This is a genomic window from Allobosea sp. 05T439 (assembly GCF_056396005.1).
Map to the genome: position 1 here is coordinate 112,529 of NZ_JBFTKP010000012.1, position 94,913 is coordinate 207,441.

The window sequence follows — 94,913 nt, forward strand, 5'->3', positions numbered from 1 at the left end:
GCCGCAAGGAGATGGTCAAGGTCGCGCATAAATATGCCGAAGAATCCAAGATCGCTGTGCGCCATGTCCGCCGCGACGGGATCGACGTGATCAAGAAGCTCGAGAAGGACGGTCACCTGACCAAGGATGACGTGACGCGCGAGTCGGATCAGGTCCAGAAGGTCACAGACCAGCATATCGCCGAGATCGATCAGGCGCTGGCGACGAAGGAAAAGGAAATCCTGCACGTCTGATCCTGTCGCMCGGCGGGTTTGAGCCGCTGGCTATGATCCGGGACGCAACGCCGAAAGAGGCACGAGAATGTCAGCAGGCCAGCGTCCGGAGGTCCAGGCTGCAGGGCCCTCCCATGTCGCAGTGATCATGGACGGCAACGGGCGCTGGGCTCAGTTGCGCGGCCTGCCGCGACATGAAGGGCATCGGCGCGGGCTGGAGGCCTTGCGCCGGACCGTCCGCAACGCCAGCGATCTCGGCATCGAGATTCTGACGGTCTACAGTTTCTCGACGGAGAACTGGCGCCGGCCTGCTGCCGAAGTTTCGTTTCTGATGACGCTGCTCAAGCATTTCATCGAGAAGGATCTTACCGAACTCGGTGCGGCTGGGGTCCGGGTCCGGGTCATTGGCGGCAGGAGCGATCTGGCGCCCGATCTGCGCCGTCTGGTCGAGCACGCCGAGGCGACCACGCGCAACAACACGGGAATGACGCTCGTCGTCGCCTTCAACTATGGCTCGCGCGACGAGATCGTCCGAGCGGCGCGCCAACTGGCCTCGGATGTTGCGGCAGGCCTTGTCGACGCAACCACCATTGACGAGAGCAGCATCTCTGCGCGGCTCGATACCGCAGATCTGCCCGACCCCGAGCTCGTCATCCGCACATCGGGCGAGACACGGATCTCGAATTTTCTGCTTTGGCAGGCCGCCTATGCGGAGTTCGTCTTCACCCCGGTACTCTGGCCCGATTTCGATCGCGCGGCGTTGGAAGAAGCGCTGGCCGAGTATCGCCGCCGCGAACGCCGTTTCGGCGGCGTGTCGGAGCCATCCGGCCGCAATGTGGGCGTAGCGTGAGTGACCAACCTTCCGGCGGTCCGGCCGCCGGCCCGAGCGAACTGAAGCTGCGTATCGCATCCGCGCTGGTGCTGGCCGCGGGCATTGTGGCTGCGACATTTGTCGGGGGCTGGCCGTTCAGGCTCATCTGGGCGCTGGCTGCCGGATTGGTCGCCTATGAGTGGCTCGCGATCGTGAGCCGCCGGAACGCGGTGCCCGCAGGTATCGGCGTTACGATTGCCGGCCTGGCGCTTGGCTTCGCCCCGATCAGTCCAGTGGCGCTCGCCGGTGTTTCCGCCTTCGCTGCGTTCTTCGGGGCGCTCCTGACCCCGGTTCTCGAGAAGCGGAACTGGCTGGAGGCCTGCGGTGTCGCCTATGCGCTCGCCTTTGCCCTGATCACGCCGGCGCTGCGTGCACTCCCGGATTTCGGGTTTGCTGTGATCATCTGGACCTTTGCGGTCTGTTGGCTGACCGATATTGCCGCCTATTTTACGGGGCGGGCTCTTGGTGGGCCGAAGCTCATGCCTGCGATCAGTCCGAAGAAGACCTGGTCCGGCGCACTCGGCGGAACCGCTGCCGGCACACTCGGTGGTTATGTCGTCTGGGTGTTGACCCCGGGGGCGGCCGCAGTCGTCGGTCCGGCCTTTGTGATCGCCGCCTCGCTTTCGGCCTCGATCGTGAGCCAGGCTGGCGATCTCTTTGAATCGGCCGTCAAGCGTCGCTTTGGCACCAAGGACTCAAGCAAGTTGATCCCGGGCCATGGTGGCTTTTTCGATCGGCTTGACGGCTACTGGGCCGTCCTGGTCCTCGCTGGTGCTGCACTGTTCCTGGCGCATCTGGAGTTCTGAAGACGTCATGCGCCGTCTCGTCACTCTTCTTGGAGCCACAGGCTCCATCGGCCGGTCGACGCGCGACGTCGTGTCGGAGAATCCTGAACGCCTGAAGATCGATGTCGTGGTTGGCGGGCGGGACGCTGCGAGCCTCGCCCGGGTGGCGGTCGAAACAGGTGCCCGCTTTGCCGCCTTGGCGGACGAGGCGGGAGGCGAAGCTCTGGCGCAGGCCCTGGCCGGTAGCGGTATCGACAGCGGGGCGGGGCGGCAGGCCGTTCTCGATGCCGTCGCGATGCCAAGCGACATTGTCGTCAGTGCCATAGCAGGAGCTGCAGGTCTGGAAGCGACTTTTGCCGCGCTGACACCTGGCCGCGTGATTGCCCTCGCCAACAAGGAGAGCCTGGTTTGCGCCGGTGCCGCCGTGATGGCGCAGGCCACGGCCGTGGGCGCGCGCATCCTGCCGCTGGATTCGGAGCATAATGCTCTCGTCCAGGCTCTTGGAGCCGAGCCGATCTCGGCGATCCGATCCATGACGCTGACGGCATCGGGGGGGCCCTTCCGCACCTGGTCGGCAGAACGAATTGCGGCGGCCAAGCCGGAGCAGGCTCTGGCCCACCCGAATTACGCAATGGGCGCCAAGATCACGGTCGACTCCGCCAGCATGATGAACAAGGGCCTTTAGCTGATCGAGGCCTGTTTCCTGTTCGGGCTGAAACATGATCAGCTCGATGTTCTGGTACACCCCCAGCAGATCGTGCATGGCCTCGTCACCTTCCGCGATGGCTCGGTCACTGCAGGCATGGCAATTCCGGATATGCGGGTTGCGGCCGCGCATTGCCTCGGCGTCGACGGCCGGCTCGATGCGCCGGCGACGCGCTTCGTCGATCTCGTCACGACCGCGCCGCTGGCCTTCGAACGCCCTGATCTTGCCCGCTTTCCGGCGCTTGCTCTGGCGATGGCAGCGTTGGAGACCGGAGGAGCGGTGCCGGCGATCCTCAATGCCGCCAATGAAGTCGCGGTCGAGGCCTTTCTTGCCGGACGGATCGGCTTTCCCGGCATCCCGGCTCTCGTCGATGCCGTCTGCAGCGGGCTCGGTGCTGACATCGCGGCACCGGTCGATATTGAAGCGGCCCTTGCCATTGACCATGAGGCGAGAAACCGCGCTCGCCTGCTCTTGTCGAAGGGCACCTTCACTGTCACGTAAGGGGCAGGAATCGGGAGAATTTTATGGATATTGCAGCGACCGTCTGGAACTCGGGCAGCTTCCTGCTCAGTTACCTGGTGCCGTTCCTGTTTGTCCTGACCATCGTTGTTTTCGTGCACGAGCTCGGGCACTTCCTCGTCGGTCGTTGGTGCGGCGTCGACGTGAAAGTGTTCTCGATCGGCTTCGGCCGCGAGATTTTCGGATTCGTCGACAAGCACGGCACGCGCTGGCGCTTCGCGCTGATCCCGCTCGGCGGCTATGTGAAGTTCTCCGGTGACGCGGATCCCTCGAGCTCCGCAGCCGATAGCGCTGAAGTCGAGCGCATGACGGAGGAACAGCGAGCGCGTTCCTTCCCGGCTCAATCGATCGCTGAACGGGTGGCGATCGTCGCGGCCGGCCCGATTGCCAATTTCGTACTGGCCATCCTCATCTTTGCCGGGACCGTCTACGCCTTCGGTCGCCCGGTCCTGACGCCCCGGGTCGAGCAGGTGATTGCCGGGAAGGCCGCTGAGCGCGCAGGTCTGCTCGCCGGGGACGTCGTCCTGACGATCGACGGCAAGCAGATCCGCAGCTTCAGCGACATGCAAAGAGTGGTCTCGACACATCCGAACGAGACCCTTTCGGTGACGGTCGATCGCGCGGGCACCATGGTGACCCTGCCTGTCACGCCTGATCTGAACGAGACATCGACGGCTCTCGGCAAACAGCGCATTGGCGTTATCGGGGTCCAGGCTTCCCGCCGGGCCGAGGACTGGACGACCCAGCAGTACAGCCTCGGTGAAGCCGTGAAGGTTGGATTCTCCGAGACCTGGTTTGTGGTCGACCGGACCTATGACTATCTGTCCAAATTGATCAGCGGGCGTGAATCGACGGATCAGCTTTCGGGGCCGATCCGCATCGCCCAGGTTTCCGGGATGGTTGCTTCCAATGGAGGCCTGCTCGCGCTGATCAATCTTGCGGCGATTCTGTCGGTCTCGATCGGCCTGATGAACCTGTTGCCGGTTCCGATGCTCGATGGCGGACATCTGATGTTCTATGCGATCGAGGCTCTCCGCGGCCGCCCCTTGAGCGAGCGCGCCCAGGAAATCGGCTTTCGGGTCGGTTTTGGGCTGGTCCTGATGCTGATGCTCTTTGTGACCTGGAATGACATCGTCCACGTCCACTCGCGTCTGTAGACTCCGACTGGCAAGCCCACGAATGCTGTGACCTGCGGCAAGGTTCGTTGCCGATAGGCCCAAAAGCTGCGTCGAATCGGGCGCTTTGCTCAGGGCGCGTGGCCTCCTGGCAACGACGAGGTTAAAAATAATTTGTTAACGACAATGTTCGTTTGCACCTCGTCGGAAACTTTGTAGAAGCGATTGGTCTGCAATGTCGCCATGCACCTGCCCAAAGGCAGGTGTCCCCGGTTGGGGTGGTGACCTACTAAATGGAATAGGCGACCCGATGACGTCGACCCCAAAGAGCCGGTCTTTCAAAATGCGGCTCTCTCGATCAGTCGGACTTTCGGCCTTTATGTTGGCCGTTAGCGGTGGCGTTGTTTTTGCGCAGGCCGTGATTGTCCAAGGCAACCGCMGCGTCGACGCGGAGACCATTCGGTCCTATGCAGRGCAGGGTGGTCCGCAGGAGGTTCGGCAGAGCCTGATGGCGACCGGACTGTTCTCGAACGTCCAGGTCAGCCGCCGCGGCAACCAGACTGTGATCTCTGTTCACGAGAACGACACGATCAATCGCGTCGCCTTCGAAGGCAACAAGCGCCTCAAGAGCGAGATCCTGCTGCAACAGGTCGAATCGAAGGCGCGTGGCCCTCTGAGCCAGGCGCTGATCGACTCCGATGTGCAGCGCCTGAAGGAGGTCTATCGCCGGGCCGGTTACGGCACTGCGACGATCTCCGGGCGTATCGCGCCATTGCCCAACGGTCGTTCGGACGTGGTCTTCACCATTGTCGAGAGCGGCAAGACCGGCATCAAGGAAATCAATTTCGCGGGTAACGGCGCCTATTCGGCATCGCGTCTGCGCGGGTTGATKAGCTCGACGGAATCGAATTTCCTCAGCTTCATCAAGACCTCCGACGTCTATGATCCCGACCGTATCGCGTCCGATCTCGATCTGGTTCGCCGCTTCTACCTGAAGAACGGCTATGCCGACTTCCGGGTCGTTGCGAGCGACGCGCGCTTCGATGACGCCAAGGGTGGCTGGGTTATCGACGTCACGGTCGATGAAGGGCCGCAGTACAAGGTCGGCAACGTCGCGGTGGATTCGCAGCTCAGCGATATCGACTCGGCGACGATGCAAAGGCTCCTCGCGACCTCGGCTGGCGATACGTACAATGCCGAGGCGGTCGAAAAGTCGCTCGTCAACCTCACGACCGAGGTGTCCCGCCGTGGTCATCCCTTTGCGCAGGTTCGCCCCCGCGGTGAGCGTGACGCCGCTGGCCGCCTGATCGGCATCACCTATGTCGTCGAAGACGGTCCGCGGGTCTATGTCGAGCGCATCAATGTGCGCGGCAATACGCGGACCCGCGACTATGTGGTTCGCCGGGAGCTCGATCTGGGTGAGGGCGATGCCTACAACAAGGTGATGGTTGATCGCGCCGAGCGGCGCCTGAACAATCTCGGCTTCTTCAACAAGGTTCGCATCACCAATGAGCCGGGCAGCGCGCCTGACCGGGTGATCATGAACATCGACGTCGAGGACAAGGCCACCGGCTCCTTCTCGATCGCGGGCGGTTATTCGACGTCTGACGGTGTCATCGGCGAAGTCTCGCTGTCGGAATCCAATTTCCTTGGCCGCGGCCAGTTCGTGAAGATTGCCGGCACGCTGGGGCAGCGGACCCAGGGCATCGATTTCTCCTTCACCGAGCCCTATTTCCTCGGTCGCCGTATCGCGGCCGGTATCGATCTGTTCTCGAAGTACAACGACAACTACAATATCGGCCGCTACGAAAGCCGTGTGACCGGCGGTCAGCTGCGGTTCACCTTCCCCATTACGGAAGAGTTCTCGATCACGCCGCGCTACTCGCTCTACACGACCGAGATCAAGATCCCGAATACGTCGAGCCGTCCGTATAACGACTGCTCGTTCCCGATCCCCGGGATTACGCCTGGAGCGCCCGGCTCTGGATTTGCAGCAACGCAGAACTTCAACTGCGTGACGAATGGCGAAGCGACGCTCGCGGTCAAGGAAGCCCGCGGCGAAACGCTGACCTCCCTTGCGGGCGTGACGCTGAACTACAACTCGCTTGATAACTACCAGACACCGCGCAACGGCTTCATTGCGGAGTTGAAGCCGGAATTCGCGGGCCTTGGCGGCGACTCGAAGTTCCTTCGTGTCGCGGCGGATGCGCGCTACTACCGCGAGATCTTCGACGATGTCGTCGGCTTCCTCCGGGTCCAGGGCGGTCACGTCCAGGCGACGGAAGGTACCTTGCGCATGGTCGATCACTACTTCCTCGGCCCGAGCCTGGTGCGTGGCTTCGCTCCGTCGGGCATCGGTCCGCGCGACGTGCTGAACGACCCGACGGCCAACGCTCTCGGCGGCCAGTCGTATTTCGGTGGCTCGGTCGAAGTGCAGTTCCCGATCTGGGGCCTGCCGCGTGACCTTGGCCTGCGCGGCGCGATCTTCGCCGATGCCGGTACGCTGTTCGACTACGATGGCGGCTCGAAGGTGATCACCAGCCCGATCCCGACGACGAACGGGCTTTGCCCGGGCGGGTCGGAGCCCCGGCAGTTCAATGTCCCGAGCACGTCCCAGTTCCAGAGCAACGTGGCCTGCGTTCGCGACAAGAACGTCATCCGCTCCTCGATCGGCGCGAGCCTGCTCTGGCAGTCGCCGCTCGGGCCGATCCGGTTTGACTATGCCTATGCCCTTAGCAAGGATGAGGGCACGCGCGATCCGATCACCGGCGTCCGTTACGGCGGCGACCGTCTGCAGGCCTTCCGCTTCTCCGGCGGCACCCGCTTCTGACGCGGCGGGGCGGCAACGCCCCGCACGGATCCATTGCATGTCAGAACCTCAATTCTTCCCGATCGCGACCTCGCTGAGCTACGGCGAGGTCGCTGCCATTTCAGGGGCTGCTCTGCCTGAGGGCGTGGAGCCCACGCGGCTCGTTACCGGCGCGGCCGCACTCGAGGCCGCCGGGCCCGATGACATCGCCTATATGGACAACCCCAAATATACGGATGCGCTGGCGGGGACTTCGGCGGGGCTGTGCCTGGTTTCTTCCCGGTTCGCTGCCCGTGTTCCCGCGGGCACTGTCGCGCTCGTATCGCCCGCGCCCTACCATGCCTTTGCCCGGATCATGGCGCGCTTCTATCCMGATGCGCTCAAGCCACGGTCGGTCTTTGGCTCGCAAGGGGTCGCGCCGGGCGCCTTCGTCCACGCCACGGCAAGGATCGAGGATAACGTCACGATCGATCCGGGTGCCGTGGTCGGCCCCGGTGCCGAGATCGGCGCCGGTTCCGTGATCGCCTCGCATGCCGTGATCGGCCCCCAGGTCCGGATCGGGCGTGATTGTGCGATCGGCGCTGGCAGCACCTTGCAATCGGCCCTGGTCGGAAACCGGGTCATCATTCACCCGGGTGTCCGGATCGGCCAGGATGGCTTTGGTTTCGCGATGAGCCCGAAGGGCCATATGAAAGTGCCGCAGATCGGGCGGGTCATCATTCAGGATGATGTCGAGATCGGCGCCAATAGCTGCATAGACCGGGGCGCCAGCCGCGATACGGTCATCGGTGAAGGTACCAAGATCGATAACCTCGTTCAGATCGGCCATAACTGCGTCATCGGCCGCCATTGCGTGATCGTTTCGCAGGTTGGCATCGCCGGCTCTACGACTTTGGAAGATTTCGTCGTGCTGGGTGGCCAGGTTGGCCTCGCCGGCCATCTCACGGTCGGGATGGGCGCGCAGGTTGCCGCCCAGAGCGGCGTCGCCGGTGACATCCCTCGCGGCGCGCGCTATGGCGGTTATCCCGCGCAGCCGGCGCTCAGCTGGGCGCGCGAGACAGCGCTTCTCAAATCTCTTGTTGCAAAGCGCGGCAAGTCTTCGGGCGGTTCGGAGAGCTGAGGATACGCGAGAGCGCGAGGCAGCCTTCGCAATCCATGCGAAGAGTGGGCCTCGTGTCGAATTCGCTTGATCGTCCGGTACCATTTCCGGCAAACGGGCATAGAAGCTGACAGGAACCCGGCGCCAGCCGCAACCTCCTGTTCCGGCATCGATTTAAACGATACAACTTTGCGGGCGAAGCCGGCAGGCCTGCGCGGGAGACGGGAGAGCATGACCGACGCGACGACATCGCTGGGTGTGGCCGATATTCAGAAGATCATGGCCTGCATTCCCCACCGCTATCCGTTCCTTCTCGTCGACCGTGTCATCGAGATGAATGGCGACGAGTCCGGCATTGGCATCAAGAACGTCACCGCCAACGAACCCCAGTTCACCGGACATTTTCCTGGCCGTCCGGTCTTTCCGGGTGTGTTGATGATCGAGGCMATGGCGCAGACCGCCGGCGTGCTCGTCGTCAGCGCGCGGGGAATTGACGAGGAAGCGGTACAGTCCGTCCTCTTCACCACGATCGACAAGGCCAAGTTCCGCAAACCGGTCGTGCCGGGCGATACCCTGCGTTTCCACCTCACCAAGGTCGCCCGCAAGCGCAATATCTGGTTCTATCGCGGTGAGGCGAAAGTTGACGGCGTGCTTGTCGCGGAGGCCGAGATCTCTGCGATGGTGGCTTAAGGCCAGCCGCTTTCCGTCGAAATCAGGACAGAACTTTCATGAGTGCGACTATCCATCCGATGTCGGTCGTCGACCCGGCTGCGCAGCTGGGCGAGGGGGTCGTTATCGGTCCGTTCTGCACGGTCGGCCCCCATGTCGTTCTCGGGGACGGCGCTGAGCTGTTGAGCCACGTTGCAATCGCCGGCCGAACCACGATCGGCCCCCGGACCAGGATCTACCCCTTCGCTTCCATCGGCCACCCGCCGCAGGATCTCAAATATCACGGCGAGCCGTCGACGCTGACGATTGGCGCGGATTGCATGATCCGCGAAGGCGTGACGATGAATCCGGGCACCGAAGGCGGCGGCATGAAGACGGTCATCGGCGACCGCTGCCTGTTCCTTGCCAATTCGCATGTTGGCCACGACAACGAGATCGGCAACAACGTCATCTTCTCGAACAACGTGATGAGCGCCGGCCATGTCAAGGTTGGCGACTATGTCATCGTCAGTGGCGGGACGGGGCTCCACCAGTTCGTTCGCATCGGAGAGCATGCCTTCATCGGCGGCGGCGCCGGCGTGATGAATGATGTCATTCCCTTCGGCATGGTGCGGGACAATCCTGCGCATCTGGCCGGGCTCAATCTGGTCGGGCTGAAGCGGCGTGGTTTCTCGCGGGAGCAGATTCATGAGCTGCGGCGCGCCTATCGCCTGCTGTTCGCCGATGAAGGCACCTTGGCCGAGCGCGTCGAAGACGTGGCGACGGAATTTGCGTCGCACCCGCTGATGCTCGAGATCCTCGATTTCATCCGCTCGGGCAGCGACCGCGCCATCTGCATTCCGCGCGACGTCAACGCGCCCGACCGGTGAGCACGGGCAGCGACGCAGCGACCGGCGCCTTTCCTCTCGCGATCATAGCCGGAGGCGGCGAATACCCGCCGCATCTGGCCCGGCTGGCGACAGCGCGGGGGCATCAGCTTTATATCGCGGCGATCGACGGTGCAGCCAACCCCAGCGATTTCGATCCTGAATCCTCGCGTGTCTATCGCCTGGGACAACTCGGGCGATTGCTCGACGAGCTCAAGCGACGCGGGATCGTCGATATCGTCATGATCGGCGCGCTGCCGCGGCCGAGCTTTGGCTCGCTGATGCCCGAGCCCTCGACGCTGAAATACCTGCCCCATTTCGCTCGCGCCTTTCGCGGCGGAGACGATCATTTGCTCAAGGGCGTGGTCCAGTTCTTCGAGGGGCGGGGTTTTCGCGTTCATGGCCCAGCCGAGATCGCTCCGGGCTTGACCGCGCCGCTCGGCCCACTGGGGCGCCGCAGCGTCTCGGCCGTGGCGCGCGACGGCATCGAACATGGCTTCTCCTTGCTGGCGGCTTTGTCGCCCTTCGATGTCGGTCAGGCCGCAATCGTTGCCGATCATCGTATCGTGGCAATTGAGGCTGCAGAGGGTACCGACGCCATGATCAGGCGCGTCGCCGAGCTGGTAAGCGCAGGGCGTCTCAAGATCGACAAGGGCGACGGCGTTCTGGTCAAGGCCCCCAAGGACGGCCAAGACCTGCGCGTCGACATGCCGGCGATCGGACCTGAAACCCTGCGGAACGCGGCCAAGGCTGGACTCTCCGGCATCGCACTTCGCGCCGGCAATGTGCTTGTCGGAGACAGCGTTCGATTGGGCGCACTGGCCGACGAGCTTGGCCTGTTCGTCGAGGGCGTCGCGTGATCCGGCCCTTCCGGCTCGCCGTCATTGCGGGCGAAGCGTCTGGAGATGCTCTGGCGCTGCGTTTTCTCACCGTCCTGCGGCAGCGGTTGGGGGATCGCCCGCTCGAGATCGTGGGCGTCGGCGGCGAGAGCCTGATCGCGCAGGGGCTGCGGCCGCTCTTTCCCCAATCCGATATCGCCGTGATGGGGTTTGGTCCGGTCCTGGCTCGGCTGCCCCTGTTGCTCCGGCGCATGTCTGATGCGGCCAAGGGGGTCGTTGCTTTCGCGCCTGATCTCCTGCTCACCATCGACAGCCCGGATTTCTCGCTGCGCGTCGCGAAAAAAGTCCGGCGGGCATCGTCCGCAATCCCGATTGCGCATTGGGTTTGCCCCAGCGTCTGGGCCTGGCGTTCTGGCCGCGCCCGCAAGATGGCGCCACATGTCGATCGCATCCTGGCGCTGTTACCCTTCGAGCCCGCTGCGCTGGAAAGGCTGGGCGGACCGAAGACGATCTATGTCGGTCACCCCTTGATCGAGCGGCTCGCCGAGCTACGGCCAAGCGCCGAGGAACAGGTGCGGCGCAACGCTCCTTCAACGCCGGACATCCTGGTCCTTCCCGGCAGCCGTCGCTCGGAGATCAGCCACCTCATGCCGGCCTTCGGCGAGACGGTCGCGCTCATCGCGAACGAGGTGCCCGGCGCGCGCTTCGTGCTGCCGGCCGTGCCGCATCTGCGCGGCATGATTGAAGAGGCTGTCTCGACCTGGTCGGTGAAGCCCCGTCTCGTCGATGGCGAAGACGCCAAGCTTGCCGCTTTTCGCACGGCGCGCGTAGCGCTCGCGGCCTCCGGGACCGTGACGCTCGAGCTCGCCTTGGCACAGGTACCGCTGGTCGCTGCGTATCGCGGCGCGGCCTGGGAGGCGATGCTGGCGCGCAGGCTGATCAAGCTACCGACTGTGATCCTGCCCAATCTCGTCGCCGGCACGCGCATCGTTCCCGAGTTCATCCAGGACGAGGCCTCGCCCGAAGCGCTCAGCGCAGCTGTGCTGGCGGTCCTCAGCGAGGGGCCTGCGCGCGAGGCCCAGCTTGCGGGTTTCGCAGATGTCGAGCGCATCATGAAATCGGCCGGGGCGAGCCCGGCCGAGAACGCKGTCAATGCCGCCCTGGGACTGCTGGCAGCTTGATCAGCGCGGTGCAGCGCTCATTCAAGCGCCGCACCGGATGCCTTGGCGATGGGCCCCCATTTCGCGAATTCGACTTTGACGTGTTCGCCCAGCGCCTCCGGTGTCGAGCCGACGATGACGGCACTGACATCGTTCAGGCGCTGCTTCACATTGGGGTCTGTCAGGGCCTTGTTGGCTTCGGCGTTCAGGCGCTCAACGACTGCCCTTGGCATATTCGCCGGGCCAAACAGCGCGTTCCACGTATAGGTTTCATAGCCGGCAAGACCGCCTTCGGCGATGGTCGGTATCTCCGGGAATGAGGGCACGCGCTCCTTCGTGGTAACGCCGATCGCGCGGAGCTGGCCGCTGCGAATGAACTGCGCGGAGGAGGGCAGGTTGTCGAACATGATCGGCACGGCGCCAGCCACGACATCGTTCAGAGCCGGGCCAGCGCCGCGATAGGGCACATGGTTCATGCTCACGCCGCCCAGCGACTTGAACAGCTCGCCCGAAAGATGCAGCGGCGTACCCACTCCCGATGAGGCGTAGGAGTATTTGCCGGGATTGTCCTTCAGGACCTTGACGACCTCCTGGACCGTCTTGGCCGGAAAGCTCGGGTGCACGACCATGACGTTGGGCACCACGGCCAGCAGGGAGATCGGCGTGAAATCCTTGACCGGATCGAACGTCACCACCTTGAGGATCGCGGGATTGAGGGCATGGGTCGAGATCGTGCCCATCAGCACCGTGTAACCGTCGGGTGCGGCGCGAGCGACCGCGGTCGAGCCGACATTGCCGCCTGCGCCGGCGCGGTTCTCGATCACCACTTGCTGGCCGAGCGAATCCGCCATCTTTGCCCCGACGAGGCGGGCAACGATATCCGTCGAGCCGCCGGCTGCGAACGGCACGACAAGCATGATCGGCCGGGTCGGGAAGTTCTGAGCCCGCGCGGGCCCGCTGCCGGCTACGAGGGCGGATGCCCCGGCCCCAGCGATGAAGGCGCGGCGGTTCGGTGTCGTGAGGCGGTCCATCTGGCGTTTCCCGTCATTGCTCTGCGAAACGCGAGGTTATGGCAGCGCACCATATGATAAACCCCACCGGATTGTTTAATCCGGTGGGGTTCGACCTGCGTCATAAAGACTGTGTCAGATTGTTCTCAGCGACGGCCGATCGGCGTGTAATCGCGCTTCGGCGAGCCGGTATAGAGCTGGCGCGGGCGGCCGATCCGCTGGGACGGATCCTCGATCATTTCCTTCCACTGCGCGATCCAGCCGACGGTGCGGGCGAGTGCGAAGAGCGCGGTGAACATCGAGGTCGGGAAGCCCATCGCCTTCAAGGTGATGCCCGAATAGAAATCGATGTTCGGATAGAGCTTCTTCTCGATGAAGTAGCTGTCGCTGAGCGCGATGCGCTCGAGTTCGATCGCGACATCGAGGAGCGGATCGTCCTTGATGCCGAGCTCGTTCAGCACCTCATGCGTCGTCTTCTGCATGATCTTGGCGCGCGGGTCGTAGTTCTTGTAGACGCGGTGCCCGAAGCCCATCAGGCGGAACGGATCATTCTTGTCCTTCGCCTTGGCGATGTATTTCGGGATGTTGTCGACCGACCCGATCTCCTCGAGCATCTTGAGGGCCGCCTCGTTGGCGCCGCCATGCGCAGGGCCCCAGAGGCAGGCGATGCCGGCTGCGATGCAGGCGAAGGGATTGGCGCCCGAGCAACCGGCAAGACGCACGGTCGAGGTCGAGGCGTTCTGCTCGTGGTCGGCGTGCAGGATGAAGATGCGGTCAAGCGCGCGCGACAGGACCGGATTGACCTTGTACTCCTCCGCCGGCACCGCGAAGCACATGCGCAGGAAATTCGATGTGTAGTCCAGCGAGTTCAGCGGATACACGAAGGGCTGGCCGATCGTGTACTTGAAGGCCATCGCAGCCAGCGTCGGCAGCTTGGCGATCATCCGCATCGACGCGATCATGCGCTGCTGCGGGTCCGAGATGTCGGTCGAGTCGTGATAGAAGGCCGACATCGCGCCGACCGAGGCCACCAGCACCGCCATCGGATGMGCATCGCGTCGGAAGCCCTGGAAGAAGCGGGCCATCTGCTCGTGCACCATGGTGTGGCGCGTCACGCGGTAGTCGAAATCCGCCTTCTGCGCCGCGGTCGGCAGGTCTCCGTAAAGCAAGAGATAGCAGGTCTCGAGAAAGTCGCCATGCTCGGCAAGCTGCTCGATTGGATAGCCGCGATGGAGCAGAACGCCCTCGTCGCCATCGATATAGGTGATCTCCGACTCGCAGCTCGCGGTCGAGGTGAAGCCGGGGTCATAGGTGAACATCCCGGTTTGTGCGTAGAGCTTGCTGATGTCGATGACGGATGGGCCGATCGATCCGGTCTTGACCGTCAGGTCGACGGTCTTGCCGTCCACACTCAGCTGGCTGTTGGTTCCGCTCATCGATACCGATCCTTTCAGGCTCGCTGCTGATCAATCTTCGTTCCATCCGAGCCGGCACGAATGGGTGCCGGAACGGCAATCATCATCCGAGTGGCTCTGCGTAACGGCCATGTGACGGGATTGCAGGCAAAGGAAGGTACATCCGACTGATATTAAAGCAATATTCATACCGGGGCGCCGCTTCGGACACCCTCGGCATATGCGGCGTCACTAGCCCATTTGCCCTTGGGGTTCAACCAATCACAAAGGCGGGGCTGCCCCGCCTTTGATCACGTTTGATCGCTGAGACGAGCGAGCGTTTCCTCGCGGCCGAGCACCGCCATCACATCGAACAGGCCGGGCGACTGGCTCCGTCCGGTGAGTGCGGCCCGCAGCGGCTGCGCCACCTGTCCGAGCTTGAGGGCATGTTCTTCGGCGAAGGCCCGGACCGCGGCCTCGAGCGGAGCCGGTGTCCAGTCGTTCACCGCGGCAAGCTTCTCTGCCAGGCTGGGCATGCGCTGGCGGGCGCCCTCGTCGAGCAGCGTCGCCGCCTTCTGATCGAGTGCGAGCGGACGCTTGGCAAAAAGATAGGAGGCGCTGTCGAGCAGCTCGATCAGCGTCTTGGCTCGCTCCTTCAATCCCGGCATCGCAGCAAGAAGCTTGGCTTCGAGAGCCGGATCGAGCTCGGGGCCGAGGCCGTGCGCGGGGCCGATTTCCGGCAAGATGCTCTTCAGTGCATCAAGCAGGTCACGGTCATCGGACTGGCGCATGTAGAGCCCGTTCAGGCTCTCCAGCTTCGCGTAGTCGAAGCGTGCCGGGGAACGGCCGATCGAGGAAAGATTGAACAGCGAGACCATCTCTTCGGTCGAGAAGATCTCCTGGTCGCCATGGCTCCAGCCCAGCCGGAGGAGGTAGTTGCGCAGGGCCACCGGCAGATAGCCCATGGAGCGATAGGCATCGACACCGAGCGCACCATGGCGCTTGGAGAGCTTCGCGCCGTCCGCCCCATGGATCAGCGGGATATGCGACATGCTCGGCACGCGCCAGCCCATCGCCTGGTAGATCTGGGTCTGGCGGGCGGCGTTGGTGAGATGGTCGTCGCCACGGATGACATGGGTCACGGCCATGTCATGGTCGTCCACGACGACAGCGAGCATATAGGTCGGGTTGCCGTCGGAACGCAGCAGCACGAGGTCGTCGAGATTCTCGTTCTGCCAGACGACGCGGCCCTGCACCTCGTCCTCGACCACCGTCTCTCCGGTCTGCGGCGCGCGCAGGCGGATGACCGGCTTCACGCCGGCCGGCGCGGTTGCCGGATCGCGATCGCGCCAGCGTCCGTCATAGCGCATGGGACGGCCCTCGGCGCGCGCCTTCTCGCGCATCTCCTCGAGTTCCTGCGGTGTCGCATAGCAATAATAGGCCTTGCCGGCGGCGAGCATCTGCTCGGCGACCTCGCGGTGCCGGGCCGCACGGGCGAACTGGTAGACGGTCTCGCCGTCCCAATCGAGGCCAAGCCAGGACAGGCCGTCGAGAATCGCCGCGATGGCCGGCTCGGTCGAGCGTTCGCGGTCGGTGTCCTCGATGCGCAGCAGCATCTTGCCGCCATGGCGACGGGCATAGAGCCAGTTGAACAGCGCGGTACGCGCGCCGCCGATATGCAGGAATCCGGTTGGAGACGGCGCGAAGCGCGTAACGACCGCATCACTCATGAAAGGCAGGCTCCGGCAGGACGGGAAATGAGGCCGACAGAGCGGCAGAGGAACAAGACGTCGAAGGGACATGACAACCGACGCCGCCCCTGTAACATGCTGATGGGGCCGACGTTAAGCGCAAGATCGCATCTGGTTGGCTGACCGAGGGACGGCCTATGCGCGAGGCGCCGCCAGACCCGAGCCGGCTGCGCGGCGCGCGTGTTCGCGCCGTACCATTCCGCATTCCCGAGATATGGTTTCAGGACGCTGCCATTCGGTTGTTTCTCGCCGAATGGCGCGCGCGCTTCCTGGGCGCCATCGCGATCGAGGCCGGACGAAGAAGGCTGTTTCTCTGGCTGCCGGTGCTGATGGGAGCCGGCATTCTGCTCTATTTCGCGGCTGATCGCGAGCCATCCTTCTGGGTCCCGCTCTCCGGCTTTGGCGTCTCCGCTGCGATGGCAGCGCTGTCGCGCGCCCGACGCCCGGTCATGCTCGCTTGCGTCGGCCTTGCTGCCATCTTCGCCGGCTTTGGTGCCGCGGCCTGGCGCACGGCGACGATCGCAGCACCGATGCTCGATCGAATGCGCGTGGGACAACTCACCGGCTTTGTCGAATCGGTCGAGGCGCGCGACGCCGGCGCGCGCCTCGTGATCCTGGTGACCGGCATTGCCGGGGTGGAGCCTGAACGCCTGCCACGGCGGGTTCGGGTCAACGTCAAAGGTGGTTCGGTTTCGCCGGGCGATCACATCGCTGCCGTCGCGCGCCTCCTGCCGCCGCCCGGTCCAGTGCGACCAGGTGGCTACGACTTCGGGCGCGACGCCTTCTTCCGAGGGCTTGGTGCAGTCGGGACCATCCCCGGAAAGATCACGCTCGCCCCACCACCCTTGCAGCCACCGCTCGAGCTTCAGATACGCGCGACGGTCGACCGGGCGCGCAATGCCCTGACGGAGCGCATCGCCGGGATCGGGGGAGGGCAGGCTGGCGCGATGGCGGCGTCGTTGGTTACTGGCAAGCGCGGCCTCATCACGGAGGCGACCAATATCGACCTCCGCGCGGCCGGAATCTATCATATCATCTCGATCTCGGGCCTTCACATGGTGCTGGCCTCCGCCACGATCTTCGGCCTGGTCCGTGGCCTGCTGGCGCTATCGCAAACGCTGGCATTGCGCTGGCCCATAAAGAAACTCGCCGCCCTGGCCGCGATGCTCGGCGCCACGGCTTATTGCATCTTCTCGGGAGCCGAGGTCGCGACGGTGCGCTCGCTGATCATGACATTGGTCATGCTCGGTGCGATTCTCGTCGATCGCCCGGCGCTCAGCATGCGCAATCTGGCTCTCGCTGCGATGATCGTTCTGCTGCGCGAGCCTGACGCGCTGCTTGGTCCAAGCTTCCAGATGTCCTTTGGCGCTGTCGCGGCGCTGATCGCCTTTGCCGAGCGCTGGGAGGATCGCGGCCACTCCGAGGCGCCGGCGAACCTGCCTTGGCCGCTACGGCCGATCTGGATCGCGGTGGTCGGGCTCACGGTCACGACCGTGCTGGCGACGGTCGCAACCGCACCGTTCGGTGCCTATCACTTCCAGACCTTCAACCCCTTCGGTCTGCTCGGCAATGCGCTCGCCTTGCCCTTCGTTTCCCTGATCGTCATGCCTGCCGCTGTCTTCGGCGTGCTCGCCTATCCCTTCGGCCTGGATTGGCCGGCTTGGGCGCTCATGGGAGTCGCTTCGGACTATGTGCTGCAATCCGCGCGCTGGGTTGCGGGATTCGACCACTCCGCGGTGATCATTCCTGCATTCGGGGCCGCGGCGCTCGCATGCTTTGCCGCTGCGCTTCTCTGAATCACGCTCTGGACGACACCGCTGCGCTTCCTGGCCGTCGCCCCCCTGATCGCGGGACTGCTCGTGGCAGCGAAGCCCGACAGGCCCGACATCCTGATCGAACGCGATGGTTCCGGCATCCTGGTCCGCGGGGGCGATGGTCATCCTGGCGGGGCAACCGAGCCGCTTCGTGCTGCAGCAATGGCTGAACGCAGATGGCGATAATCGCCGGACTGACGACAACAGCCTGCGGGAAGGCGCGGCCTGCGACACGTTGGGTTGTGTCGTCCGCAGCAAGGATGGACGAAGCGTTGCCTTTGCACGTGATCGCCTGGCCATCGTCGAGGACTGTCGGCGCGCCGATCTCGTCATCACGCCGATTCCGTGGAACGCTCCGTGCGCAGCACGACTGATCGACCGCAGGGCATTGTCGCGCGATGGCGCGACCGCCCTTGTCGGCAACAAGGGCGGCTGGCGCGCCCATCTATCAGAGCAGGATGGTGTCGATCGTCCCTGGAGCCGCAAGCGGGAGCGGCCTGCAAGCACGCCGGCTTTGCCGCTGGCGGCTGTCGAAGAACACGAGCCGCTTCAGTAGCGCCGCATCAGGTTGACCAGGCGGCCCTGAATCTTGACGCGGTCCGGTCCCAGCACCCTTGTCTCATAGGCGGGATTGGCAGCCTCGAGCGCGATCGAGGAGCCGCGCTTGCGCAGTCGCTTCAGCGTTGCTTCCTCGTCATCGATCAGAGCCACGACGATATCCCCGGTATTGGCCGTGTCCTGACGCTTGATCACCACCGTATCGCCGTCGAGAATGCCGGCTTCCACCATCGAGTCGCCGCGAACCTCGAGGGCAAAATGTTCACCGGGGCCAAGCATGTCGGCAGGCAGTGCCACGGTATGGCTGCGGCTCTGGATGGCGGAAATCGGTGTACCGGCGGCAATCCGCCCCATGACCGGAATCGCAACCGTGGAGCGCACATCTTCGTCCGGGGGCGGTGCGATCGGCCGGACCTTGCCAAGCCCCCCTTGGACGACGGAGGGGCTGAACCGTCCGCGCGTCGCCTGAGGGCCGCCGGCCCCTTCGGGCAGCTTTATGATCTCCAGCGCTCGGGCTCGATTGGGAAGGCGGCGAATGAACCCGCGCTCCTCCAGCGCCATGATCAGGCGATGGATACCGGACTTGGAGCGCAGATCGAGCGCGTCCTTCATCTCGTCGAAGGAGGGGGGCACCCCTGTCTCGCGCAGGCGTTCCTGGATGAAACGAAGCAGTTCGAACTGTTTGCGTGTCAGCATGGTTCCCGCCGGCGCTCTTTGTATGGAATCGAAACAAAGCACGAACACCATACAGGTTCGCGTTGTGTTCCGCAAGCGCGCTCAGCGTAGGCGGATGATCCGGCAGTTGTCGCCTTTGTTTGCCGGCGCAGCAAACGATTCGCGAATGAGTAGCGCGTCGGCGCGGGCAAGAGTGGCCAGCATCGACGAATCCTGCTTGGCGAAGGGCGTTGCCAGCCATCCTTCCGGAGTGAGCGTCAGTTCCGACCTCATATAGTCTCGCCGCTCATCATTTGCCGGCAAATTTCTTCCGACGATTGCAGGCTCACTCAGATCGCGCTCCGGTTCCGGTACGCCCAGGAGGGTCCTGAGCAGGGGCACGACGAAGAGATGTCCGCAAACGATGGACGAGACGGGGTTTCCGGGCAGGCCGAGCGCGACCATGCGGCCGAGGCGGCCCATCATCATCGGCTTGCCCGGCCGCATGGCGATCTTCCAGAAGCCGAGCGCCATGCCTTGACCGATCAACGCTGCCTGGACGAGATCGTGCTCACCTACCGAGGCTCCTCCGAGGGTGATCAGCACATCGGCATCGGCCTTCCGTGCCTGGCCAATCTTGTCGGCGAGATCGGCATGATCATCGCGGGCAATCCCGAGATCGAGCGCCGTGCCGCCGGCCTGCTCGACCAGCGCGGCGAGCGCAAAACTGTTGGACGCGACGATCTGGTCGGGTCCAACCGGCTCGCCGGGCTGGACCAGTTCGTCGCCAGTCGCGAGGATCGCGACCAGTGGCTTCCGACGCACAGTGAGCATGGGGTGGCCCATGGCTGCCGCGAGGCCGAGGCTCGCACTGTCGAGCCGGCTGCCGGCGAGAAGCAACACCTCGCCCTCGGAGAAGTCCAATCCTGCCTGACGAACGAACTTGCCGCGCTCGGCGTCCTCGCGCACGCGGATCGTCGCAGTGCCGACGCCGTCCGCATTCTCCTGAATCAAGATCGTATCGGCGCCCTCCGGAATCGGAGCACCGGTGAAGATGCGAACAGCCTCATTGGAGCGGACCATCCCTGAGAAGGAACGACCGGCAGCCGATTCGCCGATGACACGCAATTCATTTGCCGGCGCAATATCGTCTGCGCGAACGGCGTATCCGTCCATTGCGGAGTTGGCAAAGGGGGGCTGGGTCCGAAGCGCCTGCAGGTCGGCGGCGAGCACGCGCCCTACGCATTGTGCGAGTGGCAGGGTTTCTGATGGTGTCGGTGCCGGAACGCTGTCGATTAGCGCCTTCAGGGCGACGGGGACGGGCGTGAGGCTCATCGCGCAGTTTCCGGGAGATCGAAGGTGCCGGATTTTCCACCTGACTTGTGGACGAGCCTGATGCCTTCGATCCGCATCGCCCGGTCGACCGCCTTGACCATGTCGTAAACTGTGAGGCAGGCGACGCCGACAGCGGTCAACGCCTCCATCTCGACGCCGGTCTGTCCCTTCATCTTGACCTCAGCGCTCACGCGCACCCCGGGCAATGTCTCGTCCAGGGTGAGGTCGACGCTGATCTTGCTGATCAGCAGCGGGTGACAGAGCGGGATCAGTTCATGCGTGCGCTTGGCGGCCATGATTCCAGCCAGGCGCGCCGTGCCAAGCACGTCGCCCTTCTTGGCGTCGCCATCGCGCACGATCGCCAGGGTCCCGGGCTGCATGACGACACAGCCCTCGGCGACAGCGATGCGCGAGGTCTCCTCCTTGTCGCCAACATCGACCATATGGGCCTGGCCGCTGGCGTCGAGATGGCTGAGCTTGCTCATGCTGCGCTGCGCGCAGAACCGGTCAGGAGATCACGGGTCGCAGCGGCGACATCGTCCTGCCGCATCAGGCTCTCGCCGACGAGGAAGGTGTTGACGCCGGCGCGCTGCAACCGTGCGATGTCGGCATGACTGAAGATGCCGCTCTCGCCAACGATGATGCGGTCCGCGGGGACGCGCGGTGCAAGTCTCTCGGTGACGGCGAGATCGACGGCAAAGCTGCGAAGGTCGCGATTGTTGATGCCGAGCAAGGGGCTGTCGAGCTCGAGGGCGCGATCGAGCTCAGCTTCGTTGTGAACCTCGACCAGCACGTCGATGCCGAGTGACTTTGCCGCCTCGTTCAGCGCGCGGGCTGTCCCGTCATCGACGCCGGCCATGATGATCAGGATACAGTCGGCGCCCCAGGCGCGAGCCTCGAAGACCTGATAGGGGTCATAGAGGAAATCCTTGCGCAGGGCGGGCAGGCCGCTTGCCATGCGCGCCTGCTGCAGGAATTCCGGCTGTCCCTGGAAAGAGGGGGCATCGGTCAGTACGGACAGGCAGGCCGCGCCGCCATCGGCATAGGCGCGTGCCAGCGATGGCGGGTCGAAATCGGCGCGGATCAGCCCCTTGGACGGGCTGGCCTTCTTGATCTCAGCGATCAATGCAGGCTTGCCGGCCGCGTGTTTCGCGGCAAGAGCGGCCGTGAAGCCACGCACGGGGCCGGCAGCCAGGGCGCGCTGCTCGATCTCAGCCTGGGAAACCGCGGCCTTGGCAGCGGCGATCTCCTGGCGCTTATAGGCCTCGATGCGGGCGAGGATGTCGCTCATGACGTCCTCACGCGTTCGAGCTGGCGATAAGTGCGGTCAGCGTCGCCTTGGCCTTGCCGCTGTCGATCGCCGAGGTCGCGCGGGTGAGGCCGTCGCGCAGATCACCGGCCTGACCGGCCACGACGAGCGCGGCGGCGGCATTGAAGGCCGCGATATCGCGGAAGGGCGTCTTCTTGCCGTCGAGAACCGCGCGGAGCGCCTCGGCATTCTGCGCCGGTTCACCGCCGCGCAGATCCTCGGGCTTTGCACGGGCCAGGCCGACATCGTCCGGGCTGATMGAGAAACTCTCGATCTTGCCCTTTTCGAGCGCGACGACGCGGGTCGGCMCGGTGGTGGTGATCTCGTCAAGGCCGTCAGAGCCGTTCACGGCCCAGATGCGGTCGGAGCCCAGAGCAGACAGCACGCGCACCATCGGCTCGAGCCAGGTCTCTGAGAAGGCGCCGACGAGCTGCCTCTTGACACCGGCCGGGTTGGAGAGCGGCCCGAGCAGGTTGAAGATGGTGCGGGTGCCGAGTTCTGTGCGCACCGGTGCTACATGCCGCATCGAGGCGTGATGGGTCGGCGCGAACATGAAGCCGACGCCGGCCTCGGCGATGCAGCGCTCCGTGCCCGCGGGCTCGAGCCCCACCTTGACGCCGAGCGCGGTGAGCACGTCGGCCGCTCCGGAACGTGACGAGGCGGCGCGATTGCCATGCTTGGCGACCGGCACGCCGCAGGAAGCAGTGATGATCGCGGCCAGCGTCGAGACGTTATAGGAGCCCGAAGCGTCGCCGCCGGTTCCGACGATGTCGATCGCGCCGGCCGGTGCTTTTACCGGCAGCATCTTGCCGCGCATGGCGCTGACCGCGCCGGCGATCTCCTCGACGGTCTCGCCACGGACGCGCAGCGCCATCAAGAAGGCGGCCGCCTGCGCATTGGTGACCTCGCCGGACAGGATGGTGTCAAAGGCATCGCGCGCCTCCTCGCGGGAGAGTGAGGCGCCGGTCGCCACCTTGGCGATGAAGGGTTTGAAATCGTCCATGGGTTCTTCGACGTCAGGCTGTTTCGGAAAGGGCGGCACGGTCCTGTGTCTGCGACCATCGTTCCGCCAGGCCGAGGAAATTGCGCAGGATCGTCGCACCCTGTTCGGAGGCGATGCTCTCGGGGTGAAACTGTACGCCATGCACCGGCAGGGAGCGGTGCGAGAGCGCCATGATTTGCCCGTCTTCCGTCGTGGCTTCGATCTCGAGTTCGGTCGGGCAGCTTTCTCGTGCCACGATGAGCGAGTGATAGCGCGTCGCCTGGATCGGCCCGTTGATGCCGTGAAAGAGGCCGCGGGCGTGATGGCCAATGGTCGAGATCTTGCCGTGCATCGGCAGCGGCGCGCGCACGATCTCGCCACCGAAGGCCTGACCGATGGTCTGCAGGCCGAGGCAAACGCCAAAGATCGGCTTCCTGTCGGCACCCTGGCGTACGAGGTCAAGGCAGATGCCGGCCTCGTTGGGGGTGCAGGGGCCTGGCGACAATACGATTGCGTCATGCCCTCCCCCCAGCGCCTCTTCGACGGCAAGGGCATCGTTGCGGCGAACCTCGACCTCCGCCCCAAGCCCGCCGATCAGGTGGACAAGGTTCCAGGTGAAGCTGTCGTAATTGTCGATCAGCAGGATACGCATTGCCGCTAACGAGATCTCCGGTCGCGATGATGGCAAGGTGGTCATGCCCGTTCGGGGGGCAAGTGGTCAAGTTATTGTCGGATCGTGGCTCCATCGCGATTGCGCTCGCAGCTCCGCTGGCGACAAGATGGCGGTGAAGAGACCGCGCAATCTTGCAGGGGCGTTCGGGTGTGGGGCATGGCGATGTTGCGTCGGGCCAAGGCGATCAGGCACGTGCTGCTGGCCTCCGCGCTGCTCGGCCTGGCTGCATGCAATTCCGGGGAACGACCGCAAGCTCTGCCCGCGGAAGGCCTGTCGACAGCCGAGGTCGCCGGATTCGGCACGATCCGCTTCTGGGGGGATGCGGTCGTCCCCACCACAAGCAAATATGTCGATATCCAATACCGGCAGATCGCCGCTTCGGGCTGTGGCAAATGCCAGGCGGCCGCAACATTTCTTGCGATTTCAGGTGGGAGCGGAGAGGGGGCCTATGGCGCGGGTTTCCTGAAGGGCTGGAGCGCGCGCGGCGACAGGCCTCAATTCGAGGTCGTCACCGGGGTCAGTACTGGCTCGCTCGCTGCGCCCTTTGCGTTCCTCGGCTCGCACTATGACGGCGCCCTGGAGGAGATCTATACGCGCTACGGCGATAACGAGCTCTTTCGCAGCAAGGGAGTCCTCGGACTGTTTGGCGAGTCCCTCTACGACACGACGCCACTGCGCCACCTGGTCGAACGCTATGCGACCGAGCAATTGCTCGATGAAATCGCTGCCGAGCACCGCAAGGGCCGCCGTTTATTGGTCCAGACCACCAATCTCGATGCTCAGCGGCCAGTGATCTGGGACGTGGGCAGCATTGCCGCGAGTCAGCGGCCCGACCGGCAGAAGCTCTTTGTCGATATTCTGCTTGCTTCGGCAGCCATACCGGCGGTCTTTCCGGCCGTGCGCCTCAATGTCGAGAGCAACGGCAAGGTCTTCGACGAGCTTCACGTCGACGGCGGTGTCACCTCGCAGATCTTCTTTGCCCCACCGGGGCTCGATCTCAACGGGGCTGCCCGGCGCAATCTCGGTCAGGAACGCAGTCTCTCGCTCTATGTCATTCGCAACGGCAAGCTGGAGCCGGAATACAAGGCCAGCACCCAGACGGTGGCGGGGTTGGCCACACGCTCGATCTCGACGCTGGTGAAATACCAAGCGCTCGCCAATATCGCAGCGATCTCGGAGATGGCGAAGCGAATGCACGCGCGCTTCTCCTTCACCGCCATTCCCAAGAGCTTTCAAGGCAATCAGCGCTCCGAATTCGATACGGAGTACATGAAAGCCCTGTTCCAGCGCGGCTATGAGGAAGGTCGTAGCGGCAAGGCCTGGGAGACACAGCCGCCGCTCTCGCCGACGCTGGCCTCTCGCTGATCGCCAGCCTCTAGCGCCCCGTCGGTGCATAGGGCGTTCCAGTGCCGGATATAGGTCGCAAGCGCGTTGGCGATGACTGGGACCTCGCGTCCCGCGGCGTCGATCCAGGCCGACGGTGCTTCTGCCAGCCAGGAAATCGGCAGGTCGGGATCGAGTGCCTTGCCCTTGCTCGCCGTCATCATACCTGCCAGGAGATGTGTGCGTGGAAGTGCGAAGCTGGCGGGCAGGCGGCCGGCCAGTGCCCTGTCGAAATAGAGACAGGCGTCGAAATCGATCGCGTGCAGCGTACCGCCGGCCCCGCGCAGGAGATTCGGATTCGAGCGCGGCCGGTCGACATTGTGCAGGAAGCAATCCGCCTCCGCGATCGCCAGGAGACTCGCCGCATCGTCGGGGCCAAGGTCCGCGGCTGCGACCGGCGCGGTGTTCGGGATGAAAGCAACGCCGAGATTCCAGCCAAAGCTGCGCTGGATCATCTCGTCGAATTCGTCGGTGCCGACCATCCATGGGAAGCTGTGCGGCAGCAGCAGTGGTTTGGCATCGGGGACCGGTGCGCCGAGCAGCTTCGCGAAGCGCAGGGCAAGGAGCTCGATCAGCAGGCCACGAGGCCCTGGCCCGGCGCCGGCGAGCTTCAGGACATGCAGCCTGCCGTCGGTCGTCCGAACCAGGCAGGGGCGTGTGCTCGCATCACTGAAGACCCGCAGGATTTCGACGACCGTAACGGCTTCGTCATCCCGGGGCTCCGGCGAGGCCACTATTGTCCCCGGCCAGCGCGCGCCGCGAACCGGATTGCTTCCTCCGCTGCCTTGAACAGGGCCTTGGCCTTGTTGATGCATTCGAGCTGTTCGGAGGCCGGGTTCGAATCATAGACGATGCCGGCGCCGGCCTGGACATGCATGCGGCCGTCCTTCACCACGGCGGTGCGCAGCACGATGCAGGTGTCCATTTCGCCATTGGCACCGAAATAGCCGATGCAGCCGCCATAGGCGCCGCGTGCGTCATGTTCCATCTCATCGATGATCTCCATGGCACGCACCTTCGGCGCTCCGGAGACGGTGCCGGCCGGGAAGCCCGCGGCGAGTGCGGCCAGCGCATCATGCTGCGGGTCGATCGCTCCCTCGACATTGGAAACGATGTGCATGACCTGGCTGTAACGTTCGATGAAGAAGGAATCGGTGACCTTGACCGAGCCGATCCGTGCAACGCGGCCGACGTCGTTGCGGCCAAGATCGAGCAGCATCAGATGCTCGGCCCGTTCCTTGGGGTCGGCCAGCAGTTCCTCGGCGAGCGCCGCATCCTCTTCGGTCGTCGCGCCGCGCCGCCGCGTGCCGGCGATCGGCCGGATGGTGACGGTATCGTCGCGCAACCGTACCAGGATCTCGGGGCTCGAACAGACGATCTGAAAATCAGCGAAGTCGAGATAGCACAGGAACGGCGCCGGGTTGACGCGCCGCAGCGCCCGGTAAAGCGCAAAGGAGGGCAGGGCGAAGGGCGCCTCGAAACGCTGCGACAGCACGACCTGGAAGATGTCGCCGGCGCGGATATAGTCCTGCGCCCGCGCCACCATGGCGTGAAACTCGGCCTCGGTCGTGTTGGAAACGATGTCGGGCTGCGGCAGCGCGGCGATATCGATGTCGGCTTCCGGGGGGAGAGGACCCTCGAGGATATCCGTGACCCGGTCGAGCCGCTCCTGGGCCCGATCGTGGGCGACGCGTGCGGCAACGCCCGGTTGCTGGCGGACGGGCGTCACGAGATGGATCTCGTCGCGCACGGAATCGAACACCACCATCAGGGTGGGGCGGGTCAGGATCGCGTCGGGGACGCCGGTCCCGGTGTCCTTTGGCTGCGGCAGTCGCTCCATCAGCCGCACCATGTCGTAGCCGAGATAGCCGAAGACGCCGGCCGCCATCGGTGGCAGGCCATCCTCGTCGGGGATAGCGCTCTCGCCGAGCAGAGCCCGCAGGCTCTCGAAGGCGGGGCGCGGATCGGCGACGAAGGCCTCGCCCAAAGCCGGTCGGCAAAGCGAAGCCTCACCGCGATGGCAGCGCCAGATCACATCCGGCTCGATGCCGATCATCGAATAACGCCCGCGTACGGCGCCGCCCTCGACCGATTCGAGCAGGAAACTTGGGCCGGACGTGGCGTGCCTCAGCTTCATGAAGGCGGCGACGGGCGTCTCGCAATCACCGACCAGGACGCGCCGCAGAAGCTGCGGCGCTCCCGCGTCATACGCCTCCGCAAAGGAGGACAGATCGGAGGGCGCAGACATCAGTTCTGCGCGCCGCCGGTGGCGTTCCGGAAGGCCGTCTCGTTGACCGTGACGCCGAGGTTGCTCTGCAGTTTCGCGACATACTGCGCGAGGATATCCTCGCTGACGCTGGAGCCGAGCAGGCGGGCAAAATTCTCCGCCTCCTGCGTCGTCCGGGCATAGGGCGGTACCGTCGCCGAAACGACCTTGAAGAGGACGCGCCCGCTGTCGTCTGCGCCCAGCGCCGAGTTGCTCTTGCCGACAGGCGTTCCGAAGATCAGGCTGATGACATTGGCGGGCAGCTCCGGCTTCTGGTCCTGCCGGCCGAGCTCCGCCGCCTGTTCGACAACCAGGCCGGCCGAGGCGGCCACGGCATCGAAGGCCTCGCCGGAATCAAGACGCTGCACCAGTTCGCGGGCCTTGGCCGAGAGCTTGCTCGCCACCTCGTCTGCCCGCCATTGACGCTCGACCTCGCCCTTGACCTCGTCAAAGGTCCGCTCGCGCGAGGGGTCGATCTTGGTCACATCGAACCAGACATAGCCCGTGTCGCGCGGCAGGCGAATGGCCTCGTTATCGACGCCGATATCCGAGCGGAAGATGGCGGGAAGCGTGGCGTCGCCGCCGGGCAGGGGCTGTGCCTGCGTGCCGTCCGGCTTGCCCAGGCTGGCATCGACCGGGCCGACCGTCAGCAGGGGCAGATTGAACTCGCGTGCGATCTCGGCAAGCGGCTTGGCCGCGGCCCGTTGGTCCTCGATCCGGTCATGCAGGTCCGTGAGCTGGCTCGTGGCCTTGCTGGTCGCGACGTCCTTGCGCACCTCGGCAGCAACCTCCTCAAAGGGCCGGATATGCTCGAGTTCGATCGTCGGGACGCGGAGGAGCACCGAGCCGAAGGCGCTGGCGACCGGAGCGCTGACGGCTCCCTGGGCAAGCGCGAACGCGGCCTCGCGCACGGCCGGATCGAAGACCTGATTGCGCGTGAAGGTGCCTAGCGTCAGGTCCTTCTCGGCGACATTGCGCGCGGCGGCGATCGCCTCGAACGCTTCGCCGGCATCGATCTTCGCCTTGGCGGCCTGCGCCTCCTCGGCATTCGGGAAGGTGATCTGCTGGATCGTGCGCTTCTCGGGGGAACCAAAGCGCTGCGCCTTGACCTGCTCATAACGGGCCTTGGCCTCTTCGTCGGTGACCTTGCTCGGGTCGGCCAAAGCTTCGGTCGAGATCGTCAGCACGTTGGCGCTACGGAACTCGGGAGCCCGGAAACTCGCCTTGCGTTCGTCGAAATAGCCCTTGAGCTGAGCTTCGGTCGGTGCGGCGATCTCACCGGCGGCGGCCGGCGGCAGCTTGGCGAATGTCACTGCGCGGCGCTCGTTGCGCAGGCGATGTCCCAGTTCCTGCAGCGCGACCGGAGCGGTCACGCCGCCGACCACCATCTCGGCGATCTGTTGGCGCAGGATCGTGGCGCGCTGCTCGCGCACATAATTCTGTTCGTTGAGCCCGTTCGAGCGCAGCAATTCGTTGAAGCGGGCCGGCGAGAAGTTGCCGGAGGCATCGCGGAAGACCGGGTCCTGGAAGATCAGGTTGCGGATGGTCTCGTCGGAGACCGCAAGCCGCATCCGGCTCGCGGTCTGATCGAGCACAGCCTCCGTCACGAGGCGCGAGAGCACCTGGCGGTCGAGCCCCAGCGCGCGCGCCATTTCGGGAGTAATCGAGCGGCGCTGCTGGCGCGTCAGGTTCTGGACTTCGTTCTGATAGGCCACGCGCATCTGCTCGAGGCCGATCTCGGTCTTCCCGACCTGAGCGACAGAGTTGCGTCCATACCCCCGGAAGATGTCGCCGATGCCCCAGATCGCGAAGGACAGGATCAGAAATCCGAACATCACTGTGATGATGAGCTTGCCAATGAGGCCCTGACCCGCCTTGCGGATGCGATTCATCATCATGGGGTCGTTCTTTCCCTCTCCGGCCGCATCGCTGCGACGCGAGCCTTCGCGTTTTGTGGCGCTGCTTATAGGAACCGATCACGCTGCCCGCAATCTTCACCGTGGTCTTGCCGGCTGATTGCGGCGCGTTGCGGGCGTTGGTAGAGCCCGGAGCGAGAGAAGAGGAGAAAAATGGTGACGCGCAGCATCAAGCCGTTGGTGGCAGGCAATTGGAAGATGAACGGGCTCAAGGCCGAGCTTGCCATCGCAGCCGAGGTAGCCAGGGGCTATGACCGGGAGCTGAAACACGCTGTCGATCTCGCCATCTGCCCACCGGCGACGTTGCTCTTTGCCATGACGGCAGCCCTGACCGGCTCGCGTATTGCCTCGGGCGGACAGGATTGCAGTGAGCAGGAAAGCGGCGCGTTCACCGGGGAGGTCTCCGCCGCCATGCTCGCCGATGCCGGCGCCGGCTATGCCATCGTCGGTCATTCCGAGCGCCGCACCCTCCACGGCGAGACCAATCCGGTCGTCAAGGCCAAGGCCGAAGCGGCGCAGCGCGCCCTGCTGGTCCCGATCGTCTGCGTCGGCGAGACGCAGGCCGAGCGCGCAGCCGGCAAGGCGCTTGCCGTGGTCAGGAAACAGCTTCGCGGCTCGGTCCCCGATGCGTCGACGCCCTCGACCCTCGTCATCGCCTACGAACCGGTCTGGGCTATCGGCACCGGGCTGACCCCGACCGCCGCCGACGTCGCCGAGATGCACGAGGCGATCCGGAGCGAACTCGGCAAGCTCCTGGGCCAGGCGGCGGCCGCTGGTGTGCGCTTGCTCTATGGCGGATCGGTCAAACCGTCCAACGCGGCCGAACTGATGAATGTCCCCCATGTCGACGGTGCGCTCGTCGGCGGCGCCAGTCTCAAGGCCGAGGACTTCCTCGGCATCGCACGCGCCTGCCGCTGATCCATGCCGTCGCGTTGACGGCGGCATTGCACGAATGACGCAATTGCCGGGTGGTGCACCCGGCAACTGCATGCTATGTGCGCCGCCGAGCCCGCAATTGGCGGACATGCGGCGCGGGGCACCTTGTGGCGGCCCGCGTCATACCTATTTCGTGGGATCATGCAGAACGTTCTCATCGTCATCCATCTGATCATCGTGATCGCGCTCGTCGGCGTGGTCCTGCTGCAGCGTTCCGAGGGCGGCGGCCTGGGCATGGGTTCGGGCGGTGGCGGTGGTGTCGGCGGCTTCATGACCGGCCGCGGCCAGGCCAATGCCCTGACCCGCGCGACGGCTATCCTTGCCGGGCTCTTCTTCCTGACCTCGATCGCTCTGGCGATCATGGCGACCCATGGGCGGACGCAGCGCTCGATCATCGACGGCGCGCCGGGAACGACTGCTCCCGCGGCACCGAACGGTCCAAGCGCTCCCAACGCCGCAGGCGGCGTGCTCGACCAGTTGCGCCAGATGCAGAATCAGGGCGGCTCACAACCGCCGACACCGCCGGCAGCGCCGCAGCAGTGACGAGGACAGGGCAGGGGCCGGGAAACCGGCCCTTCTCTTTTGGGGAAGAGCTGGCGGAAGTCCGGCCCTTCTCCGTTGTGGACAAGCATAAACAGCAGGGCGGGTCTGCAACGGCGCGCTTAGCGAATCGAAACCCTGGCGTTAAAGGTGATCTCCCATGACGCGGTACGTTTTCATCACCGGCGGCGTGGTATCCTCGCTTGGCAAAGGCCTCGCGGCGGCGGCTCTCGCAGCTCTCCTGCAGGCACGTGGCTATACGGTCCGTCTGCGCAAGCTTGATCCCTATCTCAATGTCGATCCGGGCACGATGAGCCCGTATCAGCATGGCGAGGTCTTCGTCACGGATGACGGGGCCGAGACCGATCTCGATCTCGGGCATTACGAGCGCTTCACCGGCAGGCCCTGCAACAAGGGCGACAACATCACCACCGGCCGCATCTATATGGACATCCTGACCAAGGAGCGCCGGGGTGACTATCTCGGTGCGACGATCCAGGTCGTTCCGCACGTCACCAATGCCATCAAGGAATTCGTCCTCACCGGCAATGAAGACTATGACTTCACGCTGGTCGAGATCGGCGGCACGGTCGGCGACATCGAGAGCCTGCCCTTCCTCGAATCCATTCGCCAGATCAGCCAGCAGCTGCCGCGCGGCCAGTGCATCTTCACGCATCTGACGCTGCTGCCCTATATCCCGACGGCCGGAGAGCTGAAGACGAAGCCGACCCAGCATTCGGTTGCGGAGCTGCGTTCGATCGGCATTCAGGCCGATATCCTGCTCTGCCGCACCGACCGCGAGATCCCGCGCGAGGAACGCCGCAAGCTCGCTTTGTTCTGCAATGTCCGCGAAACCGCGGTGATCGAGGCGCGGGACGTTGCTTCGATCTATGACGTGCCGCTGTCCTATCATGCCGAAGGGCTCGACACCGAGGTTCTGGCGGCGTTCGGCCTGGACGCCGGCGAAGCGCCCGATCTGAGCAACTGGCGGCGCATTTCCGAGCGCGTGAAGAATCCCGAGGGCGAAGTCACGATCGCCATCGTCGGCAAATACACCGGCATGAAGGACGCCTATAAGTCCCTCATCGAGGCCCTGATGCACGGCGGCATCGCCAACCGGGTCAAGGTCAATCTCGACTGGATCGAATCGGAGGTCTTCGAGAAGGAAGACCCGGCTMCCTTCCTGGAGCATGTCCACGGCATCCTGGTTCCCGGCGGGTTCGGACATCGCGGTGCCGAGGGCAAGATCAAGGCGGCGACCTTCGCCAGGCAGCGCAAGGTTCCCTATTTCGGCATCTGCTTCGGCATGCAGATGGCGGTGATCGAGGCGGCCCGTTCGCTCGCTCAGATCGAGAAGGCCAATTCGACCGAGTTCGGCCCCACCGAGGAGCCTGTCGTCGGCCTGATGACCGAATGGATGCGCGGCAACGATCTCGAGATGCGTGCGGCCGGTGGCGATCTGGGCGGCACGATGCGGCTCGGCGCCTACGCCTCCAAGCTGGCCCCTGGCTCAAAGATCGCCGAGATTTACGGTTCGACCGAGATTTCCGAGCGCCATCGCCACCGCTACGAGGTCAACATGGGCTATCGCGAGCGGCTTGAGGCAAATGGCCTGAAGTTCTGCGGTGTTTCGCCAGACGGGCTTCTGCCCGAGACGGTCGAATATCCCGACCATCCCTGGTTCATCGGCGTGCAGTATCATCCCGAGCTGAAGTCGCGGCCATTCGAGCCTCACCCGCTTTTCGCCAGCTTCGTCGAGGCGGCGGTGGTGCAGAGCCGCCTGGTCTGATCCGAACCGGGCGGCGCGAGCTGCCCGCCTGATCAAGTGCCTGGATACCTCCGACAAGCCGCTGGTGCAGCCGCGCTGGCGGCTTATAGTCGCGTTGCGACTCGGGGGGAGCGACATGGCGGTCTCGATGGCCGGTTTGCCGGCTTTTTTGCTGTATTTCGTGGTCGGATCGGCGCTGATCACGGGTTTCGCTCTCATCTATATGCGATTGACCGCGCATGACGAAATMGCACTGATCCGGGCAGGCAATCTCTCCGCTGCGATAGCACTAGGCGGCAATCTCGCCGGCTTCTCGATCCCGCTCGAAAGGGCGATCGCTCAGGCGAGCAGCATTGCGGACTGCGTGCTCTGGGCGCTTGCCGCGATGCTGATCCAGTTCGCGGCCTATGGGCTCGCCCGCGTCCTGATCCCTGACCTCTCGAAGAAGATCCAGGAGGATCGCCTCCCGTCCGCCGCAATGCTGGCGGTGATCGCGGTGATCAGCGGCACGCTGGCGGCCGCCAGCATGACGGTTTGAGGGGAGGCGGTCATGAAACGCTCCTCGCAGATCGGATTGGCCGCAGTGGGGGTGGTGCTGGTCGCGATAGCGTGGCCGCGCTCGGAAGACGATGTGGAGGATACCCTCGTTTATAACTCGCTCGCCGATTGTCGCGCCGCCGGGCAGATGTCCGGCAGCCAATGTGAGCAGCGCTTCAACGAAGCCTCCGCAAATCAACTCCGCGACGCGAAGAAGTTCACCAGCACCAGCGCATGCGAAGCCGAGTATGGCTCCGGCTCCTGTCAGAGCGCGGTTTGGAACGGCGCGCAGGCCGTTGTTCCGGCGCTTGCCGGAATCATGCTCGCGCGCAGCTTCGCGCAGAGCGGTGGTGGTGCAGCCCAGCCGCTCCTGCCGCCGACGCGTCAGGCCTGCCCGACTGGCAGTGTGGCCGAGGAATGTCAGCAGGCCCTGTCCTCGTCGTCATCGTCCTCCGGAGGGGGAGGCGGCCGAGTCGGAAGTTCACGCGCCTATTCGACAACCGCGGGACAGGCGCTGGTCGCGCGCAATGTCTCGTCGACCGGGGTCGCCAGCATGCCAAGCGCTGCCTCCCGCGGCGGTTTCGGCTCGACCTCCCGCTCCTACAGTTCCTCCTCGTCGTCCTGAGATGCGGCGGGTTGAACTCTCACCTCGTCGGGATTGGCAGGCTCAGGTCGAGCGTCTGGGCTTCGCTTTCCACACGCTCGACGGCGAGACCTATTGGGACGAGAGCGCTGCCTACGCCTTTACGCTCGAGGAGATCGAGCGCGATATCGAAGCGCCGACAGGCGAGATCGAACAGCTTTGTTTCGCTTTCGTCGAACGCGCGATCGCCGACGAGGAGATCCTGACCCGGCTCGCAATTCCGCCGCCGCATTGGCCACTGATCCGCGACAGCTGGCAGCGCGGCGATCGCAACCTCTACGGCCGGCTCGATCTTGCCTATTACGGCAGCGGGCCGGCCAAGCTGCTGGAATACAACGCGGATACGCCCACCGCACTGTTCGAATCGAGCGTCGTTCAATGGGACTGGCTTGAGCAGGCCATGGCACGGGGTGCCCTCCCGCCGGATAGCGATCAGTTCAACTCGCTGCACGAACGGCTGATCGCGGCCTTTGCTGCCCTGCGCGAGCCATCGCCCTATCGACTGCATCTGACTTGCGTCCAGAACAGCAATGAAGACAAGGGCACCGTCGACTATCTCAAGGATTGTGCCGTGCAGGCCGGCCTCGACGCGCGTTTCACCTTCATCGAGGAGATCGGACTGCTTCCCGACGGACGGTTCTGCGACGGAGCCAATCTGCCGATCGAGACACTGTTCAAGCTCTATCCCTGGGAGTGGCTCTTCCGAGAGAGCTACGCGGATGCTCTGGCCGGCTCGCGCTGCCAGTTCATCGAGCCGCCCTGGAAGGCCCTTCTCTCCAACAAGGGCCTGCTTGCCTGCCTCTGGCAAATGGAGCCCGGCCACCCGAATCTGCTGCCCGCCTTCTTCGAGGGCGATCCGCGTTGCGCGGAGCTCAATCCCCGCTATGTCCGCAAGCCTCTCTATTCGCGCGAGGGCGCCAACATCACGCTGGTCGAACGCGGAACGGTGCTAGACAGCGATGACGGTCCCTATGGGGCGGAGGGTTTCATCCTTCAGGATGCCGCGGCGCTTGCCTCCTTCGCCGGGTATCATGCCGTGCTGGGTTCATGGCTCGTCGCCTCGCAGCCTTGCGGGCTGTGCATCCGGGAGGATGTGACGCCGATCACCAAGAATACGTCGCGCTTCGTGCCGCATTACATCGAGCCGTGACCGCTTCGGCAAAGCTTGCTACAGCCGGCGCCTGAGACCGCAACGCGCGGCCTGAGCAACGGCGATTCGCGACATGTCCCAGCCCAATCGGCCACGTGGCCTCGATCATCTCGTCATCGGCGTGCGTGACCTCGATGCTGCCGGCCAACTCTATGCGAAGATGGGCTTCAGGGTTGGAGCCCGCAATCGACATCCCTGGGGCACGGAGAACCGCATCGTCCAGTTTCCGGGGGCCTTCCTGGAGCTGATCACGATCGGCGACTCCGGGGCCATTCCACCCCATGCCCATCGGCGCTTTTCCTTCGGAGCCTTCGTCCGCGATCAGCTCGCCCGAGCAGAAGGCCTGTCGATGCTGGTTCTCGAAAGTCGCGATGCGAAGGCGGATGCGCAGATTTTCGAAGCAGCCGGCATCGGCGACTACGAGCCGTTTCTCTTTGAGCGTCAGGCGCGCAGTCCTGATGGCAACGAGGTCCGTGTCGCCTTTTCGCTGGCCTTTGCCCGCAACGCATCGGCGCCCGCTTGCGGTTTCTTCGTCTGCCAGCAGCACGAGCCGCAGAATTTCTGGAATCCGGCCTTTCAGCAGCATCAGAACGGCGTACAGGCATTGGCCTCTGCCGTCATGGTCGCGGAGAACCCGACCGACCACCACGTTTTCCTTTCGGCCTACACTGGCGAGCGCAGTCTGAAATCCAATTCGCTCGGCATCAGCGCTGCCCTTCCGCGCGGCCGCGTCGATATTCTGACGCCGCATGCCGCCTACCAGCTCTTCGGCGTCGAGGAGGGGAGAAAGGATCCGCATTTCGCCGGATTCGCGGTCGCGGTGAAGGATCTCGATGGGGTGCGTGGGGTTCTGGACGCGGCTGAGGTCGAGTGGCGACAGATCGGTGGTCGCATCGTCGTGCCGGCCAGCACCGCCATGGGTTGCATGGTTGCGTTCGAGGCGAACTGAAGCGCAGGATCGCGCACAGAATCACTTAGGGGATGACGATGCTCGGCCAAGCTTTGGCGCGACTGCCGGATTTTGCACTTTTCTTTTCAGCGTCGCTCGGGCTCGTCGCCGTTTATCTGCTGATCTACACCCTGGCGACCTCGCATAATGAATTCGGCCTGATCCGCCGCAACAACGTCGCTGCGGCACTCTCGCTGGGGCTGAGTCTCACGGGTTTTGCTCTGCCGCTGTCGAGCGCCGTGGTCCATGCAACGACGATCATCGACCTCGTGGTCTGGGGCATTGTCGCCCTCGTGGTGCAATTGCTGGTCTATTTCCTGGTCAGGCTCGTGCTGCCCAACCTGTCAGCGCGGATCGCTGCCGGTGAGCTGGCCGCCGCACTGTTCCTGGGTGCCGCCTCGCTTGCGGCCGGCGTCATCAACGCGGCGACGATGACTTTCTAGCATATCAGACCGGATTTTATATCCAGTCCGATGGGCTAGCCTTCCTTGATTGCATCGGCTCACCCGAAAACTGCAATCCACTTTTCGGGCCGATGCTTTAGAGCTGGTTGGCGAGCTTGCTCCCGGCGCGGACAAAGCGCGTCGGGTCGATGGGCTCGCCCTCGATCCGGGTTTCGTAATGCAGATGTGGGCCGGTCGAGCGCCCGGTCGTGCCGACCTTGCCGACCACGGTCCCGCTCGTCACCATTTGTCCGGCCGAAACGCTGATGGCAGACATGTGAGCATAGCGCGTGGTGATGCCGCCCGCATGCTCGATCTCGACCATGTTTCCGTAGCCGCCGGTATATTCAGCTGAGACAACCTTGCCGGGCGCGGTGGCGCGGATCGGCGTGCCGGTTTCGGCGCGGAAGTCGATGCCGGTATGCATCGCCGGGCTGCGGGTGAACGGGTCGACGCGATAGCCATAGTTCGAGGTCATGTCGACTTCGCCCTGCATCGGCTTGCGAAGGGGCAATTGCTCGACAAGACCGCGCAGCCGGTAGACCGCCGATATGCGCGGTTGCAGGGCGCTCAATGTGGCCTCGAAGGGACCGGCGGACGCATCGACCTTGAAGGGGACGAAGGGGCCGCCGACACCCTTGGCGATCGTCGTCGTGGCGGCAAGCTTGTCGGTGTCGAGCCCGGTCTCCGCCAGCGCCCCGCGCAGTGTTTTCTGAGATTCGGCGAGCGACTGTTCCATATGGCGTAGCGCGGCGAGTTGCGCCGTTGCGGTCTCCGACAGCGACTGGTCAAGCCTGGTGAGCGATTCTGCGACGCGTTGCGCGGGTGCTTGCGGAGCTTCCTCCGCCTCGCCCGATTGCCAGGGGACGCTCTTGTGCTCTTCCGAGCTGCGGAGCCCGGGAGCGTCGGGAGCGGGCATCGGCTTGCTTGAGGTGATCGGCGCGAAGCTTGAGACGCTGGAGGCGCGGATCGGTTCCTCCGCCTTGATCAGGCGTGAACGCAGTGGAACCTTTGCAGGCGATGCAATGCCGCCGGCCTGCAGAGTTTCGGTGACGGCAGCGACCAGGGCCTGCTTGCTCTCCAGCTCGGCCTGACGCGTGGCCAGTTCGTCGACACGAGCCTCGACGCCATCCTGATCGAGCAGGGCGCGGCTGGCGAGCCGGTCGATATCGGCGCGCAACGCCGCGATCCTGTCTTCATAGGCATATTGCCGGGTGGTTTCGCGGGCGATCAGCCGCGCCGCGATATCGTCCTTGCTGAGGATGTACCAGCCGGTCACACCGCCCCAGGCGGTCGTAAGGGCCAGAAGCGAGAGCCCCGCGAAGGCTGTCGAACGGCGGATCGTGTAGCTCTTGTGTGAGGCCAGTCCCGTGACGGGAAGGGCCGGGCCAGGCGAGGCGGGATGAGTCATACGCAAAACCGGATGTAACGCTGCCGATGATGCGAGTAGACCTTGTTAGGGTTAATCCTTTGCAAATCGCCAGCGCCGGCTCAGCATTCTGCGGCGAGTGTCACATCTCCCGAACGGCCGCCAGCACCTCTTCGGCATGGCCGGCGACCTTCACCTTGGGCCAGATCCGCACGATGCGGCCGTCCTGATCGATCAGAAAGGTGGTTCGCTCCACCCCCATATACTTGCGGCCATACATGCTCTTCTCGACCCAGATGCCGTAGTTCTCGAGCACCGCGCGGGCTTCATCTGCGACAAGCGGGAAGGTGAGGGCATATTTCTGCTTGAAGCGATCGTGACGCTTGATCGGATCGGGAGAGATCCCGACGATTTYGGCCCCAGCTGCGGCAAACTCCGCATGCAAGCCATTGAAGGCAATGGCTTCCTTTGTGCAGCTCTCGGTATCGTCCTTTGGATAGGCATAGAGTACGATCTTGCGTCCCCTAAGGTCGGCGAGCGAGATCGTGCCTGCGCCATCCCTTGGCAATGTGAATTCGGGTGCGAGATCGCCCACCTGCAAGCCCATGAATTGCCTTCCTTTCGTCGCGATCGCGCTGCAAGGAGCGCACGGAATCGATGGGCAGGGTGTGCCGCCCGTTCATGCGCCAGCCAGCCTGGATGGAGCAGAAGCCGAATCGGTTAGTCTGGCCGCAACATCCGTGTAACCCGCATACGGCCATTCAGAGCCGGCGAAGACTCATAGAATCTGGTGAAGCCGGACCGAAGTCGCATTTCGGCCCCTTTCAGAACGCGAAAGTCCTTGGTGAACGAAGGTAACGACAAGGTCGGTCAGGAGCCGCCGCGGGTTGTGGCACCCGAAAGCACGACCTGCGACGAGGTTGCTGCGGTCGCGCGGCGCGCGAAGGCTGGGCTTGTCACGATCGTGGTGGCGGTGGCTGTCGCTGTGGTGACGCTGGCGGGCGCGGCTGGCGCTCTGCTGGTCACCGGGATGATTCCGCTCTCGGGCCTGGAGGGCCGCATCTCGGCCGCGATTGCAGAACGGCTCGGTCCTGACTGGCAGGTCGAGGCTGGCAGCGCAGAGCTCAGCCGGATCGACGGGCGTGCCCAGCTCCGGGTCAGGCAGGTTTCGTTCCGTCACCGTAGCGGTGCGGCCTTCCGTGCTCCGGAGGCCGTGCTCGGTTATGTGCCGCTGGCGCTGCTGCGCGGCGAAATCCGGCTGGTGTCGGTCGACCTGCGTGGCGTCAACATGCGCCTCGGCGTCAATCATGACGGCGCATTGATCGTGAATGCGGATGCGGCCCCTCCGGAACCGGTGGTGCAGCCGCCCGCCATTCCAGATGCCAGCCATTGGAACGTCTTTACCAACATCATGGAAGCCGTCGCGACGGTTGCGGCCGGAGACGGTCTTCTCGGCGCGCTCGAAACGGCAGGCATGCGCGGAGCGAGGCTGGCGCTGGTCGATCCCGATGGTCGACAGAGGACCAGTCTCGAGGATGTCGACATCAGATTGTCGCGTGTCGGCAACGGAGTCAGCCGCCTCACGATGAAGGGCCGGACCGGCTCGCGCTGGAAGGAACTCGCTATCGACCTGTCGGCCGATCCGGATGGAACGCGGCGGGCGGAGATCGATGTCGTTCGCTTCGAGCCCGCCGAGGCTGTTGCTCTCGCCGTGGGCACGTCCAGTGTCGCGATCAACGGGCTGCCGATGAAGGGCAAGATCTCCTTGGCTCAGCGCCCGGGCGGCGAAAGCAAGATGTCGGCGCGCTTCGACATCCTTCCTGGCACGATCACGTTTCGCGACAGCCCGGTCGCACCGATCTCGGTCGATACTGCCCATGTCGAGTTGGAGAGCGGAACGGGGCTGGCTGATCTCCGTGTGACCTCGGCGGAGTTCAAGGCTGGTCCGACGGTTCTGCGTGGTTCCGGCAGCTTGCGGGGAGAGAATGGTGTCTGGCGCGTGGGGCTGGATGCCAAGGGACAGATAGCCGGGGTCGGTTCGGATCCGGCGGTCGCCATCGACAGCATTCAGAGCGGCATCGTCCTCGACAGCTCGGCCGGGGAGGTCCGTATCGAGAGTTTCTCACTGCGCGGCCCGCTGATCGCGGTCGACATGACCGGGCTTGTGCAGAAGCGGGGCGAATCGCCCTATCAGCAGTTCTGGATCCGGGCGACGGATTCTGACGCGCGGGCCGCCCTTGCAATCTGGCCGGAGTGGACTGCGCCCCATCTGCACGCTTCGCTGAGCCGGGAGGTGGCCGCAGGCCGTCTCACTGCGGTGGATGTCAAGGTCGACCTGCCGGCAGAAGATCACGCCCGAATGCTGCAAGGTGCAGGCATGCCCGACAAGGCGCTGCTCGTAACGGTGGACGCGACGAATGTACGCTATCTGCCGGGGCCCGGTTTGCCGCCGCTGATCGACGGCACGGTCAGCGGCACCGCGACCGGCCGGACGGTCCAGCTTACCATCCCGAAGGCGACAGCCGATCTGCGTGATGGCCGAAAGCTCGCGTTGAGCGAAGGCAGCTTTGGCATTCTCGATACCTGGGCGCCGCGTCCCCAGGCCAAGATCGGCTTCCGCTCCGTCGGGCCGGCTGACGCGGTTGCGGCACTCTTCACCTTTCCCGCGCTCAAGGAGTTCAATCCCGGAGCAGGCGATCCGGCCTCGATCCGGGGCAGCAGTGACCTGAAGACCGTCATCACCTTGCCGATGGCCGACGATATCCAGCCTTCCGATGTCGTGGTCCAGACCTCCGGCACGCTCTCCAACATTGCCTCGGATACATTGCTCGCCACCGAGAAGCTCGAAGCGGCCAATTTCACGGTCGGGTTCGATCGAACTGGCCTTTCGATCCGGGGCGAAGGCCGCGTCGGCGGCGAACGCGCGCAGATGGAGATCCGCCAGAACACGAAGGGACAGGGCGAGGCGACGCTCGCCTTCACGCTCGACAACGCTGCCCGCCAGAAGCGCGGCTTCGGGCCGGAGCTCGGCGTCAACGGCCCCGTGCAGGTCAAGGTATCGAAACAGCTTGGCAAGGGCGCGGAAATCGCGCCGCGTGTCGAACTCGATCTGACCAAGGCGGCGATCGACGGAGTAATCCCCGGATTCGCCAAGCCCGCCGGGCGCGCGGGGCGGGCGACCTTCAATTACTTGGTCGATGCCGATGGTCCCGATCTCGATGATTTCACGCTCGATGCGTCGCCGGTCCTGATCCGTGGCAAGATCGAGCTCAACAAGCAGAGTGGGTTCGAGGGGGCCAGCCTCTCGCAGTTTCGGATATCCCCAGGCGACAATCTCAAGGTCGAGGCCAAGCGTGACGGAACGGTAACGAAGCTGGTGATCCGCGGGCAGGTTGCCGATGTACGGCCCTTCATTCGTGACCTGCAGGTCGGCGCGGCTCCGACGGCGCGAGGCGACAAGAACGCCGCGCGCGGCAACGATGTCGACGTCGATCTCGACGTGCCGATCCTGACCGGATTCAACAACGAGGCGATCGGCAACGGAGTGCTGAAGTTCTCAAAGCGAAATGGTGACCTGCGCTCCCTGAGTTTCGACGGTCGTATCGGCCGGGCAAGCGTTTCCGCAAGGCAGGCCCGTCAAGGTGAGGGCGCCGGCACACTTGTCCTGCAGTCGGAGAATGGCGGCTCGGTGCTGCGCTTCTTTGACTTCTACCGTCGGGCTCACGGCGGCGATCTGGTGCTGACGCTGGGCCCGGGCGACACGCGCCAAAGCGGAGAGCTGCTCTTCCGCAACTTCGTCGTGCGCGACGAACCGGCGTTGCGGCGGGTCCTCGGAGAGCAGGCAGTGACGGCCCTGTCCGGCGATCGCGTTGGCGGAGCGGGAGGACGCATCGACGCCAGCGAGGTCGCCTTCACCAAGCTGAGGGCAGAATTCACCCGTTCTGCCAGCCGCCTGGATGTCTCGGACATGGTGATCTGGGGTCAGCAGATCGGGTTCACGCTTCAGGGGAATGTCGATTACGGCCGCGACAAGGTCGATATAGGCGGCACCTTCGTGCCGAGCTATGCCTTCAACAACGCCTTCGCGCAGGTGCCGGTCGTCGGAATGATCCTCGGCGGAGGTCAGTATGGCGGCTTGTTCGCCCTGAATTTCCGGATATCGGGATCTGCCAGCGCGCCGACCATGTCGATCAATCCGCTCTCCGCGATTGCGCCCGGCATCCTGCGTCGTTTCGTCGATCCGCTCGGGGGCGCCCCTCTGGAGCGCCCCGCCAGGCTACCGGTCCCTGCGCCGAGCCAGGCCCAGCGCTGAGCCTGGCTCGGCGCCGCGACTTGGTGTCGCGACTTGGGGCGTCTATTCCGGCCGCAGCAGGACGTGCTTCTTGCGGCCGAAGGAGAGCTTGATCACGCCCTCCGGCGAGAGATGGCCTGCCCCGAGCGCCGCGCGCTCATCGGTGACGACCTCGTCATTGACGCGAAGACCACCGGACTTGACCTGCCGGCGGGCTTCGCCGGTCGAGGGCACCAGGCCGGCGGTGACGAAGGCGGTCAGGACGCCGAGACCTGCGTCGAGAGCGGTCCGCGAGACTCCGACACTCGGCAGGTCCTCTGCGAGCGTGCCCTCCTCAAAGGTCCGGCGCGCCGTCTCGAAGGCCGCTTCCGCAGCCTCGCGGCCATGCAGCAATGCGGTGGCCTCCGTCGCGAGTACCTTCTTGGCGTCGTTGATCTCGGAACCGCCGAGGGCTGCCAGACGGGCGATCTCGTCCATCGGGAGCTTGGTGTAGAGCTTCAGGAAGCGCTCGACATCGGCGTCCTCGGTATTGCGCCAGAACTGCCAGAACTCATAGGGGCTCATCAGATCGGCATTGAGCCAGACGGCGCCATTGGCGGTCTTGCCCATCTTGCCGCCCGAGGCCGTCGTCAGCAGCGGCGACGTCAGCGCATAGAGCTGCACATTCGCCATGCGGTGGCCGAGGTCGATGCCATTGATGATATTGCCCCACTGGTCGGAGCCGCCCATCTGCAGCACACAGCCCGTGCGCTTGTTCAGCTCCACGAAGTCGTAGGCCTGCAGGATCATGTAGTTGAATTCGAGGAAGGACAGCGACTGCTCGCGGTCGAGCCGCATCTTCACGCTGTCGAAGGACAGCATGCGGTTGACCGAGAAGTGACGGCCGACATCGCGCAGGAACTCGAGATAGTTGAGCCCGAGCAGCCAGTCGGCATTGTTCAGCATGCTCGCCGCACCGTCGAAGTCGAGATAGCGGGCAAAAACCTTGCGGATACCCGTCAGGTTGCGCTCGATGTCTTCGACCGTCAGCAGCTTGCGCGCCTCGTCCTTGAAGGACGGGTCACCCACCATCGAGGTGCCGCCGCCCATCAGCGCGATTGGCTTGTGGCCGGTCTCCTGCATCCAGTGCAGCATCATGATCTGAATCAGCGAGCCCGCATGAAGAGACGTCGCGGTCGCGTCGAAGCCGATATAGGCGCTGATCGGCCCCTTCAGCGCAGCCGCATCAAGCCCTTCCGGATCGGAGATCTGATGAACATAGCCGCGCTCGGAGAGAACGCGCAGAAGATCGGATTTGAAAGTCGTCATGGCGAAAGCTCGTTTGCATAATGCGACCTCATCTCCGAGGAGCAACCGCGGATTGCGTCCCGAAGGATGTCTCCAGCATGCGCTGGAGCGCCCTTCGGGATGCCGCTTCGCGACTCCCTGGGATGAGGGCTGAATTCAGACCTGTTCCTGTTCGGCCTTGCTGATCTCGGGGCCGACCTTGCGGTCGAGATAGAGGCTGACCGCCTCCATCAGCTGGTCGACGCGACCATCGAAGAAGTGGTTGGCGCCCTCGACCACGGCGTGTTCGATCTGGATGCCCTTCTGGGTCTTCACCTTCTCGATCACGGCCATGACCTCCTTGACCGGCGCCACGCGGTCTTCCGAACCGTGCACGAACAATCCGGAGGAAGGGCAGGGTGCCAGGAAGGAGAAATCATAGCGGTTCGCCATCGCGGCGATCGACATGAAGCCCTCGATCTCCGGGCGGCGCATCAGCAGCTGCATGCCGATCCAGGCGCCGAAGGAGACGCCGGTGATCCAGCAGCTCTTGGCCTCGGGGTTCAGCGCCTGCATCCAGTCCAGCGCAGCGGCGGCGTCCGACAGTTCACCGGCGCCATGGTCGAAATGGCCCTGGCTGCGGCCGACGCCGCGGAAATTGAAGCGCAGCGCCGAAAAGCCCCGGTTCACGAACGTGTAGAACAGATTGTAGACGATCTGGTTGTTCATCGTGCCGCCGAACTGAGGGTGCGGGTGCAGGATGATGGCGAGCGGGGCGCCCTTCTTCTTTGCGGGCTGGTAGCGACCTTCGATCCGTCCGGCCGGTCCGTTGAAAATCACCTCGGGCATATCACACTCGCCTTTTGTTGGGGCAGAGCCGCGCGCAACCGGCAAATCGGCGGCAAACTGCCGTCCAAAATGTCCCGCTGCCCTTGACGGACCTGCCGCTCGCGCCCTACATCAAGCGCTTAGAATAGTTCTAACAGCCGTGAACAAGACCGGAACAAACGAGCGGTTTGCCGTTTTGGCGAACCTGCGGTCCCGGAACACGGCCGGTTGGATGGGCGGCTATAGCACGGCGCAGGGGTGCAATTTCAAGCATTTCGTGCCGGCCAGGCCGCCGCTGGATCGGAGCTTCGCAAACGTGACCGGGTCAGCCCGCAGCTATCTCGACCACAACGCCACCACGCCGGTTCGCCCGGACGTGGCGGAGGCGATGCTGGCCGCGTTGCGCATGCCCGGCAATCCATCCTCCGTCCACGGTGAGGGCAGGCTGGCGCGGGCTGCTGTCGAGAAGGCACGGGAACAGGTCGCACGCCTTTGCGCTGCCAGCCCGGCCAACGTCGTTTTCACCAGCGGCGGCACGGAGGCCAATGCCACGGTGCTTTCGCCGGGGTTGATGGAATGCAGTGGCGGACGCGATTGCATCCGCGTGCCGGGCTCGCTTCTGCTCTATGGCGCGACCGAGCATGCCTGCGTCCGCGACGGTCATCGCTTCGCAGGTGGTGCAGCGGAAACCATCCCGGTCGATGCCACGGGGCTTGCCGATCTGGCCTGGCTCGAGGCGCGGCTGCAGAGATTGGCCAGCGAGCAACCCGGCGCGCGGGCGCTCGTTTCGCTGCATCTTGCAAATAACGAAACCGGCGTCATTCAGCCGATTGCCGAAGCAGCGGTCATTGCCAGGCGTTACGGCGCGCTGCTGCACTGCGACGCGGTTCAGGTCGCCGGCAAAATTTCTATCGATATCAACGCATTGGGCGCAGATGTTCTGGCTCTGTCTGCGCACAAGATCGGCGGTCCGAAGGGAGTTGGCGCCATCGTCCTCCGCAGTGGTGCCTACGAACTCGCCGACAAGCCGGTTCGCGGTGGTGGGCAGGAACGTGGCTGGCGTGCCGGCACAGAAAACGTTCCCGGCATCGTCGGCTTCGGCGTCGCTGCCGAGATCGCCGGCGAGGCCATCGCGACCGAGGCGGCCAGGCTTTCGGATCTCCGCAACATGCTGGAAGCCGGTATCCTGTCCCTCGCACCGGAGACGGTTCTATTCGGTGGCGCTACCCCGCGTCTGCCGAATACCAGCGCCTTCGCGACGCCGGGGATCAAGGCGGAAACGGCGTTGATCATGCTGGATCTCGCTGGCATAGCGCTCTCGTCCGGCTCGGCCTGCTCCTCGGGCAAGGTCAAGCGCTCGCATGTCCTGGATGCCATGGGCGTCGACCCTGTCATGAGTGCAGGGGCCTTGCGGGCGAGCCTGGGATGGACCACTTCCGAGGCCGATATCGCTCATTTCCTTGCGGCATACGCGAAGGCGCTTGCCGCGAAAACCGGTCGGGAGAGGCAGGCGGCGGCCTGACTGTTCCGGCGACTATCTTGAAAGAACCGGCGGGCCTTGAACCCGCGACTGGAGACTGAATATGGCAGCGGTCCAGGAGACCATTGATCAGGTCAAGTCGATTGACGTGACCGAGTACAAATACGGCTTCGTCACCGAGATCGAAGTCGATAAGCCCGCCAAGGGGCTGACCGAAGACACGGTCCGCTACATCTCGGCGCGCAAGAACGAGCCGGCATGGATGCTGGAATGGCGGCTGGATGCCTTCCGGCGCTGGAAGACGATGACGGAGCCAACCTGGTCGCGCGTCAACTACCCGCCGATCGATTATCAGAACATCTATTACTACGCCGCGCCGAAGATGGGCGCGCAGCCGAAATCGCTCGACGAGGTCGATCCGGCGATCCTTGAGACCTATAAGAAGCTCGGTATTCCGCTCCGTGAGCAGGAGATTCTCGCTGGCGTCGCGCCGGAGAACCGCGTTGCGGTCGATGCCGTCTTCGACTCCGTTTCGGTTGTCACCACCTTCAAGAAGGAGTTGGCCGAGGCCGGCGTGATCTTCTGCTCGATCTCCGAGGCGATCCAGGAGCATCCCGAGCTCGTCAAGAAGTACCTCGCCACCGTCGTTCCGGTGACCGACAACTACTTCGCCACGCTGAACAGCGCGGTCTTCACCGATGGCTCCTTCGTCTACATCCCCAAGGGCGTGCGCTGCCCGATGGAGCTGTCGACCTATTTCCGCATCAACGAGCAGAACACCGGCCAGTTCGAGCGCACGCTGATCATCGCCGAAGAGGGCTCCTATGTGAGCTATCTMGAAGGCTGCACGGCGCCGAAGCGCGACGAGAACCAGCTCCACGCGGCGGTGGTCGAGCTGATCGCGCTCGATGATGCCGAGATCAAGTACTCGACCGTGCAGAACTGGTTCCCCGGCGATGCCGAGGGCAAGGGCGGCATCTACAACTTCGTCACCAAGCGCGGCGATTGCCGTGGCAAGAACTCGAAGATCTCGTGGACGCAGGTCGAGACCGGCTCCGCCATCACCTGGAAATACCCGTCCTGCATCCTGCGCGGCGACGGCTCGCGCGGCGAGTTCTACTCGATCGCCGTGTCGAACGGCATGCAGCAGGTCGATAGCGGCACCAAGATGATCCATCTCGGCCGCAACACGACCTCGAAGATCATCGCCAAGGGCATCGCGGCGGGAAAGTCGGACTCGACCTATCGCGGCATGGTCTCGGCGCATCGCAAGGCGACGGGCGCGCGCAACTTCACCAACTGCGATTCGCTGCTGATCGGCGACCAGTGCGGCGCGCACACGATCCCCTATATCGAGGCCAAGACCGCCACCGCGATCTTCGAGCATGAGGCTACGACCTCGAAGATCGGTGAGGACCAGCTCTTCTATTGCCAGCAGCGCGGCCTCTCCGAGGAGGAGGCGGTGGCGCTGATCGTCAACGGCTTCGTCAAGGAGGTGCTGCAGCAACTCCCGATGGAGTTCGCCGTCGAGGCGCAGAAGCTCATCACTATCTCGCTCGAAGGCTCCGTCGGCTAGCGCGACATCATGGTCTGGCATGTCCAGACCAGCCACGCCCTTCTTGAACAGACACCAGCCGCGGATGCTTGGCACAAGACCGAGCGCGACGCGGCAGAAACCGGAACTCTGACCAATGCTCGAAATCCGCAACCTGACCGTCAAGATCGCCGACGAGGACACCCAGATCCTGAACGGCCTGAACCTCACCGTGAATGACGGCGAAGTCGCTGCCATCATGGGGCCGAACGGCTCCGGCAAGTCGACCCTGTCCTATGTCATCGCCGGCAAGGAGGACTATGAGGTCCTCGACGGCGAGATCCTGCTGAATGGCGAGAACGTGCTGGAGATGGAGGCCGATGCCCGCGCCGCCGCCGGCATCTTCCTGGCCTTCCAGTATCCGCTGGAGATCCCCGGCGTCGCCACCATGACCTTCCTGAAGGCGGCGATGAACGCGCAGCGCAGGGCTMGCGGCGAGGACGAACTGCTGACGCCAGACTTCATCAAGCGCGTCAACGCTGCAGCTGATGGCCTTGGCATCAATCGCGAAATGCTGCGCCGCCCGCTCAATGTCGGCTTCTCCGGCGGTGAGAAGAAGCGCATGGAGATCCTGCAGATGGCGCTGCTCGCGCCCTCCATGTGCATCCTTGACGAGACCGATTCCGGCCTAGACATCGACGCGCTGCGCATCGTTGCCGAAGGCGTCAATGCCTTGCGCGACAAGAGCCGCGGCTTCCTGGTGATCACCCACTACCAGCGCCTGCTCGAGCACATCGTGCCCGACACCGTGCATGTCATGGCCAGGGGCCGCATCGTCCGCACCGGCGGCAAGGAACTGGCCCTGGAGCTCGAGAAGAGCGGTTACGCAGCCTATGGGGAGGCCGCCTGATGGCCATCGTCACCCCGCTGAAGACCGCGGCCGAGCAGGTCCTCGCCCAGCAGTTCGCCAATGTGAAGGCTGAGCTGCCGGGAGCCGGGCCGGTTCGCAAGCTGCGCGAAGATGCCTTCGCCGGCTTCGAGGCCAAGGGCCTGCCGCATCGCCGCCTCGAAGCCTGGCGCTATACGGATCTGCGCATGATGCTGCGCGAGGCGAAGCCTCTCGCCGGCGGCAATGCTGCAACCCAGGCCGTGCGCGACCGTCTTTCCACGCTGAAGCTGGACGGTCTCAGGCTCGTCCTGATCGACGGCGCCTTCAATGCCGAGCTTTCGGGCCTCGCTGCCTTGCCCGAGGGCGTCACGGTTCATGCCCTGGCCGACGCGCTGGTTTCGCCGCGCGAGGATCTGACGCGGATCCTCTCCGGTCCCGCCGTCGCGGAAGGCGATACCGGCCTGATGCTCAACACGGCGTTGATGCGTGACGGTGTCCTGGTCGAGATCGCGGAAGGCACCGAACTCGCGGCGCCGATCGCGATCATCTCGCTCGCCTCCGGCGAAGACGAGCAGGCGATCTTCAGCCGCTCGGTCGTGCTTGCCGGCAAGGGCGTCAAGGGCTCGATCGTCGAGATCAGCGAGAGCGCCGGGGCGAAAGCTGCGCAAATCAACACGGCGATCGTCTTCGAAGCCGGCGACGAAAGCGAGATCCAGCACATCCGGCTCGTGACGCGCCAGCCGGCCGAGACAGTGCAGGTGCTGAGTCTGCTCGCGACTGTTGGCGCCCATGCCAGGTTCGACTCCTTCGCGTTGATCTGCAATGCGGGCACGGTGCGTCAGCAGCATTTCGTGCGTTATGCCGGAGAGCACACTGAGGTCGGGCTACGCGGCGTCAACCTGCTCGGTGGCCAGGAGCATTCCGACGTCACGCTCGTGGTCGACCATGAAGTCCCTCACGGCACCAGCCGCGAGCTGTTCAAGTCGATCATTGGCGGCGAAGGCACCGGCGTCTTCCAGGGCAAKGTCATCGTGCGTCAGCATGCGCAGAAGACCGATGGCAGCATGAAGAGCAATGCGCTGCTCCTGAACGACGGCGCGACCATGTTCAACAAGCCCGAGCTCGAGATCTTCGCCGACGACGTGGTCTGCGGCCATGGCGCCACCGTGGCGCAGATCGATGGCGAGCAGCTGTTCTATCTGATGGCGCGCGGCCTGCCGCGGCCTCAGGCCGAGGCGCTGGTTCTGCAGGCCTTTGCCGGCGAGGCGGTCGAGTTCGTTGCCGACGAGGCGTTGCGCGACCTGATCATGGGCGAAGTCGAAGGTTGGCTCGCCAACCGCGAGCACACAGCCGAGAAGGCAGCCTGATGCCATACGTCAATCTCCAGATCACCAAGGGTGCGACCCGTGAACAGAAGGCCGAGATCGTCAAGGAGTTMACGCAGACCCTTGTCCGCGTGCTCGGCAAGAACCCGGACAACACCCATATCGTGATCCAGGAGATCGAGCGCGAGGACTGGGGCMATGCCGGCGTGCTCGTCGCCGACAGGCCAAGCAATCCTGGAAAGGCCTGACCATGAATGCGCCGGTGAAGCCTTATGACGTTGCGGCGATCCGCCGGGATTTCCCGATCCTGAGCCGGGAGGTCTACGGCAAGCCGCTGGTCTATCTCGACAATGCGGCCTCGGCGCAAAAGCCGAATGTCGTCATCGATGCGATGAGCCGGCTGATGCGCGAGGACTATGCCAATGTCCATCGCGGGCTGCACTACCTCGCCAACGCGTCGACTGAGGCCTATGAGGCGGCGCGCGAAAGCGCGCGCCGCTTCCTAAATGCCGCCCATCTCGAAGAGATCATCTTCACCCGGTCCTCGACCGGCGCGCTGAATCTCGTTGCCTCGTCTCTCGGGCGCCATCTCGGCATCCAGGAGGGCGACGAGATCATTCTCTCGATCCTGGAGCACCATTCCAACATCGTGCCCTGGCACTATTGGCGCGAGCGGCATGGGGCGGTGATCAAATGGGCGCCGATCGACGAGGACGGCAATTTCCTCATCGAGGAATTCGAGAAGCTGATCTCGCCGCGCACCAAGATCGTGGCACTGACCCATATGTCGAATGCGATCGGCACGATCGTTCCGATCGCCGAGGTTGCTGCCATCTGTCAGGCCTATCGGATTCCGCTGGTCGTGGATGGCAGCCAGAGCGCGGTGCATCTGCCGGTCGACGTGCAGACCCTCGGCTGCGATTTCTACTGCTTCACCGGCCACAAGACCTATGGACCGACTGGCTCCGGCGTCCTCTGGGGCAAGCGCGAATGGCTGGAAAAGCTGCCCCCCTATGAGGGCGGCGGCGAGATGATCGTCACCGTCAGCGAGGACGCGATCACCTATAACGACCCTCCGCATCGCTTCGAGGCGGGGACGCCGGCGATCGTCGAGGCCGTGGGGCTTGGTGCCGCGCTCGACTACATGATGGCGCTGGGGCGCGAGAATATCGCCGCCCACGAGGCCAAGCTCACCAGCTATGCCATGCAGCGGCTCGGCGAGATGAACTCGATCCGGATATTCGGCAGGGCTGCGAACAAGGGTGCGATCGTCTCCTTCGAGTTGAAGGGCGCGCATGCGCATGACGTTGCGACCGTGATCGACCGCGCAGGTGTCGCAGTCAGGGCCGGTACCCATTGCGCGATGCCGCTTCTGGCCCGATATGGAGTGACGTCGACCTGCAGGGCTTCTTTCGGCCTCTACAATACGCTGGAAGAAGTCGACCATCTGGTCGAGGCGTTGCGGAAGGCCGAGAGCCTTTTCGCCTGAACGGGATTGTTGTGATGAGTGAGAGCGCCACCGAAGAGCTGAAGCCGAACGCCCCCAGCATGGGCGCGAGCTCGGGCCTGCCGCCGGAGGAGATCGATCGTCTCACCGACGATATCGTTGCAGCGCTGAAGACGGTCTACGATCCGGAGATTCCGGCTGACATCTATGAGCTCGGCCTGATCTACCGGGTCGATATCGCCGATGACCGCCAGGTCGCGATCGACATGACTCTGACCGCGCCAGGGTGCCCGGTTGCCGGCGAGATGCCCGGCTGGGTCGAGAACGCGGTGAGCGCCGTGCCCGGCGTCGCTGCGGTGACGGTGAGCATGACCTTCGATCCGCCCTGGGACCAGTCCCGGATGTCGGACGAGGCCAGAGTAGCGCTCGACATGTGGTGACAAGGGCAGGCGGGCTTCCGTGCGGGGACAGCGCAGGACGAACGAGCGGGAGCTCGCGATCGCGCGGCGCGCATATGCCCGGCAGATGCTCGCCAGCGTCGGCGTCGCCGATAATCCTGCGCTCGAGAGCGCCTTTGCGGCAGTCGCGCGCGAGTGCTTCATCGGCCCGCCGCCATGGCATATGTCGCGCGGCGGCAGCTATGCGATCCTGACATCCAGTGATCCGACCGTCGTCTATCAGGATGTCCTGATCGCCTTGGCGCCGGAGCGCGGCGTCAACAACGGCAGCCCAAGCCTGCATGCCCATTGGCTGAATGCGCTGAGGCCGCGTGCGGGCGAGCGCGTCGTCCATATCGGTGCTGGCACCGGATATTATACGGCAATCCTGGCGCAGCTTGTCGGCCCCGCGGGACAGGTGCTGGCGGTCGAGTACGATCCGGTATTGGCCGAGCGTGCCGCCGCCAATCTGTCGGACCAGCCCTCGGTCACGGTCGTCAAGGGCGACGGCGCCGAATGGCCGCGCGAGCCGGTCGATTGCATCTACGTCAATTTCGCCGCCGCCCGCCCTGCCGAGGCATGGCTCGATCGCCTCGCGCCCGGTGGCCGGCTGATCTTTCCGCTTGGCGTGCCCGGGCCGGTCGATGCAAGGGGCAGGAGAGGGCGACATTCCTTTCGCGGTGCGGGCTATCTGGTTGAACCTCAGGGCGAGGGCTTCAGCGTCTCCTGGCTCGGAATGGCATCCTTCGTCTGCGCTGAAGGCGCCCTTGCCGGGACGCCGGCCGAGCAGGCGGCCCTGTGGGCGGCCTTTGGCGGCGGAGATGCGGAATTCGTGCGCAGCCTCAGGCGCGGCGACGAAAAATCCTCTGCGCGGCTCTGGCTGCAGGGCAATGGCTGGAGCCTGAGCTACGACACCGCCACGAAGGAGCACTGATCTCCGCCGAGCTAAAGCTCTGCGAGCATCGCTGCCTTGGCAGCGCAGATGCGCTCCTCATTGCGCCGGTAGAAGGTCCATTGCCTGATCCGCCTCGGCGTCACCAGCCGTGCCCGCACGAGAACCTTCATGTGTTCGCTCAGCGTCGGCTGGCTGATACCGAGCTTCTCGGCGATGAAGACCCCGCAAACCCCATCCTCGACCAGATCTCCGTCGACCTGTGGCGGAAAATGCGCGCGCGGATCCTTCAGCCAATCCAGGATCTGGAGGCGGCGCTCATTGGCGAGCGCGCGGAACAGGTCAGCCGGGTTCATTCTGGCACTTTGCCAAATCCCTAATTCATGGCAAGAGGAATCCCTCTGAGCCATCGGATTCCAGCGTCGATCGGAGCCGCCATGCCGTCCTACCCCTTCGAAACCGTCGATGTCTTCACGGACCGTCGCTTTGGCGGAAATCCGCTGGCCGTCTTCACCGATGCGCGCGGCATGTCGGACGCGCAGATGCAGTCCTTGGCCGCGGAGATGAATCTCAGCGAGACGACCTTCGTGCTGCCGCCAGACGATCTGGCTCATACCGCACGTGTCCGCATCTTCCACCGCACCGGCGAAATGCCCTTTGCGGGCCATCCCAACGTGGGTACGGCCTGTGTGCTGGCGCGGCATGGCCACGACCGCGATGGCGTGCTTCTTTTCGAGGAAATCGCGGGCCTCGTCGAGGTGAAGGTTGAGCGAGATCCCAATGGCACGGTGACGGGCGCCACGATCGCTGCGCCGCAGCCGCTCTCGACAGGCATCACGCTCCCCGTTGCCGGGATTGCCGCCTGTGCCGGTCTGAACCCCTCGGATGTGGTGGTCGTGTCGCACCAGCCGCTCCAAGCCTCGGTCGGCGTGCGCTTCGTGCTGACCGAAGTGAAGGCGGAGGCTCTGTCACGGGCCGTTCCCGATCTCGCATCGTTCCGGGCGCTTGAAGCAGCGCACCCGGAGCTGGAGAAGCGGTTATCGCTCTTCCTCTATGTGCGTAATGGGCAGAGCATCCGCGCCCGCATGTTTGCGCCATTGGCCGGTACATGGGAGGACCCGGCAACGGGTTCGGCGAGTGCCACGCTGGCAGCGTTGCTGCTATCGCTTGGTGATGGCGAGAGTGCACGCTTCGAACTCACCCAGGGCGTCGAGATGGGGCGCCCGAGTCTGCTGCAATTGACGGCGCGGCGCAGTGAGGACGGCATCCGCGCGACCGTCGGCGGCGGATGCGTACCGGTGCTGCGCGGCGAGGCGCAGCTTTAGATCATCGGACCGGATCTCGTATCCGGTCCGATGGCCTCATCTCCTGTGTTCGCGTCGGCTTTTCCGAAAATCACGATCCACGTTTGGGGCCGACGCCTTAGATCATCGGACCGGATATCGTATCCAGTCCGATGATCTAACCCTTTGTCTTTGCATCGGCTTTCCCGAAAACCGCAATCCACTTTTCGGGCCGATACTTTAGCCGTTCAACCCCAATTGCTGGCGCAGCGTCTTTGTCAGTTTGAGCGCAATCAGACGATGGCTTTCGCGGAGATAATCCCGAAGCGCATCGTCGGCCATGCTCTCATCGGATTGCCGCTGGATCCAGGTCATTCCCCGTGAGGCGAGATAGGGGGCAGGCCGCAGGCCGGGCTGCTCCTGGAGGATGGTGTAGGCCATATCCGAGCATTTGAAGGTGACGGCCAGCGGCTTGCCGCCGCTCCAGCCGGCAATGGCAAAAACCTTGCCGCCGACCTTCCAGACATGGGCGCCGCCCCATTGCACGACATGGCTCGTCGCTGGCAACGAGGCGCAGAACGCGTTGTAGTCATCAAGCGTCATTGGCGCCCCCGTGCTCCCATTGCGAGCCTGAGCGCTCAGTACTGCTCTGCATCAATCCCGTAGCGCGCCGCTGCCCCCTTGATCTGCGACCAGGTCTCATCGTCAAGGGGAATGCCGGCGCGAGCGCGCTCGGCGCGGACCGCGCGCTCCTTGTCGCCCGGCGCCAGCACGGGATTGGCCGGGTCCTGCGGCTTCGCGGCGCGAACAAACGCGAGATAGCTCTCGGTCCGGCTCTTGCGGAGCGCGGCGTCCGGCTCCAGCCGCGACGGGTCGATCAGCACGCCGAACAGCGAATTGATGATCCAGCTCCTCTGTGGCTTTTCGTCGATACGGGCAGCGCCCATCAGTCCGGCTGAGAGCAGTTCGGCAATCAGCGACAGGCCGGCGCCCTTGTGATCGCCGAAGGGCAGCAACGCGCCGAGCGGCAGGTCCGGAATGGCGTGCTGGAAGACATGGGAGGGATCGGTCGTTGGCCTGCCCTCGCCATCGATGATGTAGCCCGGAGGCACCTCAACGCCCTTGTTCAGCGCGACGCGAGCCTTGCCATGCGCCATGCGGCTGGTGGCGAAATCCAGGATGATCGGCTGACCATCAGGCACGGGAATGCCGATGGCGTGCGGATTGGTGCCGAAACGGGCTTCCTTGGCGGCATAGGGCGCGACGATCGGCGGGCGGCCGGCGACATTCACCCAGAAGAACGAGATCAGCCCGGCTTCCGCGGCGATCTCGGCATAGTGGCCGATGCGGCCGATATGGTGCGCGTCCAGCAGATTGACGATGGCGACGCCACCGTCTTGCGCCATCCTGGCTGCGCGTTCGACCGCCTCGCGCGCGGTGGGCTGCCCGAGCGCGACCTGGCCGTCGATGATCAGGAAGGGAGCGCTGTCGAGTTTCGTGACGGGCGCTGCGTCCGGTTTCAGGTTCCCGTCCGCCAGCGAGGTGAAATAGAGCGGGATCATGCCGACACCATGGCTGTCATGGCCGCTCAGATTGGCGAGCACGAGATGGTGTGCCGTCTCCTGTGCCTGCGCCTCCGTCCAGCCGGCCCTTGTGACCATCTCGCGGACGAGGGCATGGAGCGATTCCGGGCGGTGCAGGCGATAGGTCATGTGTGTTCGAGCCGCTTCTGGTGAGAATGTCACAGTGCATGCCCCGGTCCGTCATGCAATGCGCGCAATGAAATGGCGCCGTTGCGCCGCAACACCTCGACGTTGCGCTTACCGATCCTTATGTAGGACATGCAATCCTGTTTCATCGGGCCTTGAACCCGATCGAGGAGGGACGAGGATGTTTTCAATTCCGGGCCTGAAGGTGGTGTCGCTGACCGACGCCGCTGCGACGCGTATCCGCGAGATCATGGCGCAATCGGCGCTCGACAATCCGGACGCGCCGGCGCTCGGCCTTCGTGTCGGCGTCAAGAAGGGCGGCTGCGCGGGGATGGAGTACACCTTCGAGGTCGCCCGTGAGGCGCATAAGGGCGACGAGGTCGTCACCGAGAAGGATGCGACCGTGGTCGTCGATGGCAAGGCTGTGCTCTTTCTGCTCGGCACCGAGCTGGATTTCAGGAGCGACCGCTTCTCCTCGACCTTCGTCTTCAACAACCCGAACCAGGTTTCCGCCTGTGGCTGCGGCGAATCGGTCGAGATCAAGCCCCACGCCGAAACGGCGCTTACCGGCTCCTGATCCCCGGATAGCGCGAGTCAGGCCACGCGGCTTGTCGTGTCCAGCGCCTCTTCGGTGATCGTGCGGTTGCGGCCGTCACGCTTGGCCTGCATCAAGGCCTGATCGGCGCGATCGACCAGTGAACCGGCCGTGTCGCCTCGACGATAGACCGAGACTCCCAGCGAGATGGTGATCCGACCGAGGTTTTCGTTGGTCGAGCGCTTGATCAACTCGCGGGTGAGAAGCGCCTGGCGCACCGTCTCGGCACCGAATTTGCCGGCGACGATATCGGCTTCCGGCAGGATGATCGCAAATTCCTCGCCGCCGAAGCGCGAGATCACCGCCTTCTCCTTGAATTTGTCCTTCATGGTGCGGGCGACGAGGCGCAGCACCTGATCGCCGGTCAGATGGCCATGTGCGTCGTTGAAGGTCTTGAAGAAGTCGATATCGGCCATGACCAGCGCAAAGGGCTCGCGCTGCAGCGTCGCCTGGTCGATCGATTTCTGCAGCATCTCCTCGAAGTGGCGGCGATTGGCGAGGCCGGTCAGAGGATCGGTCAGCGCCTCGGCCCGCGTCGTTTCCAGCGCCTCGCGAAGATGGCGGATCTCGTTGGAGCTGTCCTTCAATTGCGACTCGAGCTGGGTCTTGCGCACCACCTCTTCGCGGGTCGACATGACCAGCGCTTCGACCCATTCGCGCAAGCGCTGCCGGTCGGTCATGGGCGGGACTTCGTCGGACATCGCGCTGAGGCGGCCGTGATAGCGCTCGCTCGAATCCAGCGCGCGATCGACCAGCGACATCAGGCTGTCGATCTCGCCGAGAACCTGCAGGCTGGTGCGTTCGGCCTGGCGCGCGAGCCGTTCGGTGCTGATGAAGCGGTCATAGAGGCTGTCGATATCGGCAGCGCCGACCTGACCCTCGCTACCGGTGATGATCGCGTTCATCACCATGCTGAGTGCGGGCATCTCGCCGCTCAGATGTGCGTACCAGACCTCGAAGGCGCGGGGATAGCCGGGAGAGCCATGTTGGCGCATGGCCGCAACGACACGGTCGGGCAGGTCGGACGTGTACTGGGAGGACTGCGTCTGTTCGCTCATCGTCATCGCCCGACCGGAGCCGATCCCGCTGGCCACACCGGCCATCTCGGGCTCGATTGTGAATCGAAGCGGGACATTCTGTCCGTCATGACGGCGGCAATCGCGCCCCGCAGGGTGGCTGCGGGAAGCCCTAGCCACTCACTAAGATTGGAGGAACGGTGTTAAGATACCGTTGATGCTGCGGTGTCAGCCGACCTTGACGGGCCTCAGCAGGAAGGCCGGGACGTGATCGCCCAGGCCCTTGACCTTGGGTTCGCGATCGTCCTCGTCCCGACGCCGATCATGTGGGCGCGAGTGCGCTGGCGCAGGCTGCTCGCTGGCATGGCGAATGCGGGTCTTGGTCGGCCGGTCCTCGCCACGGCGGCGGGTGTCCTGAGGGGCACGATCGGCGACTTCCACGACCGCTGCCTCTTCCGACGGTGCGGCTTCCTCGCGTGGGGTCCGCAGGGGACGCCCGCGACCGCCACGCGGCGAACGCTTGTCGTCGCGGCGGCTGCGACGCTCGTCGCGCGGTTCACCGGGAGGCAGGTCGTTGAGGCCGGGGCCTTCCCAGGCAATCGGCTGGCCGGTGAGCTTCTCGACGGCGGCGACAAGCTTGTCGTCGTGACGGGTGACGATCGTGAAGGCTGCGCCGAGGCGGCCGGCCCGGCCGGTGCGGCCGATGCGGTGGACATAGTCCTCGGCATGGGTCGGAACGTCGAAATTGAAGACGTGGCTGACGGCCGGGATGTCAAGCCCTCGGGCGGCGACGTCGCTCGCCACCAGGATCGGATTCTCGCCGGTACGGAAGGATTCCAGTGCGGCCATGCGGGCATACTGGTCCATGTCGCCATGCAGCGCGACGGCAGGGAAACCATGTTTCAGCAGGGACTTATGGAGCGTCGCGACATCGCGCTTGCGGTTACAGAAGACAATCGCGTTCTGCAGGTCCTTGGCGTCGCGGATCAGCTTGCGCAGCGTGTCGCGCTTCTCATAGTCCTGCGAATTGGAGGCGATCAGGCGCTGCGTGATGGTCGTGGCTGCCGTCGCGGGACGCGAAGCCTCGATGCGCACCGGATTATGCAGGAACTGCTCGCTGATCCGAGTGATTTCCGGCGGCATCGTCGCCGTGAAGAACAGGGTCTGCCTCGTGAAAGGCACAAGCTTGCAGACGCGCTCGATGTCGGGGATGAAGCCCATGTCGAGCATGCGATCCGCTTCGTCGATGACTAGCAATTCGACGCCGGTCAGCAGCAACTTGCCGCGCTCCACGTGATCGAGCAGGCGCCCAGGCGTCGCGATCAGTACGTCAACGCCGCGGGTGATCTTGGCGTCCTGATCGCCGAAGGAGACGCCGCCGATCAGCAGCGCGACCGAGAGCTTCTGGTTGACGCCGTAACGCGAGAAATTCTCCTCGACCTGCGCGGCAAGCTCGCGGGTCGGTTCCAGGATCAGCGTGCGGGGCATCCGCGCCCTGGCCCGGCCATTCTCCAGAATGGTGAGCATCGGCAAGGTGAAGGCGGCGGTCTTGCCCGTGCCCGTCTGCGCAATGCCGAGCACATCGCGGCGCGCGAGCACATGGGGAATGGCCTGAGCCTGGATGGGGGTAGGCGTGGAATAGCCTGCGGATGTGACCGCCGTCAGAACTTTATCGCTGAGGCCGAGTTCGGCAAAAGACATCGAGAGTTGCGCTTCTTCAGGGTCGGTGACACGTGGCGGGACGACCTATCAACCGCGACGGTGGCGCGACTTCTCTTTCCTGCGCGCCTTCGGACCCCTGTCCAATGCAGAAATAACGCGGGAAAGTCAACAAACTAGGCAAGAACGGAAGGTATGATTGCCATGAACGAGCCGCTTGTGCTGATTCCAGGGTTGAGCTGCACCGCGGCGCTCTATGGACCGCAATGGCCGGCGCTTGCCCCAGGGCGGCCGGTCCTCGTCGCCGATCATGCCCGCGACGATAGCCTGGCCGCCATCACAGCTCGGCTGCTGKAGGCGGCCCCGGAGCGGTTTGCGCTCTGCGGTCTGTCGATGGGTGGCTATATCGCCTTGGACATCATGCGCCGGGCGCCGGAGCGCGTGACGCGGCTGGCGCTGCTCGACACCAGCGCGAAGCCGGCGACGCCGGAAACCAACGCGCCGCGTGAGCAGATGATTGCTCTCGCCGAGAAAGGGGCCTTCGACAATGTCACGACTTTGCTCTGGCAAAAGCTCGTGGCGCCGGAACGCCTGACCGACGAGGTACTGCGCCTCGATGTGCGGAAAATGGCAGAAGATATTGGTGCAAAAGGGTTTGTTCGCCAGCAAAGAGCGATCATGGGGCGGCCGGACTCTCGGCCGGGCCTTGCTGCCATCTCGGTGCCGACAATGATTCTGGTTGGCGCGGAGGACCAGATCACGCCTGTCGCGGAAGCCCGGGAGATCGCCGATGGAATCGGGGGCAATGCGCGGCTGCGCACCATTCCCGATTGCGGCCATCTCTCGACACTGGAAGCGCCACAGGCGGTTACAGAAGCGCTGCTGAGCTGGCTGGGCTGACGCTCAGCGCGGAGCGGAGCAGGGGTCGAGCCTGGTTTCGTTTGCGCTCTTGCGGATCGATCCGGTGACGAGCGGATCGATCATCTGGCCCTTGGAGGCTGCGGATGCGACCTGGCTCAGGCGCTCTGTGTCGAGATGGTGCGCCGTCTGGGTGGAAACGAAATTGACGGCGATGACCGAAAGGAAGGCGATCGCCGCGCCAGCCTTGGCAACATCCGCGACCATGCTGCCGCGCTCGTTTTTCAAGAAGAGTTTGATGACCCGCATGGGGCGCTCCGCATCGTTGGGGCGCAATGCCGCCCCTTGATGAGCATTTTGCGCGCGCGCCAGTAAAAGCTTGGTTAGCGAATGCTTGCCGGGGTCGTCAGAATGCCATTCAAGCGTGTCCTGTTTGCTCGAAAGAGTGTCTGCAGCGCCCGCAGCACGGCCATCACGGCCGGACGCTGGCGGGGGACCTCGTGCGAGACGAGAAAGATCTCGTCGGCAGTTTCGTCCGGGGGCGGCGCGAGGCGGATCAGCGCGTCGTCGAAATCGGCCATGAAGCACGGCGCCATCGAAACGGCGCCCGCCGAGCGAATGCTCTCATAGCGCGCGGCTGAATCTCCGACGCGGGCCGCGATCGGGCGCCCATTGGCCCAGTTCAGGATGTGCTCCTCGATACGGGAGGAGACGTCACGGCTGACCGAAATGATGGGCGCCGTCAGAGGATCGACATCGCGGCGCGCATAGAGCGCCTGCACCAGTCGACCGATCTTCTGGCTGAAATAGCCGCTCTCCTGCGGGGGGCGGCGCATCCGGATTGCAATATCGGCATCCCCGCGAGCCAGGTCGAGCCGGTCTCGCGTGCTGATGATGCCGATCTCGACGCCGCCCGCCTGGGCCGAAATCGTCGTCGCATGCATGGTCAGGAACAGGCTGATCGAGGTCGTCGCCGTCACCCGGACAGGCGCATCATCGGCGGAGCGTGCCGCACGCGTCCGGTTGCTGAAGCGCTCCACCGCATTGGCGATGTCACTGGCATCGCCGGCGAGAGTTGCGCCGATCTCGGTGAGAACGAGCCGGTTCGCCATGCGCCTGAACAGCGGCAGGCCGAGCTCTGCCTCGAGACTCTTGAGGCGACGGGCTACCGTTGCCTCGCTCAGCCCGAGCGCGACCGCTGCCACGGCMAGCGTCCCACCGACCGCGACGGAGTGGAAGATCGCGATGTCGTCCCAGTTGGGTGAAACCAGCGCGTGGCGTCGAGGTGGAGAGGAAGCAGGCTGCCCCATGCGATCATCGGCCATGGCTGAGCATGGGGGCCTGTTCTGGCATCGGCATCATCATGCGGCGTGTTCGGGGGCGGGCGATTGCGGTTGGGCATGTCGGCAAGATGCCGTCGGGACACCTGGCTGACAGCCCGCCGACTTTGATGGTCTCACCGACAAAAATGCGAGGGTAGCGCGCGCCCGAATATCCTGGCCGCGCCCCCGGCCTCACAGGTCGATCAGTTCGCCGGCGAAGGCCGCGCGCTCCTGGATGAAGATGAAGCGGGCTTCCGGCTTGTTGCCCATCAGCCGCTCGACGGTATCGGAGGTCTCGTCCCGCGCCTCGTGCTCGACCATCACCTTGAGCAGGATGCGCTTGGCCGGGTCCATCGTGGTTTCCTTGAGCTGCGCCGGCATCATCTCGCCCAGACCCTTGAACCGGCTGATCTCCGGCTTCTTGCCCTTGAACACGGTCGCGATCAGCTCGTCCTTATGGGCGTCGTTGCGGGCATAGACGCTCTTGCCGCCATGCTGGAGCCGATAGAGCGGCGGCACGGCAAGGTAGAGATGTCCCTTCTCGATCAGGCGCGGCGTCTGGCGCCAGAAGAAGGTGACGAGCAGCGAAGCGATATGGGCGCCGTCGACATCGGCGTCCGTCATCACGATGACCTTCTCGTAGCGCAGGTCATCCTCGCGGAACTGGCTGCCGATGCCGCAGCCCAGTGCCAGGATCAGGTCGGCAAGCTGCTGGTTCTGGTTCAGCTTCTCGCGGGTCGCGTTGGCAACGTTGAGGATCTTGCCGCGCAGCGGCAGGATCGCCTGCGTCGCGCGGTTGCGCGCCTGTTTGGCTGACCCGCCGGCGGAATCGCCCTCGACGATGAACAGTTCGGAGCCTGCAGCGCCGGCGCTGCTGCAATCGGCTAGCTTTCCAGGCAGCCGAAGCTTGCGCGTCGCGGTCTTGCGCGAAACTTCCTTCTCGAGCCGGCGGCGCTGGCGTTCCTCGGCCCGGTCGACCGACCAGTCGAGCAGCTTCAGTGCCTGCTGCGGCGCGGCGGCGAGCCAGTGATCGAAAGCATCGCGCACTGCGTTCTCGACGATGCGCGCGGCCTCCAGAGTCGCAAGCTTGTCCTTGGTCTGGCCCTGGAACTCAGGCTCGCGGATGAAGACCGACAGCATCGCGGCACAGGTCGCCATGACGTCGTCGGAGGTCACTTGCGCCATGCGCTTCGACTGACCGATACGCTCGGCATGGTCACGCAGGCCGCGCAGCAGCGCGACGCGCAAGCCCTGCTCATGCGTGCCGCCTTCGGGCGTCGGAATGGTGTTGCAGTAGGACGAGCTGAAGCCGTCTTCGCCGGTCGCCAGCCACGCCACGGCCCATTCCAGCGAGCCGTGGCCGCCATCCCGTGTGATCTTGCCGGAGAAGATCGGCTCGGCGACCAGATCCTTGCCCTCGATCTCGCGGCCGAGATAGTCGCGCAGGCCTCCGGGAAAGCGGAAGACGGCCTCCGCGGCGACGTCACCCTCCGGCTTCAGCAGCGCCGGAGCGCAGCGCCAGCGGATCTCCACGCCACCGAAAAGATAGGCCTTCGAGCGTGCCATCCGGAACAGGCGGGCAGGGGAGAAATGGGCCCCCTCGCCAAAGATCTGCGCGTCGGGATGAAAACGCACCTTCGTGCCGCGCCGGTTGGCGACGCGTCCGACGGTTTCCAACGGCCCCTGCGGGGCCCCGCGCGAAAAGACCTGACGATAAAGCATCTGGCCGCGCGCGACTTCGACCTCGAGCCGGTCGGACAGGGCATTGACGACGGAAACGCCGACGCCATGCAGGCCGCCCGAGGTCTCATAGGCCTTGGAGTCGAATTTTCCGCCGGMATGCAGCGTTGTCATKATGACTTCGAGCGCCGACTTGTCCGGGAATTTCGGATGCGGATCGATCGGGATCCCGCGCCCGTTGTCGGTGACGGCCAGCGAACCGTCCTCGAAGAATTCGACGTCGATGAAGGTTGCGTGGCCGGCGACCGCCTCGTCCATCGCGTTGTCGATCACCTCGGCGAAGAGATGATGCAGCGCGCGTTCGTCGGTGCCGCCGATATACATGCCTGGCCGTCGGCGCACCGGCTCGAGCCCCTCGAGGACTTCGATGGCGGACGCGGTATAGCCGGCCTCGGACAAGGTGCCGTTGCGCGGGACGGAAGGTGAGGCCGATTGCTGCGAAGGCTTGCTCGGGGCGGCCGCATCACGCTTGACCGGCGATGGCTCGGGCGCCCGCTGCGGCTGCTCGCCGCTGCCCTCACCGAAAAGATCGCCATTCTCCGTCATTTCGTTCGCCGATCACCTGATTCGCAGCGCTGATAGAATAGCGCATCCGGGACGTCGCCAGGGCCGGCACTCAAGCCAGCCGCAACGATTGTTCCCCAGACATATAACGAACATCGCTCCGAACAAGCAGGAGAATCGTCGCTCCACCCCTTGCTGTGCACCGAACCCTCAGCCGAGCGAGCGTCGCAGCGGTGTCACGCGAGCATGCCATACGGTGTCGCGGCGGATGGTTCATGTCGCATTAACCCGGCGCGAACGAGAGTGGTGGGGTCGAGATTCGCCAGCTTGCGAATGGCTCTGCAGCTGTCGGAAACTTGGGAAATTGGGAGGCTGTCGTGGTCGCGCGTTCGTCGGTTCCAGGGATGAAGATGGCCGGGCTCGAGCGCACCGCGCGCCTTGCCGGTGAATCCTTTGGTTACGAGGATATGGCGCTGCTGACCGGCTCCCGCTCGATCGATGCCGGCCAGGGCCGCAAATTGTGGTGGCTCGCAGCCTCGGTTGCGCTGATCGGCGTCGTGGCGCTCGCCTTGCGCTGAGGCGGACGCCAACCGACAGGCTTAAACGCGGGCGGAGTGCAGCGTCGGTCGCCTGTCAGTCCCGACGATCGGCGATCAGCCGGTCGTAGAAGGCGAGATGCCTCCGCGCCGCCTCATCCCATGAGGCGGAAAGATTGACACCAATCGCGTCCGCCCTGTGAAGCTGGGCGGCGATGATGGCGTCGGCGAATTCTTCAGGCGCCGCATCGACCCGGCAAAGCACTGTCGCTGGACTATCGATCTTGGTCTTCAGGGAGGGCGACAGGTCGAACTCGTCCCGACGCTCGGCTTCGGTCGAGACCAGCGGGATCGCGAGCTGGCTGACGGCTTGGAAGCTGCCGCGGCGCGTGCTGATGCCGTCGGTGAAAGGCAGCAGGAAGACATCAGCCGCCGAAAGCGTTGCCATCAACTCGCCCTCGTCGTCGATGCGGCCGCGAAAGTCGAGCCAGTCGATGATGCCGAGCTCGCGCGCGAGGGCAAAGAAGGCCTCGCGATCCCTGGGCTTGTCCCAAAGGAAGTCACCACAGACTAGGAGCCGCGCCTTGATGCCACGCTCGTGCAGCGCCTTGACGACGCGCAGCAGCATGTCCGGGCGCTTGCTCGCATAGAGCACGCCGAAATAGCCGATGACGATGTCGGCTCGCATCGTGCCGCTGCCCAGTGCTTTCGTCCGCTCCTCGACGACACGTTCCGGATCGATCTGGGCCGGCATGATGTTCGGGCCGATAGGGATGACCGGGGCAGCGAGCTTCCTCCTTGGCCCGACCAGCGGGGTCTTGAGAAAGCTCTCGCGCTGCTGTTGCGAAACGAAGATGAAGCCGTCGGTCGCGAGGATGTCGGGGATGATCGAGAGGTAGCGCAGCCGGTTGAGCGAGGCCCACTCGTGCAAGGTCGCGACGGTATCCCCCTTGCGCGTCCAGAGCCGCGCCAGCATCAGCGCCGAACCTGGCAGGATCGCGTTCCCCCAGCCTTCGACAGGAAGCTGAAAATGTGCAATCCGGTCCTCGCGCAGAGCCCCGGCGATGGCACGGACGAAGGCTGCGGGCTGGTCGGGCTCTATCGTGTGAAGGGTGGCAAAACCGGGACGCTGCGCGTTGATGGCGTTGGCAAGTCGGCGCGCATAGTCCATCACCGCGCAGGTGACGGGTTTGGCCGAGCCGAAGATGATCACGGAGGGCGTGGGAGAGAGACGGGAGCCAGGCATACGCGTCCTGAATTCGAGCACTTGACCGGCGTTAACTTATCCTGGGCGGCGCGCTGCGTGGGCTGAACCTCAGATCAGTGAACCGAAGCTCGCCACAAGATTGCAGCGTCGTATCGGAACCTTGGCAACTTCCTCGAGCCAGCAGGAATAGCCGAATGTCAGTCGGCTCAGCTCCTGAGCAAGCTTGCCCCGGTGATCTCCAGTTTCGCGCAGAGAGTACAGGGTGTCGTAGCCAGCAGCCTTCAGTTCGGCCCATGCTCCCTCGCCCGCGGTGCTATCGTTGCTCTCGAATGCAACGATCGGGCGATGAGATGAGAAGGTTTGCCGTAGGCCCGCAAATACATCTGCCTCGAACCCCTCGACGTCGCATTTGACAAACCCGACCCGCTTCGCACCCGATGCAATTGCCGGCTCTCGTTGAGCTAGGAATGCGTCGCCCCGGCGGACTGGCAGCACAAGGTCTCCCTGCCCAGACGCGAAGCTGCCGCTCCCATCGTTTCCCTGCTCAAGCAAGGAAAACCTCAACTCGGCATCTGCTTGGCCGAGGCCGACTTCATGAACGCGAATGTTGCCCGTTTGCGAAAGCACGACGTTCGTCTTCAACAGCGAGGCGATAGGAGGATTGGGTTCGAACGATATCACTTCCTCGAACGAATCTGCGAAGTTTATGGAATGATTTCCTATATTCGCGCCGATATCCAGGAAGATGCATGAGCCGAGGTTCCTCTCTTTGAAGAGGGCTTTGAGGAACGCGATCTCGCGACGTTCATACACCCCATTTCCAATGATCGAGATGCCGAGATAGTCCGTTGGGATCACCGCAATCCGAGGATGGGGCGGAAGGTGTTTTCTGCTGCTCGGGACGAGCTTCTTGATCAGAAGGTCATGCGCGCGCTGAACGGCATATGTCAGACGCCCTTCCTTGATCGGCAGCATCGCCGCAATCTCCCCTAACGGCATGGATCGCGACGCATAGCCCCAATCCTCTACCGAACGCTTAATGGGCCCGTGCATCGCTGTCCCCGGCCGCACCTACGCTCGGACATCGTGAGTTATGCACGGTGCATTTGACGTGGATAGGAATACTGACCCATATCGTTCTCGTTATGTTCGATATGGAGATATTCGATGCCATCCTACGCCCTGTTCGACGACGCTGTGGTTGCCCGCACCGCCGCAGCGAGTTCCGGCTGGACTACATTCACCGACCTCCAATCCGTATTCGACTACGCCCGCAATCAGGKGAGGCCTCTCTTCTTTCAGCCCGGTGTTTATGACTCGGGCACCGTCACGGTCCTGCCGACGAATGGCGGCGGCAAGCCGTTGCAGGTTCGCGCCATGCCMGGCTCGGTCGTCCTGCGTTTCACAGGAGCGAATACATTCCTTCGGATCGAAGGGCAGAACCAGGTTCGCTTCGAGGGGATTTTCTTCGACGGCCAGAACCGGGCCTTGACAGACTATGTCTCTCAGCGCCCGGCCTTCATCGCAATCGCCGGCAATGCCCAGGACGTCCTGTTCGATAACTGTCAGATCATGAACTCGCCTGGCATTGGAGCCTATATCGCGAGTTCGTCCGGCGCGGTCTTCCGGTCCTGCTATTTCGGCAACCATTCCGTCGGGATCTGGAGCGAGAACGCCCAGATCAAGGCGCTGAACAACACCATTACCGGCATGTTGAACAATGGTATCGCGGTCTGGCGTGACGCGATCACCGGCGACAGCTCGACGATTACGGGCAACTTCATAAACGGCGTCGATACGGTTGGCGGCGGGACTGGGCAAAACGGCAATGGCGTCAGCGTCTTCCGGGCCGTTGGCGTTTCGATCACCGATAACAAGATCTTCAGCGTCAAATTCTCCGCCATCCGCTGCAATGGCGGGGGGCTGCACAACGTCAGCAACAACAATATCTACAACACGCGCGAAGCGGCGATCTTCATCGAGGCGCCGGGTGCCGGAATTGATCTCACGGGTTGCATCGTTTCCAACAACAGCCTCGACACGGTCGGTAGCGGCATTCTCGTCGCCAACTCCGGCCAGTTCTCCGACGGCGTTTCACGCAGCGTCATCGTGGAAGGCAACCGCATCTCCAACGTCACCGACAATCCGATTCCCGATCCCGGCTACTATCCGCCTTCAACGATCGGAAACGGCATCGTCGTCGAGCAGGACTGCGTGGTTTCCGGCAACCTGATTGACGGAGCTGCGCGGGTAGGCATCCAGGCAGGCATCAATACGGCTGCACGCGCGCTGGTGGTTTCCGGGAATTTGGTGCGTAACGCGGCTATCGGTATTGGCGTCTCGAACGAAGCTGTGACGAACAGCGGACGGTCCGTCGTTGTCTCTGGAAACATCGTCAACGGTGCCAGCCTCGGTGGCATCGTGCCGACCGTCTTTACCGGCACCTCCATGAATCGCGTGGGAACGGCCGATTACGGCAATGATCTCGCAACGGCCGTCGGCAGCGTCACCTTCGGGCATAATMGCTACGTCTGAGGGCCCTGTCAGAAAAAAAGCCGGGGCGTTGCCGCCCCGGCGTTTCAGGTGGACCGCGATCTGCCGCGGTCGGGAGGATAGCGGCTGCGCCGGGACGTTCCCGGCGCAGAGCTCTCAGTAGGAGTAGTACATCGCGAACTCGACCGGGTGCGGCGTCATTTCGAAACGCGCCACATCCTGCATCTTGAGCTCGATATAGCTCTCAATGAAGTCGTCGTTGAAGACGCCGCCGGCCTTGAGGAAGGCGTTGTCCTTCTTCAGCGCCTCGAGCGCCTCGCGCAGTGAGCCGCAGACGGTCGGGATCTTCTTCAGCTCGCGCGGCGGCAGGTCGTAGAGATCCTTGTCCATCGCCGGGCCGGGATCGATCTTGTTCACGATGCCGTCGAGGCCGGCCATCAGCAGCGCGGCGAAGGCGAGATAGGGGTTCGCCATCGGATCGGGGAAGCGAACCTCGACGCGCTTGGCCTTCGGCGAAGTCGTCCACGGAATACGGCAGGAGGCCGAACGGTTACGGGCCGAATAGGCCAGCAGCACCGGAGCCTCATAGCCGGGAACGAGACGCTTGTAGGAGTTCGTCGACGGGTTGGTGAAGGCGTTCAGCGCCTTGGCGTGCTTGATGATGCCGCCGATATACCAGAGGCACTCCTGCGACAGGTCGGCATATTTGTTGCCGGCCATGATCGGCTTGCCAGCCTTCCAGATCGACTGGTGGACGTGCATGCCCGAGCCGTTGTCGCCGTAGATCGGCTTCGGCATGAAGGTCGCGGTCTTGCCGTAGCTCTGCGCCACGTTATGGATCGCGTACTTGTAGACCTGCATGGTGTCGGCCATGTGGGTCAGCGTGTCGAACTTCAGGCCGAGCTCATGCTGGGCGGAGGCGACCTCGTGGTGGTGCTTCTCGACCTTGGCGCCCATCGCCGCCATGGCTGCCAGCATCTCGCCGCGCATGTCCTGCGCCGAATCCTGCGGCGGGACGGGGAAGTAGCCACCCTTGGTGGCGATGCGGTGGCCGAGATTGCCGCCTTCGTAATCGGTCATGCCGTTGATCGGCAGCTCGACGTTATCGAGCTTGAATCCGGTGTTGTAGGGGTCGGCCGAGATCTTGACGTCGTCGAAGACGAAGAATTCGGCTTCCGGGCCGACATAGACCGTGTCGCCGATACCGGTCGACTTGAGATAGGCTTCGGCCTTCTTGGCGATGCCGCGCGGATCGCGGTTATAGGGCTCGCCGGTCGCGGGCTCGAGCACGTCGCAGGTGATCACCATCGTCGCTGCCGAGAAGAACGGGTCCATCACCGCCGTCGTCGGATCAGGCATCAGCAGCATGTCGGACTCGTTGATCGCCTTCCAGCCGGCAATCGACGAGCCGTCGAACATCGTGCCCTCGGCGAAGATGTCCTCATCGATCATGGTGATGTCGAAGGTGACGTGCTGCCACTTGCCGCGCGGGTCGGTGAAGCGGAAGTCGACATACTTGACGTCATTGTCCTTGATCGCCTTGAGGACGTCCTTGGCGCTCTTCATCTCAGCATTCCTCTTGAAAGCAGTTTCTCAACATTCATCGATCCGCGGGTATTCGCCCGGCGGACGCCGATTTCGCGGGTTCGGGAATGAAGCCCTCAGATCGCGTCCGCGCCGGTCTCTCCGGTGCGGATGCGGATCGCCCCCTCCACCGACGATACAAAAATCTTGCCATCGCCGATCCGGCCGGTCTGAGCGGCCTTCTTGATGGCTTCGATCGCGCTCTCGACCATCTCGTCGGCCAGCACGATCTCGATCTTTACCTTCGGCAGGAAGTCGACGACGTATTCGGCGCCGCGATAGAGCTCGGTATGGCCCTTCTGGCGGCCGAATCCCTTGGCTTCGAGCACGGTGATGCCCTGCAGCCCGACTTCCTGCAGTGCCTCCTTCACCTCATCCAGCTTGAAGGGCTTGATGATCGCTTCGATCTTCTTCATGCGCCGACCGGCCTCCCTTGCGCGTGGTTGGAAACGGATATTCGTCCGTTCCTCGATACCGCCTGCCGGTCCAATCGTCGATGCACTGAAAATCGGCCTTTCCCGATGGCTCGGAGGCCGGTTCAGCGTTCCGCCGTGGCAGACGAACACTCGCCGTATGTGCTCATAGCATCGGCGCGTGTGCCTCGCCATGAGGGAGCGTGGCAGGTATCGCCTCATGATGAGGCGATATTCCGCCCATAATTTATGCAGATGATCAATCGATAGCCAAACGAGATCCGCGCGCCCGATCTTGCTATGAGCGTCCGGCTTCCGGATGATCGCGCGATGAGCACAGCAGACGAGATCGCCCTTGCCCTGTTGACCCCAACCGAGATGGCGCGCGCCGACAGGGCTGCGATTGCGGCCGGAACGACGGGGCCCGTCCTGATTGAGCGAGCGGGCAGGGCGGTCGCCGATGCCGTCAGCCGGCGGGCCCTACCCGGACAGGCCATTCTGGTTCTCTGCGGTCCTGGCAACAATGGCGGGGACGGGTTCGTCGCAGCCCGTCTCCTTCGCGAGCGCGGTTTCGGGGTGACGCTTGCCCTGTCGGGTGACCGTGAAGCCTTGAAGGGCGATGCCCTTGCGATGGCGCAGGCCTGGACCGGTGAGGTCATGCCGATTTCCTCTGCCGCTCCCGAGCGGGCAGCCATCGTGGTCGACGCCCTTTTCGGTGCTGGCCTCGATCGGCCGCTGGCCGGCGACGTCGCCGCCGTGGTGCAACGTGTCAACGCCTCGGCAGCTGCGGTGATCGCCGTGGATGTCCCCAGCGGCCTTTCGGGGGAGACCGGACGCGCTGATGGAGCGGTCACAAGGGCCGATGAGACGGTCACGTTCTTTCGCCTCAAGCCGGGGCATCTGCTTTATCCCGGGCGTGGATTATGCGGCGTGGTGACGCTTGCCGATATCGGCATCACGGCGGAGGTGGCATTTGGCAAGGGCGCCCTGGAGGCGCGAACTTTTCGCAACGAACCGCCGCTATGGCGCGCCGAGTGGCCGCACCACGCGGTCGATACCCATAAATACAAGCGCGGCGCGGTGCTCGTTCTGGCGGGCGGGCTTGCAGGGGTTGGCGCGCCCAGACTCGGGGCGCGTGCCGCGCTGCGCATTGGCGCCGGCCTGGTGACGATTGCGTGCCGGCCCGAAGCCCTTGCCGCGCATGCCGCCCGCGGCCCGGATGCGCTGATTCAGCGGGCAGCTGCCTCGGCAGCCGATATAGAAACTCTGCTGGCCGAGAAACGGCTCGGCGCAGTCCTCGCCGGCCCGGCACTCGGGCTTGACGAAACGGCTCGGGAAGCCGTCCTTGCCGCGCAGCGCTCGCGTGTTCCAGCGGTATTCGATGCGGACGCGCTCACCCTGCTGGCAGCGGAAACCACGTCCGTCCCGATCGGCTCGAGGATCAGGCCGAGCGGCGCAGCTTGCGTACTTACGCCGCACGAAGGGGAATTCGAGCGCCTCTTTGCCTCGTCTGCGGACGTGATGGCTGCTCCGTCTAGGCTCGAACGGGCGCGCCGCGCTTCGGCGGCCACCGGTGCGGTCGTCGTCCTGAAGGGGCCGGACAGCGTCATTGCCGAGCCCGGTGGAAGGGCCGCGATCAACATGACCGGCAGCCCGGACTTGGCGACGGCTGGGTCCGGTGATGTCCTGGCCGGCCTCATCGCGGGGCTGTTGGCCCAGGGCATGCCAGCCTTCCAGGCCGCCTGCGCCGCCGTCTGGCTCMATGGCAAGGCCGCGGAACGGTTTGGTCGTGGCTTGATCGCGGATGATCTGCCGGAAGCTGTCCTGCCCGTTCTCTCCGAGCTGCCTGCTCGTCGAGATGGTAACGTCCATTAGCTGGCGAACAACTTTGGAGATCGCCGGCCCGCTGCTTTGCAGGCCGGGATGTCTGGTGGCCAATTAGCGGCTGGCATAGGTCACGGCCGGTGCCGCCGTGAGTTGTTCCTTCGTCATGCTGATGACGCCATGGTCCGGGTACATCATCGGACCACGCGGAACAGGCGCAGCCGCTGTCGGAGCCGTGGCCGGACCGCTCGTGCTGCCGCTTCCTCCTGCGGGGGCAGGGGCAGGGGCCGGAGCGGGAACCACCATCGGCTCTTCGCTCCACGTCACCTGTTCGAAGGGGATCGCAACATCCTTCGATCCGATGCCAAGAAAGCCGCCGACGCCGACGGTCACCATCTCGACCTTGCCTGCCTTGTCGAACAGGACTTCCGTCACATCACCGACCTTCTTCTTGTCGGAGCCGTAGATATCGACACCGATCAGCTTGGACGCACGCCACTTCCCCTGGCCTGCGAGGTTGTTCTCTGGCGGCTTGGGGCGCTCCACGGCGGGGGCCGGAGCCGAAGGAGCTGCCGAGGGGGCGTTCGATGAGGGCGCACTGGTCTGCGAGATCGCGGTCGTCGCAAACATGACAGCTCCGACGGCCGTCAGCGCGATTGAATGCTTGAACATCGCTTCCTCCATTCAGGAACCGCAATTGCGGCTTGAGCGGAAAACGTCGGAATCCGGATTTGGTTCGCCAAAACCCTCCCTTTCGACGCGGGACATTGCCATGCGCTTGACGCATGGGCATGCCTGAAGGAGGGCGTCGGGACGGGGCCTGCAGGGCTGTTGCGCCTTGCTGCGCCCCGCGATCCTGTCATGCTTCTATCGTCGGATTGCTGCCGCCGGGCGAGCAGTCCGTCGCGAGAGCGGACGGGAGTATGCCATGCCTGCAGCCGAGCCGAGGACGCCCCTGACCATCCATCTGAGTGCTGCCGAACTGACTGCGCTCGATCGCTATCTGCGGGAAATCCAGTCACGTCGATCGCGTGAAGAGGCTGTCGCCGAGATTGTGGCGCGCTGGGCGACGGGGCAGGGGCTGTTGCCTGATCCGAACGACAAGGACGGGCTTGAGCTGGACGAACTCAACGCCAGCAATGACGCCTAGGATCGCGCCGGCACTAAGGGCGTGGCCGTGCGCGTACGGTTCCGTCCGGCGTTCTTGGCTGCGTACAGAGCCTGATCCGCGCGGCCGATCGCATGTGCGAGCGTCTCGCCACGGCGAAGCTCGGCAATGCCGAAACTGCAGGTCACCGTCCGATCGGGCGGCAGCCTGGGAAACGAGATCCTGGCGATTTCGCCCCGCAGGCGTTCCGCGAAATGGAAGGCTTGTTCTGCGGTCGTATCTTTGAGCAGGATGACGAATTCTTCGCCTCCCACGCGACCGACGGCATCGTTGCTGCGAACGGCGCTCCGGATGGAGGCTGCAATCGCGATCAGCACGGCGTCCCCGGCCGCGTGGCCATAGGCGTCGTTGATGCTCTTGAAATGATCGATATCGCAGGCGACGACGCTGAGCACCAATGGATGACGCGCCGCGCCCAGAGATTGAAACCGGCCTTGCAGGCCGCGCCGGTTCAACGCCCCCGTGAGCGGATCGGTATCGCGCTCCTTGCGCAGCCGGGCCGTCACATCCAGCCCTATGACGAGGAGCAGCCCAAGGCCCATCCCGACCCCGAAGACCGAGGCACTGAATTGCACCCAGGTCCAGAATCCGGACTGCAGGAACCCCGAAGCGGATGTTGCCGCGGCCAATTCGCTCGTCAGCAGCGTACGCAGGAAGAAATGCAGGCCAAACACCAGAACCAGCCAGAAGATTATCCTGTCGGTCGCGCTTCCCCGAGCAAGCGACCGCATGATCCAGGCGGCTGAGACGATGATGCCGCCGAGGCCGAAGCTCACGATATGGATGCGCACGATGAGGTTGCGGTCAATGTAATAGAAATAGCCGAGCGCGCCCATCACTGCGGCAAACCAGATGGTGAGGAACCAGCGAGAAGGGCGCCGGCCGGAGCGCACCATCACGCCAGTCACGAAGCCCAGCGTGCCGGAAACATAGAGCATTCCGTACAGCATCGTGTTCAACCCGAAATCGGCTGGAGTCCGTGTTGTCTGGACGAGCATCCCAAGGCCAAAGGCCAGGAACGCATGCGCAAAATGGAGCAGATACCAGCTTCGGCGCTCGGCCAGCCAGACGGCGCAGAAGGTTGCTGCGAACAGAAACAGAATGGCCGTTGGTACGAGATTCACGATGATCTGACTGCAGAGGCTGTCCGGTTCGAGATGCTGCTGCTCTCTACTGCCCCTGGGTAAACAATTCGCCGTCGCCGGATGTTCTGTCTGGCTCGCGAGCATCACTATCGGGGAGGGCGGCGACCCCAGAAGCAAGGGAGTGCGACGGCCCACGAAKGTGCTGAAATTGATCATCCGCCGGCCAGTTGCTACGGGAGCGCATGCCTGATGATCCCTTTCAGACCGTCGCGGAGCGGACCCTGCAGCGAGCCGATGTGGCAGCTCTCTCTGAGCTGCGCATACCGCACCATGTGATCGCGTGCGATCTTGATGAGGCGGACCTGTCGGGGCTCGATCTGTCGGGTTGGCTCTTCGAACGGTGCAGCCTCAAGCGCGCGAAGCTGAGAGGTACGAAACTCGAGCGGGTGCGATGGCTCGGCTGTCGGGCGGCCTTCGCAGATTTCATGGGGGCCGATCTATCGGACGGCCGGGTTCAGTCGGGAGATTTCAACAACGCCGTTCTGCGCCGGACGACACTGGTCTCGGCGTCCTTCGCGGGCTGCAAATTGACTGGCGCGGATTTGTCCGAAGCAAGGGCATTGGACTGCCGGTTCGAGGAGGTCCTGCTCGTCAGCGCGAAGCTTCCGTCGTTCAGCTTCCGCAAGACCACGCTCAGGAAAATCGATTTTAGCCAGTCGGACCTGAGGAAATGCGATTTCCGGGATGCTGTCTTCGAGGATTGCAGTCTGATGGATGCGGCACTGACCGGCTCGCGCTTCGAGGGGGCTGATCTTCGTGGCGCTGATCTGGGCGGACTGAGGCTGGTTGACGCCACGCTCTTTCGCGGCGCCACGATCTCTCGCCAGCAGGCTGGCCAGCTGCTCGCGGAATTGGGCTTGAAGGTGCGCTAGGGGGGCAGCCTCCGTGGGGCATCTCGGGGAAGTGTCGCCCTAACGTTCCCGGGGACGCCAGCGCCTCGGGCTGCTGCGGGGCTCCCTTCGATCGGGAGCCTTGAGAGCGTCACACAAGGATGTTTAGGCGGGGTATGAACGCCTTTCTTACTCTTGCCGTTGCCATCGTCGCCGAGGTCATCGCCACCTCGGCTCTCAAAGCGTCGGAGGGGTTTTCAAAACTGGGACCCACGGCCGTCGTTGCGATCGGATATGGCGTCGCGTTCTACTTCCTGTCACTCACCTTGAGGAGCATGCCCGTCGGGATCGCCTATGCTGTCTGGTCGGGCGCAGGTATCGTCCTGATCTCGGCGGTGGGGTGGTTTGCGTTCGGCCAGAAGCTCGATCTCTGGGCGGTGGTCGGAATGGGCCTGATCGTGACGGGCGTCCTGGTCGTGAACATCCTCTCCTCCTCTGGCGGGCATTGAGCGCTTTTGCGGCCTGGCTAATTTGGCGCCCTGGCGCGCGGCCATAGCGCCAATACCAAGCATCCACTAGTATAGGGGCAACGGGATCACCGGTTTGCCGCCCGCAAACAGTGCCGTCACTTATGTGGTTGTGTTCGGATGCCAAAATCCCCACGACGAACAGCGATGGCGATTTCACCCAGCACCAGACGGGACCAAGAACGTTGAGACTGCTCGCGCGCCTCTTTCAGAGATTCCTCGTTCTCTGCCTGGGCGTCGTCAGCGTTTGGCTGATCGTCTTCGTCATTTTCGATACGGCAGACCACAGGCTGCCATGGATCCTGGCGGCAAGCCTGACCTACGGTCTGGCTGCCTATGTCATTTTGCCAAACGTGGTTCGAATGGGCCTGAAGGTTCTTCACCGCAGATTGATCCCCCGATACACGATCACCGGAGATGGTCTGCCCGGAGACCCTGTAAACCTCGTCCTCATCGGCACTCTTCAACAACTGCGCGATGCGTTTGCAGCAGCGGGCTGGTCGACGGCCGATCGCTTGGGGATAGCCAGCTCCTGGCGAATGATACGAGCGTTTCTGCTGAACTCGACCTATCCGACCGCTCCTTTCAGCACCCTCTATCTCTTTGGACGCAGGCAGGACATCGGCTTCCAGGAGCCCATCGACAACAGCCCGCGCAAGCGCCATCACATCCGCTTCTGGGCGCTGAGCCTCGCCCATTCCGAGGACGATATGACGGGAGCGAGCTTCTGGTTGAATACCGATAAGCCAGCGACCGACCGGCCTGTGTTATGGGTCGGCGCTGGTACCCGGGACACTGGGCTATCTCTGACCCGGCTGACGTTCCAGGTGACCCATGCGACCGATTCCGACACGAATGCGGAGCGCAACTACATAGTCGCCCAGTTGAAGGCAAAGCAGATGATCGGTGATGTCGTATTGCATCAATCCGGTACACGTTTGCAAACCGGAAAGGTCAACCACTACATTACCGATGGCGAGATCGCCTTCGCCAGCCTGATCGTGAACTGAACTGAACGGAGCGCTGCGCTCTCGCTGCTTTCTCCTGGGGCGGGCGCAACGAAGCCGGCAATCGAGTTCGAAACCGCATGTGCGCAGAACGTCGATGAGGATCGCGCAACCAGCCAAGTTCTGGATTGCGGTCTCAGTGGTCGCCTTGGTTGCGCTGGTGCTGTTGCGCCAAATCCTGCTGCCGTTTGTGGTCGGCGCTTTGCTTGCCTATCTGCTCGTCCCGGTGGTCGACAGAATGGAACGGTTCGGCATGAATCGTTCCCTTGCAGCTCTGACCGTCTTCTTGCCGCTGGTTGCGGGCTTCATTGCCTTTCTCCTGGTGATGCTCCCGGCCATCATTGGCGAGTTCCGATTTTTCGTTGAGGAATTCCCCCGCTACCTCACGCGGCTCCAGTCGCTCGTGAGCGATGCGAGCGGCCCCTGGCTGCACAATGTCATGGGCGGCGAACTCCACCTCGAGCAATCCCCCGCCGATCTCGCCAAGTCGATGGGTAGCAGCTGGCTCGACAGCTTCCTTCGCTCGTTATGGTCAAGTGGGCTGGCCCTGGTTTCCCTTCTCTCGCTGCTCGTGGTGACGCCGATCATCGCCATCTATCTCGCCATCGACTGGCACCGCATGATGGCGGCGGTCGATGGCTGGTTTACCCCGGCGTATCGCGACGATGCTCGGGCACTGGCGCGCGAAATCCACGATACGATCGCTGGCTTCGTGCGCGGCCAGGTGGTCATCTGCTTCGTTCTGGCCGTGCTTTATGCATCAGCCCTGAAAGTGGTCGGGCTCAACCATGCCATTGTGATCGGGCTCACCGCCGGTCTCATCAGTTTTGTTCCCTATTTCGGCGCGGCGACGGGGTTCTTCGTGGCGGCCTGCGTTGCCCTGGCCCAGTTCTGGCCGAATTGGGTGCCTGTCGCTGTCGTGGGCGGCATCTTCATCGTCGGAGAAATGCTTGCCGATTATGTGCTGTCACCGCGCCTCATCGGCCGTCGGGTCAACCTCAACCCGGTCTGGATGATGTTCGCGCTGTTCGCCTTTGGATGGCTGTTCGGCTTCATCGGCGTGCTGCTGGCGATACCACTTGCGGCATCGCTGGGTGTGATCCTGCGTTTCGCGTGGCGGCGGTCTCTGGCAAGCTCGGGGCATCAGGCCCCAGACAGGCCTGGCTCAGAATGACGAGAAGGCCGGGACAGGATCGATAAGCGGCGTGGCCTGTCGCCGAGGATCACGGCGAACCGGGCCTGTCCCATTTGGACCAATCGCGCGGCGCGATTTTCCGCGCCTTCTTCAAGCGTTCCTGTACGAAGAAGCGGAGCTTCAGTGCTGGGCGAAGGCCGCAGCCAAACACGATGCCGGGCGTTCGACGGCTTAGGCCCATGGCCAGCATCCGCAGCGACAGTCAATAATGCCGTCTGCAACCCGACATCTTGATCGCACTGCGACGGCGGACAGGAGACGCCGCTGCATGCGCACATGCAGCCGGAACGGATTTACGGTCAGGCCACAGATTTGGGCTGAAATCGAGCGCGCCGCCAACGTGGGATACATGACGGGGCAAGCCCGCTCACATCCATTGAACGATCATCCCAGGCCCTAGCTGGTGAATGTCGATCTCCGCATCGCTCAGGCGGCGCTGCAGCTTCAGTTTGAAGTTGGGCAACAAGGCAGAATGATTGGCCAATAGTGCGACGGCGGCCTCGCCTGATTCTGCTGCGACGAAGAAGACCTGGCGGGCGCTGTCGCCCTCCGACGTCACTTCGATCTGGAATGCCTTCAAATCCATGGACCCCACCCCTGCCTCGCTGACGAGGCGGTAGCACGCTCCTCAACTCGCAGCCACCGACCGACGCTCCGATCTTTGCATCGCTATGTATGGCTGGGGCGAATTGGGATGAAAATTAGAGCCGCAAGGGGGAGCGCATTTCGCTATTTCAATGCGTTACAGCAAGGAACGGCTGGCAAGCATAAGTGGCGGAAGGGGTGGGATTCGAACCCACGGTGGGCTTGCACCCACGGCGGTTTTCAAGACCGCTGCCTTAAACCACTCGGCCACCCTTCCGGTTGGCCTGTCATTGCCGGGTGCGAGGCGTTTTTGCAAGTGCGATGACGTCAGGCCGAGGCGAGTTCCCCTTTGCAGTGTCTGGATCAGCCCCCCGCGAGCATGTGAGTCGGGTTGAGGCCGGGCAGGCCGAGCGCCCGGCCGCCCCGAACTGGCGAGCTCTGTGCCGGATTTGCCGGAGGTCCGCTTCCAGGGCGTCTTGGCGGCCCTTTGGCCGCCGATAGGGCCATTCCCAGCGGAAAAACACCACCGAAAGTCGCCAAATGACAGCGTTGCATTGTGGCAACGCCTGTCCGAAAAATGGCGGCGGAATGGTCGCGGGTTGACACTTGCCGCATTTCGGACACCTTTGTGCCCGCTCAAGGGCATCCTAGATGCCGGATCGGGGCATTCGCGCTCGGCGAGTCGCCCGTTTAACGATCCCTTTACAGGATTGACCGAAAACTTCGGCTTCGCCGCAGGATGCGGCTTGGCCGGGCGATGGCTTTCGGCACAACGACGGACGACCATAATGATGCGAGGCGCAAGCTCTTCGGCTCCGGCATTGGCCCATGTGGTAACCGACTCGGACAGAGCTTCCGCTTCCTCTCCCCTTGCTCTTCGTGCCGCGCGACTTGGTTGCGTGGCGCTCGCAGGTCTCCTCCTTGCCAATTGCGCGAATGATCAGGTTGCGCGCCGCAAGTCGAAGGAGATTGGCGCATTCCCCTCATCGAAATACGGCCCCGCCAGCCCCCGGGTTGTCGCGGACGGCCAGCCCGTTCCGAAGGGCGGCGGCCGCGAACTCGTCGGCAAGTCCTATTCCGTCGCGGGCAAGCGCTATACGCCTTATGAGAAGCCGGTCGGCTACACCGCGGTTGGCACCGCGTCCTGGTATGGCGAGGCCTTCCATGGCCGCCGCACCGCCAATGGCGAGGTCTATGACCGCGAAGGCATCAGCGCCGCGCACCCGACCATGCCGCTGCCGGCGTATGCCCGAGTCACCAACCTCCTGAACAACCGCTCGATCATCGTCCGCGTCAATGATCGTGGCCCTTACCATGGCGGCCGCGTCATGGACGTGTCGCAGAAGACGGCCGACGCGCTGGCCTTCCGCCACCTCGGCACGGCTCGTATCAAGCTCGAATATCTCGGCCAGGCCTCGCTTGGCGGCTCCGACGACCGGCTTCTGCTTGCAACCCTGCGAACGGATGGTATGCCGGCTTCGATTCCCGGCACCAGCGCCCCGACCATGGTCGCGAGCAACGCCGCGGTTGCCACCAACCGCACGGCGAGCCCGGATCTCGAGGACCCGCGCGACGAGCAGGCTCGCCAGCCTGTCGTCGAGGCCCCGGCGGCTCCGCATCCGGTCGTGCAGGCCTATGCGCCGCAACCCGTCCGCACCATCGCGCCAGGCACTCCTGTCGCCGCAACGCTGGTTTCGACCTCGTCGAGTGCCGGCATCCCGGTCCGCGGCGCTCCGCTGCCGCCGAACCGTCCCTTCGACCTCGACACCATCGCCAATGCTGCGACCCCGGTTCTGCTCCGCCCGGCCGTCCTGCCGCCACGGCCGCCGGCATTGCGCACCGCCAGCCTGTTCGCCGCTCCCGAGCGCGCCCCGGCCGAGCGTTTCGCGCGGAATAACCCGCTGGCACGGGATCTGGTTCCGCAGACATTGCGGCCATTATCCCGCAATTGACGCGTATCGGGCTTGACCGGCTGAGCCCCGCTCTGCTTCAGATCGGGGCATGAACCCGCCCCGCTATCGCAATTCGATCGCTACGAGATTTGCGGCCGCCACACGCGCGGCGCTGGCGGCTCTCTTTGTCCTGGCGGCTTCGGCTCCCGCGCTGGCCCAGAGCTTCCAGTCGCTCGCTCCACACGCGATTCTGCTCGATTCGGCCACCGGCGCGGTGCTTTACGAGAAAGCCGCGGACGAGCTCATGGTCCCGGCGAGCCTTGCCAAGCTTGCGACTGTCCTGGTGGCATTCCAGGAAATCGCGCAGGGCCGGCTCACTCTCGACAGCGAGATCGGCATTTCCGAGAACGCCTGGCGCAAGGGCGGCGGCATTTCCGGCGGCTCGACCATGTTCGCGTTGGTCCATAGCCGCATCAACCTCTCCGATATCCTGCAGGGCATCATCGTCCAATCCGGCAATGACGCCTCGATTGCGCTCGCCGAGGCGATCGCCGGAGATGAGGCGAATTTCGCGCGGTTGATGACCGAGCGGGTGCGTGCGCTCGGCCTGACCAAGTCGGTCTTCCGCAATGCGACCGGCATGGGCGACCCCGAGCAGAAGGTCACTGCCCGCGAGTTGGCGCGGCTGGCGGATCACATCATCAAGACCTACCCGGAGCTCTACAAAATCTTCGGGCAACGCGAGTTTACCTGGAACAAGATCAGGCAGCAGAACCGCAATCCGCTGCTGACCATGGATATTGGCGCTGACGGCCTGAAGACCGGCAATATCGATGAAGCCGGGTTCGGCCTGGTCGGTTCGGCGGTGCAGAAGGGGCAACGGCTGATCGTCGTGGTGAACGGGCTGAAGTCGGGCCGCGACCGTGCGCAGGAAGCGCGCAAGCTGCTCGAATGGGGCTTTCGCTCGTTCGAACCCCGCCAGCTCTTCGCCGATGGCGAGATCGTCGGCGAGGCCAGCGTCTACGGTGGAGCCAAGGGGCGGGTCGGGCTCAAGGCCAAGGGCCCGGTGAGCCTGCTGCTGCCGCGCGGCAGCAGCGACCGGTTGAGCGCGCGCATCACCTATCGTGGGCCGCTGACCGTTCCCGTCCAGGAGGGCGCCGAGGTCGGGCGGCTCCTTGTCACACGCGGTGAAATAAAGACGCTGGACATTCCACTCTACGCGGCCGAGACGGTCGAGGMCGGCAGCCTGCAGAGCCGCGCGCTCGATGCGCTGATGGAGGCTGCCACTGGCTGGGTGCGCAAGGCGCTCGGCAGGACCTGAGCGGCACGTGTCATGACAAAGGGACGTTTCATCACGCTTGAGGGCGGAGAAGGGGCCGGCAAGTCGACGCTGGCGCGCGCGCTCGCCACGCAGCTCGAGGCCGCGGGCATCCGTTCGGAGTTGACGCGCGAACCCGGTGGTTCGCCCAAGGCGGAAGCCATTCGCGAAGCCATTCTGTCGGGCCGGGTGAAGCATCATGGGCCCTTCATCGAAGCGCTGATGTTCTCGGCCGCCAGAATCGACCATATCGACCAGCGCATCCGGCCGGCACTTGCGCGGGGCGACTGGGTGATTTGCGACCGTTTCATCGATTCGACGCGGGTCTACCAGGGCACGCTTGGGCGCATCGATCCCAAGCTGCTGGCGGAACTGGAACAGGTCACCATCGACGGCCTTACGCCGGATCTGACGCTGATCCTCGATCTCGACCCCAGGGTCGGCCTCGCTCGCGCCGCCCGTCGGCGGGCGCCCGGCGAGGGCAAGGACCGCTTCGAGGGCGAGGCGCTCGCCTTCCATCGCAGCTTGCGCGCGGCCTATCTTGCAATCGCCGAAGCCGAACCGGCGCGCTGCTCGGTGCTTGATGCGACGCTCGCTCCGGAGGATCTGGCCCAGGCCGCCTGGGCGGTCGTGCGCGAGCGCCTGCCGCTGAACCAGGACGCCTGATGCGCGAGAGCAGCAACGAACCGGACCGCCTTCCCGATGCGCCGCATCCGCGCGAGACGCTGGCGCTCGTCGGACATGCGCGCCAGGAGCGGAGTTTCCTGGATGCGCTGCGCTCAGAGCGCCTGCATCACGCCTGGCTTCTCGGCGGTCCCGAAGGCATCGGCAAGGCGAGCTTTGCCTATCGTGCGGCGCGCTTCCTGCTGGCTTCGGGCGATCCGCTGGCGCGCGCCGGCTCGGTGGAAAGCCTGGCGATGCCGGAAGAGGATCCGGCGACGCGGCGCGTGATGGCCCAGTCGCATCCCGACCTGCATCTGCTGCGGCGAACGGTGAAGCCGGACGGCAAGGGCGTGACCAGCAATATCCCAGTCGATTCCGTCCGCCGCGTCATCGACCGGTTCGGAACGAGCGCGGCCGAAGGCGGTTGGCGTGTCTGCATCGTCGACAGTGCCGAGGACATGGATCGCTCCAGTGCCAATGCGCTGCTGAAACTGCTCGAGGAGCCGCCGCCGCGCGCCCTTTTCCTCATCGTTGCCCATGCGCCCGGACGGGCGCTGCCGACCATCCGCTCGCGCTGTCGGCTGCTGACATTTGATGCGCTGGACGAAGGCGCGGTTGCCGAGGCCGGCCGGCTGGCGCTTGAGCGGATGGGATCGCCGTTCGACGCCTCCGCATTGATGCGCGCCGCAGCACTCGCGGACGGTTCCGTACGGCGTGCCCTGACCTATGTCTCCCCGGAGACGCTGGCGCTGGTCGAGGCCGTCAGGGCGCGTCTCGATGCCTTGCCGGGCGTCGATCTCACCGCGCTGCTCGCGCTGGCGGAAGATGTCGCGGGCCGCGCCGGCGAGAGTGATTTCGCGATCATGATCGACACCATTCAGAGCTGGCTCGCCGCGCATCTCCATGCGCATGCCCATGCCGGCGCGGCTCGCCTTGCACCGCTGGCGGAGGTATGGGAGAAGCTGGGTCGCGCGGCCCGCGAGGTGGAAACCTACAATCTCGACCGCCGGCCGCTCGTGATCTCTATGTTTCATGATCTGTCGGAGGCTGTTCGCCGGTCGCGCGCAGCTTGAAAGCGAACCGTCCGGACTGAACGATGGCCCAGGCCCCGAAATTCTATCTKACCACCGCCATTCACTACACGAATGGCCCGCCGCATATCGGGCACGCCTATGAGATGGTGGCCTCGGACGCGATTGCGCGTTTCAAGCGGCTGGACGGCTATGACGTCTTCGCCATGACCGGCACAGACGAGCACGGCCAGAAGGTGCAGCGCACCGCCGGGCAGAACGGGCTCGACGCGAAATCCTATGTCGATCAGGTGGCCCAGCGCTTCCAGGAGATGGAACAGACGCTCGGCTGTTCCTTTGACCGGTTCATCCGCACCACCGATCCGGATCACCTGCCGTCGACCCATGAGCTCTGGCGGCGCATGGAGCAGGCCGGCGACATCTACCTTGCCAAATATTCCGGCTGGTATTCCGTGCGTGACGAGGCCTTCTACGGCGAGGAGGAAACCACCCTCCTGCCGGACGGCACGCGGCTGGGCGGGCAGGGCACTCCGGTCGAATGGGTCGAGGAGGAGAGCTATTTCTTCCGCCTGAAATCCTTCCAGGAGCGGCTGCTGAAGCTCTACGAGGACGTGCCGGATTTCATCTCGCCGGCAACGCGCAAGAACGAGATCGTCAGCTTCGTGAAGGGCGGTCTCGAGGATCTTTCGATCAGCCGTACCACCTTCGACTGGGGCCTGCCGGTCCCAGGTGACCCAAAGCATGTGATGTATGTCTGGGTCGACGCGCTCAATAATTACGTCACCGGCTGCGGCTTCCCCGACGAGACCAATCCGCGCTGGCACTATTGGCCCGCCGATGTGCACATCATCGGCAAGGACATCGTGCGCTTTCATACGGTTTACTGGCCGGCTTTCCTGATGTCGGCCGGGCTGCCGCTGCCGAAGCGCGTCTTCGGCCATGGCTTCCTGCTCTCCAAGGGCGAGAAGATGTCGAAATCGCTCGGCAATGTCGTCGATCCATTCGGCCTCGCCGAGACCTATGGCGTCGACCAGCTGCGCTATTTCTTCCTGCGCGAGGTCTCTTTCGGCCAGGACGGCAACTACAGCCACGAGGCCATCATCGGGCGCATCAATGCCGATCTTGCCAATGATCTCGGCAATCTGGCCCAACGTTCGCTCTCGATGATCGCCAAGAACTGCGAAGGCAAGGTGCCGGTGCAAGGCGCATTGAACGAGGGCGACGAGGCCATGCTCGCTCTTGCCGATGGCGCGCTCGCCAAGGCACGGGCAGCGATGCAGGATTTTGCCCTGCACGTCGTGCTCGCGGAGATCTGGGCGCTGGTGGCGGAGGCAAACCGCTATTTCGCGGCCAATGAACCCTGGCGGCTGAGCAAATCGGATCCCGCCAGGCGCGACACCGTGCTCTATGTCACGGCGGAAGTGCTGCGCCAGGTCGCAATTCTGACGCAACCGGTGATTCCGAGCTCGGCCGGCAAGCTGCTCGACCTGCTTGCGGTCGGCGCGGAGGCCCGCAGCTTCGCGAGCCTGGGCGAAGCCGGGCGTCTCGCCAGCGGCACAGTTCTGCCTGCACCGAGCGCGATCTTCCCGCGCTATGTCGAGCCCGATGCCGGGCAGGTGGCCTGATGTTGATCGATACCCATTGCCATCTCGACTTTCCGGATTTCGCCGAGGATCTCGCGGCCTATGTCGCGCGGGCCGAGGCGGCAGGGGTCTCGCGGATGGTGACGATCTCGACACGGGTTTCGCGCTTCGGGACCTATGCCGGGATCGCCGAACGCTTCGCATCGGTGTGGTGCACCGTCGGCACGCATCCGCACGGCGCGCATGAAGAGCTCGACGTCACGGCCGACCAGCTTGCCAGGTTGGCGGAGCACCCGCGCTGTGTCGCAATTGGCGAGGCCGGGCTCGACTATCACTACGACAAGAGTCCGCGCGATGCGCAGGCGCAGGGGCTGCGCACGCACATTGCCGCAGCGCGCATGACCAGGCTTCCGCTCGTCATCCACGCTCGCCAGGCCGACGAGGACATGATCGCGATCCTGCGTGAAGAGACGGAGATGGGCGCTTTCCCGGCCATCCTGCACTGCTTCACGGCAGGTCCGGAACTGGCTCGGGTCGGCGTCGAGCTCGGACTCTACGTGTCCTTCTCCGGGATTCTGACCTTCAAGACCTCAGAGGATCTGCGCCAGATTGCGCGCGATATCCCGATTGATCGGCTTCTGGTCGAGACCGATGCGCCCTATCTCGCCCCGGTCCCGTTCAGGGGAAAGCGCAACGAACCGTCTTACGTCGTTGAAACGGCGAAGACTCTCGCCGACGTGAAAGGAGTCTCCTTCGACGAGATCTCGCGCGTCACGACGGAGAATGCGCGACGCTGCTATTGGAAGATGGATCACGCGGCGCCTGTGGCGCAGGTCGCCTGAGCAGCACGCCCAAGATGGCCCTGACGATCACGATCCTCGGCTGCGGTTCTTCTGGAGGCGTACCCCGGCCGGGCTCGGGCTGGGGGGCCTGCGATCCGAAGAACCCGAAGAACCGGCGTCGGCGCTGCTCGATCCTTGTCGAGCGCAATGGCGGCAACGGGACGACCAGGCTGATCGTCGATACCACGCCGGATCTGCGCGAGCAGTTGATCGATGCCGAGGTCAAGCATCTCGATGCGGTGCTCTTCACTCATGACCATGCCGACCACACCCATGGCATCGACGATATGCGGGCGCTGGTGCTGCATATGCGCAAGCGGATTCCGGTCTATGCGGATCCGGTAACGGCCGCGACCTTGCGGACGCGCTTCGGCTATATCTTCGAGACGCCGCCCGGCAGCCTCTATCCGCCGATCCTCGAGATGCAGTCGATGCTGGCCGGCGAACCGCTGACGATCGAGGGGGCAGGGGGCGGTATTTGCGCGCGCCCCATCGCGCTGGAGCACGGGCCGGGTTACGAGGCTCTCGGCTTCCGCTTTGCCGATCTCGGTTATGTACCTGATGTCAGCCTGATGCCGCCCGAGGCCAAGGCCACCCTGGCCGGCCTCGACGTGCTGATCCTCGACTGCTTGCGCGAGACGCCGCACCCGAGCCATTTCAGCCTGTCGCAGGCGCTGGAGGCAATTGCCGAACTGGCCCCCAGACGCGCGGTGCTGACCAATCTCCATATCGACCTGGACTATCAGAACCTGTCCAAGCGCTTGCCTGCGCGCATCGCTGTCGCCTTCGACGGCATGAGCCTGACGGTTGACGGCTGAGGCGAGAAGAGGGCACCCCGCCCCCGGTTCGGCCTCAGGCAGCGTTCTGGTGGTGCCATTCGTCCAGATAGGCCAGCACGGTCTTCAGGTCCGACACATCGACATAGCGGCGGCCGAGATCGCGCAGATTGTCCCTGTGTGGCTGCTCCTCGATATCCCCGACGCAGTCCTCAGGCACGATGGTGCGGTAGCGATAGCTGAAGGAATCGATCGAGGTCGCGCGAATGCAGCCGCTGGTGTTGCAGCCGGTGACGATCACGGTATCGACGCGTTCCTTGGTGAAATAATCGCTGACACCGGTATTGAAGAAGATCGACGGACCCTTCTTGCACACGGTCAGATCATAGGACGCATCATAGATGCGTGGATCATGGGCGACGCTCGGATGGTCGTGCAGGAAGGTCTCGCGCACGGCCGTGATCTTCCAATAGGGCATTTCCCGCTCGTTCATATAGGCGGTGTTGCAGTTGGCGACCGGCACATTGTAACGGCGCGCGACCTCGAGCAGAGTTGCGGTGTTCTCGAGGGCACGCATGACCAGCGGTGCACCGCCCAGCGGATACTGCGGATCGGTAAAGCCCTTCTGGAAATCGACCACGACAATGCCTGGCTTCCTGCCGAACCCGACCGGGATCTCGCCATAGCTGCGGTTCTGGTAATCGTCGCTCATCGCGGCTCTCCCTGCTTGCTGGCATGTTGTCGAGGTCATCCTTGATTGCACTAAAAAAACAAGCAAGATTGTTTTTCTAATACTGTATCGCCGAACGCCGGCGAGGCGAGGGCGGCCATGTCGAGCCCGAGGAGGAGAAGGTGAGCAAGGCAGAGCGGCAGCAGCAGATGCGCAGCATCATGACGCGCGAGCGGCTGATCCAGTCACGCTCGATGAGATCTTCGAGGTCGGCTATCACGCCGCCACCACCCAGGAGATCGCCGCCCGGGCCAATGTCTCGCGGGGCGCCTTGCTGCATCATTTCCCAGCGCGGGCCGACATCGTCCTCGCCGCCATGGAGGAACTGCTCGAGGACGGCACTCGGCAGATCAGGGCCGTGGCCGACGAGGTCCAAAGCGGCAAGATCTCGCTCGAGGGGTTCGTCGAGTTCCTGTGGCAGCTCTTCTCGGGCCGGTTCTTCTATCTCTCGCTGGAGATGATCACCGAGGCACGCAACGATCCGGAGCTGTGCGAACGGATGATTCCGGTGGTGAAGCGCTTCCATCAGGTGCTCGACGGCATTTKGTCGGAGTTTTGCGACCCGCAGAAGCGCCCGCCGCAGCAAGCGCGCATCATCCTCAATCTGACGCTTTGCCTGGTTCGCGGCATGGGCGTCCAGACGGTTCTGCGTCCAGACCCGGGCTATTACCGCGAACTCATCGAGGCCTGGAAGGCATTGCTGCCGCAGCTCATCGACGGCCCGACCGGGGATCTCATCTTCGCGGGAGAAAACGGCTCGAGGTGACCAGCGAAGGATCAGCGCTGCGACGACGCTAATCCTGGAGGTGCTTTTGCGCGATCAGCGCGGCTTCGACCCGGCTCTTGAGGCCGAGCTTTGCGAGAATGTTCGAGACGTGAAACTTGGTGGTCTGGATTTGCACCCCCGTCGCCTCGGCGATCTCACGATTGCTGAAGCCGCGCCCGAGCAGGCGTAGCGTGCGGTTTTCCTTCGCTGAAAGCGCTGCGATCTTGGTGATGACGGGGTCGACCTCCTGCTGCCCTCGCATCGCGCTCAGCAGGCGCACGGCCATGTTGGGAGGGACATAGGATTCGCCCCCTGTGATCGCCCTGACGATCGCGATCAGATCCATGGCCGGGACGCCCTTCAAGGCATAGCCCGACGCGCCGGCGTCCAGCGCCTGCAGCACGACGTCTTCTTCCTCCGAGACCGTCAGCATGACCACTTTCACCTGCGGCCATGTCTGGTGAATCCGTCGCGCCGCGGCAATTCCGCCGCCAGGCATCGACACATCGAGCAAGGCGACCTGCGGGGAGAGCCTTCCTACTAGCTCGAAGGCTTCGTCGGCCGACGCACCTTCGCCGACCACCTCCAGGTCACCACTTCCCGAAAAGATCTGCACCAGACCCGCGCGGAAGATCGCGTGATCGTCCACGACAACGATGGATTTTCGTTCACGCAACGAGCAGCCCTCCACTGAGGTCCAGGGTCATCTTGAGCAGATTGCCTCCGTCACCGAGGCGGCGTTTCGTCAATGTTCCGCCAAGGCTCTCGACCCGTTCCTGCAGGCCGTAGAGCCCAATGCCCGCGCTGGGAAGGTCTTTCTCTGCAGACGAAGAGTCGCCTCCGCTGTCGGCCACCGAGACATTCAGGAGCGTTCCGTCCATCCAGCTCCGCACCTCCTGACCTGTTGCCCCGCCATGGCGATAGGCATTGTTGAGCCCTTCCTGGACGAAGCGGAAGACGCAGATCCTGACGGCATGCGACACCGGCTGAGGCAGCTCGGTGGTGGCGAGAGCTACGGATGTTCGCGTGCGCGCTTCGTGTGCCCGCACAGCCCGCTCGATAACCATATGGAGCGGCAGGTCGGCGATCTCGGGAAGGACAAGCCCCTTGGAGATGCTCCTGATCTCGCGCATCGCCTCGTCGAGCGCCGACTGCATAGTCAGCAGGGAGCGATCGCGCGGGGCCTTGCTTCTGGCGTTGCGCGCGTCCTCGATCTTCAGGATCGAGAAGCTGATCAACTGGGCGGGGCCATCATGGAGATCCGCGCCGATCCCGCGGATGAACTGTTCGTTCAGCTCCGCGACCCGCGCCGAGGCGCGCTGCAGCCGGTCGGACAACTGCCGGTTCTCGAGCAGCAGCTGTTCGGTCTCTTCGACGCGCCGCTCAAGGGCCTTCCTTTGTGTCTCGATGGTTCGGCTCCCGCGATGGACGATGCCGAACAGGGCGAGCATGATCGCCGCCGTAACCGCGGCAATGACCAGCCAGCTGCTCCGTCTGAGCGCTGCAAGCTCCTCCCGGAAGGGCTCGGCCTGCTCGTGGATTTCGGCAACGGCAATGATGCGGGAAGAGCCTTCCAGCCGGATCGGGCTGTAGATTTCGAGATAGCGGGTCCTGATGCCCCGAATCACATGCTCGCCTGCACGAGGGTCGGCATGGTCGGCCGTGACCTCGCCCGTCAGCGCCCGCAACAGGCCGTTGGGGCGGTCGAACTGATGGCCGATGATCTGGGGGGTGTTGGAGTAGGCCACGACCCCATCCGGCGTCCAGACCTCGAAATAGGGAAAGCGGCGCTTCACGGCCTCGTCGGCGAACAACTGGTCGAGCCGTGCGATCGCCCCCGCCGACAAGCTCTGGGAGGTGGCAAGCTCCTGAACGGCCGGAGCAACCAGACTCTGCATGAACAAAGCGGTCGAGGCTGCCTTGCTTCTGATCGCCTCACGAGAAACCAGCTCGGTGATCAGATAGCCGGCCACGAGCATGGCGATCTGCATGACGAGGCCACCGGCGATCAGGAACTGCACCGACAGCGTCGCGCGTCGTGGCGCGGCCTTCCCGGCGGGCAAGTGCTGCAACGGCACGCCCGTGATCACGTCACTGCTCTCGAAGTCCTGAACCGGCTTCAGCATATCGCCCGTCGACGTCTCCACGCAGAGATTAGCTCAAACTGATGACTGTGAGATCACCATCTGGCAGCGCGATCCATCAGTATTGCAAGCGAAACCGGCCAAGCGGCCCGGATCACTTCCGCAGTGAACGAAAACTGGTCGAAGGTCTAGTAAGCCAGCTCGCCCCCAGATGCGTCAGCGTCGGTTCAAAGGTCGTCGCGGTGCCACGCCCGTAAGTCGCCGAATATTGGCCGACCTTATCTTCTTCAAATCGACCCCATACCCAGCAATCCTTTTGCTTAACGAAGCGTAATCGGGCGGTTCGTCGGAAATGCCGCATGCAAGGGCGCTCACAGTCCTTCGTGCGGCTCAACGGCAGACGCTCGGTGCGGCAGAAGCAATTCTTGGGTCTTAACGCAGCACCGTGGGCGGAGCGAGGGTATCATGAAGCTCAATACGCACGACCTTGAGTTCATCCTGAAGCAGATCAAGATCGCCGAGGCCCATACGGCCGGGACGCCCTTGACCGAGTTGGTCGATAATCCGCTGGTGCCCTACGGGCTACGCACGGTCGACGGCACCTACAACAACATCATCCCGGGCAGGGAATGGGTCGGGTCGTCCGACCAGACCATGCCGCGCCTGCTCGATCCGGTCTTTCGCCCGGCAGAGAATGGGCCTGGCGGGGCACCGACGAGCTACCAGCAGACCTCTGGGAACGTCTACGACTCCCAGCCTCGTGTGATCTCGAACCTGATTTCAGATCAGACGATCGGCAATCCCGCCACGATCATTTCCGCGCTGACCAATCTTGGGCACGAGGACCCCTATCTGTTCCTGCAGGCGCATGCGGCTGTCTATGAAGCTGCCGTGTTGGCCTATGAGGAATGGGAGACGGCTGACCGCGGCCTCGCGCAGGCGAACGCCAATCTTGCACTTGCGCAACGCGCAATCGGACCAGCGCAGGGTCAGGTCGCTGTGGCACAGGCTGCTTTCGATCTGGCGGTTGCAGAGGGGGGCGATACCGGGCCGGCACTGGCTGCGCTCGCCACCGCGCAGGCAAGTCTCGCCACGGCCGTAGGCAATGCCACTGCTGCCGCGGCGGCCGTCGGCGTCGCAACCGCGACGCTAGCGGCCGAAGTGCAGCAGAAGCACGTCGCCTACGACGCAATGACGGACGCGCTCGGCGTCACGATGCAGGGCGACACCGTCCTTATCCCGAACGTCGCGCCCGATTTGGGCGACACCGCTCCGTTCAACGGGTTCTTCACGCTGTTCGGCCAGTTCTTCGATCATGGGCTTGATCTGGTCAGCAAGGGCGGGAACGGCACGGTCTATATCCCGCTCCAGCCCGACGATCCGCTCTACGTCGCCGGTAGCCCGACCAATTTCATGGTGCTGACGCGCGCGCAGAACCAGCCGGGCGCCGACGGTGTGGTGGGTACCGCCGATGACGTGCGTGAGCATAACAACGAGACGACGCCCTGGATCGATCTGAACCAGGTCTACACCTCGAATCCGTCCCACCAGGTCTTCCTGCGGGAATACGCCATGCTGGACGGCAAGCCCGTCGCGACCGGGCGCATGCTGGAGGGGKCGAATGGCGGCCCTCCGACCTGGGCCGACGTCAAGGAACAGGCTGCGTCCAAGCTCGGCATCCTGCTGACCGATGCGGACGTCCTGCGCGTTCCGGCGATCCTGACCGACCTCTATGGCGAGTTCATTCGGGGGGGCACCGGCTTCCCGCAGTTGGTCACCGGCACCGGCACGGGCTCCGTCGAGGGAAATCCGGGCGCGCTGGCTGTGGCCTCGGACGCCTTGTCGGCTGGCCGCGCCTTCCTGAACGACATTGCCCACACGGCGGTGCCGGGCGGGCTGGTCGATCATGACCGAAACCCGGCAACCGCGCCCGTTCTCGTGCTTGCCGACGATGATACCGTTGCCGGAAACCAGATCGCTCTCAACCAGTTCGGGATTGCGACAACCTATGACGACGAACTTCTCAATGCTCACTTCATCGTCGGCGATGGTCGCGGCAACGAGAATATCGGCCTGACCTCGGTCCACCATACTTTCCACCACGAGCACAATCAGCGCATCGACCAGATCAAGACGCAGTTGCTGACAGGCGAGGGGGCAGACGTCGCGTTCCTGAATGAGTGGCTGCTGACCGATGTCACGGTGATGCCGACATCGCAGGCCGAGATCGATGCGCTGGTCTGGGATGGCGAGCGTCTGTTTCAGGCCGGCCGGTTCTCGACGGAGATGGTCTATCAGCATCTCGTCTTCGAGGAGTTCGCGCGTGCCATCGCACCCGATGTCGATCCCTTCGTGTTCTCCAACACCACAGTGATCGATGCCGGGATCGTCGCCGAATTCGCCCATGTCGTCTATCGCTTCGGGCATTCGATGCTCACCGACACGATCGACATGTTCAAGCTCGATGCGAACGGCAATCCCGTCGCGTCGGACATTGCACTGTTCGACGCCTTCCTGAATCCGATTGCCTTCAATGCTGCCGGTACGACGGCCGAGGCTGCGGCTGCGGCGATCCTGACCGGGATGACCCGGCAGGTCGGAAACGAGATCGACGAGCACATTACCGATGCGCTGCGCAACAATCTCGTCGGCCTGCCGCTCGACCTCGGCGCACTCAACATAGCGCGGGCTCGCGATACCGGCATTCCCTCGCTCAATGAGGCCCGCCGCCAGTTCTACGAGGACACGCATGACAGCCGCGTGAAGCCTTACGAGAGCTGGTACGATTTCGCGCTTTCGATGAAGAATCCGGCCTCGCTGATCAACTTCATCGCAGCCTATGGCACGCATTCCTCCTTGCTCGGCAATCTGACGCTTGAACAAAAGCGGGATGCCGCAACCCTGCTGGTCATGGGCGGGGCCAATGCGCCGGCCGATCGCATCGCGTTCCTGAACGGGACGGGCGCCTGGGCGAATGCCGCCAATGGCGCGACCATCACAGGCCTCGACGCAGTCGATTTCTGGATCGGCGGGCTCGCCGAGAAGAAGATGGCCTTCGGCGCGATGCTGGGGTCGAGCTTCACCTATGTCTTCGAGTACCAGATGGAGCAATTGCAGGCCGGCGACCGGTTCTACTATCTGAGCCGGACCCAGGGCCTGAACCTGCTGAACGAGTTGGAGGCGGATTCCTTCGCGCAACTCCTGATGCGCAACACGGATGCAGGGGCCGAGGGAGCGCCGCATATCAACGGGGCAGCCTTCCAGACGGCCACCTACATCCTCGAGATGGACCCGACCAAGCAGATCACGGGCCTAGGCCTCAACGGCAAGGCGGACCCGACGCATACCAACCCGGTACTRCAGGCCATTAGCCCGATGGTCATCCGCGACAATCCCGCGACGCCTGGCGCCGACAACAATTATCTGCGCTATACCGGCGTCGATCACGTCGTCCTCGGCGGCTCTGCCGGAAACGACATCCTGATCGGCGGCGAGGGGGACGACACGCTCTGGGGTGGGGCGGGCGATGATCGCCTCGAGGGCGGCTATGGCGTCGATCACCTGCATGGTGGAGCCGGCAATGACATCATCACCGACAGCGGCACGGATATCGGCGCAGCCGACGTCATTCATGGCGACGCCGGCGATGACGTCATCACGCCCGGCAACGGTCTCGACCTGATTTTCGGCGGGGACGGCAGCGACTTCATTTATGGCGGCACCGAGGGCAAGACCGTCTCGGGTGGCCAGGGCAATGACTTCATCCGCGGCGGGACGGGAGGCAGCTTCCTGGCCGGCAACGAGGGGGACGACTGGATCGAGGGCGGGGACAGCTTCGACACCCTGGCCGGCGAAAACTCCGAGCTGTTCTTCAACTCGACGATCATCGGCCATGACGTGCTCAACGGCCGCGGCAACGACAATGATTACGACGCCGAGTCGGGCGACGATATCATGATCCAAGGCGAAGGCGTCGAACGCAATAACGGCATGGCCGGGTTCGACTGGGCGATCCACAAGGGCCACAACGAGGCCGCTGACTCCGACATGGGCATGACCATCTTCCAGAACCAGCAGGACAACATCCTGCGCGATCGGTTCGACCTGGTGGAGGGCCTGTCGGGCTGGAAATACAACGACAAGCTGACCGGGCGCGAAGTCGTCATGGGCGCCTTCGACGAAAACGGCAATGCGACGCAGGTCGACCCCGGTGCGCCTCTCGACTCCTATTCGAGCGCGCTGCTCGAGAAGAACCTCTCGCTGATCGCGGGACTGGAGCGGCTGGTCGCGCATCTCGACCGGACGACTGTGACGGTTGCCGGCAAGACCGAAACCATCGTCATGGACACCTCCGACGCCTCCGACATCCTGCTGGGCGGCGGCGGCAGCGATCTAATCGAAGGCAAGGCCGGCAACGATATCATCGACGGCGACTCCTGGCTGAACGTKCGGATCAGCATCCGCGATGACCAGGGCAATGAACTCGCAACGGTCGACACGCTGTCGGACACGATCACCAATGCGGACCCGTCGGTTGCGCATTGGAACGGGCGGACTCTTCCAGAACTGATGCTCTCCCGTGAGATCATACCAAATCAGCTCAACATCGTTCGCGAAATCCTCGACGGAAACCAGGCCGGCGATATCGACACTGCGGCTTACTGGGATGTCGCGGCCAATTACCTGATCAGCCGCAATGAGGATGGCAGTGTCACTGTCACGCATGTCACCCAGTCCGCAGCGGTGATCGATCCGACCACGGGGCGGGCGCGCCAGTCTGACGGATCCGACCGGCTGTTCAATATCGAGGCGCTGAAGTTCGCGGACCAGACCGTCAGCCTCAACCGGCTCGTGACCGGGGCGCTGACCATCACGGGCACCGAGAACGTGCTGACCGCGGACACCTCTGGCCTCAGCGATGCCGACGGCCTCGGCACCTTCAGCTATGCTTGGCAATCCTCGACGGATGGTGGCGTCACCTGGAACACGATCGCTGGCGCAGCATCTGCCAGTCTGACCGTCTCGGCCGCCCTCACGGGCCAGTTGATCCGGAGCGTCGTGAGCTATGTCGATGCTCGCGGTTTCGCGGAGTTCGCAATCTCCGATGTGACGGCGAAGGTCGGCAGCAACACCAATGGCGCGGTGGTCGAGGTCATCAACGGAACCGCCGACGCCAACCTGCTCAATGGTCGCGGCGGCAACGATACGATCAACGGGCTGGCCGGCAACGACATCATCAATGCCGGGGCCGGGGCCGACACGGTCGATGGCGGGGATGGCAACGACACGATCGATGGCGGTGCGGGCAATGACGTGCTCTCTGGCGGAGCCGGGAATGACACGATCATCGGTGGCGCCGGAAACGACACCCTGACTGGCGGCGCCGGCAACGACACGCTCGACGGCGGCGACGGCACGGCCGATGTTKCGGTCTATGCCGGCCCGATCACCGACTACGACATCGCGCTGGATGGGACCGGCCGGATCGTGGTGACAGGCGCGGCCGAAGGCACCGACACGATCAGCGGTGTCGAGCGCTTCTCGTTCGGCGGGACGACCTACACGCAGGTCGTTGCGGGCACGAACGGTGCCGACGGCGCGCTTCTCGGCGGAGCCGGGTCTCAGCTCATCTTCGGCTTTGCCGGCAATGACACGATCATCGGTGGCGCCGGAAACGATGCCATCCATGCGGGAGCGGGCGACGATATCATCGCCTGGGCCGTCGGCGATGGCCGCGACGTCGTCAATGGCGGAACCGAAGGTTCCGTCGGCGACACCTTCTCGATCACCGGAGCGGTCGGCGCCGAGACATTCCGCGTCTATACCCGCGCCGCCGCCGCCGGCGTTGGCGGGATCGGCTATACCGGAACGGCGGAGATCGTGATCACCCGAAGCGTCGGGGCCGGGGCGGCGACGATCATCGCCGAACTGACCGAGATCGAGGAGATCGTGATCAACGGCGCGCCCGCATCGCCTCCAGGCGGTCCGGTGAACACCACCATCGCCGGTGACACGATCCAGGTCTTTGGCGATTTCACCCAGACCAGCCTCAACCTGAACACCATCACGATCGATGGCACGAGCGGCAACGACACGATCGACATCTCGGCGCTGAGCTCTGCGCATCGCATCGTCTTCAGGTCAAACGGTGGCAATGACACGATCATTGGCTCGCTTCGGGCTCAGGACGTCATCGAGCTGCCGGATGGCGCGACGCTGGCAGACTACGAGGCGACCGATAATGGCGACGGCACGACGACCCTGTCGAATGGCAGCCACTCGATCACCTTCACCGGGGAGATGCCGGTCATCGATGATGGCGACGACGATGATGATGACGATGATGACGACGATGACGACGGCGCCGGCAATGGCGACGATGACGACGACGATGATTGCGGCTGTGACGACGACGATGATGATGACGGGGCTGGCACGGGTACACCGCCTCCCGGTTCGGGCACCAATCCTGGGACGCATGTCGGGACGGGGCTGAGCGATGTCCTGATCGGGGCAGCGGGGGCGGACAACCTGATCGGCCAGGGCGGCGACGATGTCCTGATCGGTGCGGGCGGCGACGACACGATCTCGGCGGGCGATGGCAACGAC

Annotated in this window: 84 protein-coding genes, 1 tRNA gene and 1 pseudogene (1 of these 86 cut by a window edge); 51 read left to right on the forward strand and 35 right to left on the reverse strand. The window is 64.1% G+C overall.

All coding sequences use genetic code 11. The features are described 5' to 3' along the window. The 11 genes and pseudogenes from frr to lpxB all read left to right on the forward strand — a co-directional run. Positions 1–233: the final stretch of a ribosome recycling factor gene (gene frr, locus AC1DIO_RS16130; RefSeq protein WP_476853685.1), read on the forward strand. The gene continues 331 nt to the left of window position 1, outside the view; 233 of the gene's 564 nt are visible here — the last part of the coding sequence; its start codon lies off the left edge, out of view; its stop codon occupies positions 231–233. Between the two features lie 67 nt (positions 234–300). Next, positions 301–1,062 carry an isoprenyl transferase gene (locus tag AC1DIO_RS16135; RefSeq protein ID WP_441491824.1) on the forward strand — a complete coding sequence of 254 codons (762 nt, stop codon included), beginning with the start codon at positions 301–303 and terminating at the stop codon, positions 1,060–1,062. Continuing rightward, positions 1,059–1,889, forward strand: a complete 831-nt coding sequence (locus AC1DIO_RS16140; protein WP_441505535.1) for a phosphatidate cytidylyltransferase — start codon at positions 1,059–1,061, stop codon at positions 1,887–1,889. The genes AC1DIO_RS16135 and AC1DIO_RS16140 overlap by 4 nt, the downstream gene beginning before the upstream one ends. A 7-nt stretch (positions 1,890–1,896) precedes the next feature. Then, positions 1,897–3,075: pseudogene (gene dxr, locus AC1DIO_RS16145) on the forward strand (1-deoxy-D-xylulose-5-phosphate reductoisomerase). 23 nt (positions 3,076–3,098) lie between these two features. After that, positions 3,099–4,250 (forward strand): RIP metalloprotease RseP, encoded by a 1,152-nt coding sequence (gene rseP, locus AC1DIO_RS16150; protein WP_476853686.1) that lies wholly within the window; start codon positions 3,099–3,101, stop codon positions 4,248–4,250. 268 nt (positions 4,251–4,518) lie between these two features. Continuing rightward, complete coding sequence (bamA, locus tag AC1DIO_RS16155; protein ID WP_476853687.1) at positions 4,519–7,038, forward strand: outer membrane protein assembly factor BamA; 2,520 nt, start codon at positions 4,519–4,521, stop codon at positions 7,036–7,038. Between the two features lie 37 nt (positions 7,039–7,075). Beyond that, entirely contained in the window at positions 7,076–8,137 is a 1,062-nt protein-coding gene (gene lpxD / locus AC1DIO_RS16160) for a UDP-3-O-(3-hydroxymyristoyl)glucosamine N-acyltransferase (RefSeq protein WP_441505539.1), read from the forward strand. 210 nt (positions 8,138–8,347) lie between these two features. Next, positions 8,348–8,806, forward strand: coding sequence for a 3-hydroxyacyl-ACP dehydratase FabZ (fabZ, locus tag AC1DIO_RS16165; protein WP_043236894.1), 459 nt, complete (start codon positions 8,348–8,350; stop codon positions 8,804–8,806). Between the two features lie 38 nt (positions 8,807–8,844). Next, positions 8,845–9,654 carry an acyl-ACP--UDP-N-acetylglucosamine O-acyltransferase gene (lpxA, locus tag AC1DIO_RS16170; protein WP_113518509.1) on the forward strand — a complete coding sequence of 270 codons (810 nt, stop codon included), beginning with the start codon at positions 8,845–8,847 and terminating at the stop codon, positions 9,652–9,654. Further along, entirely contained in the window at positions 9,651–10,511 is an 861-nt protein-coding gene (locus tag AC1DIO_RS16175; protein ID WP_162768454.1) for an LpxI family protein, read from the forward strand. The genes lpxA and AC1DIO_RS16175 overlap by 4 nt, the downstream gene beginning before the upstream one ends. After that, positions 10,508–11,671, forward strand: a complete 1,164-nt coding sequence (gene lpxB / locus AC1DIO_RS16180; protein ID WP_476775407.1) for a lipid-A-disaccharide synthase — start codon at positions 10,508–10,510, stop codon at positions 11,669–11,671. The genes AC1DIO_RS16175 and lpxB overlap by 4 nt, the downstream gene beginning before the upstream one ends. Before the next feature lie 17 nt (positions 11,672–11,688). Here lpxB and AC1DIO_RS16185 read toward each other — a convergent pair whose 3' ends face one another. The 3 genes from AC1DIO_RS16185 to gltX form a co-directional block, all read right to left on the reverse strand. Further along, the gene (locus AC1DIO_RS16185; protein WP_476775406.1) at positions 11,689–12,681 is read right to left on the reverse strand and encodes a Bug family tripartite tricarboxylate transporter substrate binding protein; all 993 of its coding nucleotides are present in this window, start codon (positions 12,679–12,681) and stop codon (positions 11,689–11,691) included. Positions 12,682–12,806: 125 nt separating this feature from the next. After that, the gene (gene gltA / locus AC1DIO_RS16190) at positions 12,807–14,096 is read right to left on the reverse strand and encodes a citrate synthase (protein WP_476853688.1); all 1,290 of its coding nucleotides are present in this window, start codon (positions 14,094–14,096) and stop codon (positions 12,807–12,809) included. Between the two features lie 269 nt (positions 14,097–14,365). After that, on the reverse strand, positions 14,366–15,784 hold the full coding sequence (gltX, locus tag AC1DIO_RS16195; RefSeq protein WP_441505542.1) for a glutamate--tRNA ligase: 1,419 nt from the start codon (positions 15,782–15,784) through the stop codon (positions 14,366–14,368). A gap of 158 nt (positions 15,785–15,942) precedes the next feature. On the opposite strand from gltX, the gene AC1DIO_RS16200 reads away from it, so the two are divergent. Together AC1DIO_RS16200 and AC1DIO_RS16205 are read left to right on the forward strand one after the other, a co-directional pair. Continuing rightward, on the forward strand, positions 15,943–17,601 hold the full coding sequence (locus AC1DIO_RS16200) for a ComEC/Rec2 family competence protein (RefSeq protein WP_476853689.1): 1,659 nt from the start codon (positions 15,943–15,945) through the stop codon (positions 17,599–17,601). 106 nt (positions 17,602–17,707) lie between these two features. After that, positions 17,708–18,175 (forward strand): hypothetical protein, encoded by a 468-nt coding sequence (locus AC1DIO_RS16205; protein ID WP_476853690.1) that lies wholly within the window; start codon positions 17,708–17,710, stop codon positions 18,173–18,175. Here AC1DIO_RS16205 and lexA read toward each other — a convergent pair. The 6 genes from lexA to AC1DIO_RS16235 form a co-directional block, all read right to left on the reverse strand. Further along, positions 18,169–18,873: a transcriptional repressor LexA gene (gene lexA, locus AC1DIO_RS16210; RefSeq protein ID WP_441505544.1), complete on the reverse strand. Its 705-nt coding sequence runs from the start codon at positions 18,871–18,873 to the stop codon at positions 18,169–18,171. The genes AC1DIO_RS16205 and lexA overlap by 7 nt on opposite strands. 81 nt (positions 18,874–18,954) lie before the next feature. Further along, positions 18,955–20,166, reverse strand: a complete 1,212-nt coding sequence (locus AC1DIO_RS16215) for a molybdopterin molybdotransferase MoeA (RefSeq protein ID WP_476775404.1) — start codon at positions 20,164–20,166, stop codon at positions 18,955–18,957. Next, positions 20,163–20,651 (reverse strand): cyclic pyranopterin monophosphate synthase MoaC, encoded by a 489-nt coding sequence (moaC, locus tag AC1DIO_RS16220; protein WP_441505546.1) that lies wholly within the window; start codon positions 20,649–20,651, stop codon positions 20,163–20,165. Before moaC ends, AC1DIO_RS16215 begins: the two co-directional genes overlap by 4 nt. Next, positions 20,648–21,457 carry an indole-3-glycerol phosphate synthase TrpC gene (trpC, locus tag AC1DIO_RS16225; RefSeq protein ID WP_476775403.1) on the reverse strand — a complete coding sequence of 270 codons (810 nt, stop codon included), beginning with the start codon at positions 21,455–21,457 and terminating at the stop codon, positions 20,648–20,650. The genes moaC and trpC overlap by 4 nt, the downstream gene beginning before the upstream one ends. A gap of 7 nt (positions 21,458–21,464) precedes the next feature. Beyond that, on the reverse strand, positions 21,465–22,478 hold the full coding sequence (gene trpD, locus AC1DIO_RS16230) for an anthranilate phosphoribosyltransferase (RefSeq protein ID WP_476853691.1): 1,014 nt from the start codon (positions 22,476–22,478) through the stop codon (positions 21,465–21,467). A 13-nt stretch (positions 22,479–22,491) separates the two neighbouring features. Beyond that, entirely contained in the window at positions 22,492–23,109 is a 618-nt protein-coding gene (locus tag AC1DIO_RS16235) for an anthranilate synthase component II (protein WP_476775401.1), read from the reverse strand. Positions 23,110–23,286: 177 nt separating this feature from the next. Here AC1DIO_RS16235 and AC1DIO_RS16240 point away from each other — a divergent pair, with 177 nt between their 5' ends. Continuing rightward, on the forward strand, positions 23,287–24,495 hold the full coding sequence (locus tag AC1DIO_RS16240) for a patatin-like phospholipase family protein (protein ID WP_476775400.1): 1,209 nt from the start codon (positions 23,287–23,289) through the stop codon (positions 24,493–24,495). On the opposite strand, the gene AC1DIO_RS16245 is transcribed toward AC1DIO_RS16240, so the two are convergent. The 3 genes from AC1DIO_RS16245 to AC1DIO_RS16255 are packed head-to-tail and all read right to left on the reverse strand — an operon-like array spanning position 24,423 to position 28,677. After that, positions 24,423–25,247 carry a HipA family kinase gene (locus tag AC1DIO_RS16245; RefSeq protein WP_476775399.1) on the reverse strand — a complete coding sequence of 275 codons (825 nt, stop codon included), beginning with the start codon at positions 25,245–25,247 and terminating at the stop codon, positions 24,423–24,425. The genes AC1DIO_RS16240 and AC1DIO_RS16245 overlap by 73 nt on opposite strands. Further along, the gene (trpE, locus tag AC1DIO_RS16250; RefSeq protein WP_441505552.1) at positions 25,247–26,761 is read right to left on the reverse strand and encodes an anthranilate synthase component I; all 1,515 of its coding nucleotides are present in this window, start codon (positions 26,759–26,761) and stop codon (positions 25,247–25,249) included. The genes AC1DIO_RS16245 and trpE overlap by 1 nt, the downstream gene beginning before the upstream one ends. Continuing rightward, positions 26,761–28,677 (reverse strand): peptidylprolyl isomerase, encoded by a 1,917-nt coding sequence (locus AC1DIO_RS16255; protein ID WP_441505553.1) that lies wholly within the window; start codon positions 28,675–28,677, stop codon positions 26,761–26,763. The genes trpE and AC1DIO_RS16255 overlap by 1 nt, the downstream gene beginning before the upstream one ends. Positions 28,678–28,848: 171 nt before the next feature. Here AC1DIO_RS16255 and tpiA point away from each other — a divergent pair, with 171 nt between their 5' ends. The 8 genes from tpiA (at position 28,849) to AC1DIO_RS16295 (ending at position 35,661) form a co-directional block, all read left to right on the forward strand. After that, positions 28,849–29,613, forward strand: coding sequence for a triose-phosphate isomerase (gene tpiA / locus AC1DIO_RS16260; protein ID WP_476853692.1), 765 nt, complete (start codon positions 28,849–28,851; stop codon positions 29,611–29,613). Positions 29,614–29,772: 159 nt separating this feature from the next. Then, positions 29,773–30,174, forward strand: a complete 402-nt coding sequence (secG, locus tag AC1DIO_RS16265; protein ID WP_441491803.1) for a preprotein translocase subunit SecG — start codon at positions 29,773–29,775, stop codon at positions 30,172–30,174. A gap of 157 nt (positions 30,175–30,331) precedes the next feature. Further along, positions 30,332–31,960: a CTP synthase gene (locus AC1DIO_RS16270; protein ID WP_476853693.1), complete on the forward strand. Its 1,629-nt coding sequence runs from the start codon at positions 30,332–30,334 to the stop codon at positions 31,958–31,960. 115 nt (positions 31,961–32,075) lie between these two features. Beyond that, positions 32,076–32,477, forward strand: a complete 402-nt coding sequence (locus tag AC1DIO_RS16275; protein ID WP_476775398.1) for a DUF350 domain-containing protein — start codon at positions 32,076–32,078, stop codon at positions 32,475–32,477. Positions 32,478–32,489: 12 nt separating this feature from the next. Further along, a complete protein-coding gene (locus AC1DIO_RS16280; protein ID WP_476775397.1) occupies positions 32,490–33,101 on the forward strand; it encodes a DUF1190 domain-containing protein in 612 nt (203 codons plus the stop codon). 1 nt (position 33,102) lies between these two features. Next, the gene (locus AC1DIO_RS16285; protein ID WP_441491799.1) at positions 33,103–34,269 is read left to right on the forward strand and encodes a glutathionylspermidine synthase family protein; all 1,167 of its coding nucleotides are present in this window, start codon (positions 33,103–33,105) and stop codon (positions 34,267–34,269) included. A gap of 73 nt (positions 34,270–34,342) precedes the next feature. Next, positions 34,343–35,218 carry a VOC family protein gene (locus AC1DIO_RS16290; protein ID WP_441491798.1) on the forward strand — a complete coding sequence of 292 codons (876 nt, stop codon included), beginning with the start codon at positions 34,343–34,345 and terminating at the stop codon, positions 35,216–35,218. Between the two features lie 38 nt (positions 35,219–35,256). Next, positions 35,257–35,661, forward strand: a complete 405-nt coding sequence (locus AC1DIO_RS16295; protein WP_441491797.1) for a DUF350 domain-containing protein — start codon at positions 35,257–35,259, stop codon at positions 35,659–35,661. Positions 35,662–35,758: 97 nt separating this feature from the next. Here the strand turns inward: AC1DIO_RS16295 and AC1DIO_RS16300 are convergent, their stop codons facing one another. Then, positions 35,759–37,072, reverse strand: a complete 1,314-nt coding sequence (locus tag AC1DIO_RS16300; RefSeq protein WP_441491796.1) for a M23 family metallopeptidase — start codon at positions 37,070–37,072, stop codon at positions 35,759–35,761. Positions 37,073–37,172: 100 nt separating this feature from the next. Further along, the gene (locus AC1DIO_RS16305) at positions 37,173–37,637 is read right to left on the reverse strand and encodes a peroxiredoxin (protein WP_476853694.1); all 465 of its coding nucleotides are present in this window, start codon (positions 37,635–37,637) and stop codon (positions 37,173–37,175) included. A gap of 237 nt (positions 37,638–37,874) precedes the next feature. Here AC1DIO_RS16305 and AC1DIO_RS16310 point away from each other — a divergent pair, with 237 nt between their 5' ends. After that, the gene (locus tag AC1DIO_RS16310; RefSeq protein ID WP_476832330.1) at positions 37,875–41,342 is read left to right on the forward strand and encodes a hypothetical protein; all 3,468 of its coding nucleotides are present in this window, start codon (positions 37,875–37,877) and stop codon (positions 41,340–41,342) included. 42 nt (positions 41,343–41,384) lie between these two features. On the opposite strand, the gene tyrS is transcribed toward AC1DIO_RS16310, so the two are convergent. Further along, complete coding sequence (gene tyrS / locus AC1DIO_RS16315; RefSeq protein WP_441491793.1) at positions 41,385–42,629, reverse strand: tyrosine--tRNA ligase; 1,245 nt, start codon at positions 42,627–42,629, stop codon at positions 41,385–41,387. Positions 42,630–42,764: 135 nt separating this feature from the next. After that, entirely contained in the window at positions 42,765–43,436 is a 672-nt protein-coding gene (locus AC1DIO_RS16320) for an alpha/beta hydrolase (protein ID WP_113515436.1), read from the reverse strand. 295 nt (positions 43,437–43,731) lie between these two features. Here AC1DIO_RS16320 and AC1DIO_RS16325 point away from each other — a divergent pair, with 295 nt between their 5' ends. From AC1DIO_RS16325 to AC1DIO_RS16360, 8 genes are all read left to right on the forward strand, one after another. Beyond that, the gene (locus AC1DIO_RS16325; RefSeq protein ID WP_441491792.1) at positions 43,732–44,937 is read left to right on the forward strand and encodes a cysteine desulfurase family protein; all 1,206 of its coding nucleotides are present in this window, start codon (positions 43,732–43,734) and stop codon (positions 44,935–44,937) included. 61 nt (positions 44,938–44,998) lie between these two features. Further along, on the forward strand, positions 44,999–46,471 hold the full coding sequence (sufB, locus tag AC1DIO_RS16330; RefSeq protein WP_441491791.1) for a Fe-S cluster assembly protein SufB: 1,473 nt from the start codon (positions 44,999–45,001) through the stop codon (positions 46,469–46,471). A 115-nt stretch (positions 46,472–46,586) separates the two neighbouring features. Continuing rightward, a complete protein-coding gene (gene sufC / locus AC1DIO_RS16335) occupies positions 46,587–47,339 on the forward strand; it encodes a Fe-S cluster assembly ATPase SufC (protein ID WP_476853695.1) in 753 nt (250 codons plus the stop codon). Further along, positions 47,339–48,685 carry a SufB/SufD family protein gene (locus AC1DIO_RS16340; RefSeq protein ID WP_476853696.1) on the forward strand — a complete coding sequence of 449 codons (1,347 nt, stop codon included), beginning with the start codon at positions 47,339–47,341 and terminating at the stop codon, positions 48,683–48,685. The genes sufC and AC1DIO_RS16340 overlap by 1 nt, the downstream gene beginning before the upstream one ends. Further along, complete coding sequence (locus AC1DIO_RS16345) at positions 48,685–48,891, forward strand: tautomerase family protein (RefSeq protein WP_476853697.1); 207 nt, start codon at positions 48,685–48,687, stop codon at positions 48,889–48,891. The genes AC1DIO_RS16340 and AC1DIO_RS16345 overlap by 1 nt, the downstream gene beginning before the upstream one ends. A gap of 2 nt (positions 48,892–48,893) precedes the next feature. Then, entirely contained in the window at positions 48,894–50,132 is a 1,239-nt protein-coding gene (locus tag AC1DIO_RS16350) for a cysteine desulfurase (RefSeq protein WP_441491788.1), read from the forward strand. Positions 50,133–50,146: 14 nt separating this feature from the next. Beyond that, a complete protein-coding gene (locus tag AC1DIO_RS16355; protein WP_441491787.1) occupies positions 50,147–50,530 on the forward strand; it encodes an SUF system Fe-S cluster assembly protein in 384 nt (127 codons plus the stop codon). Between the two features lie 19 nt (positions 50,531–50,549). Continuing rightward, positions 50,550–51,461, forward strand: a complete 912-nt coding sequence (locus tag AC1DIO_RS16360) for a protein-L-isoaspartate O-methyltransferase family protein (RefSeq protein WP_476832331.1) — start codon at positions 50,550–50,552, stop codon at positions 51,459–51,461. An 11-nt stretch (positions 51,462–51,472) separates the two neighbouring features. Here AC1DIO_RS16360 and AC1DIO_RS16365 read toward each other — a convergent pair whose 3' ends face one another. Further along, complete coding sequence (locus AC1DIO_RS16365; protein WP_441491785.1) at positions 51,473–51,775, reverse strand: ArsR/SmtB family transcription factor; 303 nt, start codon at positions 51,773–51,775, stop codon at positions 51,473–51,475. 81 nt (positions 51,776–51,856) lie between these two features. Here AC1DIO_RS16365 and AC1DIO_RS16370 point away from each other — a divergent pair, with 81 nt between their 5' ends. Next, positions 51,857–52,744: a PhzF family phenazine biosynthesis protein gene (locus AC1DIO_RS16370; protein WP_441491784.1), complete on the forward strand. Its 888-nt coding sequence runs from the start codon at positions 51,857–51,859 to the stop codon at positions 52,742–52,744. A gap of 198 nt (positions 52,745–52,942) precedes the next feature. Here the strand turns inward: AC1DIO_RS16370 and AC1DIO_RS16375 are convergent, their stop codons facing one another. Further along, positions 52,943–53,305, reverse strand: coding sequence for an MmcQ/YjbR family DNA-binding protein (locus AC1DIO_RS16375; RefSeq protein ID WP_441491783.1), 363 nt, complete (start codon positions 53,303–53,305; stop codon positions 52,943–52,945). A 35-nt stretch (positions 53,306–53,340) separates the two neighbouring features. Further along, complete coding sequence (locus AC1DIO_RS16380) at positions 53,341–54,414, reverse strand: malate/lactate/ureidoglycolate dehydrogenase (protein WP_476853698.1); 1,074 nt, start codon at positions 54,412–54,414, stop codon at positions 53,341–53,343. A gap of 178 nt (positions 54,415–54,592) precedes the next feature. Here AC1DIO_RS16380 and AC1DIO_RS16385 point away from each other — a divergent pair, with 178 nt between their 5' ends. Beyond that, complete coding sequence (locus AC1DIO_RS16385) at positions 54,593–54,988, forward strand: HesB/IscA family protein (RefSeq protein WP_441491781.1); 396 nt, start codon at positions 54,593–54,595, stop codon at positions 54,986–54,988. 17 nt (positions 54,989–55,005) lie between these two features. Here AC1DIO_RS16385 and AC1DIO_RS16390 read toward each other — a convergent pair whose 3' ends face one another. Then, a complete protein-coding gene (locus tag AC1DIO_RS16390; protein ID WP_441491780.1) occupies positions 55,006–56,064 on the reverse strand; it encodes a GGDEF domain-containing protein in 1,059 nt (352 codons plus the stop codon). A gap of 186 nt (positions 56,065–56,250) precedes the next feature. Then, on the reverse strand, positions 56,251–57,723 hold the full coding sequence (locus AC1DIO_RS16395; RefSeq protein ID WP_441491779.1) for a DEAD/DEAH box helicase: 1,473 nt from the start codon (positions 57,721–57,723) through the stop codon (positions 56,251–56,253). Between the two features lie 162 nt (positions 57,724–57,885). Here AC1DIO_RS16395 and AC1DIO_RS16400 point away from each other — a divergent pair, with 162 nt between their 5' ends. Further along, positions 57,886–58,581, forward strand: coding sequence for an alpha/beta fold hydrolase (locus tag AC1DIO_RS16400; RefSeq protein ID WP_476853699.1), 696 nt, complete (start codon positions 57,886–57,888; stop codon positions 58,579–58,581). A 3-nt stretch (positions 58,582–58,584) separates the two neighbouring features. Here the strand turns inward: AC1DIO_RS16400 and AC1DIO_RS16405 are convergent, their stop codons facing one another. The 3 genes from AC1DIO_RS16405 to parE form a co-directional block, all read right to left on the reverse strand. Continuing rightward, positions 58,585–58,848, reverse strand: coding sequence for a hypothetical protein (locus AC1DIO_RS16405; protein ID WP_441491777.1), 264 nt, complete (start codon positions 58,846–58,848; stop codon positions 58,585–58,587). Positions 58,849–58,922: 74 nt separating this feature from the next. Beyond that, entirely contained in the window at positions 58,923–59,849 is a 927-nt protein-coding gene (locus AC1DIO_RS16410; protein WP_441491776.1) for a LysR family transcriptional regulator, read from the reverse strand. 204 nt (positions 59,850–60,053) lie between these two features. Continuing rightward, positions 60,054–62,147, reverse strand: a complete 2,094-nt coding sequence (gene parE / locus AC1DIO_RS16415) for a DNA topoisomerase IV subunit B (protein ID WP_476853700.1) — start codon at positions 62,145–62,147, stop codon at positions 60,054–60,056. Between the two features lie 335 nt (positions 62,148–62,482). Here parE and AC1DIO_RS16420 point away from each other — a divergent pair, with 335 nt between their 5' ends. After that, positions 62,483–62,683 carry a hypothetical protein gene (locus tag AC1DIO_RS16420; protein WP_162768477.1) on the forward strand — a complete coding sequence of 67 codons (201 nt, stop codon included), beginning with the start codon at positions 62,483–62,485 and terminating at the stop codon, positions 62,681–62,683. Between the two features lie 55 nt (positions 62,684–62,738). Here the strand turns inward: AC1DIO_RS16420 and AC1DIO_RS16425 are convergent, their stop codons facing one another. Then, positions 62,739–63,887, reverse strand: a complete 1,149-nt coding sequence (locus AC1DIO_RS16425) for a glycosyltransferase (RefSeq protein ID WP_476775393.1) — start codon at positions 63,885–63,887, stop codon at positions 62,739–62,741. A 69-nt stretch (positions 63,888–63,956) separates the two neighbouring features. Continuing rightward, a complete protein-coding gene (locus AC1DIO_RS16430; protein WP_441505575.1) occupies positions 63,957–64,823 on the reverse strand; it encodes an FkbM family methyltransferase in 867 nt (288 codons plus the stop codon). 192 nt (positions 64,824–65,015) lie between these two features. On the opposite strand from AC1DIO_RS16430, the gene AC1DIO_RS16435 reads away from it, so the two are divergent. Continuing rightward, positions 65,016–66,383, forward strand: coding sequence for a TIGR03808 family TAT-translocated repetitive protein (locus AC1DIO_RS16435; RefSeq protein ID WP_476853701.1), 1,368 nt, complete (start codon positions 65,016–65,018; stop codon positions 66,381–66,383). 114 nt (positions 66,384–66,497) lie between these two features. Here the strand turns inward: AC1DIO_RS16435 and glnA are convergent, their stop codons facing one another. Then, positions 66,498–67,907 carry a type I glutamate--ammonia ligase gene (glnA, locus tag AC1DIO_RS16440; RefSeq protein ID WP_441491770.1) on the reverse strand — a complete coding sequence of 470 codons (1,410 nt, stop codon included), beginning with the start codon at positions 67,905–67,907 and terminating at the stop codon, positions 66,498–66,500. Between the two features lie 95 nt (positions 67,908–68,002). Then, positions 68,003–68,341 carry a P-II family nitrogen regulator gene (locus tag AC1DIO_RS16445; protein WP_113518708.1) on the reverse strand — a complete coding sequence of 113 codons (339 nt, stop codon included), beginning with the start codon at positions 68,339–68,341 and terminating at the stop codon, positions 68,003–68,005. A 327-nt stretch (positions 68,342–68,668) separates the two neighbouring features. On the opposite strand from AC1DIO_RS16445, the gene AC1DIO_RS16450 reads away from it, so the two are divergent. Next, a complete protein-coding gene (locus AC1DIO_RS16450) occupies positions 68,669–70,213 on the forward strand; it encodes an NAD(P)H-hydrate dehydratase (protein WP_476853702.1) in 1,545 nt (514 codons plus the stop codon). A 63-nt stretch (positions 70,214–70,276) separates the two neighbouring features. Here AC1DIO_RS16450 and AC1DIO_RS16455 read toward each other — a convergent pair whose 3' ends face one another. After that, positions 70,277–70,834 carry a PRC-barrel domain-containing protein gene (locus AC1DIO_RS16455; RefSeq protein WP_476775390.1) on the reverse strand — a complete coding sequence of 186 codons (558 nt, stop codon included), beginning with the start codon at positions 70,832–70,834 and terminating at the stop codon, positions 70,277–70,279. A 256-nt stretch (positions 70,835–71,090) separates the two neighbouring features. On the opposite strand from AC1DIO_RS16455, the gene AC1DIO_RS16460 reads away from it, so the two are divergent. Beyond that, positions 71,091–71,312: a hypothetical protein gene (locus tag AC1DIO_RS16460; protein WP_113517628.1), complete on the forward strand. Its 222-nt coding sequence runs from the start codon at positions 71,091–71,093 to the stop codon at positions 71,310–71,312. Here AC1DIO_RS16460 and AC1DIO_RS16465 read toward each other — a convergent pair. Continuing rightward, positions 71,309–72,631, reverse strand: a complete 1,323-nt coding sequence (locus tag AC1DIO_RS16465) for a GGDEF domain-containing protein (protein ID WP_476775389.1) — start codon at positions 72,629–72,631, stop codon at positions 71,309–71,311. The genes AC1DIO_RS16460 and AC1DIO_RS16465 overlap by 4 nt on opposite strands. Before the next feature lie 26 nt (positions 72,632–72,657). Here AC1DIO_RS16465 and AC1DIO_RS16470 point away from each other — a divergent pair, with 26 nt between their 5' ends. The 4 genes from AC1DIO_RS16470 to AC1DIO_RS16485 all read left to right on the forward strand — a co-directional run bounded on the left by AC1DIO_RS16470 (position 72,658) and on the right by AC1DIO_RS16485 (position 76,013). Further along, positions 72,658–73,347 (forward strand): pentapeptide repeat-containing protein, encoded by a 690-nt coding sequence (locus tag AC1DIO_RS16470; protein ID WP_476775388.1) that lies wholly within the window; start codon positions 72,658–72,660, stop codon positions 73,345–73,347. A 134-nt stretch (positions 73,348–73,481) separates the two neighbouring features. Further along, the gene (locus AC1DIO_RS16475; RefSeq protein ID WP_476775387.1) at positions 73,482–73,814 is read left to right on the forward strand and encodes an SMR family transporter; all 333 of its coding nucleotides are present in this window, start codon (positions 73,482–73,484) and stop codon (positions 73,812–73,814) included. Between the two features lie 203 nt (positions 73,815–74,017). Then, a complete protein-coding gene (locus AC1DIO_RS16480) occupies positions 74,018–74,842 on the forward strand; it encodes an LssY C-terminal domain-containing protein (protein ID WP_476775386.1) in 825 nt (274 codons plus the stop codon). 94 nt (positions 74,843–74,936) lie between these two features. Continuing rightward, positions 74,937–76,013: an AI-2E family transporter gene (locus AC1DIO_RS16485; RefSeq protein WP_476853703.1), complete on the forward strand. Its 1,077-nt coding sequence runs from the start codon at positions 74,937–74,939 to the stop codon at positions 76,011–76,013. Between the two features lie 388 nt (positions 76,014–76,401). Here AC1DIO_RS16485 and AC1DIO_RS16490 read toward each other — a convergent pair whose 3' ends face one another. Then, positions 76,402–76,620 (reverse strand): hypothetical protein, encoded by a 219-nt coding sequence (locus AC1DIO_RS16490; RefSeq protein WP_441480139.1) that lies wholly within the window; start codon positions 76,618–76,620, stop codon positions 76,402–76,404. Between the two features lie 186 nt (positions 76,621–76,806). Further along, a tRNA-Ser gene (locus AC1DIO_RS16495) sits at positions 76,807–76,896 on the reverse strand. A 622-nt stretch (positions 76,897–77,518) separates the two neighbouring features. Between AC1DIO_RS16495 and AC1DIO_RS16500 the strand changes: the two genes are divergently transcribed. From AC1DIO_RS16500 to AC1DIO_RS16530, 7 genes are read left to right on the forward strand one after another with little or no spacing between them, the layout of a single operon-like run. Beyond that, positions 77,519–78,571 carry a septal ring lytic transglycosylase RlpA family protein gene (locus tag AC1DIO_RS16500; RefSeq protein ID WP_476775384.1) on the forward strand — a complete coding sequence of 351 codons (1,053 nt, stop codon included), beginning with the start codon at positions 77,519–77,521 and terminating at the stop codon, positions 78,569–78,571. Between the two features lie 49 nt (positions 78,572–78,620). Further along, positions 78,621–79,832, forward strand: coding sequence for a D-alanyl-D-alanine carboxypeptidase family protein (locus tag AC1DIO_RS16505; protein WP_476853704.1), 1,212 nt, complete (start codon positions 78,621–78,623; stop codon positions 79,830–79,832). Positions 79,833–79,844: 12 nt separating this feature from the next. Next, positions 79,845–80,495, forward strand: a complete 651-nt coding sequence (tmk, locus tag AC1DIO_RS16510) for a dTMP kinase (protein ID WP_441505585.1) — start codon at positions 79,845–79,847, stop codon at positions 80,493–80,495. Continuing rightward, the gene (locus AC1DIO_RS16515; protein WP_476768717.1) at positions 80,495–81,565 is read left to right on the forward strand and encodes a DNA polymerase III subunit delta'; all 1,071 of its coding nucleotides are present in this window, start codon (positions 80,495–80,497) and stop codon (positions 81,563–81,565) included. The genes tmk and AC1DIO_RS16515 overlap by 1 nt, the downstream gene beginning before the upstream one ends. A gap of 23 nt (positions 81,566–81,588) precedes the next feature. Beyond that, entirely contained in the window at positions 81,589–83,148 is a 1,560-nt protein-coding gene (gene metG / locus AC1DIO_RS16520) for a methionine--tRNA ligase (protein ID WP_441505587.1), read from the forward strand. Then, positions 83,148–83,948: a TatD family hydrolase gene (locus AC1DIO_RS16525; RefSeq protein WP_441505588.1), complete on the forward strand. Its 801-nt coding sequence runs from the start codon at positions 83,148–83,150 to the stop codon at positions 83,946–83,948. Before metG ends, AC1DIO_RS16525 begins: the two co-directional genes overlap by 1 nt. 14 nt (positions 83,949–83,962) lie before the next feature. Continuing rightward, positions 83,963–84,766 (forward strand): MBL fold metallo-hydrolase, encoded by an 804-nt coding sequence (locus AC1DIO_RS16530; protein WP_476775382.1) that lies wholly within the window; start codon positions 83,963–83,965, stop codon positions 84,764–84,766. Between the two features lie 34 nt (positions 84,767–84,800). Here AC1DIO_RS16530 and AC1DIO_RS16535 read toward each other — a convergent pair whose 3' ends face one another. Further along, on the reverse strand, positions 84,801–85,436 hold the full coding sequence (locus AC1DIO_RS16535; RefSeq protein ID WP_441505590.1) for an isochorismatase family protein: 636 nt from the start codon (positions 85,434–85,436) through the stop codon (positions 84,801–84,803). A gap of 289 nt (positions 85,437–85,725) precedes the next feature. On the opposite strand from AC1DIO_RS16535, the gene AC1DIO_RS16540 reads away from it, so the two are divergent. Beyond that, positions 85,726–86,220 (forward strand): TetR/AcrR family transcriptional regulator, encoded by a 495-nt coding sequence (locus AC1DIO_RS16540; protein ID WP_476853705.1) that lies wholly within the window; start codon positions 85,726–85,728, stop codon positions 86,218–86,220. Positions 86,221–86,248: 28 nt separating this feature from the next. Here AC1DIO_RS16540 and AC1DIO_RS16545 read toward each other — a convergent pair whose 3' ends face one another. Together AC1DIO_RS16545 and AC1DIO_RS16550 are read right to left on the reverse strand one after the other, a co-directional pair. Further along, positions 86,249–86,896 (reverse strand): response regulator, encoded by a 648-nt coding sequence (locus AC1DIO_RS16545; protein ID WP_441505592.1) that lies wholly within the window; start codon positions 86,894–86,896, stop codon positions 86,249–86,251. After that, positions 86,889–88,367, reverse strand: a complete 1,479-nt coding sequence (locus tag AC1DIO_RS16550; protein ID WP_441505593.1) for a sensor histidine kinase — start codon at positions 88,365–88,367, stop codon at positions 86,889–86,891. The genes AC1DIO_RS16545 and AC1DIO_RS16550 overlap by 8 nt, the downstream gene beginning before the upstream one ends. A 402-nt stretch (positions 88,368–88,769) precedes the next feature. Here AC1DIO_RS16550 and AC1DIO_RS16555 point away from each other — a divergent pair. Continuing rightward, the coding region (locus tag AC1DIO_RS16555; RefSeq protein WP_476853706.1) for a peroxidase family protein at positions 88,770–94,913 on the forward strand (6,144 nt) is incomplete at its 3' end.

Coding starts and splice junctions, on each gene's coding strand:
- AC1DIO_RS16135 (WP_441491824.1), top strand. CDS start 301: ATGTCAGCAGGCCAGCGTCCGGAGGTCCAGGCTGCAGGGCCCTCCCAT.
- rseP (WP_476853686.1), top strand. CDS start 3,099: ATGGATATTGCAGCGACCGTCTGGAACTCGGGCAGCTTCCTGCTCAGT.
- lpxA (WP_113518509.1), top strand. CDS start 8,845: ATGAGTGCGACTATCCATCCGATGTCGGTCGTCGACCCGGCTGCGCAG.
- AC1DIO_RS16185 (WP_476775406.1), bottom strand. CDS start 12,681: ATGGACCGCCTCACGACACCGAACCGCCGCGCCTTCATCGCTGGGGCC.
- gltX (WP_441505542.1), bottom strand. CDS start 15,784: ATGAGTGATGCGGTCGTTACGCGCTTCGCGCCGTCTCCAACCGGATTC.
- AC1DIO_RS16200 (WP_476853689.1), top strand. CDS start 15,943: ATGCGCGAGGCGCCGCCAGACCCGAGCCGGCTGCGCGGCGCGCGTGTT.
- AC1DIO_RS16205 (WP_476853690.1), top strand. CDS start 17,708: ATGGTTCCGGCATCCTGGTCCGCGGGGGCGATGGTCATCCTGGCGGGG.
- lexA (WP_441505544.1), bottom strand. CDS start 18,873: ATGCTGACACGCAAACAGTTCGAACTGCTTCGTTTCATCCAGGAACGC.
- AC1DIO_RS16215 (WP_476775404.1), bottom strand. CDS start 20,166: ATGAGCCTCACGCCCGTCCCCGTCGCCCTGAAGGCGCTAATCGACAGC.
- moaC (WP_441505546.1), bottom strand. CDS start 20,651: ATGAGCAAGCTCAGCCATCTCGACGCCAGCGGCCAGGCCCATATGGTC.
- trpC (WP_476775403.1), bottom strand. CDS start 21,457: ATGAGCGACATCCTCGCCCGCATCGAGGCCTATAAGCGCCAGGAGATC.
- AC1DIO_RS16235 (WP_476775401.1), bottom strand. CDS start 23,109: ATGCGTATCCTGCTGATCGACAATTACGACAGCTTCACCTGGAACCTT.
- AC1DIO_RS16240 (WP_476775400.1), top strand. CDS start 23,287: ATGGCGATGTTGCGTCGGGCCAAGGCGATCAGGCACGTGCTGCTGGCC.
- trpE (WP_441505552.1), bottom strand. CDS start 26,761: ATGTCTGCGCCCTCCGATCTGTCCTCCTTTGCGGAGGCGTATGACGCG.
- AC1DIO_RS16255 (WP_441505553.1), bottom strand. CDS start 28,677: ATGATGATGAATCGCATCCGCAAGGCGGGTCAGGGCCTCATTGGCAAG.
- tpiA (WP_476853692.1), top strand. CDS start 28,849: ATGGTGACGCGCAGCATCAAGCCGTTGGTGGCAGGCAATTGGAAGATG.
- secG (WP_441491803.1), top strand. CDS start 29,773: ATGCAGAACGTTCTCATCGTCATCCATCTGATCATCGTGATCGCGCTC.
- AC1DIO_RS16280 (WP_476775397.1), top strand. CDS start 32,490: ATGAAACGCTCCTCGCAGATCGGATTGGCCGCAGTGGGGGTGGTGCTG.
- AC1DIO_RS16285 (WP_441491799.1), top strand. CDS start 33,103: ATGCGGCGGGTTGAACTCTCACCTCGTCGGGATTGGCAGGCTCAGGTC.
- AC1DIO_RS16290 (WP_441491798.1), top strand. CDS start 34,343: ATGTCCCAGCCCAATCGGCCACGTGGCCTCGATCATCTCGTCATCGGC.
- AC1DIO_RS16295 (WP_441491797.1), top strand. CDS start 35,257: ATGCTCGGCCAAGCTTTGGCGCGACTGCCGGATTTTGCACTTTTCTTT.
- AC1DIO_RS16300 (WP_441491796.1), bottom strand. CDS start 37,072: ATGACTCATCCCGCCTCGCCTGGCCCGGCCCTTCCCGTCACGGGACTG.
- tyrS (WP_441491793.1), bottom strand. CDS start 42,629: ATGACGACTTTCAAATCCGATCTTCTGCGCGTTCTCTCCGAGCGCGGC.
- AC1DIO_RS16320 (WP_113515436.1), bottom strand. CDS start 43,436: ATGCCCGAGGTGATTTTCAACGGACCGGCCGGACGGATCGAAGGTCGC.
- AC1DIO_RS16350 (WP_441491788.1), top strand. CDS start 48,894: ATGAATGCGCCGGTGAAGCCTTATGACGTTGCGGCGATCCGCCGGGAT.
- AC1DIO_RS16355 (WP_441491787.1), top strand. CDS start 50,147: ATGAGTGAGAGCGCCACCGAAGAGCTGAAGCCGAACGCCCCCAGCATG.
- AC1DIO_RS16365 (WP_441491785.1), bottom strand. CDS start 51,775: ATGAACCCGGCTGACCTGTTCCGCGCGCTCGCCAATGAGCGCCGCCTC.
- AC1DIO_RS16370 (WP_441491784.1), top strand. CDS start 51,857: ATGCCGTCCTACCCCTTCGAAACCGTCGATGTCTTCACGGACCGTCGC.
- AC1DIO_RS16375 (WP_441491783.1), bottom strand. CDS start 53,305: ATGACGCTTGATGACTACAACGCGTTCTGCGCCTCGTTGCCAGCGACG.
- AC1DIO_RS16380 (WP_476853698.1), bottom strand. CDS start 54,414: ATGACCTATCGCCTGCACCGCCCGGAATCGCTCCATGCCCTCGTCCGC.
- AC1DIO_RS16385 (WP_441491781.1), top strand. CDS start 54,593: ATGTTTTCAATTCCGGGCCTGAAGGTGGTGTCGCTGACCGACGCCGCT.
- AC1DIO_RS16390 (WP_441491780.1), bottom strand. CDS start 56,064: ATGAGCGAACAGACGCAGTCCTCCCAGTACACGTCCGACCTGCCCGAC.
- AC1DIO_RS16395 (WP_441491779.1), bottom strand. CDS start 57,723: ATGTCTTTTGCCGAACTCGGCCTCAGCGATAAAGTTCTGACGGCGGTC.
- AC1DIO_RS16405 (WP_441491777.1), bottom strand. CDS start 58,848: ATGCGGGTCATCAAACTCTTCTTGAAAAACGAGCGCGGCAGCATGGTC.
- AC1DIO_RS16425 (WP_476775393.1), bottom strand. CDS start 63,887: ATGCCTGGCTCCCGTCTCTCTCCCACGCCCTCCGTGATCATCTTCGGC.
- AC1DIO_RS16430 (WP_441505575.1), bottom strand. CDS start 64,823: ATGCTGCCGATCAAGGAAGGGCGTCTGACATATGCCGTTCAGCGCGCG.
- glnA (WP_441491770.1), bottom strand. CDS start 67,907: ATGAAGAGCGCCAAGGACGTCCTCAAGGCGATCAAGGACAATGACGTC.
- AC1DIO_RS16445 (WP_113518708.1), bottom strand. CDS start 68,341: ATGAAGAAGATCGAAGCGATCATCAAGCCCTTCAAGCTGGATGAGGTG.
- AC1DIO_RS16455 (WP_476775390.1), bottom strand. CDS start 70,834: ATGTTCAAGCATTCAATCGCGCTGACGGCCGTCGGAGCTGTCATGTTT.
- AC1DIO_RS16460 (WP_113517628.1), top strand. CDS start 71,091: ATGCCTGCAGCCGAGCCGAGGACGCCCCTGACCATCCATCTGAGTGCT.
- AC1DIO_RS16470 (WP_476775388.1), top strand. CDS start 72,658: ATGCCTGATGATCCCTTTCAGACCGTCGCGGAGCGGACCCTGCAGCGA.
- AC1DIO_RS16475 (WP_476775387.1), top strand. CDS start 73,482: ATGAACGCCTTTCTTACTCTTGCCGTTGCCATCGTCGCCGAGGTCATC.
- AC1DIO_RS16485 (WP_476853703.1), top strand. CDS start 74,937: ATGAGGATCGCGCAACCAGCCAAGTTCTGGATTGCGGTCTCAGTGGTC.
- AC1DIO_RS16490 (WP_441480139.1), bottom strand. CDS start 76,620: ATGGATTTGAAGGCATTCCAGATCGAAGTGACGTCGGAGGGCGACAGC.
- tmk (WP_441505585.1), top strand. CDS start 79,845: ATGACAAAGGGACGTTTCATCACGCTTGAGGGCGGAGAAGGGGCCGGC.
- AC1DIO_RS16515 (WP_476768717.1), top strand. CDS start 80,495: ATGCGCGAGAGCAGCAACGAACCGGACCGCCTTCCCGATGCGCCGCAT.
- AC1DIO_RS16525 (WP_441505588.1), top strand. CDS start 83,148: ATGTTGATCGATACCCATTGCCATCTCGACTTTCCGGATTTCGCCGAG.
- AC1DIO_RS16530 (WP_476775382.1), top strand. CDS start 83,963: ATGGCCCTGACGATCACGATCCTCGGCTGCGGTTCTTCTGGAGGCGTA.
- AC1DIO_RS16535 (WP_441505590.1), bottom strand. CDS start 85,436: ATGAGCGACGATTACCAGAACCGCAGCTATGGCGAGATCCCGGTCGGG.